Source organism: Campylobacter novaezeelandiae, assembly GCF_004323845.1.
Taxonomy (GTDB): domain Bacteria; phylum Campylobacterota; class Campylobacteria; order Campylobacterales; family Campylobacteraceae; genus Campylobacter_D; species Campylobacter_D novaezeelandiae.
Map to the genome: position 1 here is coordinate 1 of NZ_QPGR01000007.1, position 115,343 is coordinate 115,343.

Genomic DNA, 115,343 nt, shown 5'->3' on the forward strand with positions numbered 1-115,343 from the left:
GCGTAAAAGCTAAAGCTAGATTTGGTAGTATTAAAGCAACTGATGAATTTACTTTACCAAGAGTTCAAAGCTATGCAACAGGATCTTTTATCATTCCTCTTAATGAAGCTTTCTATTTTAGCTTAAATTATAATGGTATGTTTGATAGAGATGGTAATACTCATACAGGATATGCTCAATTTAACTATGTATGGTAAGAAATAATTACTTAGTTTACTAGTTTAATCTCCTAAACCCAAATGACTTTAGTTGTTTGGGTTTTATGTTTTTATATTTATGCTTTATTGTTTTTATACTTTTTGTAAGGGGTATTTTAAAAAAATATGTAACTATCTCTAAATAATTTTAGCAAAAATCCCAAATAATAGCTCTTTAAAACATATAAAAATACCTTTTTATCTTTCCCAATTTAAATTGTAAATTATCCCAAATATCCCAAAATGTCCGTTTTATCCCAAGATAATGATTAAATGCTCTTTAAAAGGCAGATAAAAGCGATATTTGATTTTAAATTTTATATCCCAAAAGTGTTTTTAATCTCTAAGATAGTTACATTTTTACTTAAAATAAGTTTATATTTTATTTTTTATGTAACTATCCTTATAAAACACTATATAATCATAATTTAACCGCTTTTTATATAAAAATAGTATGTAACTATCTATAGCTTTAAGGTTTGGAAGATAGTTACATAGAAAGCTTAAAATTTTTGTGAAATTAGATAATTATTTTGTGGAGTACATAATGAATGAAATTGATAATATTGCTAATTTTTTAAACAACAAATTTAAAAAGTGTTTAGCTATAAATGGACCTTGGGGCGTAGGTAAAACTTATTTATGGAAACAGGTTGAAAATAAGCTTTCTAAAATCAACAAAAATAGAAAAATTGTTTATATAGATTTATTTGGTAAAAAAAGTTATAAACAAATATTAGAAGAAATAGTTTTTAAAGTACATATGGGCTATAATAAAATAGTAAATGTTGCTTCACAAGTTATAACTAAAACTGCAAAATTTAAATCTGCTAGAGTAATTAGCATTAACCCTGATACTATTTTTTCCTTTTTAAAAAAGGAACTATTTTATTAGTTTTATTTTAATAAAGTTACAATTTAAATTTAAGTTTTGTAGAAAAATAAAATTTCCACTTTTATGGAAGTTTTATTTTTCCAAATGGAAATTTTATTTTTCTACCGACACTTTTATATGTATTTTATATTTTATTGCTTTTATGTCTTTGTATAGTTTATAAGTTGTTTTATATATCTTTTATATTTATATATCTTATATATTCATGCTTTTTATACTTTTATAGTTTTTATAGTTTTACGCACTAATATACTTTTTAAAGTTATAGTTAAAAACTTTAGCTTTAACTATATGTTTATATGCTTTTAAGTTGATAACTTTATCTTTTATGCTTTTAAAAGATATAAATATGTATTTGTGATAAGTGTTTAACTAAGCATATAAAATAATAAAATAGATATAAATATAATACTAAGTTGTTTTTAATATGTTTGGATTGAAAATTTTTTTGTATGGATATCACTAAAGCCTAAAATATTTATTTAAGATTAATACACTCAAAAAAAATATAAAAATATTTAAGTTTTTAATAAGAAAAATTCAAGCCTTTTAAAAAGGCTTGATTGAAGAATTTAAAGAGTTTATTCTACTTCAGCGTCGATTACATCATCATCTTTTTTCTTTTTATCATTTGCCGCATTTGGCTCATCTTTTTTATACATATTCTCAGCTAATTTATGAGAAACTTCGCTTAAAGCTTTCATTTTGCTTTCGATTTCTTCTTTACTTGCACTTTCATTTTTAAGAGTTTCTCTTAAGTCATCTAATGCTTTTTGGATTTTTGCTTTTTCGTCTTCTGCAACTTTTTCTCCTAACTCATTTAGAGATTTTTCTACTTGATGAGCAAGGCTATCAGCTGAATTTCTAGCATCTACAGCTTCTTTGCGTTTTTTGTCTTCTTCTTTGTGAAGTTCTGCATCTTTTACCATTTTATCGATTTCTTCTTCACTTAAACCGCTTGAACCTGTGATTTTGATTTCTTGAGCTTTTCCTGTTGCTTTATCTTTTGCGCTTACAGTTAAAATACCATTAGCATCGATATCAAAAGTAACTTCAATTTGTGGCATACCACGTGGTGCAGGTGGGATTCCTTCAAGATTGAAATTTCCTAAAGATTTATTATCACGGCTAAATTCTCTCTCACCTTGTAAAACATTGATAGTAACTGCACTTTGATTATCTTCTGCAGTTGAGAAAACTTGCTCTTTTTTAGTTGGTATAGTAGTGCCTTTTTCGATAATCTTAGTCATCACTCCACCTAAAGTTTCAATACCTAAAGAAAGCGGAGTAACATCAAGTAAAAGCACATCTTTAACATCACCTTTTATAACCGCACCTTGAATTGCGGCACCAATTGCCACAACTTCATCTGGATTTACTGATTTGTTAAGATCTTTTCCAAAAGCTTTTTTAACTTCTTCTTGAACTAAAGGAACACGAGTAGATCCTCCTACCATAACGATTTCTTTAACTTCATCTTTTTTAAGTCCTGCATCGCTTACAACTTCATTGATTTTAGAAATGGTTTCAGCCACTAAACTTTCAATCATGCTTTCAAATTTTGCTCTAGTGATTGTTTTGGTTAAATGTTTTGGCCCACTTGCATCAGCTGTAATAAATGGCAAGTTGATATTGGTTTCATTAGCAGAGCTTAGCTCTTTTTTAGCATTTTCTGCAGCTTCTTTTAAACGTTGTAAAGCCATTACATCATTTTTAAGATCAATTCCTGTTTCATTTTTAAATTCACTTGCTAGAAAATCGATCAATTTATTATCAAAATCATCACCACCTAAGAAAGCATTACCGCCAGTTGCTAAAACTTCTACAACATTATCACCTGTTTCAAGCACAGTAACATCAAATGTTCCTCCACCTAGATCATAAACAACGATTTTTTCGCTATCTTTTTTATCAAGACCATAAGCTAAAGCTGCAGCGGTTGGTTCATTAATAATTCTTAAAACATTAAGCCCTGCTATCGTTCCTGCTTCTTTTGTAGCTTTTCTTTGTGCATCATTAAAATACGCAGGCACAGTAATAACTGCATCAACAACTTTTTCACCTAAAAAAGCTTCTGCATCTTCTTTTAATTTCATCAAAACTTTAGCTGAAATTTCTTGCGGAGTATAAATTTTACCTGCAATTTCTATAGCACAAGCTCCATTTCTTTCAGTGATATGATAAGGAAGTCTGTTTTTGGCTTCTTTAGCTGCTTCTTCATTGATCATTAAACCCATTATTCTTTTAATAGAATAAATTGTTTTTTCAGGGTTAGTTACTGCTTGACGTTTAGCGCTATCGCCTACTAAAATTTCACCTTTATCTGTAAAAGCAACTACAGAAGGGGTTGTATTTTTTCCTTCTTTATTTGGTATTACTTTACTTTCACCACGCTCATATACAGAAACACAAGAATTGGTTGTTCCTAAATCTATACCTATAACTTTACTCATTTTTCATCCTTTTTAATAAATTTATTTTGCTACGCTAACTTTGACAGGTCGTATTACACGATCATTGATTTTATAACCTTTTTGTAAGGTTTGTATAATACTTCCACTTTCATGATCTTTGCTCTCTACATGAAACATTGCTTCGTGTAAATTTGGATCAAATTCTTTAATTTCATCTATGGATTTTACGCCATTTTTTTCAAGTTTTTTCATAAATAAATCTAGAGTATTTTGAACCCCCTCTTTAATTTTTAAGCTTATTTCATCATTTGCCTCAACATTTAAGGCTGCTTCTAATGCATCTAAAACATCAAGCAAATCTTTGGCAAAACTTTCATTGGCATAAAGCATTGCTGAAAGCTTTTCTTTTTCCATTCTTTTTTTGATATTTTCAAATTCAGCATTAGCTCTTATGTATTTATCTTTAAGCTCATCTAGCTCTTTTTGTAAAATAACTTCTTTATTTTCTTGTTCTTGATTGATTTCTTGATTGTCTTCTATAATTTCTTCGTTATTCTCTTGACTCACGCAGCCTCCTTTATTTGTTTTAAAACTTTATTATAGTCTGTATAAACACTACCAGCAAAGATAATATTTACACTCTTGCCCAAAAATTGCGCATTGATTTTAAATCCCATAAAACCTTTTTTAAATAAAGGCTCAAATTGTAAATTTTTGTTAAATTTTCTATCAACTGTGCAATCTAAGAGCTTAGCAAATTCATCATTTTGATAAATTTGATAAGCCCTTTGTTCATTAATTTTACTATAAACCAAACTTTGCTTTAAATTTGAAATTTTTTGAGCAAGTTCAACAAATTTAACTTTTAAAACTATATTTTCTAAATCAAAAAGATTTAATCCTATTAAAGTTTTTAAAAAATCAAAACCTTGACTGTTATACTTTAAAACAATTTCATTTTCTTCAAAGTCTAAAATAATAAATTTATCATTTAGATTGAAAATTTCTTTTAAAACAAGATCTCTTCCGCCATAAACCAAACAATAAATCTTATATTCTTTAAGCAAGTGATATAAAAATATTTCGTTTTTAATATCAAGCTCACTATCGATATCAAGCTCATTTCTCCAATAATTTTGCATGGTCAAAATAGTAGGAATTCGACCGCTACTAATATGAATTTGAGTTATAAGCCCTTCATCGCTAAGTTTTTTAAGATATACACGTATAGTAGAAGCTGGAATGCAAAGACTAGAATTCAACTCATTAGAACCTATAGGTGTATTATCTGACAAATAAGTTTCAATGATAGATTTTAAAATTAATTCTCTTTTATCCTCAACTTTTATCATTATTAAACTCTTAAAAAATCTATAATTTTTGATAATTATATAACTTTAGTGATATTTTGTCAAGTATTATTTTAAAAAATATACTTAATTTTATTTAGTCTATAACGCTAAAGTTATATTAGTATACATATATAAATTTAAGTAATTTAATATGATTGTGATGAATTTTTACTTGAATTTTGTTCAAAATACTCATCACTTTCTAAAGTTTTCACAAAACGCCCTATTCTGTTCCATCTTACATTTTTCTCCTCATCCCAAGAAAAATATACAAACCAAGGACTTCCAACAATTAAACTATAAGGCACACTTCCCCAAAAGCGACTATCATAAGAATTATCCCTATTGTCGCCTACCATAAAATATTCATTTTCTGGAACATCAAAAACATAAGCATTGCCTCCGTTAAATCCTACATTGGTGCCTAATTCTTTAAAATAAATAGGAGACATAGCAAAATCATTTCGCATCATATATTCTAAAATATCACCTTCTATATTTTTATGTATATCATAATGAATCCCTTTTTGCTTATAAGGTTCTTTTACATAAATTTCCCCACCTAAAATAACTATATCATCTTTATAATGCTCTTTCATAAAATCATCGCCTTCGTGCATTCTTATATATAAAGTTTTATTAGCATAAACTACACGATCAAGACCTAAAGCTACACAACGTTTTACATAATGTTCTTTGGTATTTTTAGGATTTCTAAAAACTACTATATCCCCTCTTTTAGGCCCCTTAGCAGAAATTAAATGTCCATTTTTATTAAAATCAGGCAAAATAGGAATTTCAAGCCAAGGAATATGTGGAGTTGGAATACCATAACTAAATTTTTTTACAAATAAAAAATCCCCAACTAATAAAGTATTTTTCATAGAACCAGAAGGGATAACAAAAGCTTGAATAAAAAAGAATATTACTAAAAGAACAATAACAACTGTTCCAGTCCATGACTGAGAAAAACGATAAAGTTTTTTTAAAAATTGCATATAATTTCCCTAAAATTAAAGTCTATTTTTTGCTGATTTGACTGTATTTTCTAAAAGCATTGCTATAGTCATAGGGCCTATACCTCCTGGTACAGGCGTAATGTAGCTTGATTTTTTTGAAACATTTTCAAAATCAACATCACCTACAATTTTATTATCAATATAATTAATACCAACATCTATAACAATAACGCCCTCTTTTACCATATCAGCCTTTAATAAATGAGCACAACCTGCAGCAACTACAATCAAATCAGCCTTTTTAGTGTAAAAATTTAAATCCTTTGTCTTAATATGACATATACTTACACTAGCACCAGCATTTAAAAGCATACTTGCCATAGGACGCCCTACTATATTAGACGCTCCAATCACTACAGTATCAAGTCCTGCTAAATTAATATCATAAGCCTTTAAAAGCTTGATCACCCCTAAAGGTGTACAAGGTAAAAAACCGCTTTCTAAACCTAAATTTAAATATCCAACATTTATAGGATGAAAACCATCAACATCTTTAGAACTTGCAATATTTTCTAAAATAATATCCTTATTAATATGGCTTGGCAAAGGAAGTTGGATTAAAATTCCATGTATACTATCATCATAATTTAAGGTATTAATAAGAGCTAAAAGCTCATTTTGTGTTATATCTTTTTTCAGATGATAAGAAAGCGATTTAATGCCACAAAATTCACAAGCTTTAATTTTATTTTGCACATAAATTTTACTCGCTTCATCATCTCCGACTAAAATAACAGCTAAACAAGGTTCTATAGATTTTTCTTTAAGCTCTAATACTTTAAGTTTTAATTCATTTTTTATTTTTAAACTTAAAGCCTTGCCATCAAGTAAAACCATTGTATTCCTTTTTAAATTTATACATTTTTTAAAATAAAAATTGTATCATATTAAGAATTTATTAACAAGGTAAAATTTGAGACTTATTTTTATAGTATTATTGATTTTTTCAAAACTTTTTGCAGAAGATTTTATCACTATGAAAGAATATGCCAAAATGCTATATGAAAATCCTAGAGGAATTAGCTGCAAAGAATGTCATGGAAAAGATGGTGGAGAGCAAATTTTAGGATATATCATCAAAAAAGATACAAAAATACCTTATAAAATTCCAAGTATTCAAAATTTAAGTTTTGAAAAATTTAAACTAGCTCTTACTCAAGAAAAAGATTCAAGATCTATTATGCCAAGTTATTCTCTTACCGAAGATGAAATAATAACTTTATATAATTACATCAATCACAAGGAAAAATAATGACAAACAAACAAGCTTTTGAAGAATCATCTAAATTTATAGCTGGTGGAGTTAATTCTCCTGTTCGTGCCTTTTTAAATGTTCAGAGCAATCCTTTATTTATAGATCATGGCAAAGGTGCTTATATTTATGATATTAACAATGAAGCTTATATTGATTATGTTCAAAGCTGGGGACCTTTGCTTTTTGGACACTGTGATAAAGATATACAAAATGCTTGTATTAAAGCTTTAAAAAAGGGATCAAGTTTTGGTGCCCCTACTCTACTTGAAACTGAACTTGCAAAACTCATTTTAGAATCTTTTCCTCATCTTGATAAAATTCGTTTTGTAAATAGTGGCACAGAGGCAACAATGAGTGCCATAAGACTTGCTAGAGGATATACAAAAAAAGATAAAATTCTTAAATTTGAAGGTTGTTATCACGGACATTCTGATTCTTTATTGGTAAGTGCTGGAAGTGGAGCTGCTACATTTAATTCTCCTAGTTCTTTAGGCGTTTTAAAAGATGTTGCAAAGCAAACTTTAGTAGCAACTTATAATGATATAGAAAGTGTTAAAGAGCTTTTTCATAAACATAAAGATATAGCCTGTGTTATTATAGAACCTATAGCTGGAAATATGGGTTTAGTAAAAGGGGAAATTAATTTCTTAAAAGAACTGGCTAAAATTTGTAAAGATAATGAAACTTTGCTTATTTTTGATGAAGTAATGAGTGGGTTTAGAGCTTCTTTTTTAGGTTCATATGCAATCAATAAAATAGAAGCTGATATTGTAACTTTTGGTAAGGTTATAGGTGGAGGAATGCCAGCAGCAGCTTTTGCAGCAAAAGCTGAAATTATGGACTATTTAAGTCCACTAGGTGGAGTTTATCAAGCAGGAACTCTAAGCGGAAATCCTTTAGCTATGGCAGCAGGGATTGCAAGTATTAGCAAAGCAAAAAATACTAAAAATCTCTACACCAAACTTGAAAAACTTGCCAAAAAACTAACTTTAGGGCTTAAACAACTTGCCAAAGAAAAAGGTATAGCACTACAAACTTCTTATGTTGGATCAATGTTTGGATATTTCTTTAACGAAAATGAAGTAAAAAATTATCAAGATGCTTTAAAATCTGATTTAAAACTTTTTGCTAAATTCCATCAAAATATGATTAAAAATAAAATTTATTTAGCTCCTTCTTCTTTTGAAACAGGTTTTATTTGTTCAAAAATGACTCAAAAAACTATCGATATCACTTTAGAAGCAGCAAAAGAAAGTTTTAAAAAATTATGAACAAAAGAAAAAAGATTATTCAAAAAAGCATAGAAGCCGCCAATGGCCTAAGCCTTGGAATTTCTATTATTGTTGCTATTATTATTGGTGTAGCTTTGGGTTATTTTTTAAAAAAAATTACAGGACTTACTTTTCTTTTTTGGCTTGGAGTTTTTTGGGGGATAGCAGCGGCTATTTTAAATGTATATAAAGCCTATAAAGCACAAGTTAAAAGCTATGAAGAATTTCAAAATAAAAAATGAAAACAAAAGATAAAAAAAAATTATTTTTATTATTTATTATTGCCCATATATTTTTTTATGGGTTTTTATTTTTTATCCATTCTTTAAATCAAAAAAATATTATAAGTTTTGAAATTGCATTTTTTAGTAGTTTATTAATTATCATTATCTCGTATTTTAATTATCAAAAAAATATTATAAAAAATACTAATAAATATCAATTTTACCAAATGCCAAATATTTTTATTAAAAATTATAAAAAAGATCAAAAAATTATAAAATTTAAAAAAGCAAATGACGATTTAGACCTGAATTTTAAAGATAAAATAAAAAATTTTACTTTATTTTTTACTTTATTTAAATTACTAGCCTATGGAATTTTAGTTGCTGGATTTTTATTTTTAAACCGCAAAGGCATATTTTCTGTTTTTGCTTATTTGGGTGGAATTTCAGCCTTATTACTTTGTATTATAATATTTGCCTTGTGTGTGAAATATGAGTTTAACAAGAATAATTAGATCTTTAATGGCATTATTTGCCTCTATGGCTTTTTTATTTGCTGGAAATGCCTTGATGATGAGCTCAATAGGAGTAATTTTAAAAGAAAATAACTCAAGCTCTTTGGTAATAGGGATTATTAGTTCTTGTTTTTTCATAGGAGCATTATGTGCAACAATAGGAATTCATAAAATCATATCTAAAATAGGACATATTAGATCTTTTGGACTTTTTGTATCTATTTTTGGAATTTCTGCTATTTTACATGCTTTAAGCAACAATCTATTTTTTTGGGCTTTTTTGAGATTTTTAATTGGAATTTGTTATTATGGTTTACTTATGGTCATAGAATCTTGGCTTAATGAAAAATCTAAAAATGCTACAAGATCTAGAATTTTAGGCTTTTATGAGATAATTTTTTATTTCTCTTATGCTTTAGGTACTTTAATTTTGGCTTTAAATTTAAGTCAATATACAATTTTTATTATAAGTGCTAGTTTGATTTTATTTTCTTCCTTGCCTTTAAATTTAATCAAAATCAAAGAACCAGCGATACCAAAACCTCATCCTATTTCTATACCTAAAATTTTTAACATTGCTCCATTAGCTATTGCGACGAGTCTTGTTGGGGGATTGCTTATTGGAGGATTTTTTTCTATGTCTTCTTTATTTATTATTTTACAAGGCTATGATACAAAATTTGTTTCTTATTTCATAGCTTGTGCAACTTTAGGGGGATTTTTAGCTCAAGCAATTATAGGTTTTATCTCCGATAGATTAGGAAGAAAATTTGCTATTATTATCTGTGTTCTCATAGGTTTTTTAACTATGTTATGCTTTTTATTGTTTAAGCCAAATATTTATTTTCAATATTTTCTAGCTTTCTTTTTAGGTTTTGGGACTTTTTGTCTTTATGCTTTAGCACTAGCTCGTGCTAATGATACCCTAACATCGAAAGATGGTATAGTAGAACTTGGACGCGGAGTATTGTTTTGTTATTCTTTAGGATCCTTAATCTCTCCTTTAATTTTGGGTATTTTAATGCAATATTTTACTTTTTATGGTTTTATTTATTTTTATGCATTTTTATTTGCTTTTTTATTTATTTTTGCTATTAATAAGCCAAATTTCATTTCTAAAAAAATAAAAATCTTAAAGATAAGATAATGATTAATACGGCTCTTACAAATCAAATAGGAACAAAACTCAAAAATGAAATTAAACCTGAGTCAAATTCTAAAGATGATGTATTAAAAGATAAATTAGATCCTAAAAATCTTTTAAATAAAACTTTAAAACAAAATTTAGATAAACTTATAGATTCTCAAGAAGATATACAAAAATTCATACAAAGTAAAACTGATTTAAAATTTAAAGAATTAATCAATAAACTTCTTGATCAAATTAATGCTCAAAAAAATCCGAATTCTCCTGTCCTAAAACAAGCCAATAAATTAAATCTTGCTCCAAATTTTGCAAACGAATTAAAAAGCTTGATACAAGAACTTTCAAAAAATAATCAATTTTCACAAGTATTAAATAAATTAGAAAATTTATTAAAACCAGTAACAGAAATTAAAAACAATGATATAGCCTTATTATTTAAAAATTCTGGAATATTTTTTGAAGCTAAATTAAAAGATTCTCTTAATAAAGAACTTTTACCTAAAAGTTTTTATAGTCTTATCAATGGAATCAAATCTTTAAGCAATGAAAATATTATCAATGAAATTTTAGAACTAGACTCTTTAAATTTAAATCCAAAACAAAGCTTAGAAAAACTTAAAAATATTATAGAAAAAAATATCAGCGAAAATAAACAAATTTTACAAAACAGTCCTTTTAATGCTTTGATAAATCTAGGTAAAAAAATTACAAATTTTAAAAATTATATTAACAAAAATCCTGAATTATCCCAGAAAAAAATTATCACAATAGCAAATAAAATTCTAAATGAAATCAATACATTGAAAAAAGATTTTATAAAAGATCTTAGTAAACCTCAAAATATAGCAATCAAAAATCCACAAATTCTTAAACAAACTATGCAAAGTTTAGATAAACTCGAACGCACTTTAAAAAACATTATTGAAAAAACTTATCATAAAACAGACAATGAAAAAAATACTCAAATTACAACTTCAACAGAAAAAAAGAAAAATCAAACCCATACTAAAGATATTAAACTAGAAACAAAAGACTTAAAAGATGAAATAATAAAAAATCAAGAAAATGCAAAAAAAGAAGATATAAATCAAGAAGACGAAAAAAAACAAGAAAACACAAAAGAAGAGTCAAAAACACCCCAAACAAAAGACAAAGAAAATGACAAAAAAGAAATAAAATTTGATAAAAATAATGAAAATAAATTAACACAAAAAGAAATAAAAAATTCCCAAAAAATTGATTTGAATACAGAAAATAATACCCATAAAAATGAAAATTTAAATCAAAATATATTCAATAATCTAACAAAAAACGAAAATGTAAATGAACAAAATATTAAAAATTTAATTTTTCTAAATAATGGAGAGATACTAAATGAAACAGAAGATTTAAGCAAAGCTTTATCATCATTTTCTAAAAAAATTGAAGAAAGTTTAAAACAACTTGATCCAAATTCTAAAAATGCCAAGAATATTTTAGTGGAATTAAAAAATATTGATCACAAAATTAATCTTTCTATGAAAGATATACAAAATATTAAACCAAGAACCCAAAATGACATAAATCACGATATACAAAATGATATAAAATCTACCTTACTTCAAGTTTCAAATTTGGCCAAAGCAACAGATAATGAAGCTATTTTTAATCAAGCAAATAGACTGATTGCACAAATTGAAATCAATCAATTAATGTCCTTGGCTAATAATTCTATTAACACTCATATACCTTTTTCTTGGGATGATTTAAATGATTCTAAAATCATTTTCAAAAGAGGAAAAAAAGATAAATTTTTTGCTCAAATTAAACTTGAATTTTCAAAACTTGGAAATTTAGAAATTTTAATTGCTTTAAATAACCAAAAATATATAGATATAAATATAATGGCAGAAAATCAAGAATTTAGAAAAAATATTTATGAAAATGCTCACAAACTTAAAAAAAATATCAATAAAGCAGGTCTTTTAAGTGCAAATTTCTTTGTTGGTGATATTATTAAATCAAAATTTGATATACATACAAAAAATTTCGATTTAAATATGGGAATGGATAAAAAAGTTTGATTTAAATTTTCAAATAAAAATTATCTTAAAAATTTAAATACCATCTTCTTACTTCTTATAATAAAAAATTATCCATTACACATAATCTCTTTGATAAAAATCATTTTTTAAAATATTTCAAAAATCAAGATAACAAAAATAATCGCACTAAGATATATTTAATTTATTAATATAATATTTTATTAATATTAATAAAATAAAGGTGGCAAAATGGAGCTCTTAATCAATCTTAATGAAGGCACTCAATTTGCAATCCAAATCATTATCGTTCTTATTTGTCTTTTTTATGGAGTAAAAAAAGGAGGTATAGCACTTGGATTGCTTGGAGGAATAGGAATTTTAATACTTGTCTTTGTTTTTCATATAAAACCAGGAAAACCAGCTATTGATGCAATGTTGACAATTTTAGCAGTAGTTGTTGCGAGTGACACTCTACAAGCTAGTGGCGGACTTGATGTGATGCTTCAAATTGCAGAACATATTTTAAGACGCAACCCGAAATTTCTAACCATACTTGCACCTTTTATAACTTGTTTTTTAACTATACTTTGCGGAACGGGTCATGTTGTTTATACTATATGCCAATCATTTATGATATAGCCATTAAAATAACATTCGCCCAGAACGCCCAATGGCTGCAGCTTCGATCTCTTCTCAAATGGGGATTATAGCAAGTCCAGTTTCTGTTGCTGTTGTCTCACTTACAGCACTTTTGCTAAATTCTAACCATAAACTAGCAGGATTTGATGGTTATATAAATTTATTGCAAATTACAATACCTAGCACACTTTTTGGAGTTTTATGCGTAGGAATTTTTTCATGGTTTAGGGGCAAGGATTTAGATAAAGATAAGAAATTTCAAAATAAACTCAAAAATGAAGAATTTAAAACTATGTTTATGGAAATACTAAAACTTTATTAAACAAAAAGCTTTCAAAAGATAATTGGCTAGCAATGTGGATTTTCTTAGGTGCTATTATCTGTGTTGCTTTGCTTGGAATTTTTGATTTTTTACGTCCAAATTGGGGACAAATTATAAAAAATAATATTCCTCAATTTGATAGCTTAGGAAATCCAAAAATAGATATTTTATCTATGGTATCTGTTATACAAATGTTTATGCTTTTAGCGGGATCTTTGATAATTATTTTTACTAAAACAGAGGCTAAAAAAATTGCTTCAAATGAAATTTTTAAATCCGGAATGATTGCTATGGTAGCAGTTTTTGGGATATCTTGGATGGCTGATACTATGTTTGCTATTCACACTCCAATGATGAAAGAAATGCTTGGAAATATAGTTAAAGATTATCCTTATACTTATGCAATTATGCTTTTATTGATTTCAAAATTTGTTAATTCTCAAGCCGCAGCTATTTCAGCTTTTGTCCCATTAGCTTTAAATATTGGCGTAGAACCTGGAATTATTATAGCTTTTGCAGCAGCTTGTTATGGGTATTACATTTTACCTACTTATCCAAGCGATTTAGCAACAATACAATTTGATAGATCAGGAACAACTCATATAGGAAAATTTGTAATCAATCATAGTTTTATCATACCTGGACTTTTAGGTGTATTTAGTTCTTGTGTAGCTGGATATTTAATTGCCTTAAGTGCTGGATATATTTAATATTTTGATTTAATTATATAATTAAATCAATCATTATTCATTTATCTAAATATTATATTTATTAAAATCTTATATAATAAATACGTTTAAATAGTAAAAGAGATAAAATGAATCCTTTCTTAAAAGCCAAAGATAAAGACTATACTAAAAAAGATTTAATTATTACCTTAGAAAAGCTAGGTATTAAAAAGGGTGATATACTTTGTGTGCATACTGAACTTTTTAATTTTGGTTTTCCTCTACTTCCTAAAAAAGAATATCTTAGTATTTATATAGAGTCTTTTTTAGAAGTTTTAGGAGAAAGTAGAACTCTTATAATGCCTACTTTTACCTCTTGATGTTTATAAACAAATAGCAATATTAAAAAATTCTAATAATTTTAAAAAAGAAAAATTTGGAAATTCTCATATCGTAAATATAAATTCTAAATCTTATCTAACAAATACTTTAAAAAAATTACTAGATGATCCTTATTGTCTTTTAGAAAATTAAATTCTAATTCAAATAAAAATCATAATCTTGTTTAAAAAATTTATTAATTCACAAAAAGATAAATTTAAAAGTAAATTTTAGAAAATATATATTTTATTTGAATTTTAAAGCTTTTATTTTGATATTATTTAACACTTTTATTTCTTTAGGTCAATAATTAAAGTCGATAAAAAAATATAAGTATAATAAATTAAAAATAATCTAAAATAATTAAATCTTTAGCAAAATCCTATTTTATAAATAAAAAGAAGTAAAAAAACAATACATTTGGTTGCGAAGGGGAGATTTGAACTCCCGACCTTCGGGTTATGAGCCCGACGAGCTAACCACTGCTCTACTTCGCGATATTAAGAAATGGATGGGGTAAAGGGATTCGAACCCCTGAATGACAGGACCAAAACCTGTTGCCTTACCGCTTGGCGATACCCCAATAAAAACCAAAATTATAATTAAATTTAATTGATTTGTCAAGCAAATAAAGCTATAATTTTTAAAAAACTTAAGGATTTAAATGAAATTTATAAGTATAGAGCAAGCCATTGAAGATTTAAAAGCAGGAAAAATGCTCGTAATGGTAGATGCAGAAGACAGGGAGAATGAGGGAGATATTATTTTTCCAGCTGAGTTTAGTTCAAAAGAAAAAGTAAATTTTACTATAAAAGAAGCAAGGGGGGTTGTATGCGTTGCTTTAAGTGAAAAATTGGCTAAAAAATTTGAACTTCCTTTGATGGTTCCAAATAATACTTCCAATCACGAAACAGCTTTCACTATAACCATTGACGCAAAAGAAGCGACAACTGGGGTCAGCGCTTATGAAAGAAATATGACTATAAAACTTTTAACAGATGAAAATGCAACAGCACAAAGCTTCGTTCGTCCAGGACATATAAATCCTTTAATAGCTAAAAAAGGCGGAGTATTAGAACGCACTGGACATACCGAAGGTAGCGTTGATTTATGTCGTTTAGCAGGACTTAAAGAAGCTTGCGTAATTTGTGAAATTGTCAAAGATAATGGAGATATGGCAAGACGTGCTGATTTAGAAGAATTTTGCCAAAAACATAATTTAAATATGATCACAGTTTCTGATTTAATAGAATATCGTTTAAAAAATGAAAGTTTAATTGAGTTAATTAATCAAAGCTCTAGCTCTCTTGCTGGTTTTGCAGCGCAAAAATACGAATTTAAAGATCATAACGGAATTAGACATATTGTTTTTTCTTTTAAAGAACCGAAAAAAATTGAAAATGTAAAATTTCATTCAAGCGGAAGTGATTTTGAGCTTCTTACTTCTGATAAATTTTCTACACTGCTAAAACAAATAGAATTTTTATATAAAAATGGCGGTCTTATTGTTTTTATGCAAGGAGAAAAAACACAAGCAATTCAAGTAAAAAACTATGGAATTGGGGCACAAATTCTTAGATATTTTGGGGTAGAAGAAATAAATTTAATATCACAAAATCATGATAAAGATTTTATAGGACTTAAAGGTTTTGGACTTAATATTAAAACTTGCAAAATAGCATAAAATGCTATTTGCTTGCTTTTTCTATGTATTCACCTCTTGTAGTATCCACTCTAATTACTTCACCTTCTAAAACATGAAAAGGGATTTGTACAACAGCTCCAGTTTCTAAAGTAGCTGGTTTTTTATTGGATCCTTGAGTATCACCTTTAAAATTTGGCGCTGTTTCTATGATTTTAAGTTCTACAACCTGAGGAACCTCAACACCGATTGCTTTACCATTATGAAATAAAACTTCTACCATCATACCATCTAAAAGCCATTTTTTAGCCTCACCTACATCATCTTCTGTAATAGCTACTTGCTCATAAGTTTCAGTATCCATAAACTGACAATTTTCACCATCATCATAAAGATACTGCATTTTTTTATTTTCTAAATTTGGCGCTTCACACTTATCGCCTGCATGAAAAGTCTTTTCAAGAACCTTTCCATCAATAAAAGATTTTATCTTAATACGTACAAAAGCAGGACCTTTTCCTGGTTTTACGTGTTGATATTCTACTATTTTAAAAGGAATACCATCAATTTCAATTTTTAAACCTTTTTTTAAATCACCCATCGAATAAGATGCCATAATCATTTCCTTATATGAAAAATAAACTTCATTTTACCAAATTTTATTTTATATACTTATAAAAAATTTATTTTCAAAACAAGAAATTTTGGCTAAAATTATATAAAGCATAGCGAATGCTCGCTTCATTATCTCAAATGAAGAGGAAAGTCCGAGCTGCAAAAGACAAGAATTCCATCTAACGGATGGCTAGGGTGACCTAAGGGACAGTGCAACAGAAAACAAACTACCACAAAAAGTGGAAAAGGTGAAAAGGTGAGGTAAGAGCTTACCAGCGATTTTAGTAATAATTTCGGCTTTGTAAACCCAATTCGCAGCAAGAAGGGATGGTTTAAGTCTTTAATTGAACCCTTCGCTTGATTTTGTTTGTAAAAACAAAACTAGATAAATGAGCATTTAAAACAGAACTCGGCTTATAGCTATGCTTTAGTGTATTCTAAAGCTCTTTTAAATTTATGTATTTCCATAGCAACTGCATCTTTTTTATCGGAAATAAGTTTTATTGCTTCTTCAATCAAAGCTTTAGCTTCGCTTAGTTTTTCTTTTTCTATATCATTTGGAAAATTACTAATAAGTTCTTCTAAAATGTTAACATTTTCCTCAATTAAAGCAAGTTTAAATTTATCAAGCCAAGTTTTCATTGCTATGAACATCTCTCCAAGCTTCTAAAAGACCTTTTACAACATTAATCACTTCATCAACTCTTGCTTCATTATTTTCTAAATTTGCCAAAGATAGCAGTTGAATCTCTCTTGTGTAAAGACCGCTTAAATAATGAGCCACATCTCCACCCTTTTCATAGTCAAGATTGTCAATAAGTTCTATAAAAATTGCAGTAGCTCTTTTTACATAATAAACTCTTTGCTCTATATCTTCATTTTTAATAGCAAATTTAATTCTTGCACAAAAACGTAAAATCCCCTCATAAAGCATTTCAATAAGCTTTTGTGGGGATTCTATCCCCACTTGATTTTGAGAATAAGCATTATAAGCTAAATTATTTTGCATCTTTATTCCTTAACTGTTTTGATTATTCATAGCATTAATCATATTTGTTATGGTATTAAGCTGTGTATTTAATTTATTTAAAATACTTTCATATTGCAAAAATTGATTTTGCATTGTTTCATATTTTGAATCAATCAAGGCCTGAGTTGATTCTTTAGATTTTGTTAATGATTTTGTATCATTAGTTAAGCTTTCATCAAGTTTTGTTAAAGAACCATTGCTTCCTGTCATACCTTGAAGCTTGCTTTTAAGTTGAGCAAAAACCCCAAGTCCTTCGATAGGTTCTGAAATTACAGTAGTATTTTTTAAACCAAACTGCTTAAGAAATTCATCATCTCCTTTGATGGTTAAATCAGAGCCATTATCACTATTAAATTTTATAATAACACCTTTTTTTCCATCTTTTTCTACATTTTCAAGTCTAACATTTAATCCATCTATATTTAAGCTATTGATATGTTCAACCAAATTTTTCATTTGTTCTTCTTTGGTTTCGCCCTTAAGAACAAATTCTTTACCATCTCTAGTTTTTGATAAATCATAAGTTTGATCATTAAAAACTATAGTAAATTTACCTTTTTCAAATTTAATCTCTTTTTCTCCTTCTGCTAAAGTAGCAGCATCACTAGTCTCTACTAAATCACCTGTATAACTAATATCTTTATATTGAGTAATACCAGCAAAAAAACTTTCGACAAAACTTGGATCTTCGTTCATCTTTTCTTCAAAAGTTGATTGAGAAAAACTTAAAGTTCCAGAATCACTTAAACTTAGTCCATAATCTTGTAAAGAAACCATTACCTTAGAAGGAATTTTATTGCCATTTGCATCTTCAATAAATCCATCAACAGATTGAGATCCAAAAAGAGTGGAAATAATAGTTGATCTTATACTATTTACTTCTGTAATACCTTGTAAGGTTCCTTTTGTTCCTGTTTCACTATTATAATCTGTAGCTGCTTGTAAATTCACTATTAAATCATTATAGCTATCTACAAGATCATTCATAGCTTTTACAACAGATTCATTGTCTTGTTGGATATCAAAATTAATCTCTCCAGTTGAATTTAAAGTCAAAGTTATACCAACTCCTAAATCTGTTACTGTATTGTTTTGACGGATCATTTTGATACCATCTAAAGTAAATTCAGCATTTTGAGCTTTTTGGATATGTAAAGGATTATCAGGATCATCTTCTATACCATAACCTTTAAAATCTTTTGAATCAATAGGAATATCACCAGCGCCACCCATAGGCTTATGAAGTTCCCAACCAAGATTTGAAAAAAGTTTTGAAGTATTCGCATCAGTTTTATAAGTTCCATCCTCTGCCTTAGATCCATCAAAGAAACTTATAGCATTATCTTCACCTGTTTCCTTGCTTGAAAGGGTTAGACGATAAGGGGCATCTTTTTCTCCAGTATTTACTATTTTAGCTTGTATATTTCCATCTGTTGCTTGATTGATTTTATCAGCTAAATCTTTATAGGTCGTATTTTTATCATAGCTAATAGTATATTCTTTTCCATTTTGAAAAAGAGTAAAAGAAGCTGTTCCTTCTAAATTTGCATCAATATAACCACCATCATTAGCAAGACCTTTACTTTGATAAACATCTTTTTGAGCAAGTTGAGTTACATTTACTTTCATGCTTTGCAAAGCCACACCGCTATCAGCTGTTAAACTGGCTGGTGGATTGGTTGTTACGCTTGCATTTACTTTTCTTTTTGCAAAAACAGTCGCATCACCCAAAGCTGAAACCGCTGTTTGAAAACTTAGAAGTTTTGTTTTAATTTCAGTTAAATCTTTTTGTTTAGTGTTATTTTCTTCAATTTTTTTTGTATATGGATTTATACGACTTGCTTCATCTGCTTTTTTTAATTTATCAATGACATCTTGTGTTAAAACTCCAGAACCAAAACCTAAACTAGATAGACTTCCAAATGCCATTTTAACTCTCCTTATTATAAATTAACCCTAATGCATCTCTAAAATATTCAGCCAATCTCATAGCTTCTTCACTAGGAATTTGACGGATTTCTCTTCCTGTATTTTTTTCAGTAACACTGATATACATAGAACCTATTTTATCATTAAAGGCAAATCTTATATTTGTATTTAACGAATCCATTTGTTCGTTTAATTTTTTTGTAATATCCGATAATTTCTCGCCTAAACCTTCTTGAATTTCTTTAGAATGTTTAGAATTTTCTTGAACCTTCTGAATATTTTCTTCATTGGTTTTATGATTATTTTGAATATTCATATTATTAGAAATATCCATTTTAGCCAGCTTAGTCACTTCCATTTTAAAATCCTTTTTAAAATTTTCGTTTTACTAGATATCGGATAAATATAAAAAAAATTAATAGTTTATATAAAAAATTATAAACTTATAAAAATTGTAAGCAAAAAGCATTCTCAAATTTAAAAAATTTCAAATTTTTTAAAAAGCTGTATATCATTTTTTAAAATTTTACGCAAAATTAAATCGTCAATAACCTCTTTAGAACAAATTGTCTCTTCTGGCCAAACTCTTTCATATCCGTCCATCTCATTTTTAGCACTTGCATCTATAGCAATTCTTTCTTCTATGATATAAAAATCTCTTTTAGCATCAATATTATTAACAACTCTCCATACTAACATATAGGGATTTTCTAATTGATTTTCTTTATCTAAAAAGATTAAAATACTAAAATGTTGTTTAAAATCCAAAAGTTTTTCAAAACTTTGTTTTATACTTTCTTTTTTGTCAAGTAAAATACATACTATAGGATTTTTACTCTCTTTATAAAATTGCTTTAAATCAATAATTTCAAGTTTAGTTTGAAATAAAGCTTTTAAATCTTTATCTTCTAGAAGTTCTAACTCTTGCGTTATTTTTGCTCCAGTAGCATCAAGTCCAGCCTTACCTCCAAAACAAACATTAGTAGATGAATGATCTAATTGATCACAAATTCCTTCGCTAATTAGCAAATCTTTGCAATTAAAACGATCTAAAATATAAGGGATTAAATTATCATAGTCATTTAAATCAGGAGCATCCTTATCTACAAAAATAGCATGTTTTACAAAACTCATTTGTCCCATACCCCAAAAAGCATGCATAATTTGTTTAGCATGGGCAGGATATTTTGTATCAATTTTTGCTAAAATAAGATTATGAAATACTCCATTTTCTGGCATTTTATAATCAATTAAATCAGGAATATTAGTTTGTAATAAAGGCAAAAATACCCTTTCTGTTCCAAGCCCCATAATCTTATCTTCTAAAGGAGGTTTTCCTACTATAGTAGCCTGATAGATAGCATCTTTTTTAGCATAAATTTTTTCAACTTTCATCACTGGAAAAAGTTCTTGTGGAGTGTAAAAACCCGTATGATCTCCAAAAGGACCTTCAAGTTTAAATTCATCTAAATCCACATAACCCTCTATAACAAAATCACTATCATAAGGAACATAAATACCATTTTCGCAAGGAGTTAGCAAAGCTCTAGTTTTTTTAATAAAACCATAAAGCAAAAGTTCAAAAATTCCTTTTGGCAAAGGCGCTTGAGCACACCAAATATACAAAGGATCCCCGCCAATAGCAATACTTACTGGCATCTTTTTAAAACCTGCTTTTTTATACTCATGATAAAAAAGCGCTCCGTCTTTGTGGACTTGCCAATGCATCAAAAGTTCATTTTTATCGCTTACTTGTAAACGATACATTCCAAGATTATTTTGAGTTTTATCTATATTTTGAGTATAGACTTGACCCATAGTAATAAATTTAGAAGCATCCTTTTGCCAAGTTTTTAAAATAGGAAGCTCCTCCAAAGAATTTAAAGTTTTAAAAGAAAATTTAGAATGTTTAGCGCTTAATCTTTTAGGTGGAACATTTTTTAAAGAAAGCAAAGTTTTAAAAAAATCTATTTTTGATTTTAAATTTGTGGGAATATGTAGCTTTAAAAGCTTTGAAATTTCATCTGCTACTTCCAAATAAGGACGTGTGAAGATTAAATTTAAAGCTTTTTCATTACAAAAAGTATTCATAAGAACTGGAAAATCATAGCTTTTATTTTCTTTTTTACTTATAGGATGGGTAAATAATAAAGCTTTGCCTTTTTCTTGTTTTTTTGCTTCTATATAAGCGATATATCCTATCTCAAGATCAATATCTACAGGCTCTTCTATAATTTTTAACAAATCATTTTGTTTTAGAATTTCAATAAAATTTTTCATTATATCATCGCCTCTGCTCTTTTTAATAAATCTTTTGCTCCCAAGCTTATAAATTTTAAGGCTAGTTTTTCGCCTGCGCTTTTAAAATCACTTTTATTGATTAAAAAATCTTCTTTTAGAAATTCACTTGCATCAGGAAGCCCTAAAATAGCTCTTATGTGAATTTTATCTTGAAACAATTGAGCATTAATACCAATAGGAACTTGACATCCACCTTCTAAAATTCTTATAAAATCTCTTTCTATAGTGGTTTCTATAACCGAATTTTCATCGTTTAAACATTCAAGCAAAGAGACAATCTCAGGCATATCAAGAGCTTCAATTCCTAAAGCCCCTTGTGATGCAGCGGGTATCATTTCATCTTTTGAAAAAACACTTACATAATTAACCAAAGAATCTAAATTTAATCTTTTTATTCCTGCTAAAGCTAAAACAATTGCATCAAATTCACCATTTTTTAGTTTATCTATACGAGAATTTACATTACCTCTTAAAGAAATAATATTTAAATCAGGTCTTAAAAGTAGAAGTTGCATTTTGCGTCTTAAACTTGTTGTTCCTATTTTGGCATTTTTAGGCAGATCTTTTAAAGTAGGATATTTTTGAGAAAGCATGGCATCATTGCTTTCTTCTCTTTTTGAAATTGCTATAAGCTTTAAACCTTCTGGAAAAAAACTTGGTACATCTTTTAGGCTATGAACCGCTAAATGAGCTTTTTTCTCAAGCATACTCTGCTCAAGCTCTTTTGTAAAAAGTCCTTTGCCTCCTATTTTTGCCAAAGGAGAATCAAGCAAAATGTCACCTTTTGTTTTAAAACCCTCTAATACAACTTTAATATTATGTTCTTTTTCTAAAAATGATTTCACCCACTCACTTTGCCATAGAGCCAATTGACTTTTTCTTGTTGCAATAATTAATTCTTTCATTTTTTATCCTCTATTATTTCAACATCAATAATATCATCATTATACGAATTCTGCTTTGTTTTAGCGGTCTTAAACGAACTAGTGTTAAAGCTTATCTTTAATAAAATGCCAAAAATAAATATTAAAATTCCCAAAATACTACTTAAAATCCCTGGAAAAATGAGCAAAAAACCAGAAATTACAAAAGAAAATTGTATAAACATATTTTTAAAGCCATCGATATGAAATTCAAGTAAATTTCTCCAAAAAATACCTAAAATTACAATACCACATACCATACTCATCAAAACAAAGGCTAGAAAATTTCCAAGTCCAAAAACAATAATAAATAAAATTGTAAAAAATATTTCAAGTAAAATCAAAGGAGTTAAACTTAATTTAAATTTCATAATACCGTCTTTTTTATAAATTCTAGAACTCTATTAGTATCAATTACTTCTTTTTTTAAATCTTTTCTTTGTATAAATTCAAGTTTATTTTCCTCAAAATTTTTCCCTATAACTAGAGCATAAGGAAAACCCATAAGTTCAAAATCATTTATTTTAACTCCAAAACGTTCATTTCTATCATCTAATAATACTTTAATACCCTCTTTCTTTAAATTCTCATAAAGATTATTAGCATATGCGACTATTTTCTCATCTTTCATATTTGAAATAATAATATTTAAATCAAAAGGGCTTAGAATTTTATTCCAAATACAACCTTTATCATCATAACTTGCTTCTATAGCTACTGCAACCAAACGACTTACCCCTATACCATAACATCCCATGTAAAAAGCTTGAGCTTTACCATTTTCATCTAAAAAATTAGCATTCATGGCTTTAGAGTATTTTTGTCCTAGCTTAAAAATATGTCCTACTTCAATCCCTTTGCTCTTTTTTAATTTTGCTCCACACTCTATACAACAATCCCCTTCTTTTACTGCCACAAGATCTTTAAAACGGTTTTTATTTAAATTTACAACATCAATGCCAACTAAATGATAGTCTTTTTCATTGGCGCCTATAATCATTTGCTTTTCATTTTCAAGTTCTTGATCTATATAAAATTCAATATCCTTAAGCCCAACAAAACCTATAAATCCTGGACAAAGTCCAATCTTAATAAGTTCTTCTTCATTAGCATCTTGAAGCTCTAAAGCATTAGCAGCATTTAAAGCTTTTACCTCCTGAAGCTCGTCACATCCTCGTATAAAAAACACAATAAATTTACTCTCATTTTCATAAATAGCTTTTTTTACAATTGCTTTAATCGTATAAAATTTATTTATTTTAAAAAAATCAGCTAATTCTTCAATACTTCTAACATTTGGCGTATGAAATCTACTCGCATAATTAGCTTCTGGTCTTTCATCTTTACACTCTTTTTTTGCTCTTTTGGCTACTTCAATGTTTGCAGCATAAGTACAATTTTGACAAGTTAAAATATCATCTTCGCCATTATCCGTCAAAACCATAAATTCCTTTGATCCGCTCCCACCAATAGCTCCACTATCTGCATTAACAACGCGAAAATCAAAACCAAGTCTTGTAAAAATTTGACTATAAGTTTTATACATTAAATCAAATTCTCGTTGCAAATCCTCTTCATTGCTATGAAAGCTATAGCCATCTTTCATTAAAAATTCACGACACCTTAAAAGCCCAAATCTAGGTCTTGCCTCATCTCTAAATTTTAATCCTATTTGATAAAGATGCAAAGGAAGTTGCTTATAGCTTGTAATTTTATTTTTAACTAAAGAAAGTATGGCTTCTTCATGTGTTGGTCCTAAAACAAACTCATTTTCTTTTCTATCTTTAAATCTTAATAATTCCTTACCAAAAACACTATATCTACCACTTTCTTTCCATAAATCTGATGGTGTAATAAAACTAAGATTTAATTCTTGCGCTCCTGCTTTATCCATCTCTTCTTTAACTATTGTTTTAATTTTTTCTAAAACCATTTTTCCTAAAGGCAAAAAATTATAAAGTCCACTTCCAATTTGCTCAATAAAACCTGCACGTGTTAAAAAAATATGGCTAGGTAAAACCGCATCTTTTGGATTCTCTTTTGTTGTAGGAGCATAAAGTTTACTGAATTTCATCCTCTTCCTTTGCATTAAATTCGCATTTATATTGATTTAAATTTAAATCTTCTAAATCATTTTTTATATCAAAAACATAGCGCATAGCATTAACTATAGTATCGCTTTGAATTTTACCTTGCATTTTCTTTAAATTTATAGTTGGAGTATGTAAAAAAGCTTTAAAAACTTGATGAATAAGCTTTTGAGCTTCTTTAAAATCTGATTTTTTAAGATAACCTTTATTAAGTGCTATCTCAAGTTGCTTAGTAGCGCACTCTTTTGCTTCCAATCGTATAGCTTTGATAACTGGCATAATAGCTAGATCATTTAAATACTTAAAAAATTCATCTGTCATTGTATTGACAATTTTATAGGCAATTTGGGCTTCGTGTTCTCTTAAAATTAAATTCTTTTTAACAACCTCTTCTAAATCATCTACAGAAAAAACTTTAATTTTATCATTTTCTTCTAGCTCAATATCTCTTGGAACAGCAATATCAAAAAAATAGCGCTTAAAATCTACCTCTTTAAGCAATTCCTTTGTAATAATTGCATTACTTGCATTTGTAGCAGAAAAAAATAAATCATAATCATTAATGTAAGAGGATAATTGACTTAGATGATCAAAGTGACTTGATTCTCCTAAATTTTCACATAATTTTTTTGCTTTTTTTAAATCTCTATTTAAAATAATAACTTTAGCCCCGGCAGAAATTAAATACCTAGAAGCTAACTCGCTCATCTCCCCTGCACCAATTACTATTGCTTTTTTTTGTGTTAAATCAAAAAATTCTTTAGCTTTTGCAACACAAACTGATGCTACTGAAATAGGATTTTTAGAAATTTGAGTTTGATTTCTTACTTTTGCAGCACATTTAAAAGAAAAATGCATGATTCTAGAAAGATGCATAGAACAAAATTTATTTTCAAGTGCAAAAATAAATGCATCTTTAAGCTGTTTTACAATCTGTGTCTCTCCAACGACCAAACTATCCAAAGAACTAGCAACCGCAAAAAGATGATGAACCGCATCACTATCTTCATAAATATCCGCTTTTTCAAAGAGAATTTGAGAATCTACATTGCAAAATAAAGATAAAGAAGAAATAATAAATTTATCAATCTGGCTTTTATTTTTAACAAAAGTTAAAATTTCAATACGATTACAAGTGCTAATGACTAAACCTTCTTTTATATTTTCATTAGCACAAATAATATCAAGAAATTCTTTTTTATTAGCATTGTTACTGAAACTTAATTTCTCTCTTATAGAAATATCAGTATTTTTATGTGTAAAGCTGATACAAAAATAATGCATCAAAATTCCCTACTTATCATATTATCAATAATTTCATTTAAGGAAGCATTATTATAAGACTCAATAGCTATTAATGCATTATTTCCATATGTTTTAGCTTTATTAAATACTTCTTCTAAAATTTGTTTTTCAATCATTTGTTCTTTAATCCATAAAATTTCATTTTTATCTAGTTCTTTTTTAAAAAAACTAACCAATATATTTTTATCAGCATTATCTAATTTTTTATAAAGATAAATATAAGGTAATGTTGTCTTGCCTTCTTTAAAATCACTCATTATAGGTTTTCCAAGTATACTCTCATTACTCTTAATGTCTAAAATATCATCAACAATTTGGAATGCTAAACCCAAATTTTTACCATAATTAGCAAAATTACCCTCAGATAAACCTGCCAATATAGCACCGCATTTTGCACTTGCTTCAATCAAAACAGCCGTTTTATGATAGATCATTTTTAAATATTTATCTTCATCGATATTAAACTCTTGACTTAAATTAATATCCATTAATTCGCCAAGAGATAATTTAACCACAGCATCAGAAATTATTTGTGCAAAATTAGCATCCATTTTAGAGAGCTCAAAAAAAGCTTTGGAATATAAAATATCTCCCAGCATTAAAGCATTTTTAGCCCCAAATTTATCATTGATAGATCGTGCTCCTCTTCTTAATTTTGCATCATCAATAATATCATCATGCAAAAGACTTGCCAAATGTATAAGCTCTATAATTGCACAAAGCTTAAAAGATATATCACTTTTACCTGCTATATTTAAAAGCAATTTTGATCGAAGTTTTTTACCTATATTTATACTATCTAACATCTTTAAAACGGGAGTATAATCTAGATCTTTTAAATAATTTTGAATAAGAGTGTCAATTTCTTGCAATTTTCTTCCTTATTTTCATTTTTGATTTGTCAAAGGTTTGACCTGAGATTCATTAAAATTAATCATTGGAACAATTTGATTATTTTGTGGAGGATTTTTTAAAGGGAATTTTCTTGGATCTAAAAATTTGACTGCTAAGCGCAAATCTTTATCCTCTATATATACTATAAAAGTAGCTTCTCCTTTATTATAAGAATTAAACTCTAAAATCAAACGTGCTCTATCAATATGAGGGTTAGTATAATCAGGAATTAAAGTTTGGGTGACCCAATTAAGGTTTCTGCGTAAAGACATAGTAAATTGCCTTGGAAATTTTCTAAATTTAGAATGAACTATAATATTTGTATTATCAAACAAGGTCCAATAAAAATCAAAATTTTGCACCTTATCATCATATCCAAGCTCTTGAATTTCTACACTTGCTCTTTCATCTTTTTTTAAAGTAAATTTATAAGTATACTGAAAAACTGGCAAAGATGCTTTTAGATCCTGTATGCCAAAAACCAACAAAAAACTTATTAAAAAATATATAAATATATTTTTCAAAATTTAACCTTCATATCCTAAAATTTCAGCACCCAAACCAATAAAAATATCATTTTGTCTTTCTTTTATAAGCTCATCATTTTCAAGTATAAATTTTTTCACATCTTTATCATTAATCTTTTGTTGCTCTAAAAGCTCTATCATGGCTATATATTCTGCAAAAAAATTATCAAAAGTTTTTTCTAGTGCTCCTAAATTTCCATTTTTAATAATTTCTATAAATTTTTCTTTAGGTGTTTTATTTAACATTTCATCAAAAATATCCATTATTTTCCTTAATTAATGACAAACTGATTATAAAATTTTAATAGTTAAAAGTAGCTAAATTAAAATAATAAATAAAAAATATTAAATAATTTTTAATTATTTTTATAATATTTATATAATAAGCTAAACATAAAGTTTAGCTTAAAAATTAATTTTCAACTCTACTAGCATATTCAACACCCAAATCAAAAGCTTTTGCATTAGCTTCTTTTGTTTTAATTGGCACCATATCAAGCATAATTTCTTTTAAAATATTTAAATCAATACACTTACTCATATAAGCAGCAATAGCTAATGCAATCACAGATTGGGTTGCTACATTACCCACTTCATCTTTGGCAATACTAATAATAGGAATTTTAAAAATTTTCCATTTTTTATAATCTTGCTCATCAGGATATACTAAATTTGGCTCAATCACTATAATGCCGTTGTCTCTAACACCATCCTTAAAACCCTTGTATCCTTTGTTTGCAGTAGAAAGCATAAAATCAATTTCACCTTCTATAGCATAAGGAAAGAGAATTTCATTCTCATTTATAATTACATCAACTTTTGTTGGACCTCCACGTACTTGAGAAGTATAAGTTGAAGCTTTAAAAGCATGAAGTCCTTTTTTAATTGCAGCATTAGCTAAAATTTCACCTGCAGTAATTACACCTTGACCTCCCTCACCCCCAAATCTCAACTGAAATTTCATTGTAATACTCCTAAATTTACCATTCTTCCTTCTTGAGCCGCCTTACGCACTTCTTCATAAGCTTCACAATATTCTATACAATCTTTATTTTGATGCAAAATACCGGTTGGAAATTTACCTTTTTTTTCTTGAGAATTCATTTGTTCAAATTTGGTTTTCTCAACACAACGATCTTTGATCCAATTAAGCATAGAAACCGCTTCTCCCATCTTATTTTTACGCCCAAGATTAATATGACAATTTGAAAAAATATCAACAAAACTATAGCCTTTATGCTCTAAAGCTTTATAAATAATATTATCAAGTTTATTTATTTCTATTACATTTGATCTTGCCACAAATGTAGCACCAGCAGCTTTTGTAAGTTCACAAGCATCAAAATTAGGATCTATATTGCCAAATTGAGCTGTAACAGTATAAAAACCTAATGGAGTAGTTGGAGAGGTCTGAGAATTTGTTAGTCCATAGATAAAATTATTAATTAATATATGAGTGATGTCAATATTTCTTCTACATCCATGTATAGTATGGTTTCCACCAATAGCCAAAGTATCTCCATCTCCACTTACAACAATCACATGTTTTTTAGGATTTGCCAATTTAATACCGGTTGCATAAGCAATAGCTCTACCATGAGTTGTATGCACTGTATTACAATTTACATAAGAACTAGTTCTACCACTACATCCTATACCAGAAACCAAACAAACATCATCCATACTCCAACCAATTTTTTCTATAGCACGGATAATGCTTTTTAAAATAACACCATCACCGCAGCCCCAGCACCACTGAGTTGGAAGCTTATCCACTCTTAAATATTCATCATAATTAAAAGCCATTTATAAATTCTCCTTTACCTTAACTATAATTTCATCCGGTGTAATAGGACGTCCATTAGCTTTATGAAGCGAAATCAAATCACTTCTTTTACTTACTCTTTGCACCTCTTCTAAATACTGGCCCATATTGAGCTCGCAAACCATAATTTTTTCAAATTTTTTAACAATTCTTTCAATTTCATTTTCGGCTACAGGATATAAAGTAATAGGTCTAAAAAGTCCTGCTTTTACTCCTTCTTTTCTCAATCTTAAAATAGCTTCTTTTGCAGAACGAGAAACACTTCCATAAGCAATAATTAAAAATTCTGCATCCTCAAGATAATATTCCTCATAAGAACATATTTCATTGGTGCGATTTTTAATTTTTCCAATAAGTCTTTGTATATTTTTTTTAACAATCTCTCCATCTTCTGTTGGAAAGCCTATATCTCCGTGATGAAGTCCAGTAATATGATAACGATAACCTGAAAAAAATGGATTTAAAACAGCACTTTCATTCTCACCCACAGCATAAGGTTTATAATCTTTTTTATCTCCTTCAAATTTAGCACGATTAATAATTTCTAAATCTTTCAATTCTGGAAGCATTGCTTTTCCATTCATATGACCAATAGTTTCATCCATGAGTAAAAAAACTGGGGTCATAAATTTTTCAGCCAAATTAAAAGCCCTTATTGTCTCGGTATAAGATTCTTCTAAAGACGCAGGAGCAATAGCAATACTTGCATAATCTCCATGGGTTGGAGACTTTGCTTGAAACAAATCCCCTTGTGCTACCCTTGTTGGAAGTCCAGTAGAAGGACCACCTCTCATTACATTTACAATTACTAAAGGAATTTCTGCAATAAAAGCATAACCAATTTGCTCTGATTTCAAAGAAATACCAGGACCACTACTTGCTGTCATTGATTTTACTCCACTCATTGAAGCACCTATAGCTACACTTATACCCGAAATTTCATCCTCCATTTGAATGAAAGTGCCATTATTTTTTGGCAACAAATAACTTAATTCATGAGCTATTTCTGAACTTGGAGTAATAGGATAGCCTCCAAAAAATTTACATCCACAATCAATTGCAGCCTTTGCAATCAATGAATTTCCAGTTGCTATAATTTCTCTCATTTTGTTCTTCCTATGCTAAAGTTTTTTATAATTATTATCTTTTATTAGTTTTGCTCTATCTTTTGCTTGTGGCGTCAACTTGGCAAATTGAAATTCGCTTTTTTTGGCTACCATAATTGCAAAATCTGGACAGTGTGCTTCACACTCGCTACAACCTATACAAGATTCAGGGTGTACTACTTCTATCATTTGGCCTAAAACGGCATGAACATCATCACGCATCGCTAAAACCCCAGCTGGACAATAACTTACACATATATTACAAGCTTTACATCTTTGCTCATCAACCCAAACTGGAGTATTTTTTGGTGCCATCAAGCTCATTTATTCTCCTTGATAAATAAAATCTAAATAATTATTTTAATTTGAATTTATTTTTAATTTTATTAAATACAATAATTTTCATAAAAAAATACCGAACTTTGTTTCAAATAGTGAATTTTTAAAATCATTTAAACAAATTTGTTGGCAATTCAATAATATTTTTTATAAGATTAAAAGGTGATTTAACAACATCTCCTAAAATTTGAGTATGAAAACTAGGATTATCCAAAGAACCATCCACTTTAATGTTTGTACTTATTTCTTGATTTTTACCTAAAATAACATAATTTAAAATTGGAACTTTAGAAATAACGCTAGAGGCTGATTTTAAAGTTTTGAGCTCTAAATTTAAATCTATATTTTTTAAACGCAAGTTTACGCTTCCAATTCCAAAAATATCAACACTTTCTCCATTTAAACTAATAGCCTTAATTCTAAATAAATCTTTTCTACGATCAAAAACAATTTCTCCATCAATAACACTAAGACCTTTTTCATTAAAGGTTGGTGTTTTAAATAAAAGCAAGCTAGGAACCGTATCAATAAAACTTATAAGTTGATTTGTCCCTTTTAAATCTTTGATAAAAGTATTTTTAATCTTAAATCGTCCTTCAAAATCTTCAAAATTTCTACCGGTAATATTTAAATCAAAAACTCCTTGCAACACAGCTTGCTTTTGAAGGAAAGTATTTAAAAACTCATCATTAATATTGTTAATATTTAAATTAATATAATTTGGAGAAAAATTAAAATTTAGATTTGTATTATTTTTATTAGCTCTAATATTTAGAGTATTTTCATTTAAGATTGCCTCTAAGCGATCAAATGATAAAATATTATTAGTGTCTTTAAGAATAATACTAAAATTAGCTCCACCAAAATAGATATTTTGAATATTAGATTCTAAATTAAAAAATCTTTCTTTATCTTCTTTATAAATATAAGTCAAATTTTTAAGATGAATTTCTTTATTTTTATCATTTAATATGGCGCTAATTAAATCACTTTCTGAATTAATCAAAACTGTATCTTGCTTTTTTTCTATAAAAAAACTATCCTTTTCATAAGGAATATTACCATTTAAAAAATTGCTTTGAAATGATGCATTGTTAATCTGTATTTTGAAATTATCAAAATCAATTCCTTCATAAGTAATATTTTGAGCGCTTTTAAAACCTAATTGTTTAAGCAAAGGAGAATATAAATTTAATATAGAAGGATTATTTAGATTAATTTTTAAATTATCAAGAATCTCTAAATCAAGTTGCCATTTAGGGATAAAAACTTTACAATTTTGAGAAAAATCAAGATCTATAATAACATTTTCATTTTTGATATTAATAATATTGTTTGCTATTTCAAATTGTCCTATTTTTGTATTAAATTGTCCTATTTTTGTGTTTAAATCAATACTAGCATTAAAATCAGCCTTTAAAAATTTATTTGCAATATCAGCTTCTTCTATATTTAATAAATTATTATTTATTTTAATTAAAGCTTTACTAACATTTGTATCTAAAAAACTTAAAACAGAATTTTCTACAACAAATTCTCCATTAAAAAGACTCTGATCCTTATAAAAGCCAAGATCTAAAATAAAATCACTTTTTACCTTTCCTTCTTTTTGAAAAAATGGTATTTTAACGTCATAAAAATCAAGCGCTTTCCATAGTTTTTGATCCAATTTTAAATTATTGGATATAATATGTAAATAAATTCCTGCTTTATTTTCATCCATCAAATCATAAATATAAATTTTACTTGCACTCAAATCTGCTTGTTTGTAACTAGCTTTTTTGAAATCAAAATTAAGTCTTTGTTTATTTAAATTTAAATTAAGTTTTGGAATTTCAATTGGATCCATTTTGTTATCCAAGCTAATTTTAACCCTATCAACATAACCAGAAGCTTCGATGTTATCTAAATAATATTTATTTTTATTAAAATCTATAAAACCTTTAATATAGTCTAAATAATAAAACTCTCCTTTAATTCTATGTCCAACCCATAAAATAAGATCTTCTGGAAGTTCAATTTTATTTTTAATTTTATTAAAAATGTCTAAAGTATTTTTAAAGCTAACTTCTTTAAAATTATATGCAAGTTGACCATTTTTATAAGAAAGATTGATGTTAAAATTAATTAGATTAGAACTTGCCTTAGCATCAAAAAAATAAAACTCACTCTTAGTATTAATATCCAAATTCCCAACTATGCTTAAATTATAATCTCTAATAAACATTTTTTCTATATTTGCTTTTATATTATTCTCTTCTTTTTGCAGGGTTGTTTTTAGAAAAAATAAATTATTATCTATAAAAAACTCATTATTTTTAAATAAAATTTTCAAATGATAATCTTTAAAAGCTAAATTACGAATATCCATTTCTTGTATAAAAATATAAAAATATTTTAAATTTTCAGCAAGATTTAAAAGCTTAACTGAGGAAAATTGGCTAGTTTGCTTTTTAGAATCAATATTTGATTTTTGATAAATACTAATATTTTTTGCTTTTACAATTAATTTTTTATCTAATTTAATATATAATTGCTCTAATTTTAAAAAATCAAACTGGACACTTGATATGGAAATTCCGTTTTTTAAAACCAAAAATAATAATATTATAAATACAGAAATCGCTAATAAAAAATACAATATTTTCTTTTTCATGCGTTACTTCTTTCTATTTATTATCTTTGGAATTTTTTACTACTTGCTTTTTCCGCTTAAAAGTAATTCTGTAGTTTATATCCCTAAAGGCTCAGTAGGACAAATTATATCATATTTAAATCAAAATAATTATCAAATGAGTACAATAGATAAATATATTCTATATTTTTTAGGGCATCCTCAATCTGGTTGGATTAATATAGGAAATGAAAAATTAAACCGCGCTGAGTTTTTATATAAACTTACCGTATCTAAAGCTGCACTTGAAACAATCACTTTAATACCTGGTGAGACAACTATCATATTTTTAGATCAAGTCGCCAAACAATTAGATCTTAACAAAACTATACTCTTAAAAGAATTTGAAAAGCAAGCTCCTTATAAAGAAGGGGTTTTAATGCCAGAAACTTATAAAATTCCCAAAGGAATCACAGAATCTTTATTTATCAATTTTATATTAAAATATTCAGAAAATAATTTTCAAAAAATATCAAAAAAAATTTTTGGTGAGTATAATGCAAAAAAATGGCACCAATACATTATAATAGCTTCAATTATTCAAAAAGAAGCCGCAAGTGAAGATGAAATGCCGATTGTTTCAAGTGTTATTTATAATCGCCTCAAAAAAGGAATGAAACTTCAAATGGATGGAACCCTTAATTATGGAATTTATTCTCATGAAAAAATAACTCCTCAAAGAATAAAACAAGATAATACTTCTTATAATACTTATAAATTTAGTGGCATTCCACAAGATGCTATTTGCAATGTTTCATTAAATGCTATTAAGGCTGCTATTTTTCCAATAAAAAGTGATTATTTATATTTTGTAAGAGATAAAAACACAAAAAAACATATTTTTACTACCAATATTAAAGATCACAATAATGCTATCAATAGGCAAAAATAATGGAACATTTTTTGCTTATGATATTTAAACATCAAAATAAAAAGGAATAAAATGATCTCACCATTTAAATCAAAAGAACTTGTAGTAAGTGCTTTAGCTGGTAGAAATTTAAGAAATCAACTCATTAATTCTAATTTAGCAAATGTTGATACTCCTTTTTATAAAGCAAGAGATATTGAATTTGAAACAGCATTGGTAAATCGTGCTAATGAAATTTTTAAAAAAAATAATAATAAAGAATTACAATTAGCACTAACAGAGCAAGGACATCAAAAACCTTGGAAATTTCCAGATCCAAGCAAATCAACAATTTATTTAAGAGATGGACATTTGGCAAGAAATGACGCAAATACAGTAGATCTTGATGTAGAAACTACAGAAATGAGCAAAAATACAGTTATGATAACAGCCCTTGATGGAGTTTTAAGAAGACAAAGTAATATTTTTAGCTCTATTATTGATGCAAGTTCTAAATTAAGTTAAAGGAAAATTATGGCATACTTAAGTGATTTTGATATAAGTGGATATGGTTTAAGTGCTCAACGCTTTAGAATGAATGTAATTAGCTCAAATATAGCTAATGCAAATACAACCAGAACCGCAGAAGGTGGACCTTATAGAAGAAGAGAGGTTATTTTTAAAGCAACGGATTTTGATAAATTATTAAATGAGCAAATTAACAAAGATAATAATTTTTTAAAATATGAGAATCCTTTAAATGATCCGACTTCTCCAAAAGATGCTAAACCTGCTATTATGAGCGTTGTAGTTGATAAAGTTGTAAGAGATGACAAGGATTTTCGCATGAAATATGATCCATCACACCCAGATGCTAATGCAGAAGGATATGTGGCTTATCCTAATGTTAATCCAGTTATTGAAATGGCCGATTTAATTGAAGCTACTAGGGCTTATCAAGCAAACGTAAGTGCTTTTACAAGTGCTAAAACCATAGCACAAAGTGCTATTGATTTACTTAAAGGTTAAGAATGAATAATATTAATGATTTAAGACTTAATACAATTACAAATAACAATTTATCTAATAATAAAAATTCAAGTAATATTGGAGATGAATTTTCACAACTTCTTAAAAATGAAATTAAAAGTCTTAATAAAACTCAAGAAGAAGCTGAAGCAGCTATGACAGATATAGCAACTGGGGAAGTTAAAGATCTGCATCAAGCTGCAATTGCTATAACTAAAGCTGAAAGTAGCATGAAATTCATGCTTGAGGTTAGAAATAAAGCTATTAATGCATATAAAGAAATCACAAGAACACAAATTTAAGCTTTGATACAAGAAAATAAAAAAAATAGAATATCAAAAGTTGCTTTTGCTTTTTGCATGGCTCTTTTATTTATGATTATTTTTCTTGTTTCTACCTTTTTTTTAACTTCGAAACGCCATATACCAAACACAGAAAAAGATCAATACTCTCACGCATTAAGAGGAAATATTATTACAAAAGATAATTTCACCATCGCATCATCACGTCAAGTTTATCGTGCTGAAATTGATCTTAGAAGCATTGATAAGGATAAATTTGATTTGTTTTTAAAGCTTTTCCAAATTTATAGCGGAGCTAGTAATGAACAAATGCTTGATATTAAAAAAAGAATTCAAAATAGAAAGAAAAAAAGTTATAATTTTGTCCTTTTACAAAATCTTGATTCAAAAAGAGCAAGTTATCTAAAAGAACTTGCCAAAAAATTATACATACAAGGATTTTTTAAAGCATTTACTAATAATAATCGTGTTGAAACTAGAGGTTTAAGCATTATCGAGCATAGAGAAGATAGAATTTATATGTCAGCAGATACCTTAACTCCTGCTATTGGCTATACTAAAACTTTTCTAGATAAAGATAATAATATTTTAAAAAATATAGGAGTTAAGGGTTTAGAAAAATACTATGATGAATGCCTAAGTCCTTTACAAGATGAAAAAATCCAAGGTCTTAAAGATATAGGAGGAAATATTATCCTAAATTCCAACTCCTTACAGCAAAAAAAAATTAATGGTTGCGATCTTTATTTAAATATTTCATTAAAACTTCAAAAAAATATAGAAAAAGCGATTGATCAAAGAAATGAAGAGTTAAAAGCAAATGAAATTATTGTTGGGGTAATGGAAAGTAAAACAGGAAAAATCCTAGCTCTTGCTAGTTCAAGAAGATACAATCCTAAAAATCGTAGTAAAGATTTATCTGTTTTAAATGCTAGTGCTATAGAATACGGTTATGAAGCCGGTTCTGTTATCAAACCCTTTATTTTTGTAACAGCTTTAAGACTTAACAAAATCAAACTTGATGAAATTATTAATACTTATGGAGGAAAATATAAACTAGGACGTTTTATTATTAGCGATGATCATAAAAAAGATAAAATGAGTACAGAAGAAATCATTAGATATTCTTCAAACATAGGAATGATTCAAATAGCTAAAAGATTAAATAATATAGAAATTATTTCTGGACTTAGAGTTTTTAAATTTGGAGAAAAAAGTGGCATAGATTTACCTTACGAACAAAAAGGAGAACTTCCAAATCCTAAAAAATTAAGAGATATAGAAAAATCTGTTTTAAGCTATGGATATGGCTTGAAAACTACATTTATGCAACTCCTTGGAGCTTATAATGTTTTTAATAATGATGGAATATATATTACTCCAAAACTTGCAGATAAATTTTATCAAAATGGACGCTTTAATAGTCTAGATGATGAAATTAAAAAAGAAAAAATTCTTTCAAATGAAGCAGCGACAACTATGCAAAATATTTTAATTGATGTTATAGAAAAAGGAACAGGAAGAAAAGCTATAACACCTGGAATAATCATAGGAGGAAAAACAGGAACTGCAAGAATTGCTGAAAGACAAGGTTATACGTCTAACCGTTATAATGCATCATTTTTTGGTTTTGCTAACGATGAAAATCATCGTTATACTATAGGAGTTTTGGTAAGAAATCCTACTAAAACTTATTATGCCGCACAAAGTGCTTTACCTATGTTTAAAGATGTTATTGATATTTTAATTAATGAAGATTTCTTAAAACCGATACAAAGTGCTCAGTAATTTTTCTTATCATTTCTTTTTCATTTTAATATAAATATGCAAAATATCTAAAGCTGCAGGAGTAATACCGCTAATCTTGCTTGCTGCAAAAAGAGTTTGGGGTTTAAATTTTTCTAATTTTTCCACTACCTCATTACTCAAACCACTAATATTTCTAAAATTAAAATCATTTGGAATTTTTAATTCATTTAAATTTCTCATTTTATTAATTTGCGCTTTTTGCATTTTAATATAATGATAATACTTAGCTTCGCTTAAAATTTCTTGCAAAGAGTACTCATCCATATCTTCAAAAATCATATTTATTTTTTTAAGTTTTTCTATATTAAAACTTGAACGTGCAACAATTTTTTGCCAATTTAATACCGAAGTAATAGGTTCTTCATTTATACTTGCTAAAAATTCATTATTTTCATTATTTGGAGTAAGCTCTTTTTCAAGTAAAAAATTTAAACCCCTATTTAAATTAGTATTAATATTTTCAATAAAATCAAAGTCATGTTGGCTTAAAAGTCCAAATTTAAAACCATATTTTCCAAGTCTTAATATAGCATTTTCTTCTCTTAGCAAAAGTCTAAATTCAGCTCTTGAAGTAAACATTCTATAAGGCTCTTTCGTTCCTTTTGTTACCAAGTCATCAATTAAAACACCTATATAAGCCTCATCTCTATCTAAAACAAAAGGCTCTCTTTCATCAATGGCTAAAACAGCATTTACTCCGGCCATAAAACCTTGTGCTGCAGCTTCTTCATAACCTGTTGTACCATTAATTTGACCAGCACAATATAGATTTTTAATCTTTTTTGTTTCCAAAGTATGATAAAGTTCTGTTGGATCAATATAATCATATTCTATAGCATAACCAAAACGTGTTATTTTAGCATTTTCAAAACCTTTTATGCTTCTTAACATCGCAATTTGCACTTCATAAGGTAAAGAAGTAGAAAAACCGTTAATATAATATTCATTTGCAGCTTTTGTCTGCGGTTCTATAAATAAATGATGACTTTCTTTATCACTAAAACGGTTGATTTTGTCTTCTATAGAAGGACAATATCTTGGCCCTATTCCCTCGATTTGTCCAGTAAAAAGTGGAGCACGATAAAAATTATTTTTTATAATTTCATGTGTATTTAAATTTGTTCTTGCAATATAACAAGGAAGTTGAATAGGATTAAAATTTTTTGTTCTGAAACTAAAGGCTTTAGGAATCTGATCTCCATATTGAATTTCCAAAAGATTAAAATCAATACTTTTAGCATCAACTCTTGGACAAGTTCCAGTTTTTAATCTTCCAATGTTTAAATTATTTTTTTTTAAAGAATTTGCAAGCATTATTGAAGAATACTCTCCTACCCTTCCTGCTTCAATTTTTTTTTCTCCTATATGAATAAGTCCATTTAAAAAAGTTCCTGTTGTTAGTATAACTTTTTTAGAAAAATATTGATTATTTAAATTAGTCTTAACGCCAACTACTCGGTCATTTTCAATCATTAAATCTATAACTTGCTCTTGAGAAATATCTAAGTTATCCAAACTTAAAAGCTTATTTCTTGCACAAATTCTATAAGCGTCCATATCAATTTGTGCTCTAGAACCCCTAACAGCTACACCTTTACTTTCATTGAGTATACGAAATTGTATTCCTGTTTGATCAGTAATCTCTCCCATTAAACCGCCCATGGCATCAAGTTCTTTTACCAAATGCCCTTTGGCAAGTCCTCCTATAGCAGGATTACAACTTGCTGCTCCAATTTGTTCGATAAGAGTAGTTAAAAGTAGAGTTTTTTTACCCATTCTAGAAGCCGCTGCACTTGCTTCAATCCCAGCGTGTCCACCGCCTATAACAATAATATCAAACATAGCTAACCTCTAAAAATTAATTGGGTAAATAAAAATCTTAAGTAAATTTCACTCAAGATTCTTGAAGATGAAACATAAGTTCATTATAAGTTTTATTTTGACTTTTACAAAATTCATTCAAAGTTTTTAAACTTGCGTTTATACCCTCTGTATCTTCAATTTTTAATAGTTTATCATAAAAATTTTCAATTATATCAACAGCCTTTTTATTAGGTTGACGACGAACGGAATAATATCCTATAATTTTATTTGCACTAGAATCAAACGATGGAGTAACATTTGCAAAAACCCAATAATAATCTCCGTTTTTTGATTTATTTTTTACAAATGCAAAGATTTCTTTTTTTTCTTTCATATACTCCCATAAAAGTTTAAAAACTGCTTTTGGCATGGAAGAATGTCTAACTATATTATGAGGTTTATATAAAATTTCATTCATTGAAAAACCGGCATACTTTAAAAAGTCAGCATTTGCATAAACTATTCTTCCTTGCAAATCTGTTTTTGAGGTTATTAAACAATATTTTGTTAAAAAAATTTCTTTCGACATTATTTTTCCTCTTTAAGCTATACTTTCAATTTTTCTAATATTTCTAAACTTCTTTGCTCTAAATTTTTAACATCATTAACAATTACATTGTATGTTGCTTGATCAATATACTCAAGATTTGATTCTTTTATTGCTTTTTGAGCATTCTCTTTTATATATTCTTTTCCTTGATTTAGTTCACTTTCCTTAATACACTCGCTAATGACATCTTTAGCCCTATCATCATTGCAAAGATTTGAAATTGGATCAATACTTTCAAGATTAAATTCTTGAGTTCCATTAAGATTTAAATAAATATTTGATTTATATAAAATATGATCAATCTTAACAGCTGAAAGTATGAGTCTTTTTGCAAATTCTGCAAAATCTTTTCCTAAAGATAAACTATTTTCTTCAAGACCTTTAAATGCCTGAGAAAATTTACTAATTCTTTCTTCTGACTCACTTACAATACCAAATACTTGTTCGCTACCTGATTGGATATTTGTAAAATCCTGCTGCATTGTTTGTATAGCAATTGAAATTTCACTTGTAGATCTTTGAGTTCTCTCAGCTAATTTTCTAACCTCATCAGCAACAACAGCAAAACCACGCCCATGTTCTCCAGCCCTTGCAGCCTCTATTGCTGCGTTTAGTGCTAATAAATTAGTTTGATCTGCGATATCTCTAATAACTTCTACAACAGAAGTGATATTTTGAGAATTAGCTACGAAAGTTTGAACAGTCTCTTTGCTTGAATTTACTACTTCCATTAAAGAACTCATAGCATTTTGCAATGAATTTACTTCAGAGCCATTTTGTGTTGCAGTTTGTGTAATAAAATCAACCATATCATAAACATTTTTCATGATATTTATATCTTGATTTAAAGAAGAAGAAATTTCAGACATGTCTTTATTTTGATTAGTTAAACTTAAATCCATTAAAGTTTTTGACAAGGCATTTTTATATGCTGATTTAGAAGTAGTTTCTATACTTGATAAAACTTTATTAATAAATTCTATATTATAAGCAAAAGTACCTTTTAAACCTTCAGGAAGAGCTTTTCTATAAAATTCTCCTTTTTGTGAACAAGCAATAGCAGTATTAATTTCTCTTAGATAAGCTTCTAAATTATCTATAGTATTATTAATATTATCAGCAATGCTACCTAGTTTTTTACTTTTTGTATTTATATAAACGATTCTACCATCAAAATTACCATCTTTAAGTTCTGAAGAAAGCTGAAATAGCTTATCAATCATAGTTTGTTCATCTTTGTAGCACAATAACATGTAAACGAGTAATCCTAAAGCCAAAATTAAAATAGGAATAGCTACAAAACTACTGCTTATAAACGTCCCTAAAATCCCTAATACAATTAACAAAATAGAAAATAAAAATAAATTCACCATTTTAATCTATATTCCCTCCCACATACTAATTAAATCAATAAATTTATTTTAGATACTTTTGATGTATAGTTTTAAGTATTTAAACTTAAATCAGTTTATAATTTTTTAAAAGGCTAATTATATTAAAAACAAGATTAATTTTATCTTAATTATTTAAGATTTTCTTGCAGATCAAAAACAAGTTGATTATAAGTAACATTATAAGATGAAACGATTTCTATTAAAGCTTCTAATCCAGCCTTAATACCACCTTGTTTTTCTTTTTCTAAAATGGTATTATAAACACTTTCGATAATAGGCAAGGCCTTACGGTTTGGAGCTCTTCTAACTGAATAATAATTAATTATTTTTCCATTAGAATCAAACGATGGAGTAACATTTGCAAAAACCCAATAATAATCTCCGTTTTTTGATTTATTTTTTACAAATGCAAAGATTTCTTCTCCTTTTTGTATGGTATCCCATAAACATTTAAAAACGGTTTTGGGCATATCTTGATGTCTTACAATATTATGAGGTTTTCCTAAAAACTCTTTAGTTTCATAACCAGCATATTTGGAAAAATCATCATTTGCATAAATAATATTTCCCTTAAGATCTGTCTTAGAAGTAATTAAAGCATCTTTTGTTAGAAAAATCTCTTTCATACATCCACCTATATATTTTTTTGTTAATTATATCGTGTTTAAGTAAAACAAAAATTAAATATTTTCCATAAAAGTAAATAATCATTTTTGAGAAAATAAGTAACATTTAAAAAGGATTTTATTTTAAAATAAAAAAATAATACTTATATATTTATTTTTTTGTTAAACTTTTTTAAGCTTAATAAAGGAGTTTAATTTGGAAACTTTGAGTCAAACTTTGATAAAAAGAAAACCACCTTTTTTTAAATCTTTAATAAAAAGTCTTGGTTTTTGGGTTATTATTGGTATTATTGGGGGAATTATACTTGGATATTTTAATAAAGATTTAGCCTTTGCTAGCAAAGGCGGGGTAGAATATTTTATTAAAACTTTAAAAATCCTAATTGGACCTATTATATTTATTACTATTGTACTAGGTATTATCAGTCTTGAAAATCTTAAAAAACTGGGTAGCATTGGGGTTAAATCTGTTCTTTATTTTGAAATAGTAAGCACCTTGGCTTTAGCTATTGGAATTTTTATGGCCAATGTAATGCAACCAGGATCTGGAATGAATCTTGATCCAAAAACACTTGATCTAACTAAAGTTGAAAAATACATCAATCAAACTCAAGAAATTAGCGCTAAATCAGAAATTATGCATATTTTAAAAGATGCAATTCCAACAGATGTTATTAGTCCTTTTACAGAAGGAAAAACCTTACAAGTTCTTATTATCGCTATTATTACAGCTTTAATTATTTCTTTAATGAAACAAGAAGACAAACAAGTGATACAAAAAACATTTGAAATTGCTCAAAATTTTGTATTTAAGATCTTACAAATTGTAATGTATTTTAGTCCCATTGCAGCATTTTCTGCTATGGCTTTATTAATTGCACAATATGGTATTGAATCTTTAATTAATCTTGGCTATCTACTTTTTGTGATGCTCATTTCTTGTCTTATCTTTATTTTTGTTATTTTAGGCATTATTTGTTACTTAGCAAAAGTAAATATTTTTAAATTTATGCGTTTTATTTCTAGGGAAGTTTTAATCGTTTTTGCTACAAGCTCAAGCGAATCAGCCCTTGCTCCTTTGATGAGAAAATTAGAAAAAGCAGGATTATCGAAAACAACAGTTGGGCTTGTGCTACCAACAGGATACAGTTTTAATCTAGATTGTACAAATATTTATTTAGCAATGAGTTTAATTTTCTTAGCGCAAGCTTTTAATGTAAACCTTTCTTTAGGTCACGAAATTAGCATTTTAATTGTTTTGATGATAGCATCTAAAGGAGCTGTTGGTGTTACTGGCTCTGGATTTATAGTTCTTGGAAGTACTTTAGCGGCACTAGGAGGTATGCAAATTCCAGAAGCAAATAATGGACTTGGTGGAACTTTGGCTGAAGTTTTACCTGTGGCTGCTATAGGAATTTTGCTTGGAGTTGATAAATTTATGTCAGAAATGAGAGCTGTAGGCAATCTTTGCGGAAATAGTGTCGCAGCCTTAATTGTAAGCATATGGGATAAACAAATTGATAGAGAAAAATTTAAATACGCCCTAGATCATCCTGAAGAATTTCGCAATGCTGGGATGTATTAATTATCTTTTGAGGAAGTCATAACGCTGAACTTCCTCAAAAATATTGTTATTTTTTTTAAGCTGTTTTAAAAAACTTTTATTTAAATCGATTTTAAAACCTAATTGTAAAATTTTATCTTCATTTTGATCTAATTCTCTAAAAATAAAATTTAAATTAAAAATGCTATAAGGAGAATAAGATATTTTATAATCAACATTTTCTTCATTTTTATTAATATCAAAATAAAAATAATCATAATTTGGAATTGTAAAACTTACACCAAGCTGGATATTGCGTCTTATTTGATCAAAATAATAATAATTTGTATAAGCTTTTAAAAAATTACCATATCCAATTTCTCCTCCAAAACTAACATCTTTTTGATCTTTTTTTCTATCAATAAAACTATTAATGCCAATTAAAAAATTATCCTGCTTATAACGATTGATCAGTCCACCTGAATAATTATAATTATCTTCGCTCATATATAATTCTTTTTGAAACAATAAAGAAACGTTTTTATATTCGTATAAAGAATTTAAATTTTTAATTGCTAAGTTTTCATCGTTAAAATTTAAATCACCCCAAGTTTTATCAATACCATTTTTATTTTCCAAAAAATTAGACAATAAAGAATTAAAAGAATCCTTAAAATTTACATTATATTCTGGTGTTTTAATTTTTTTTTGAGAAATATTAAAATCAAATTTTTTCCATTGACTATGTATATTAGATTCTGCTAAAACGTTTATAATGCATATTATTAGAATTAAAAATATTTTTTTCATTACTATCCAAAATAAAATAAAAAACATTATAAAAAAATAAAACAAATTAAAAGTAAAATAAGAAAAATTTGCTAAACTTCACCTGCGATCGCAATTTAATGTTAAGGAATTATGTTTGAAAAAGGATAATATTATTGCCTCTGGCATATTTATTGTTAGTATTGTTGTCTTTTTTATTTGGGGAAGCTATTATATCTCTAATGATCATCTAATACTCTTTACTCTTGCGAGTATTTTTGGAATTTTTATGGCTTTTAATATTGGCGGAAATGATGTAGCCAATTCTTTTGGCACAAGTGTTGGTGCAAAAACTATCACCATAAAACAAGCTCTTATAATAGCCGCTATTTTTGAATTAAGCGGAGCTATTTTTGCAGGTGGAGAAGTCACAAAAACCATTCGTTCTAATATAGTAAATTTCTCACAAGATTTAAATCCTATGCTTTTTGTAGCCATTATGTTAGCAGCTCTTATTAGCTCTGGAACTTGGATTTTTATAGCTACAAAAAGAGGACTTCCTGTCTCTACAACACATAGTATTATAGGTGGAATTGTAGGTGCTAGCATTATGATGGGAATGATATATTTTGATGGCGAACAAACTCTTTCTATGGTTAAATGGAGTGGAATTCTAAAAATTGTTATTAGTTGGGTTATCTCCCCGCTTTTAGGTGGTTTAGTAGCTTATGGTATCTTTAGTTATATAGATAAAAAAATTCTTAAACCTTCTAAAAATTTAAACGAACAAGTTAAAAATATCAAAAAGGAAAAGAAAAAATTTAAAGAAGAATATTTTCAAGCTCTTAAAAATAAACCTCAAAATGAACAAATTAAAGAATTAAGTTTAATTGTTCTAGATGATGAAGATAAAGAAAAGAGTTTTTATAAAAATCAAATTAAAGACTTCAAAGAAAGAGAAAAAGCTATTGATATTTTTTCTGTTTTAAAAACCCACATGCCGGTAATAGGTTGCTTAAGTGCTATTATTATCTCTGCCATGTTCTTGTTTAAAGGTTTAAATAATGTTAGCACATTAGATATTTTGCAAAATGTATGGATTATAGGGATATTAGGCATAGTTGGATATATTGTTACTTTTGCTATTGTCAAAATTGTTAGAAAAACTGAGCTAAATAAAACAACTAATAGAATCTTTGCGTGGCTTCAGATTTTTACTGCTTCAAGTTTTGCTTTTTCGCATGGCGCAAACGATATAGCAAATGCTATTGGACCTTTTGCTGCAATTTTAGATGTCTTAAAAAATAACGCAATAAACGCCAACTCACCAGTTCCTTTTGCTGCTCTTTGTATGTTTGGTATAGCTTTAGTTATAGGACTTTGGTTCTTAGGAAAAGAAGTAATAAGAACAGTTGGTTCTAAACTTACAAAGATTAAGCCAACAACAGGATTTAGTGCAGAACTTGGTGCGAGTCTAGTTATACTTTTGGCCACTGGACTTGGAATTCCTGTGAGCTCAACTCATATTTTAATAGGAGCTATTTTAGGCATAGGCCTTTATAACAAAAATGCAAATTGGTCTCTTATGAAACCTATAGGTTTAGCTTGGGTAATTACTTTACCTGCTGCAGGGCTTATAGCAGCTATTGTTTTTATTATTTTTAAATTTGCATTAGGGCTTTAAATTTAAAGAATCTTTTAAATTAAATAAATTTAAAAGATTCTCTTTTGCTTGCATAATATCATCTGTGTTTAACACAAAATCGATATTTTTAGGTTTTTTATAAACTTTATCATAGTATTGCAAAAGCATAGTAATAACTCTTCTTAAGTCACCTCTATTATAAGAATTTAATAAATCAAGACGAAAATTTGTACTGATATAAGGTGTAATTTTTTCTACAGCTTTTTTAAATTTTAAAGGCGTTATTTTTGTCTTATAAAATTTTTCTATTCTTAAAATACGATTCTCTAAAGAACAAAAGCAATAAATTTTAAAAGAGTTTTGCATTGCCTCATATAAATTTAAAGGCAAAACAATATCTCCTATCCTTCTACTTTCAAGTTCTATAAAAGCTAAATTTTTAATATTTTTAAAATTTTCAAAAAGTTTAGTTTCAAAAAATTTCTGATTTGGTTGATCTCCTAAAATCGATCCAAAAGCTGATCCTAAATGATTTGCTAGTTTTTCAAGATTGATACTTTGAGGTAATAATTCTAAAAGTTCTGTTTTCCCACTTCCTGTGTTACCACAAAGTGCTAAAAGTTTAAAATTCAACTGCTTAGAAAAATAATCATTTAAACACGCTCTATAAGCTTTATAACCACCCTTTAATCTAATTACACGATAACCAAGCTCTGATAAAATAATACCAACACTCTTAGAGCGCATTCCTCCTCTAGAACAATAAATTCCAATAAGAGATTTTAATGGAAATTCTTTATAAAGCTCTAAAATATGTTTTGCCATATTATTACAAATATAACTTGCGCCTTTAATTTTAGCCAAGGATTGATTTTTTGAATATAAAATACCTATTTCTTCAAATTCATTATCATTTAATGCATAAAAATTTTTAGCTTGAGAAATATGAGAATATTTAAATTCTCTAGGGCTTCTTGCATCAATCAAACAATCAAAATTTTGTTTATCAAACTCTTGAAATTCAAACTCTTGAAACATTATTAAAAGCTATTAGTAATTTTTTATAATTTTCTTTAATATCACTTCCATAAACTCTAGTTTTTCCTATTGTTGTAATAAAATTAGTATCCCCACTCCAACGTGGCACAAGGTGATAATGACAATGCATTGCGATCCCAGCTCCAGCATCTTTACTTAAATTCATACCTATATTAATCCCACTAGCATTTAATTCTTGCTTTAAAATTTTTACCCCAAGTCTTACATAATCACTCATTTCTTGCCAAATTTCATTTTTTAAATTTTCTATATGCTCTTCATGAATATAAGGAACAACCATAAAATGACCCACAGAATAAGGATAAGCATTCATCACGCCAAAACAATACTTTGCTCTAAAAATAACCCCTAATTCTTCATCACTTTTTACTTTATTCGCACAATTACAAAAAACACAAGTTTGCTCTTTGTGATTAAAATATTCCTCGCGCCAAGGTGCATATAAATACTGCATTATTTATCCTTACAAAAAACATCAATTCCTAAATTTTGATATTTTTTAATTTCATTTTTTTCTATATTATTACAGGCTAAAATAATTTTAGAGTTAGGGATTAAAGAAATCATTTTTTTATAAGATATTTCATCAAAAGTTTGTAAAAAATAAATTCCTAAAATATCTGCTCCAGCAAAAATAGCTTTGCTTAAATCTTCTTTATCGCTAATTAAAACCAAAGCTTCAAGCCCTAAATATCTTGTAAATTCAAGCAAGCTTTTAAGTTCTTTTAAATTTAAAAATTTAGCATAAAGTAAAATAAAATCTGCTCCATAAACCAAAGATTCAAGAATTTGATATTGATCAAAAATAAATTGTTTATTGAGCAAAGGTAGCTTAATATAACGTCTTATTAAACTTAAATTTTGAATATCTTGAGGTTGCAACTCAATACACAATGCACAATTAGTCTCATCTTTTTCTAAATTTAAAGCTTGATTTAAAAGTTTTTCTTCTTTTTCTTCTTTTATAATGGATATAAATTTTATTTCACCATTTATTCTTTGAAGATTCTTTTTTACTTCTTTTGGAAAAAAAGGATTTGAAGATAAAGATCTTCCTAACATATCATAGGAAAAAATTTTCTTTCTTTTTTCAAGCTCTATTTTGCTTTGTTTTATTTGCTCATTTGTTATTTTAAACATTCTTTAATCGCTTTAAGATGTTCTTTGCTTTCTTTTGAATTTGAAAATTCTTTATCGGAAAAGGTTTGTTCTAAAAGTTCCCATGCCTTTTTACAATCTTTTAATTTATAATAACCCCAAGCAAGCGAATCAATATAATATAAATTGTTTGGCTCTTTTTCTAAAGCAAGTTCAACCAAATGCATTCCTTTTTTAATATCTAAATCATAATCAATTAATAAATATCCATAATAATTTAAATATAAAGCATTGCTATTACCATCTACTCCTTTTTCAAATTTTTTTGCCACAGATAAAATTAAACTCGGAGTTATTTTTTTATCCAAATTTGCCTGTTCAAATTCAAAAATAGCAGCACGCATAAGATATTCTTTATTTCCACTTTGTTCATATATTTTCAAGCTTAAATTTTTAGCTTCATTAAATTTTTTAAGATCTTGATATAAAAAAATTTTAATATTATCATCTAAATCATACTCTATAGCTAAATCTAAAGCTTTTTGTTTTTTTTGTTCTTTATTTAAAACATCAATCAAAGAATAAATAAAGCTTTTATTATTGCTTAATCTATAAAGATCTATATAAACGCTTTCAAGTAAATCAAATTGTTTTTCATCATTATAAATTTTAGCCAATATAACACAAGATCTTAGTGTGCAACCATTTTTTTGGCGCCATTTTTCAAGCAATTTTTTAATACTTTTAGTATCATTTAAAATCGCATAAGAACTAATAATTTTAAATAAAAAATCCTCTGTTGGATTTTGCTCATAGGCTAATTTATAATATTTTAAAGCATTAATAAAATCTTTTTTTTGCATAAATAAATCGCCATAAAGTTCTAAATTTCTAGGATCATTAGAATTTTTAGCTAAAAGTTCTTTGATTAGTTTTTGTGCCCTATTAAGCTCTAAGCTTTTTAACGCATAAAAAGCACTGAGTCTTTTAAGATTATCATTTTCATCTACATAAGCACTAGCTATATTATCAATCTCTTTAATATCATCTAAATTATTGGCTAATGTTAAAAAATATGCATTTTGCAAAAAAACAACATCTTTATATTCTCTAAAAAGTTCCAAAAAAATATCTCTGGATTTTTTATAATTGTTAAAATATTCATAATTTAAAGCACTAAGAATTTGTGCATCAAGTTTATTGCTTTGTTGCTCTTTGTGGTCTTTAAAAATTACTTGATTTTTATTTGCACAAGCTGTTAAAAAAATAGTTATTAAGATAAATAATAAATTCCTATACATTCTTTTTGTAATTCCTCTTTATGATATTTAAAATATTTCCAAAATGGAAATGTCTTGCATTGTTTAGGTCTTAATTCATAAATACTACAATTTCTTTTTATTTGATCAAAAAAAACACAAGCATATCCTTGTTCAAATTCAACCTCTTTTAAGCTATACCTTAAGCCAACTTTTTTTATAAACTGTTCCATAAATTGCTTCTTATCTAGTTTTAAATAATCACTAAGAAGATTTATTTCTTCATTGTTTATAAAAATATTACCGCTTTCTCCAGTGCAACATTTTCCCCCGCATTTAGCACAAGCATTCTCATCAAAAGCATAAGGAAAATCCTTTTCATATATCATAACTTTTTATCCCAAATCTTAAGCAAATTTCATTCATTTTATCACTCAAATGATTATTTTCATACATTAAAAAAGGAGCTACAATTTCACAAGAACTTTTTACTCCTTTTCTTGCTTTAATCAAAACTAATCTTGATTTTGATTTTATATCTTTATAAACAAAACAAATTTTAATAATTTTTATATTATTTTTCTCTAATAAAGCACAAATTTCGCTTAAAGCCATACTCTCATAGCAAAAATACAAAATTCCTCGAGGTTTTAATAAACGATAAGATTTTTCTATGAAAATTTCTAAAGGTAAAAATTCTCTAAATTTACTTATATTTTTATGAGAATCATTGCCAAGTTGTGCCCCCTGTCTATAAAAAGGAGGATTACTTACAATAAAGTCAAATTTTTTCAAAGGATTAAAATTTTTAAAATCCTCACAAAATACTTTAGCCTCTAAAGAATTGTATTCTAAATTTTTTTTAATAAGTTTTATATTTTCCTCTTGAATATCCAACAAATTTAAATCTAAACTAGAAATATTTTTTTTTAATAATATCCCTATAATTCCACAACCACTCCCAACATCTAAAACTTCAGATTTTATACCCTCTTTTAATATAAAATCTGCAAGCAATAAAGAATCGCTATTGTAACGATAACCTTGTTTATATTGAAAAAAATGTAAAAGCTCCAAATCCATATCCTTAATGAGTTGGAATTTTAACTATCTTTTTTTTATTTATTTGTTGCTCTTTAGAAATATTTTGATCGAAATTTATAAAATCTTTTGCAAAAAGCAAAGAAGAAAAAATAATCAAAAAAATAATCTTATGCATAAATTTTCCTTTATTTTATAAAATAATCCCAAGATACTTTTATAATTGTTAAGGCAACAACAATTAAAAATAAAATTTTTATAAAATGACCCTTAGTCTTTAAAACAAGTTTTGAACCTAAAAATGCACCTATAATTTGCCCAAAACCCATTAAAAGACCTATATCCCATAAAATTTTATACTGCCAAATAAAAATAAAAAGGGCGACAATATTGCTAGAAAAATTTAAAATTTTAGTATTAATACTAGCTTGTTTCATACTAAAACCCAATAAAAAAACACAAACGAAAATCCAAAAAGATCCAGTTCCTGGCCCTAAAAAACCATCGTAAAAACCCAAAGTTAACCCACAAATAATATGAAAAATTTTAATATTTTTAATCTTTGCTTTGCTTTCTTCTTTTCCAAAATTAGGTTTAAATGCAATATATAAAAAGGTAAAAGTTAAACATATTAATATTATAATTTTTAAAGAATCATCTTCAACAAATAAAACACCATAGCTTCCAATAGCCGCTCCAATAGCTGTAAAAAAAACTCCCCAAATTAAATGAGGCAAAGTTGTTGATTTATAGTAAGTAAAAGCAGCGGTCAAAGATCCAAAAACACTTTGAAGTTTATTAGTTGCTATAGCCAAATGCGGTGAAACCCCACAGGCTAAAAGAGCGGGTATAGTTATAAGACCACCTCCTCCTACAATAGAATCAATAAATCCTGCAAAAATAGCAACAAACAAAAGCACAAAATAATAAATTACATCAAAGTTCTCAAGTCCCATGTTTTAAAATCTCCTTACTCTGCCCCAATCTATAAAGAGCAAAATCATATTTTACAGGATCATAAAAATCAAATTCTTTGAGTTTATTTGTTAATTCTAACACGCTTTTAAAGTCATACACTTTGCGCTTAACAAGTCCTAAAGCTATAGAGGTTTTAAAAGTATGTATATCTAAAGGCATTAATAGGTCTTTAGTATGAATTTTATCAAAAAGTCCCATATCAAGATTATCTTTTCTTACCATCCATCTTAAAAACATATTATAACGTTTTAATGGGGATTTTGGAATATTTTCAAAAATTTTAGAAAAGAAAAAATTATATCCATAGCTTTCATAATTGTTTAATGTTTTTATTTTTTGCATAAAAATTAAAATAGCGTCTAAAATATTCCCTTCTTTTTGATAAGCACTAGTAAATAATTCTTTAAGGGAAATTTCTTGTTTTAATCTTCTAAAAGTAATAAAAATCTGAGTAATATCTTGTTCATTTTGAAAACGATATTTTAATTTTTTACATTTTTTATTAATTTGTTCCTCGCTTGAATTAATTAAATTAAAATCAAGCTTTTTTAAAAAATTAAGTATATTTTTTGCATTTCCATAAGCAAAAAGAGCACAGATTAATGATATAAATTCATCATTATGTATTTTAGCAATTTGAAGAGGATCGGGAGCATTAAACAAAGACTCAAGATTATTTTTTTCTTTCGCTAAATTATCTAATTTTATTTTAAGATTATTTAAATTTTGCATTAAAACCTTCTATTTACTTTAACTTAATACAAAATCAATACATATAAGAAATTTCAAAAACTAAGAAGAAATTTGACAAAAAGTCAAATTTCAAAACTATTTTCTAAGATTTAAGTCCTAATAAAGTATCAAGCATTTGATCAACAGTGCTAACAATTTTTGCTGCGGCTCCATAACTTGATTGATATTGTATCAAAGCTGCTAATTCTTCATTGGTATTTACACCACTTTTGGACTGATATTCTGTATAAACAGAGTTGTATAAAGTGGTATTACTTGCAAGAATAACTTCATTGTTTTCTCCATCGCTTGCAATCTTTCCTGTAAATTTTCTATAATATTCTTCCAAAGTAAGCTTATCAATAGTGCCATCATCATTATAGAAATTTACTTTATCGTATTGAAGTTGGATAATCTTATTTGCCATATCATTACCACTATCTACGCCACTTAAACTTGCTCTTAAGGTGCTAGGATCACTTAGTATACTATCTTTAACAGAAATATTCCCTGCATTATTTCCACTAAAAAATCCTCCTATGCTAAAAGCCCCTGCAAAATTGGTTCCTTTATCTTCAATAGCAACTTTAAAACCACTTTTTGCATTGATTTGAAATAAACCACTATTACTTTTTGGATCATAGCTAAAACTTGCATTGATAAAATCATCTACATCATTTTGGCTGTTATGATCGCCATTATCATCGGAGTTAAAATTAATCTGCCTTACCAAATCCTCCATAGTAGTATTAACATCTATAGTAATAGTTTTTGTAGCTTGTTTATCTCCCTTTTCATCGTAAATAACAATATCAAAACTTCCAGGTTGTATAGTTCTATCATAATTCATTAAAGGTATATTAGACTGCAGACCATTAATATAATCAGAAGTCATTGAATTTTTTGCAGAACTTGCATATAAATTATTTGTTTCATTAATTAAAGTTTTTGCAAAAGTATCCAAAGAATCCATATAACCCTGAAGGATTCCATTTTCATACTTTCCTTCTAATTTATTATAATCTCTACCGCGAAGATCAAGTTGTGCTCCAAGCTGCCCTCCTTTAATTTTTCCAGTTAAATCACGAATTTTTTCATCTGCTGTTTCATAATAAATGCTATAAGATTTATTTTTATCATCATAATCAAGCTTTAAAGGATGAAAATTGATTCCATCGACTATAGTAAAACCTTCTATACTAAGATTATATTGATGACCGGGATCTGTAATAGTTTGATCAAAACGGCTATTTTGATCAATTGGGTTTTTAGAAGCAACACTATCTACTAATTTTGAAAGAGTCAATTCTAACTCATCTCTTCTATCTCTTAATTCATTAGCATGTTCTGTAGTTAAAGCTTCTTGTCCATAAATTTGCTTATTAATTGTTGCAATTTCTTCACCAATACGATTAATCTCATCAACTGTTGATTTGATATCATCATTAACTTTTTGTTGCATTTTTCCTAAAGTAGAAAAAGTATTATTTAAGCTTTCTGTTAGGGTTTGAGTAGCTTTAACAAGAGCTACTTTTGTCGCATTTTCATTAGGATTTGAAGCAAAATCATTCCAAGCTTTATTATAATTTTCTAAATCTTTTAAAATTCCAGTTGATTGAAGATCTGGAAATCTTTGAGACACTTCTTTTAATGTGTCTCCTAAATATTTTGTATATTCAAGTTGCGTTGAAGCATTTTTTAACTTATAATAAGAATACTCATCATGCAAACGAATGATGCTATCAACACTCGTTCCAGTGCCAACTTGCACTCCTCCTGTTGTATAAAATCCATTTGTTGTTTGAACAACTCTTTGACGAGTATAAAAAGTGCTATTAGCATTTGAAATATTATTACTTGTTGTAGCAATTTGAACTTCACTTGCTTTTAGTCCTGTTACTCCTGTATGTAATGTAGAAAAAATACCCATTTATAACCCTTTAAACATTTATTTTAAAAAATGATTCTGGTGTAGTCTTTTTATCTCCATAAGCATTATTTGTTCCATTATTTGTATCAAACATTTTATTAAGTAAGCCATCTAAAAAATCTTTAACAATTAAAACAAATTTTGCATATTCTTTATTTTTTGCATAAAGGGTTTGAAGATTATTTTTAAGTTGATCAAGCTTTTGCTTATCTTCATCATCAAGCACTTGAGATAATCCTGCTGTAGAGCTATTATTAAGAGTAATTAAAGCTTGATCTAGTTCTTTTTTAGCTTGATTAAATTTAGATATTAATTTATTTTTTTCTTCTACACTTGAAGAAACACTTTCATGTTTGGCAACTTTAATATTTTCTATGTCTTCAGTAGTAAGCGAAATTAAATCCTCTAAAATCGCATTGACTTCATCTAAATGTTTTTTTATCATTATTTCTCCTTTTTTTACTCAAAAAAGGAGAAAAGAAATTAGATTAAAGAATCTGCAATTGCACTTGCCGTAGCTTTCAAATCTATCTTATACTCTCCATTTTTAATCTGCTCAGCAATTTTTGCAACTTTCTCATTTTCCGTTTTTTGAGTGTTATCTAGTTTTATTTTTTTATCTGATTTATTTGTATCTACAGCAGCAATGCTACTAAGATAACCTTGTTTTACTGGATTTATCATTTTTGCCTTCCTTATTAAAATGGATTTTACAATTTCCTATAAGGCATATCGGATAAATCTAAAAAAAATTAACTCCTTTCTTTTAAAAAATCGTATAATAATTTAGAAAATCCAAGTCCGCCACTTAAAGCTTTACTCATAGCATCATTATACATAGACGAATAAATCTCGTCACTTGCATCTTTTCCAAAAAGCGAATTTTGATTTTTTAAAGAAATATCAAGTACAGATTTAACCAAAAAAGCTTCAAAAGCATCTGTTTGCTCTTTTAAAGCTTGATCTTGATGTGTTTTTGCAATAACTTCATTGTCTTTTACTCTAGCTTCAAAAGGTTTTTTTAAATCATAAATTTGACCTGACATATTATAAGTATTTAAGAAATTATCAATTTTCATTATATAACCTCCAAATCAGCATTAATAGCACCTGCTCTTTTTAAATTTTCCATAATGGCTATAATATCATTTGGACTAGCACCTAGCTTATTAAGCATTCTTGCTATATTTGCTACAGTTGTTTTTGAACTATTAATTCTTAAAGTATTAGAATTAGGATCAACAATTCCTCCATCTTTCATATCAATCTCATTACCAGCTAAAGCAGTAGAATTATTAGGATCAATTTTAATAGTAATATCTTTATGAGTAATTAAAATAGGTTCAACTTCTACATCAACTCCAGCAATCACTGTGCCAGTTCTTTCATCAATGATAACTTTATTTTGTGGCGTATAAGCAATATCTTGTTCTAAAACTCTAGCCATAAATTCTACATTAGAAAGATCTTCTGGTTTGTTTAGTTTTATTGTTCTTGAATCAACAGCCTTTGCAACATTTTCTTCAAAAATAGTATTTAAAACTCTTTCTATATCATTAGCTGTTTTAAAATCTGCCGTTTTTAAGCTTAAAGTTAAATTATTGCTTTCATTAAAATTTTGCGGAATTTCTCTTTCAACATTAGCCCCTCCCATTACAGTAGCAGCAGTGGAATGAGATCCTGCTCCTCCTGGTCTTGGAGCTAAGCCTCCTACAGATAAAGAACCTTGTGCTATGGCATAAATTTCTCCATCAATCCCTCTTAAAGCTGTAAGCAAAAGAGTTCCACCTTGCAAAGATTTAGCATCTCCTAATGATGAAACAGTTACATCAAGCTTATCTCCGCTTTTTGCAAAAGCAGGAAGTTTTGCAGTTACCATAACTGCTGCAGTATTTTTTGATTTAATATCATTTGGATCAACTTTTATATTCATACCTTGCAAAAGATTTGAAACGGATTGAAGAGTAAATTTAGAACTTGTTCCATCTCCACTTCCATTTAATCCAACAACTAAACCATAACCTATTAATTGGTTGTCTCTTACTCCAACGGTGTTGGCAATATCCTTAATTTGAACCGCAAAAGCACTAACAATAAAGAATAAAAAAAACGCCAAAATTCTCATCGATTATTCCTTTAATCTATAACTTAATACAAAAACAAAGCAAGAAATGTTCCAATTTTCCAAATATTGATAAAAATAAAAATTACAATTTCTTGTATAAAAGAAACTAAAATCTATAAATTAAACTAATAAAATATTTAATATTCATATAAAAATTAATAAATTTAACTAGTTTAAATCATAAAAATTCCCAGCATACAATATAAAAAGTCTCAAAGCTAAAACTCCAAGCATTACACAAAAAGAATTTAAGAGTATAAAATTTAATCTATAAGCGTGATTTTTTAAAGCAGTAATAGAAATAATACTAGGAATTACAACACCGCATCCAATTACTCCTATCCAAAAAATACAACTTAAAAAACTAAAATTTATACTTATAATCGGAATAATATATCCTTTGCCTTGAAAATAAAGTCCCATAAAAAGAGCAAAAATTAATAACAACTCAATAGGAATCACCCTTAAATCTGCTGCTAAAAGATATTTAGATTTTTCCTCTAAAAGATCTTTTTTAAAAAACAAAATTCCAAAAAATATACAAGCTGCAATTCCACTTGATAAACCGCTTGTTAAAAATAAAACAGGCAAAATAGGACTATTATAAACAGGAAAACTTTCTATAGCAGAAAGTAAAAATCCTGTATAAACTCCAACTCCAACTCCCAAAATAAAGAGAATTCTTTCTATATAAATTAATTTTACTTCTAAAAAATCAAACATAAATTTAAAACTTTTTATAAAAAAACTAAAAAATGTTTTTTGTAAAAACTCTTTATAAATAGCAAGAGCATATATCACGCAAATTGGGGTATAAAAAAGTAAAAGCAAAACTCCTATAGACATAACTGATTTTAAATTATAATGAAATAAAAGCTGATAAAAATTCAAAGGATTACTAAGATCAAAAATGAGAACAATTAGCCCTATAATAATTGCTATAGGAGAAATAAGAATGCCTGATTTAATAAAAGCGATATATGATTTTGCATTGCTCCATTTTAAACTAAGAGCTGTTAAAAGCGCACTTGAAGAAAGTCCTGCTAAAAATAAATAAATAGCTATTGGCCAATGCCAAATTTGATTTGTATTTTCTATGCCCCAAATTTCATTCATAATTTATTTCTCCTTTACTTGCAGCTATGATTAATAATTTTGGTTTTGTTTTAAGGTACTCTTTGTATCTAATGTAATTTTTTTTACTTAAAACACTATAGAGTGGATCATTGATATTTTCTAAGTCTCCAAAAATTAAAGCATCTGAAGGGCACACCCTAACACAAGCAGGCTCTCCATAAAATTTTAAATGAGTATCTTTACAAAAATTACATTTATTAGGAATTTTACTCTTAGGATCCAAAAATCTTGCATTATAAGGACAAGCTGCGATGCAATATAAACAACCCACACATTTATTTGCATCAATATCTACAATACCATTTTCATCTATAAAAGAAGCCTTTGTAGGACAACAAGCAACACAAGGAGCATTTTCACACATCTGGCAAGAATGTCTTTTTAAATCAAAAACTAAATTAGGAAAAATACCTTTAGGGCCCTTGATTTTAACCTGAAGCCTATAAAGGCCTTCAGGAACTGAATTTTCACTACGACAAGCTATAGTACAAGCTTGGCAGCCTATACATTTTTGAGTGTTAAAAATCATTGCGTATTTCATTATAAGCCTTTAAACTTTTTCTATGCTAACACCTATAGTATGAACATTGTTACCACACACTGGCGAAATATCATTTTTTAAAAGATAACTAGCACTTATACCTTTTTTATTTATATGTCCAAAGCTAAAATAAGCAAAAATGGTATCTTCTCTAATACCTATAGTAGGCAAAACTTGTGCTATTACACTACCTACTTCATTTGTGATTTTTATACTATCTCCTTTTTTTAAATTTAAATCATTGGCAATTTTTTGATTAATCCATACAGCATTATTATCCATCAAAGCATTAAGCCAAGGCACATTAACTGTATGTCCATTAGTATGTACAGCTACTTTTCCTTGTATAAAATAAAACTCATTTTCTTCTTTTAATTTTATTTTATTGTATGTTAAAGCTCCCCTTGCACAAGCTTTTTCCAATACCTCATCAAAAAGTTCTATTTTGCCACTTAAAGTCTGACACGCAAGCAAATCTTTAAATTCGCCATCTTCGTCTAAAAATTGCTTAGAATTAGGATATTTTTCTATAAATTTTTCAATACTTTCTTTATCTCTTGCCAATAACTCAATCCCATATTCTAATACTCCTTTATTTTTAAGTTCATATATAAATTCAGGATATTTAAAAGCTTGTTTCATTCTAAAATCTTCTATGTCTTTATAAGGAAAAAATTTATTTAAATTCATATAAGTAGCCAACTCTTTAAAAATTTGATTAGAAGCCTTTGTATCACCTATAGGATCAAGTACTTTCTGACGAACACTATAGCTTGGATATTTGCCTGCATTTGCCAAAAATTGTTCATCTCTTTCAAGATAGCTTGACTCAGGCAAAATCACATCTGCATACATCGCACTATCGCTTAAATATATATCAATGCAAACAAATAATTCAAGTTTTTTAAGAGCTGCTATTACTTCTTTTGCGTTATTGGCCGTTATGACCGGATTTGATCTTGAAATAAAAAGTCCAGAAATCGGATAAGGATCTTGAGTTAAAATAGTATTAAAAACTTTAGTATAAATTCCTCTTTTTTCTCCAATTTTGCTAAATTCTCCATCCTTAATATCAACCCCATCTATCCTTAAATCTTTTGGTTTAATAATCTTTGGTAAGACATTTTCAAAGATAGGTGCTACATTTTCTTTTGCAAATTTATTATAAATTTTTGCATTTTTCAAAAAATAAATTCCACCTTTAGTTTCTATATTTCCAAGCAAAGTATTTGCAATGGCTATAGCTCTTCTAAATTCGATTTCTTCAGGAGTAAAAGTGCTTCTATGTCCATAATCTACAATACAATGCGGAGAAAAAGAAGCGCATTCTCGTGCAAGCTCTTTAATCTTTTTAGCATCTATATCACATTCTTTAGTCATAAGTTCTGGGGTGTAATCTTTTATACTTTCTTTAAGCTTCTCAAACCCTATGGTGTATTTTTGAATAAATTTTTTATCATAAAGCTCTTCATAAATTAAAATATGAATAAATGCCAACATAAAAGCTACATCACTTGCTGGTTTTATAGGTATCCACTCATTTGCCTTTGAAGAAAGCATAGAAAAACGAGGATCTAAAGAAACTAATTTACAACCTTTTTCTAAGGCTTTATTTATAGCTCTTATATAACTAATAACCATACCCTCATAAATATTATGTCCAAAACTTAGTATAAATTTAGCATTAGCATAATCTCTTTCTAAAGAACTTGTTCCAAAAACACTTTTTAAAGCCACAGAATAAGCACTAGGACAGGTGTTTCCGTGATCAAAAATATTAGGCGATCCATAAGCATAAGCAAATTGATTTATAAATATAGACTCAGGACCTGATTTTGAGGCAAAGGCAACACTTTTAGCTCCATATTTTGATTTAATTTCATTTAGTTTTAAAGCAATAAACTTATAAGCTTCTTCCCAGCTTATTTCTTTAAATTTTCCCTCACCTCTCTCTCCAATTCTTAATAAAGGTTTAACAAGACGCTTAGGATCTAAAAGCTGACTTACACCAGATCCACCCCTAGCGCAAATCTTTCCTTGAGTTGCTTTAGAATAAATATTTCCTTGTATAAAAAGTTTATTTTCTTTATCTACTCTTACATCAATAAAACATCTTGAACTACACATTTCACAAATACTTTTAGTAAATTTTCTAGGAAATTTTAATTCTTTATCAAAAGCTCCCAAAACTCCAGGCATATTTAATACAATAGGACTCAAACCCACACATTTCATAAAATTTCTTCTACAAGTATTCATGAAATATACTCCAAATTGTTTATAATTTATTTAATATTTATAAAAGTATATTAATAATATCTTAAATATATATTAATATTTTGTTTAATTATTAGATAAAATATCTTTGATTATTTGGCATCATTTAATTCAATCAATTTTATCCATCAAAAATACCTAGCTATAAAAAATATTAAGAATGATGAAGAGATTTATAAATGAAAGTTTTAAAAAGTATTTAATTCTATTTTTAAAAATTTTTAATTTATTTTCAAGGATTATTCCTTGAAGTATTTAATTATCCTATTATTTAAAGGTTGCAAGGATCTTGCATTGTTTTCTAATAATTTTTGAAATTTCAAAATTTGAGATTTTGATAATTCCAAAGGATGCTCCATAACTATCCATTCTATACCTTCTGCATAAGGCTTGGTTGTCAAAGAACCTTTAAAATTAAAATAGGATTTATTTTTAGGCAATAAATCTTTCAAATCTAAATTCAAATTTTTTTTAGAATTCTCCACATTAGTCAAAATTTGATTTAAAATTAAATTTTCCTTTCCTTCTTTAAACAAAACTCCTATTACTAAAATTTGATTTAAAGAATTTTTATGCACAAAATGAAGTTCCAAAGGATATCTAACGTTATTTATGGTATTTTCCGCAGGGATATGAAAATGAAATTCTTTTAAAGTAAATTCCAAACTATTAAAAATAATTTTATTAGAATCTAAGGTGTAAATTTTTAAAACATATTTAGTATTAATAATATTTTTAATCCCGCCACTATAAATAATACTCAAAGAATTATTTATTTTCTTACTTAAATTTTTATCAATATTGATAGGACTTTGATTAGAAGCATTTAACAAATTTAAACTCAAAAATATTAAAAAAATAATTATTTTAAACATATTAAACCTTTTTTAAATTTTTAAAATTATAAATATATTTATTAAAAATTAAATGAATTTCACCATATAAACTTAATTCCATTAATAAACAGAATTCAAATAGTATAAAAACTAAGGCTTGTAGATCCGAATTTTTTTACTTTTATTAAATTAAAAATACCTAAATTTTGTGGTGTTTTTACTAAAGAATAGTGTTCTATTATTATATAAACAATATGAGAAGTATTTAAATTTTTAATTAGCTCATAAACTCTTTCATAAATTTCATCAAAACCATCTCTGATATTAAAAGGAGGATCAAAATAAAGTATCAATTCTTTTTTATTTAAATCACAAACCAAATCTGGTAAAATTTTAAAACTATCTCCTTGTAAAGCTATTATTTCACTACTTATATTTTTAGCATTTTCTAAAGCTATATGATAAGCTTTATAATCAAGCTCTATGGCATAAGCTTTTAAAGCTTCATTACTTAAAGCTTCAGCGGCCATTAAAGCACTCCCGCCAAAAACTTCTATAAAGATCTTATCTCTTAAGATATCCCTTAAAACATTAAACACACAAGCTTTTACTATACTTTTTGTACTTCTTGTAGTACTTAAACTTGGTAAAAGAAGTTTTTTACCTTTAAATTTACCACTTTCAATACTAGTATAAAGCTTCTTAGAATTTTTTCTTTTGAAATCTCTTTCTTTCAAATAAGCCTTACTCGTCATTTAGAACTTGGATTAATTTATTTTTTAATTTTATAATAGATTTATCAATTTCTAATTGATAGCTTTTTTTAAATTCATTAGCTATTGTATCAATTTTAGCTTCTAAAATTCTTCTTTGTTCATCTGCGATTTTTTGTGCAGCAAGTTTTAATGCTTGATCGAATTCTTTTAAAGAAGCAAAAAGTTCTTCTTTACTAAAAGGAATGCTTAAAAAAGGGGAGTTTTCATTGATAATAAATAAAGGCTTAGAGCTTGGAATTTTTTCATCACAAATAATAAAATCACAATCTTTTTTCATAACCAAATAATCTTTTAAAAAAAGCTCTAAAGCTTTTTCTATGATAAGATCTCTGCATTCAAGAGAAATTTTCATATCAAAGTAACCTTTAAAGAATGGCTTTTTAGCGACTCTATTTTAACGCCTGCCATAAGAGCAAAAAATTCATAATGACTAATAATATAAAAATCATTAAATTCTCTACCGCTTGTTTGCATCAATTTTTTAGAACAAGAATCAAACATATAAAAATCACTTGGTGTATCAACAACTAAAAAATCACACCCAGCATCATAAGCTTTAAGTATAATATCAGCTGCTATCTTATAAGAAAGCTCTTCATCTAAATTTAAAAATTCAAAACCTGAAGTTTTTAGATTTTTAGAAAAAGAAATAAATTTTGCTTCAAGCTTAGTGCTAAATTTAATATCCTTGCGAATAAATAAACCGATATTAAAATCTTTAAAATTATATTTAATATCACTTGGCTCTTTAAATTCGCTACGAAAAGATTCTAAAATTATTTCCTTATTGTTCAAAAGGGTTTCATCAAAAAGTTTTGCTTTTAAAATTTCTTGCTTTAGAAAATCAATTGCTTGCTCTAAAGCTAAATTTTCAGTTTTTACATGATAAAAAATTCCCCTACTTTCATCTTTAATAATTTTTAAAAAACTCTCTTTTTTATCAGGATATTTTTTTATCATTTGCTCTACAAAATAAAAAAAAGAATCTCCAAGATAACTAGGTAAATATTTTAAAATCTTACTTGTATAGTATAAATAATCATATTTTTCATAAATTTTTCTATCCTCTTCGCTGACTAGATGTGAAATGAGTTTAAAGCGATCATAAAAATCATCTTTATTGATAATAAGATCTTTAACAGCTCTTTTAGTGCTTAATGGTTCTATTTTAAGTTCATAACCTTCATTTTGTAATATTTTATTTAACGGGGTATTTAATTTAAAAGGTTTATTATTAATCAATACAAAAGCATTCTCATTTTTTTCAAATTCAAAATATATATCATCATCACTAATCTGCAAAAGTAAATCATAAAAAGAAGCGAAATTTTCATAATTGTTATAAACATAAGGTTTATAATATGCTTCATAATCTTGTCTACTATCAAATCTAAAAATTCTAAGCTCTAAATCTTTCATTCTAGTTTCCTTTTTTTAAATTATATAAAAATTTCTTAAAATATCTATAAAACAAAGTGTTATTTAAAATGAATTTTTATAAAATAAATAACATGGATAAAGAACAATTTATCATCAACGCCTTTTTAAATTCTATAAATGGCGATGATGGTGCCATAGTCGATAACTGGTGCTTTAGTAAAGATTTGTTTTTTGAAAATGTTCATTTTAAAAGATCTTGGATGAGTTTAGAACAAATTGCAAGCAAAGCTTTGCTTATAAATATTTCTGATGCTATAGTGATGAATGCTAAACCAAAATACGCTCTTTTAGGACTTGCTTTACCAAAAAATTTAAGTAAAGCAGAAATCAAAGCTTTGCAAAAAGGATTTTTAAATACGGCTAAGAAATTTAATATAAAAATTATAGGCGGTGATACAATAAGCAATCATAAAATTGATATTAGTATTACTCTTATTTCTGAAATTTTCAAAAAACCTGTTTTTAGAAAAGGCTTAAAAATAGGAGATTTATTAGCTTTTAGCGGAAATTTAGGTCAAAGCTTAAAGGGCTTAGAACTTCTTCAACAAGGTAAAAAGCTAAGCCCTAATCATCGTTTCATCAAACCTAAAATAAGAAAAGATTTTTTTTACGAAATTGCTCAAAAACTTAGCTGTGCTATGGATATTTCAGATGGATTAAGCAAAGACTTATCACGCCTGCTTAAAATCAATAATCTAGGAATTTCTTGGTATAAAAATCTTAATTCTTATGAGTTATATAGCGGGGAAGAATATGAAATTTTATTTGCTTTTAATCCAAAATACGAAAATTTTATAAAACAATGTGCTAAAAAACACAAAGTTAAGCTTAATATTTTTGGTCAAGCTGTGAAAGGAAAATATGAATTTGTTGGAAAAGAACACCACTTTTAAGCGTCTTTATAGCTTAAAACATAGTCCGATTAATGTTTATTTTAGTAAAAATAGTGATGATTTTGTTGTAAGAGAAAAAGCTCTTTATGAATTTTCCAATCAAGGCGAACATTTAATTATGCATATTTGCAAAAAAGATTTGAGCACAAATGAAGCTTTGCAAATTTTAAGCGAAACAAGTGGGATTAAAATAAGGGATTTTGGTTATGCAGGTCTTAAAGATAAACAAGGTTTTACTTTTCAATATATTTCTGTGCTTAAGAAATTCAAAGATCGCTTTCATAATTTTTCTCATCCAAAATTAAAAATTTTAGAATATTTCACTCATCATAATAAATTAAAGATAGGCCATTTAAAAGGTAATTCTTTTTTTATACGTTTAAAAAAAGTCTCTCCCAGTGATGCTTTAAAACTCAAAGAAGCTTTTAATACCTTAAACTCTCAAGGTTTTGCAAATTATTTTGGCTATCAACGCTTTGGAAAATTTGGAGATAATTATCTAGAAGGAATTGAAATTTTAAAAGGCAAAAAAATAAAAAATCCAAAACTTAAAAATTTTCTAATCTCAGCTCTTCAAAGCGAATTTTTTAATCGTTACCTTAGCAAAAGAATAGAAATTTCTCACTTTATTAAAGATTTTAATATTAAAGAATTAACACAACTTTACCCCTTGTGTAAAGAAGAACTACAAATTCTCAAAAAACAAAAAAACTTTTTTAAAATTTTAAAAGGAGATGTGCTAGGACATTATCCTTATGGAAAATGTTTTATTTGTGAAGATTTAAATAAAGAGCAAGAAAGATTTTTTAAAAGAGATATTTCTGCTTTAGGGTTATTGGTAGGTAAAAAAGCTTTTGAAAGCTTAAATTTTGTTAAAGAACTAGAAAGTGAAGCTTTTAAAGAACTTTTAGAATTTAAAGAACAAATGCAAGGAACTAGACGCTTTATGTGGAGTTACATGGAAAATGCAAAATTTCATTACAACGAAGAAAAAGCTCATGTTGTTTTAGAGTTTTTTCTTCAAAAAGGATCTTATGCCACCACTATCCTAGAAGAACTTTTGCATACTAATTTAAAGCTTGATTGTTAATTTTATATATAATATTACTTGTGCTAAAACCTTCTTCAAAATCTATCAATTCAACTTTTGAAACCAGTTTTTCTCCTACAACTTCTTTATTTTGATAATCTGCTCCTTTAACCAAAACATCAGGCTTTAAAAATGATATCAATTCTAAAGGAGTATCCTCATCAAAAATCACAACAAAATCTACAAAGTAAAAAGCTGCCAACATACAAGCTCTATGAAATTCTGAATTTATAGGACGATTTTTACCTTTAAGTCTTTTTACACTTGCATCAGAATTTAATCCAACAATTAAAATATCACCTAATTTTTTAGCTTTTTCTAGATACTTTATATGACCAAAATGCACTATATCAAAACAACCATTAGTAAAAACTATCTTTTTATTCTCCGTTTTAAGTATCTTTAAAAGCTCTTCTTTGTTTTTAATTTTATTTTCAAAATTATTTTTATTAAAATTTCTAATTTCATCTAAACTAACACTTACGCTTCCTATTTTTCCTACAACCACAGCTGCAGCTTTATTAGCTAATTCACAAGCCTCTAAAATAGGTATATTGCAAGCCAAAGAAAAAGCTAAAGTTGCAATTACGCTATCCCCTGCTCCTGTTACATCATAAACTTCTAATGCCTTAGCAGGAATAATATGTAATTTTTCATCAAAAAGTGCTATACCATCCTCAGAAAGAGTGATAATAGAGTATTTTAAATCAAAATCCTTTTTAAGCTTTTCGATACCATATTGGAGATTTTCTCCTTCTAAATTATTTATTTTTAAAGCTTTCAAAGCTTCTTGCTTATTTGGGGTTAATAAAGTAGCACCCTTATACTTACTAAAATCATCTCCTTTAGGATCCACTAAAACAGGTATATTAAATTCATTTGCACTTTGAATAATATTTTGACAAATTTTTGGAGTTAAAACTCCTTTTGCATAATCACTTAGCAAAATAGCATTGAAATTCCTAAAAATTTTTTTAAATTCTGTGATTAATTCTTGCTCAAGTTTAATATCTTCATCATCTTCATCATCTAATCTTAAAACTTGCTGATTATGGGCAATAATACGACTTTTAAGCGATGTTTTACGCCCTTTTTGTATCAAAAAATAAGAATTCAGTTTTTCTTTTAAAAAATTTCCATTTTCATCATCGCCAACAACACCAAGTGCAAAAACATCTGCTCCTAGAGCTTTTAAATTCGCATAAACATTAGCACCGCCCCCTAAACGTTTTTCTTGTTTTTTAGACTTCATTATCATAACAGGCGCTTCAGGACTAATACGCGAACTATCGCACCAAACATAACAATCTACCATAAAATCACCTATAACAAGAATCTTTGGCTTTTGTTTTGCTAAAAAATCAAACATTTACTTCCTTTTCAAAAAGTCTTAAAATTTCTGGCAAATAATCTTTTATACCTTCTTCAAGGCTATACTTTGGCTTATAAGCAAAACTTTCATCTAATTTTGCTTGTGTATGAAATTGATAAAATTTTTCATAAGGATTTTTAATATACTCACAAGATAAATTTGTATTTAACTCTTTTTGTAAAATATCTACAATATCTTGAAAAGTTCTTGCTTTTCCGCTACCCACGTTATAGACTCCATTTTTTGCCTCTATAGCTTTAATATTAGCCTCTAGACAATCTTTTATATAAACAAAGTCTCTATAAATTCTATCACTTCCTCTAAATAAACGAGGATTTTTACCCGCTAAAATTTGATGAGCAAATTGCACAATCATAGAAGAGGTTTTACCTTTGTAAAATTCACCCTTTCCATAAACATTAAAATACCTAAGACCTACTAAATGAGCTTTATCATAATATTTTTGAGCCAAAACATCCATCATAAGTTTTGAAAAAGCATAAGGATTTTTAGGATTTTCATTAATCCCTACAATTTGAGGACTAGGAGCATCACCATAAACAGAAGCAGAACTTGCATAGATAAGTTTTGCATTAAGATCAATACTAAGTTTTATAAATTCTTTAAAAGTATTTAAATTAGTGGTTAATATTTTATTTTGATCATAAATTGTAGTATCTGAAATAGCTGCTTTATGAAAAATAATTTCTGGTTTAAAATCTTTTATTATTTTTAAAGTTTTTTCTTCATTTATATCTGCAACATAAAGTTCGCCTTTAAAACCGAGTAAATTTTTAAAATGACCTAAACACTCTAAATTTCCATTTTCAAAAACAGCGCCACTTCTCATTTTATCTACAACTAAAACTTCATGATTTTCCTGTAAAAAAAGAGCTAATGCTGAACCAATAAATCCTGCTCCACCTGTAATAAGTATTCTCATTTAATTATCCTTAAAAATTTTGTTTTAAAAAAATTAAAAGTTCTTTTAAAGAAAAAAAGCTTTTAAAATAATCTTGTTTTTGCAAGTCTTTATTTACAAGAAATAAATTTTTAACTCCTGCATTTTTGCCTGCTTGCATATCGCTAAGGTTATCTCCTATAAAGATAGAATTTTTTATATCTATATCAAATTCATTTTTAGCCTTTAAAATCATACCTGGTTTTGGCTTCCTGCATTCACAGTTTTCTAAGTGTGGACAATAATAAATTTTTGAAATTGTTATATCTTTTTTAGTAAATTCATTTAAGACAAAATTACAAAGTTTTAAAAAATCTTCTTCGCTATAATAACCCCTTGCAATACCTGATTGATTAGTTATTATAAAAACCAAATAATCTTTTAATATAAAATATTTACAAAGATCAAAAATTTCATTATAAAATTCAAAATCTTCTATTTTGTAAACATATTTTTTATCTATATTAATAACACCATCTCTATCTAAAAACAACGCTTTTCTTTTCATAAAAAACATTATAATATAGCTTTTTTGAAATAAACATTTATTTTCTAAAATCTTTAAGAAATTTATTAAAAATTAAAGATATAATATTTATCGTCTAAAATCAACAAGGAGTTAAAATGAAAAAATTGTTAGCAATTTCTGCTTTAGTATGTCTTGGAGTTTCTGCTTATGCAGCTGATGGTGCTACACTTTTTAAAAAATGTGCTGTTTGCCATGGAGCAAAAGCTGATAAAGTTTATTTAGGAAAAGTTCCAGCTCTTGCATCTTTAAGCTATGAAGAGAGAGCACAAGCTTTAAAAGAATATCAAGCAGGAACAAGAAATAAATTTGGTCAAGGTGCTATTATGAAACTTCAATTAAAAGGCTTGAGTGAAGCCGATCTTGAAGCTATTGATAAATATATTGAGACTTTAAAATAATCCAAAATTTTAAGAAAGCTTTTTTTGCTTTCTTAAAGCCTCTTCTTTTCTTTTTTCCAAATTTAACATATCATTTAAAGACTCTTCATCATCATCTAGGGTAATAAATTTATACTCATCATCAAATTGCTTATTTTTTACCGCCCACAAAAAAGCACCAAGAACTATAAAAAAAGTCAATAAAGAAACCCCTATCATCATTATTATTACATTACTCATGATTTATTTAATCCTTAAAGCATTTAATACAACTATTATACTGCTAAAAGACATGGAAAGTGCTGCAATTAATGGATTAATAAGCCCTAAAAAAGCCAAAGGAATGCTCAAAGCATTATAAAATAAAGAAAAGAATAAATTTTGTTTTATAATTTTATAAGTATTTTTAGAAAGCTTTAGAACTTTTATCAAAGAAAATAAATCATTTTTTAACAAAAGAACATCACTGCTTTGAATTGCTAAATCACTTCCTTGTTTTAAAGTGATTGAAACACTGGCATACTTTAATGCCAAAGCATCATTAATACCATCTCCAATAAACAAAACTCTATATCTTTTATTTAAATTTTCAATGATTTTCATTTTATCTTCTGGCAAACAAGAAGCTTTATAATCAGTAATCTTAAGCTCTTTAGCAATTTTTTTTACTGCATAATGGTTATCTCCGCTTAATATCATCGTTTTAATCTTATGATTATACAAATAAGCTATAAGCTCTTTAGCTCCTTCTCTTAAAATATTTTCAAATTCAAAAAATGCAAGTATTTTTTTATTTTTAGCAAAAATAAAATGAGTGTTTTTAAAATCTTGAACCTCAATACCATTTTCTCTTAAAAAATAATAATTTCCTCCTAAAAATAAATCATTATCTAAATTTGCCTTTAAACCTTTTGCTTGGATATTAATAAGTTCTTTAAAATCTAAATTTTTATAAATTATGCCCTGATCTTCAAAAAATTTAGCAATACTTTTTGATACAGGATGATTGGAAAGTTTTATAAAACTATACAATTCTTCTTTATCTATTTTATCATCTAAATAAAAATTGCTAATTTTTAACTCATTATTTGTTAGAGTTCCTGTTTTATCAAAAACAACCATATTAATTTTACTAAGATCTTCAATGGTGCTAGAATGCTTAAAAATAATATGCTCTTTTAAAGATTTTCCTAAAGCAACAAGCGTACTAACAGGAGTTGCTAAAGCTAAAGCACAAGGACAAGCTATAATTAAAACTGATATTGCATTTATAAGACTTAATTCTACATTGGAATTCTTAAAGAAAAACCAAAAACAAAAACAAGTAAAAGAAGAAAATAAAATAATAGGTGAAAAATATCCAGAAATTTTAGATACCAAACTTTCGAGTTTAGCTTTTTTTGTACTGGCAAGCTCTAAAAGTTTTATAATAATTGAAAGTTTAGAGTCTTTATAAAGCTTAGTTGCTCTATATTCTATACTACCATCAAGCACTATACAAGCAGAATTTAGCTCATCATTTTCTCTTATTAATAAAGGGGTATTTTCACCATTTAAAGAAGAGGTATCAAGACTTGCTTCTCCTTTAATACAAACACCATCAATTAGAATTTTATCGCCACTTCTAAGTAAAATAATATCATCAATCTTCACTTCATTGGCTAATTTTGGCTTAAATTCTTTACCATTAAAAACCAAAACTTCATTTTTTAAAAATGCATTTAAACCGTCTATAGTATCTAAAGCTATTTTTTTGCTAAATACTTGAAGATATTTGCCAATAAAAACAAAACAAACAATCATAGCAACAGAATCAAAATAAACTTCGCCTACTCTAGAAAACATAGCCCATAACGAATACAAAAAAGCCAAAGTTGCACCGCTAATTACTAAAGTATCCATATTAACTTTTTTATTTTTAATTGCCCTAAAAGCATTTTGATAAAAGCTCGAACCTGTATAAAAAAGAACAGGAAAACAAAGAATAAACTCAGCAAAATTTAAAATATCCTTTATATCTTTATCCATTCCTGTAAAAAATCCTGCATATTTTGCTATAGCTATCCACATAATATTCATAACACAAGCAATAGCTACAATGAGTTTAGAATAAAACCCTCTTTTTAATAAATTTGCTTTTTGTTCTGTTTTAGCAGGATCATAAGCGCTTGCTTTATATCCTATGCTTTCTATTAAATTTAAAATATCTTTTAAAGTAATACTATCTTCATCAAAAACAATTCTAGCTTTATGAGTAAAATGATTAATATCAAGTTCTAAAATTCCTTGTTGCTTGATTAAAATTTTTTCATTAAGCCAAATACAAGCAGCACATTCAATTCCATGCAACATCAGATAAATCTCACTAAATCCTTCTTTGGTTTTATTAATAAACTCATCATAATTTTTAAAGCTATTTTGATTTGCAATAGGATTTAAAGTTTTATCTCCTAATTTTTTATAAAATTCATCCAAGCCATTCTCATGTAAAATTTCATAAACACTTTGACAACCCTTGCAGCAAAAAAAGATATCATTTTTTTTTATCATTTGATTTTCTTTAAAATTTAATCTACAATGTGCACATTTCATAGCTCTTCTTTCATAAATTTAATTTCATTATTATAAGCAAATTTGACAAAAAGTATATTTTTTTATTAAAATCATACTTTACAAAAATTCTTCTTAAAATCTACGAGGGCTTATGGAAAAAGAAAAAAAACAGCATCAAAGAACACATATTCCTGTGGAAGGTTATAAAATTGAAGATCTAAAACTACTTGATCTTGAAAGTCTAGTTAAAATTGCTAATGAATGTGAAATAGAAAATCCGCGTGAATTTCGTCGCCAAGAACTTATGTTTGAAATTTTGAAAGCACAAACCAAAAAAGGTGGTTTTATCCTTTTTACTGGTATTTTAGAAATATCTTCTGAGGGTTATGGATTTTTACGTGGAATGGATGGAGATTTAAGCGATAGCGTCAACGATGCTTATGTCTCAAATTCGCAAATTCGCAAATTCGCTCTTCGTGTTGGAGATATAGTTACAGGACAGGTAAGAGAGCCAAAAGATCAAGAAAAATATTATGCTTTATTAAAAATTGAAGCTATAAATTATATGCCTTTACAAGAAGCCAAAGAAAGACCTCTTTTTGATAATCTCACTCCTATTTTTCCAACAGAAAAAATAAAACTAGAATACGATAGTATGAAATTAACAGGGCGTGTTTTAGATCTTTTTACCCCTATAGGAAAAGGACAACGTGGGCTGATAGTAGCACCTCCTAGAACAGGTAAAACAGAGCTTATGAAAGAATTAGCAGCGGCTATTGCTAAAAATCATCCTGATATGCATTTAATTGTTTTACTAGTTGATGAAAGACCTGAAGAAGTAACTGATATGCAAAGATGTGTAAAAGGAGAAGTTTTTAGTTCTACTTTTGATTTACCTGCTTATAATCATGTGCGTGTAGCAGAACTTGTTATAGAAAAAGCTAAAAGAATGGTTGAAATGGGTAAAGATGTGATTATTTTACTTGATAGCATCACAAGACTTGCAAGAGCTTATAATACTGCTACTCCTAGTTCGGGAAAAGTTTTAAGTGGAGGGGTTGATGCTAATGCCCTACACAAACCAAAACGTTTTTTTGGAGCAGCTAGAAATATAGAAAAAGGGGGATCTTTAACTATAGTAGCTACTGCTTTAATTGATACAGGCTCAAGAATGGATGATGTAATTTTTGAAGAATTTAAAGGAACTGGAAATAGCGAAATTGTATTAGATAGAAATATCTCAGATAGAAGAATTTATCCAGCAATTAATATTATAAAATCAGGAACAAGAAAAGAAGAGTTATTACAAAATCCAAGTGATTTGCAAAAAATTTGGGCAATTCGTTCTGCTATTTCGCAAATGGATGATGTTGAAGCTCTTAAATTTTTGTATTCTAAAATGTTAAAAACTAAAAATAATATAGAGCTTTTATCTATAATGAATGAATAATTAAAAGAAAAATAAATTATGAAAAAATATATTTTTTTAATATTTATTACAATACTAAATAGTCTTTTATTGCATTATCTTGCCTTTTTATCTGGCATTAGAATAAATTCTCAAAAATCAATAAAAAAGTATAATTATAATTTTTTATCCTCAAATAAAATACAAAATTTTATTAAAAATAGCTTAAAAAGTCTTACTATAAATCCAATAATAAACCGCACAATTTCAAAAAAGGTTTTATAAAAAGAGAGAAAAAACAATGCTTCAAGCTTTAGCTATTAAATATCGACCAAAAACTTTTGATGAACTTGTGGGACAAAAAACTGTCAGCACAAGCTTAAAATACGCACTTGATAATCAAAGACTTGCTCATGCTTACCTTTTTTCTGGACTTCGAGGAAGTGGAAAAACTTCAAGTGCAAGAATTTTTTCACGCGCCTTAGTGTGCGATCAAGGGCCAAATTCTAAACCTTGTGGAACCTGCAAACAATGTTTAGCTGCGCTTGAAGGAAAGCATATAGATATCATAGAAATGGATGCAGCAAGCAATCGTGGGCTAGAAGATATTCAAGCTTTGATTGAGCAAACTAAATATACCCCATCAATGGCAAGATTTAAAATTTTTATCATTGATGAAGTTCATATGCTTACTCCTCAAGCTGCAAATGCACTATTAAAGACTTTAGAAGAACCTCCAAATTATATAAAATTTATTTTAGCGACAACCGATCCTTTAAAACTACCTGCAACCGTTCTTTCAAGAACACAGCATTTTCGTTTTAAGCAAATTTCTCAAAATGATATTTTTAATCATCTTAAAGAAATTCTTATCAAGGAAAATGTAAATTATGAAGAAGAGGCTTTAAAATTCATAGCAAGAAGCGGTAATGGATCTTTAAGAGATACCTTAACTTTACTTGATCAAGCTATTATTTTTTGTGAAAATAATATCAGCGTTGCCAAAATTACTGATATGTTAGGTCTTTTGGATCCTCTAAAAATAAAAGAATTTTATAATAGCATTTTAAAAAAAGATGAAGAAAGAGTTTTTGAATTTTTAAAAGAGTTTCAAGATTATGAAGCCTCAAATGTTATTGATGAAATGCTTTTTTATCTTAAAGAAAGTTTTTTTTCGAAAAGTACCGAATTTTCTACTTTGATTTATGAAAGATTTTTTAGGATACTCTCGCGTGCTAAAAGTATAACTAGTGATGATGATGGATTTACCCTTTGTGTTATGGCTTTTATGATGATGGAGGCAAGTTATTTAAAAGAAATTGATGAAAAAATCAATGAATTTAAAATTGATGATAAAAAAGAGGAAAATAATTATTTTAAAAATTCTATACAAGAAAATAAAATCTCAATAAAGCAAGATAATAATGACACAAAAAATCCTTATGAAATATTAATTGATCTTATTTATTATAGAGATTATGAACTTGGTGAATGCTTTAAAAAAAATACTAAATTTATAAATTATGAAAATGAAATTTTAACTATCACTTCAAATGCACAAGGAGGGGATAGAGATAAGCTTAATAAGGGTTTTAAACTTATACAAGAACTTTTTAAAAGCAAATTTGGAATTAATGCTAAGATTTCTGTACAAAAAGAAATTTTCATAGATGAAAGCAAACTTCAATCCATTACTCAAGATTTATCAAATTCTCAAAATAAAAAAATAGACATTAATTCACAATTTGATGAATTTAAAAAAGATGCTAAAAAATTTGATCCTTTAGAAGATGCTAAAAATGCTTTAAAAGATTGTTTTGGCGAACCTAAAATAGAAAACTAATTTCTTGAAACTATTGCTAAGAAACTAAAATTTTATAACTTGTTTATTTATTAAAATATCATTTTCTTCTGTAAAAAAATAAAATTTGAATAACTTAAATTTTATATTTTTATTTTAAATTTAATCAAAACTCCATTATAATAAACCATAATAGAAAATTATTTTATATTTTTTATAAAGGAATAAAATGCAAAGAAGAGATTTTTTAAATGGAATGGCTTTAAGTATTGTTGCAGGAATGTCTCCTTTACAATTACTCTATGGAAATGAAGCAAAGATAACAGATTTTACAAAAGAATATTATCCACCTTCTTTACTCGGACTTAGAGGAAGCAATAATGCAAGTTATCAATTTGCGCACATGTTAAGAGATGGGGATAAATTTGATTTTAGTATTATAAAACCTAAAGAAGAATATGATTTAGTAATAGTTGGAGCAGGTATTAGTGGATTAGCAGCAGCATTTTTTTACCAAGAAAAATTTGGAAAAGATAAAAAAATTTTAATACTTGATAATCACGATGATTTTGGTGGTCATGCAAGACGTAATGAATTTAATTTAAAAGATCAAACCATCCTAAGCTATGGAGGAAGCGAAAGCTTTCAATCTCCAAAAGCCTTATACTCTAAAGAAGTTCTTCATTTGCTAAATTCCTTAGGAATTAGCATTGATAAATTAGCTAAAGATTTTGATGTAAATTTTTATCCTGATTTAAAACTAAGTAGAGGCGTTTATTTTTCAAAAAGTGAATTTGGTGTAGATAAAATTGTTAGTGGAAACCCAAGAAAAGTTATATGTGATGATATACCAACAGATAAAACAAATGGAAAAAGTGTAGAAGAATTTATTAATGAATTTCCTTTTAATTCTAAAGATAAAAAAGATTTAATTTCTCTTTTTAAAAGTGAAAAAGATTATTTAAAAGGAATGAGTAAAAAAGAAAAAGAAAAATATATCCAAAAAACAAGTTACAAAAAATTCCTAGAAGAAAAAGTAAAACTTTCTAACGAAGCTATCAAATTTTTTGAAGGTATGAGTGATGACTTTTTAGCACTTGGTATTGATGCTATTTCTTGCGAAGATGCAAGAATTTCTTTTTTACCTGGATTTGACAAATTAGGGCTTGATCCTATAGAAGGCGAAGCTTTGGCTGAAATGGAAGAACCTTATATTTATCACTGCGCAGATGGCAATGCTAGTGTTGCAAGATTATTAGTTAAAAGATTAATTCCTAATATTTGCAAAGAAAATGAAAATTTAGATGATATTACTTTAAGTCATTTTGATTATTCACAATTAGATCTTAAACAAAATAAAGTTAAAATTCGTCTTAATAGCACAGTTATTAATGCTGAGAATACAAAAAATGGAGCATTAATAACTTATGTAAAACAAGGTAAAACTTATAGAGTAAAAAGTAAAAAAGTAGTTATGGCAAATTACAATAGTATGATTCCTTATATAATCCCTACTTTACCAAAAGAACAAAAAGAAGCGTTGAGCAAAAATGTTAAAACTTCTCTTTTACATACTAAAGTAATTATTAAAAATTGGGAGCCATTTATAAAACTTGGAGTTCATGAAATTTATTCTCCTAGAATGCCTTATGCAAGAACTAAACTTGACTATCCTGTTGATATTGGAAACTATCATCACCCAAGAGATCCTAAAAAACCAATATGTGTTCACATGGTATGTTCTCCTTTAGTCTTTGCTAACATACAAGGAATAGATCTTGAAGGAATGGATGCACGTGATAGAGCAAGAATTGGTAGAAATTTATTAATCACAATGAGCTTTGAAGAGCATGAAAAAATAATACGCGATCAACTTCAAGGTATGCTAGGTAGTGCAGGATTTGATCATCAAAAAGATATTGAAGCTATTATAGTAAATAGATGGGGACATTGTTATTCATATACAGAAAATAGCCTTTATGATGATCCCAAAGAAGCAGAAGAGACCATAAAAACAGCTAGAAAACCTTTTAAAAATATCGTAATAGCCAACTCTGATTCTGATTGGCAAGCCTATATGCACGCTGCTATAGATCAAGCTTATCGTGCCATAAGCGAATTATAATTTAGCTTCTTGTAAAGCTAAATTTTTTAATCTTAGAGAATTTAAAACAACAGCTATGGAGCTAAAACACATAGCAAGAGCTGCAAGGTGAGGATTTAAAGTAATAAAAGGAACAAAGCCAGCAGCTATAGGAATGCAAAGTGTATTATAAAAAAATGCCCAAAAAAGATTAAGTTTTATTATGCTTCTAGTTTTATACGAAATTTTAAAACAAAGATCAATTAATCTTAAATCATCTTTTATCAAAATAAAATCTCCTGATTCTTTTGCTAAATCATTTGCTTTAGCAAAGCTAATACCAACATTTGCTAAATTTAAAGATGGGGCATCATTTATACCATCTCCAACAAAAATTATAGAATTTTTCTTTTGTCTTTCTTGTATAAAATTAAGCTTTTCATGAGGTTTTAAATTTGCATAAAATTCATCAATATTAAGCTCTTTTGCAATTTGTCTAACGCTTTTTTCATTATCCCCGCTTAAAATAACACTATGAATTTTTCTCTGCTTTAAGGATAAAATAAGATCTTTTACTTCTTGTTTTAAGGCATTACTTAAACACACTCCGCCCAAACATTCTTTATCTTTGGAAAAATATACATGTACAGGTGCTTTATCTAAAAATTTTTTAAAAAATTCCTTAGTTTTAGACGTATCAATACCCTTCTCTTTTAAAAAATTTTCATTTCCAGCAAGATAAGTGACACCTTGTTCTTTGTATTCTAAACCTTTTCCAATATACATTTTAACCTCACCCTTTAAAGAATGAAAATCTAAATTTAAGTCTTTAAAAATAGCTTTTGCTATAGGATGGGAACTAAAGCTTTCTATTTGAGCAAGAAATTTAAAATTTTCCTCACTTAAATTATGTTTATAAATTTTAAGTTCGTTTTGAGTTAAAGTGCCTGTTTTATCAAAAATTACTTCTTTAATTTGATTTAAATTTTCTAAAGCGCTGGGATTTTTAACCAAAATTGATCTTTTTGCTGCACTTGCTAAAGCTACCACTATAGCAATTGGCGTTGCAAGTCCTAAGGCACAAGGACAAGAAATCAAAATAACAGCACAAGCATATAAAAAAGCTTCATTAAAGCCGGATTTTAAACTCCAAAAAATAAAAACAATACTTGCAATAATTATAATAAAACCTACAAAATAAGCTGAAATTTTATCCACCAAAGTTGTAATAGGTGTTTTGATATTGCCCGCTTTAAAAATAAGATCTTTAATTTGCTCTAAAGTGCTATCCATAGATTTTTTACTTACCTTAATCTTTAAAAAACCATTTAAAACTATACTTCCTGCACTAACTTCACTATCTTTTTGTTTTAAAACTGGTAAAAATTCTCCTGTTAAAAAACTTGTATCAAGTTCAGCCTTACCTTCTATAACAATACCATCAGCAACTATACTCTCACCTTCTTTTACTATAAGAATATCATTTACTTTAACAAAAGAACTTGGAATTTCTTTAAATTCATTATTCACTAAAATATTAGCTTTTTTTGTGTTGAGATTATTTATTTTTTTTTGATAATCTTGAGCTTTAAATTTTGCATATTCTTCTAAAAGTTTTCCAAATAAAACAAAGCTTATAATCATACTTGCACCGCTAAAATATAAATGCTCATCTTTTTCAAAAACCTTAAAATAGACAAGCAAAGAATACACAAAAGCCATAAAAGAACCCAAAGCTACCAAAGTATTCATATCCAAATTTTTATATTTTAATCCCTTAATAGCATTAATAAAAAAACTTCTCCCGCAATAAAAAATAGCAAAAATACTAAATAATAATTGCATATCTTTAGAAAAAGAATTTTTTACAAACATTTCAAAATACATAATTAAAGTGCTCAAAATCACACTTAAAAATAAATTAAGTTTCATTTTAGAAAACTGTTTGAGTTTATATTTTTCTAAATCTTGTCCCTCATCTAAAATTTCATAACCTAAATTTTTAATTTTTTTAAAAAGATCACTTTTTACTTTATCATCTTCAAGTAAAAAAACACCGCTTGAATTTACATAAGAGATGCTTGCATCTTTAACACCTTCAATTTTTTTGCTTATTTTTTCAATAGAATTAGCACAATTAACGCAAGTCATTTTTCCTATTTTAATTTTTAATTCTTGCATCAAAGCTCCTCTAAAACTTCAAAGCCCAAATCACTCATTTCTTTTTTAAAATCTTCTAATTTTTCTTGAGTAATATTAATTTCAACAGTTCTTGGCATAACGTTTAAATCAACCTCTATTTTTCCAAATTCATCTTCTAAAGAATTTTTAATCAGGTTTGCACAATTTTGACAATTAATATTAGCAACTTTAAATTTCATTTTGACTCCTTAATGGCTGTATAGTAATATGACCTATTTTAAATTTTTCTAAAAGAATTTGAGATACTTTCTTATATAAATCTTCAAATTCATCTAAATTGGTTATAGAAAGTTTTAAATGCATAAAAGCAACAAACATTTCATTTGTAATTTCTATTATATGTAAATCTACAACTTCTAAAATTTCATTATGCTCTAATAAAGTTGATTCAACATCTTTTATATCTACAGGAGAGCTTTCAAGTAAAATATTAATACTTTGTTTCAATAAAAAAATAGACCATTTTAAAAGCAATAAAGATAAAATTATGGCTAAAATCGTATCAATATAAACAATACCCGTAAAATAAACTATAACTCCACCTATTACAACACACAAAGAGCCAAACAAGTCACTTAACATATGTAAAAAAGCTGATTTCATATTAATATTATTTAAATTTGCATATTTAAACATCATAAAACCATTGATTGCATTAACCAAAAGTCCTGCAAATGCTACTATCATCATAGTTTTTGCATCAATTTCTACAGGATTTAAAAGTTTATTAATAGCTTCATATATAATAAAAACCGCTGAAACAATAATACTTAAAGCATTGATAAAAGCTACTAAAATTTCAAGTCTAAAATATCCAAATGTTTTTTGTTTATTTTTAAAATTTTGAACAGCAATAATAGCTACATAGCTAAGAAATAAAGCAAAAACATCAGAAAACATATGCAAAGTATCACTCAAAAGAGCTAAAGAATTTGAAAGCAATGAATAAACAAACTGCACAATCATCATAGAACTTGTCATAAGTAAAGAAACTATTAGAATTTTTTTATCTGTAGTTCTTGCATCAAAATGAGAATGATTGTGCTCGTGAGTATGATCATGAGCGTGAGAACAAAAATTCGTTTTTAACAGTGGTTTATGTAAAAGATATTCTTTCATTTTTCTCCTTATTTTTCCATATAATTATAAATATGACCGTACAAAGTCTTTGTTTTTATGGTTTTAAAACCTATTTTTTTATAAAGATTTTGTGCATTTTGATTATATTCTTCAACAATTAAAGAAAGTTTCTTATTTTTTTCTAAAGCTTTTTTGTAAGCATACTCTATAAGTTCTTTGGCTATGCCTCTACCTCTTGCTTTTTCCTCTACGCTTATACTATCAAGATAAAATTCATTCTCGCATTCTTTTAAAACTTTTTTATTTAAAGAGTTTAAATTCTCATTTAAAGGTTTATCAAGTTCATCAGCCAAAGCTCCATCATAACAACAAAGTGCTGCTAAAATTTTCTGATTTTGTTCATATACATAAATATTGTTATAACTTAAACGATTATTTTCTTGCTTATAAAATTTACAAAGAACATCAATAGCTTCATTATAAGCATTACAACCACTTAAATGATATATCATATCATCCATAGCTTTTGCTAGTAAAGTTATAACTTCTTTTGCCTCTTCTTTTTTAGCCTTACGAATCATTCTTAACCTTTTAAAAACAAATTTAGAGATATTAGTTTATACTTTTATCTTTAAAAAAATATAAGAAAGCGAGAATTATGGGACGAGCATTTGAATACCGCAGAGCTTCAAAAGAAGCAAGATGGGATAAAATGAGTAAACTTTTTCCTAAATTGGCAAAAGCTATACAGGTTGCTGCAAAAGAAGGTGGAGCTGATCCTGATATGAATCCTAAATTAAGAAGTGCTATTGCCACAGCAAAAGCTAATAATATGCCAAAAGATAATATTGATGCAGCTATTAAAAGGGCAAGTGGTAAAGATAGTGCAGATATTAAAAATATTCATTACGAAGGTAAAGCTCCACATGGAGCCTTAGTAATAGTTGAATGTATGAGTGATAATCCTACTAGAACAGTTGCAAATGTTAAAGCAATTTTTAGTAAAAATGGAGGAGAAATTTTACAAAATGGTTCTTTGGGGTTTATGTTTTCTAGAAAAGCAGTGTTTCATCTTGAAAAATTTAATGGAGATTTAGAAGAACTTGAACTTGATTTAATAGATTCTGGACTTGAAGAACTTGAACAAAATGATGAAGAATTGGTAATCAGTGGAGATTATACTGCTTTTGGAGAATTAAGTGCTGCTATAGAAACTAAAGGATTAAGCCTTAAAAAAGCTGGACTTGAATATATTCCAAATAATCCTGTAACTTTTAACGAAGAACAGCTTTTGGACATAGAAAAACTTCTTGATAAGCTTGATGATGATGATGATGTGCAAGCTGTTTATACAAATATAGAATAAGGAATCAAAATGCTTAAAACAATAGATACAAGTAAAGTAGATGAATATAAAATTGCTCTTATAGAAACCGAAAAAGGAACAATGAAACTTAAACTTTTTGGTGACGAAGCACCTCAAACGGTTTGTAATTTTGCAAATTTGGCTAATGAAAATTTTTATAAAGACTTAACCTTTCATCGTGTAATACCAAATTTTGTTATACAAGGAGGTTGCCCTCATGGAACAGGTACAGGCGGACCTGGATATGAGATCATTTGTGAATGCGATGATCAAAGTCATAAACACGAAAGAGGAAGTTTGTCTATGGCACATGCAGGGCGTGATACAGGTGGATCGCAGTTTTTTATTTGTCACAGCTCACAACCTCATTTAGATGGAGTTCATACCGTCTTTGGGCAAATAGATAAAAACGATAAAGAAAGCTTAAAAGTTTTAGACTCTATCAAACAAGGAGATAAAATTATAAATATTAAAATTTTAAAGGAAATTGATTAACTTATCTTTGCTTAAAAAGCAAAGATAAAAATTTATTATAATAATTTTGCTATATTGAGCCCTATTAAAGCTACTATATAAGCACTTATACAAGTAAAAAGAAATAAATAAATTGTATATTTTGTTTTTCCACTTTCTTTTGAAAATACTATAGTTGCAGCAAAACAAGGATTATAAATCATTACAAATAAAATAAAAGCTACAGCACTTGGAAAAGACACACTTTTAGAAATAATACTTCTTAAATCCTGACTGTTTTCATCAATATCATCACCCAATGAGTAAAGCACCCCCATAGTAGAAATCATAGTCTCTTTAGCAGCCAAACCACTAATCAAAGCAACGCTTAATCTCCAATCAAAATCCAAAGGAGTAAAAACTGGCTCTACTATTTTACCAAATTGACCAAGATAGCTTTGCTCAACAACTGTCTTATTTATATTTTCATCTAAATTTTGAACTTCTCCTCTTGGGAAATTGCTAGCAAACCATATAAATAAAGATGCTAAAAGTATAAAAGTTCCTGCTTTTTTAAGATAAGCTTTTGCCTTATTTATAACCATAAATGCAACTAAGCTCCAATTTGGCATACGATACTTTGGAACTTCCATAACAAAAGGCTCATTCAATCCTTTAAAAGCTGTAATTCTTAAAAGTTTTGCCGCAAAAAGGCCTAAAATAGCTCCTAAAATATAAATTCCAAATAAATAATTTCCAGCCTTATCACTTGAGAAAAAGGCTCCTATAAATAAAACATATACAGGTAAACGCGCCCCGCAACTCATAAAATTAATAACAAAAAGAGTTAAAAGTCTATCCTTTTTATTTTTTAATGTTCTAGTTGCCATAAAAGCAGGCACAGAACAACCAAAACCTGTAATAAGTGGAATAAAACTTTTCCCGTGTAAACCAAATTTATATAAAATACCATCAAGCAAAAAAGCAACTCTAGCCATATAACCTGTTGTTTCTAAAAGAGCGATTCCTAAAAATAAAATAATAATATTAGGTAAAAATAATACAACAGCCCCTACTCCATTTATGACTCCATCACTTAGCGCTGAGGCAAGCAAAGGATTGGGTATATGTTCTTTACAAAATTCGCCTAAAATTCCAAAACCTTCTTCAATATAATCCATTGGAATTTGACCCAAAGTAAATGTTAATTGAAACAAAAGCCACATTAAAAATAAAAATATAGGCAATCCAAAAAAATGATGAATTAAAATTTTATCTATTTTTTTACTCAAAGGACTAAAATTTGAAGATTTTATTATAACTTGAGAATATGTATTACTTGCATATTGTATTAAATTTTCTTTTTGTATGCCATTTTGACAAAAATTAGAATAAAAATCGCTCTTAACTCTAAATTTACTCTCATAAAGCAATACAACTTTTTCAAGCAAAAGATCTAAATTTTCTTTAGTTTTAGCACTTACTTGTAAAACTGGAGTTTTAAACAATAAATTAAGCTTTTTAATATCGATCTCAATGCCTTCTTTTTTAGCTTCATCATACATATTTAATGCAAGAAGCATTTTTTTGTTTAACAATAAAAGTTCAGAACTTAAGATAAGATTTCTTTCTAAATTTGTAGCATCTAAAACATTTATTATAATATCATATTGTTCATGATCTAAAAAATAGCGTGTAATTTTTTCCTCTTCACTATAACCATCAAGCGCATAAGTACCTGGCAAATCTATGATTTCAATTTCATAATCTTTATAAAAAGTTTTTGCACTCGCTTTTTCTATAGTAACCCCACTAAAATTGGCTACTTTCATATTAGCTTTACAAAGCTTATTAATAAGCAAACTTTTTCCAACATTTGGCTGTCCTACTAAAGCAACTTTTATCTTTTTCATACTAGTTGCACCTCTATTGTTTCAGCCTCGCTAGAACGCAAAATCACACAAGTTGTTTCAAGTTCTATCATAATAGTAGCATTTTTCAAAGAAGAACGTATTTTTGTAAGAGCCTTATTTTTTATAAATCCAAAACTTAAAAGCCTATTTGCAAGTTCTTTATTGGCATTAATATCTTTAATAATAGCTTTTTGCCCATCTTCTAACTCGTTAAGATTCATAACAATTTCCTAGATAAATGATAATTAGTATCAATACTATAATAATAATACTTTAAAGAAAATTAAATTTCTAAAATTATTTCATTATAAAAATTTAATTATTTAAAAATATAAAATAAATTTTTAAATAAAAAATTATAAAAGTTGAATATTTTTTAAATATTTAATAAGAATTTTATTTTATGAAATCGCTAAGATCTTTATTGGTTTATTTTTAAACTTAAAAGTTAAATAAATTATTTATCTAAATTAGTATTTTTTCTTTACATTCTTTTATATATTTTTTAAGATTATCTTCTTTTATAAGAGCCTCTCTCATACAAATACCGGCTATATTTAAATTCTTAAAATTAAAAATATTATCTAAATTAATACCTCCTATAGCATAAAGAGGAATTTTACTAAATTCAAGCAAGTCTTTTAAAAATTCTAAACCCCTAGGAGCAAGATCTACTTTGCAAGAACTTCTAAAAATATGCCCTACAAAAGCATAATTTACTTTAAAATTCATAGCCTCTAAAAGCTCTTCTTTACTATGAACAGAAGTTCCTAAAATATGAAAATATCTAACAATTTTTGGATCTTTTCTTAATAAACTAAGCGGAGCATGAAAATATTTATGTCCTAATTTCAAACATTCTCTATCAAAAAAATGCAAAAAACAAGTAACTTTTTCTTTAGCACAAATAGCCAAAACTTCTTTGGCTAAATCATAATATTCAAATTCACTAAGATCCTTTTCTCTTAAAACTATAGCATCAACTTTAGCTTTTGCAAGCCTCTCTATATATTTTAAAAAATCACCTTCAACACATTTTCTATCACTTATAGCAATAATTTTTTTATTCCACATAGATACTATCACTCATTACAGCCTGTAAATTTGAATTTTTAAGCATAGTTAAAATTTCATCTATACTTCTTTTATCCGAAATTTCAAATTGTTCATCTCCTTTTTTATTGCCTTGATGTTCTCCTATTCCTACACTCACCCCAGCACTCATCTTATTGACTCCAAATTTCACCACCTCATCTCTAAAGCCTTTTCTTTCTCGGCTTGAAATAACAATTGTTGCATAAGGTAAAAAAATTCTATAAGCACAAAGAACTTGAAAAAGTCTTTTTTCACTCACATCTTTAGAACTAATTTTAGCATTATTAATTATAGGTCTTAAACGTGGAATTGAAATAGAAATTTCAGCGTGTGGATAAACTTGTTGTAAAAAATGTGCATGAAGAGCTGTAGCTAAAGCATCTTTTCTAAAATCATCAATGCCTAAAAGCGCTCCAAAAGCAACCCCTCTCATACCTGCCCTTAAAGCTCTTTCTTGTGCATTAAAACGATAGGAAAAAATGCGTTTTTCGCCATCTAAATGAATTTTAGAATATTTTAAAGGATTATACGTTTCTTGAAAAATAGTTACATAATCACAACCATTTTCATGTAAAATTTTATATTCATCCTCATTTAAAGCATAAATTTCAACCCCTACAACCTTAAAATATTCTCTAGCTATTCTGCAAGCACTAGCAATATACTCAACACTTGCATATTCACGCCCTTCGCCGGTTAATATTAAAATTTCTTGCAAACCACTCTTAGCAATTGCTTGCATTTCTTTATGAATTTCATCTTTATTAAGTTTAGCTCTTGTGATTTTATTTCCTTTTTGAAAACCACAATAAACACATTTAGAATTGCAATAATTTGACAAATAAAGCGGAGTAAAAAGAAAAATAGAATTTCCAAAATATTTTTTCTTTAATTTGGCAGATTTTAAAGCAAGTTCTTCTATAAAATTTTCTGCCGCACTTGAAAGCAGAGCCTTTAAATTTTCTATGTTTAAATGTGTGGAATTTAAAGTATTTTCAACATCTTTAGCACTATATCTACTCTCATCATAATTTTGAACTTGAGCTAAAACTTTGTCTAAAATTTCGCTTTTTATTTCCTGCATATGAGGCATATACTCCATACAATCTTGCATTCATCAATCCCTTAAAAAGCCTGTTAGCGGAGAACTTGCTTTAGCTTCGCTTACACTTGCTAGACCTGCTAAAAAAGCACTCCTTCCAGCTTTTATAGCCTGTGAAAAAGCTCTTGCCATTAAAGCAATGTCTTTTGCCTCAGCTATAGCTGTATTTATCATCACTGCACTAACCCCCATTTGCATAGCTTCACAAGCTTGTGCAGGAGTTCCAATACCTGCATCTACAATGATAGGCAAATTGATTTCATTAAGCAAAATTTGTATAAATTCCTTAGCGCACAAACCCTTATTGCTTCCAATAGGTGCAGCTAAAGGCATAATAGCTGCTGCTCCTGCATCTCTCATAGCTCTAGCCGCATAAAGATCAGCATGCATATAAGGTAAAGGCGTAAAACCCTCTTTAGTTAAAAGCTCGCAAGCCTTAGTGGTTTCATAATTATCAGGTAATAAATACTTGCTATCACTTATAACTTCTATCTTTATAAGCTCTCCACAGCCAAGCTCTCTTGAAAGTCTTGCTATACGCAAAGCTTCATTAGCATTTCTTGCGCCTGAAGTATTGGGCAAAAGCGTGATATTTTTAGGAATAAAATCAAGTATATTTTCAACATTTCCTGTATAAGCTCTTCTTAAAGCTAGGGTGATAATTTCTGCTTTTGCCTCATCAATGGCTGATTTTATAAGATCGAGTGAAAATTTACCTGAGCCTAGTATAAAACGACTTTGAAATTCATATTTTCCTATCTTTAAAATATCATTCATGATCATTTCTCGCTAAAAGTTCTAAAACTAAATTAGCTTGATGAGCTGCACAAATATTTACACGTGGTGCCATAAGCCCATTGCCCACTTTAGCTCCATTTATCAAATCTCCACAAACATAGAAATTTTGTGCTATCTTTCTTGTTTGTATGCTATTGCTATCTCCATATCCTGCAAGTCCTGAAGCACAAATTAAAGTAGCATCCTTATAAAATCTATGAAAATTTTGTGCTATCATAGCCTTTGCAAGTGCAGTATCAAAAGCCTCGCAAACTATATTTATACCTTTAAATAAATATTCTAAATTACTCTCGTCTATTTTTAGTGTGCAAATTTCAATACTAATATAAGGATTTATCTCATTAATTTGCTCTTTTAAAGCTTCGGTTTTAAATTTGCCTAAATCACTCACACGATATGCTTGACGATTAAGATTGCTAGGTTCTACTACATCAAAATCTATAAGTTTCAAACTTCCTATGCCACTACGCGCAAGCATTATAGCTATATGCGATCCAAGCCCCCCAAGCCCACATACTGCTACACTTGCTTTTTTAAGTTTATCATGAAGTTTTGGCGTATGACGCGATCTCATCATAGCATCTAAGGCATCTTTGGGCGGCATAACATTTTTTTCTATGCAAAAAAGCTCATCATTTTCATTTAAATTTAAATTTTCCTTTGTCGCAAAGCCATTTACTATCCATACATCACTTTCATTTTTACTCACGCTTTGAAAAAAATCTAAAGTGTTTTTATGCTCTGTTTCTAAAAACTCACCATTGAATTTAACTCTCATCAACCTCCCCCTACAAAACTTACGATTTCAGCTTTATCATTTTCTTTTAAAATCAAATTTTCAAATTCGCTTTTAGACACGATTTCTCCATTTAATTCTAAGGCAATAAATTCAGCTTTTAAGCCTTTTTCTTTGAGAAAATCCATAAATTTAAGCTCTTTAAAATCGAGTTTTTCTCCATTGATAATCATTTTAACTCTTTTAATCCTTATAAATAATCTTTAACTTAACAAATAAATATTATTTTTAAAAATTCTCTACAAAATCTTTATAAATTAAGCAAAGCTTTTCAAATTCTTCTACGCTTACTCTTTCATTTACAGCGTGGATTGTATCATTACGCACACCAAATTCACATACGCTTACACCAAACTCAGCTAAAAATCTTGCATCACTTGTGCCACCTTTGGTATTAAATTTTGGAACTTGAGAAGTGATTTTTTGAACACTTTGATTAATTTTTTGAACAATTTTATTATCACTTTTGGTTAAAAAAGGTTTGGAGCTTTGACTTATCTTAAACTCATAGTTTAACCCTTCACAAATTTTTTCTACATAAGCTTTAACATCATCTACATTTGTATCTAATGAATTTCTAACATTAAACATAATTTTTAAATCATTTGGTGTTACATTACTAACTTCTAATCCTCCTCTAATATCTGTAATAACAATCTTTGAAGGATCAAATTCAGCACTTCCAGGATCTAGATCAAATCCAGCTAAAAATTTTAAAACTGGAGCAAAATCGTGTATAGGGTTAATGCATTTTTCAGGGTAAGCCACATGCCCTTGTTTGCCTTTTATAATAAGCGTTGCATTAATAGATCCACGACGCCCTATTTTAATAGTATCGCCAAAATGTTTATCACTGGTTGGTTCTCCTACCAAAGCAAAATCAGGCAAAAGATCTTTTTCTTTCATAAAATTAAGAAGCTCCAAAGTTCCATATCTTGCCTCGCCTTCTTCATCACTTGTAAGCATTAAAGAAAGTCTTGAGCCATTAAATTTAGCTTCTTTTAAAGCATACACAAAAGCAGCCACGCCACTTTTCATATCTTGCGCTCCCCTTGCATAGATAAAACCATCTTTTTCTATAGGTTTAAAAGGATCATTTTGCCAACCTTCTCCTGCAGGAACAACATCTATATGCCCACAAAAAGCTAAATGCTCGCCTTCATCTTTAAATTTTTTTGTAAGCAAAAGATTTTTGATACCTTCTTTTTCTATAAAAAAAGCTTCAAACTCGCTTAACTCCAAAGCGATAAAATTTAAAGCTCCATCATCTTTTGGTGTGATAGATTTAAATTTTAAAAGTTCTATTAAAAATTCTTTTGCATTCATTTTTTATCCTATAAAAGTTTTATAAAGTAAATTTATAGCAAAATACTCTATGATTAGAGCTGAAATAATATTGATAAATTTAATAATCCTTGCACTAAAAAAATCCTTATATCTTGCTACAAAAAAAGATAGAGCAAAGATCCAAGAAAGTATAGCCACAATAAGACCAATTACCATAGCATTAGGATGACTTTCTTTTATGGCAATACCTGCAACACTAAGCCAAAATCCTATTACAAAAGGATTTAAACCATTTAAAAATACACCCTTTAAATAACTTTTAAACAAATTTTCTTTAAATTCTACATTTTTTAAATTTAAATCTTTATTTTTTTTCACAAGCATCAAAAAAGCCATATAGCTTAAAAAAACAAATCCAAATACAGCTAAAACCTTCATAAATATCGCATTGTCCAAAAAGCCAATAAGTCCAAATTTTAAAAGAAAGAAATAAAGCATATCAACACTAAAAGCACCAAGGCCTACAGCTAAAGAATTTTTAAAAACCCTAAGAGCATAAGTTAAAATCAAAATATTTACAGGTCCAAAAGGAACGCTTACGCCAAAACCTAAAATCATCCCATTTAACAAAGAATCAAACATTAGCTATCTTTCATAAATTCATCTATATCTTGTGTTATCTTATCAATAGCACTTAAGACATTTTCTATATAAATTTTATCAAAAAACGTCTCTAAATTTTCATCCTTTTCATAGATATTTAAAATGCTTTTTTCACACATTCTTGCATACTCACCCACGGGCAAAACAGCTCCGCTTGTGCCTATGCTTATAAAAAGTGAAGTTTGACTTAAAAGAGAGTAAAGTGTGTTATAAGCTGGGGCTGCTTCTTCAAACATAACGATACTATGCCTTAAATTTTCACTTTTGCATTTGGGGCATTTTTTATTTGCCATTAAATTATAAGCTATATTAAAAATTTCACCACATTTTAAACAACGAAGTTCAGGCAAAAAGCCATGTAAATGAATGACTTCTTTACATCCTGCACGTTCTAGCAAATCATCTACATTTTGCGTGATGACAAAAAGATTTTTACCCCATTTTTCTTTTAATTTAGCAATTTGTTTATGAGCATAATTTGGCTTTACATTTGCAAGCTCTAGACGTCTTGCATCATAAAAATCAAGTACTTTTTTGGGATTTTTTCTAAAGCCTGTCGCAGAGCAAATTTCCATCACATCATACTCATCCCAAAGCCCACTATTATCTCTAAAAGTTTTAAGCCCACTTGGAGCACTAAGCCCAGCTCCACTTAATATCATAATGTTTTTCATCGCTAAACCTTATAAAATTTATGAAGTTTAGCGAAAAATGCTTTAAGAAAATAAATATTTTTGCAAGATTTTTTCTTTTTCTTTTTCTAATTTACTAAGCTCTATTTTATTCTCATTGACTTTTTTCTCAATCTTATCAATTATATCTACTATTTTATCTTGAAAATCTAGAGAAGGAAGTTTAACTCTTAATGATCTTATTCTATCTATTGAAGCTCTAAGTTTTCTTGAAAATCCTTGTTTTTTACCAGCTTCATTTAAAATGAAACTTATATATTTAACATTTAATTTTGCATCATTAACTCTCAATACTCCACAATGATCAGTTGGATAAAACTTTTTGTTTTTTGGCATAAAACTCACCATCCAATCTCCATCTATACCCCATAAAACAGAATCACTATCATAATCTGGTAAGATTTCTTTATCAATAAATCCAAATATCTCTAACACATTTGCACTATAAACAGGAATTTTCCCATCTTCAAGCAAATCACTATTTAAAATTCTCTTTCCAATACTTAATTTGAAAATTGGATTTGACAAAGAATATTCTTTAATTGTTTTATTAAATGATGATAAAAATTTATTATCTAAATTTATTTTACACAAATTATTAATTTTATCTAAAATAGAATTTAGTTCATACTCTTGATTATCCTCTATAATACCGCATTTTTGAAGTATTGCTTTGATTAGATTTTGATACTCTTTTATACTCAAACTTAAAGTATTATACTGCTCTTCTATTTTTTCACACTCTGCAACAATCTGTTTTTGAATTTCAAATGGTGGAAGCGGGATTTTTAAAGATTTTAATTCAGTTTTTTGCAAATGCCTTAATCCACTCCCTTTAAACAAAAAGCAATTAATGAAATTTTCTAGTTGTTTTAATAAAATATATAAAAAATATGTATCAATATAATTTTCATTTTTACTTTTTAATGTATATGTATCAGTTGAATAAGAACTTTTACCATTATAAAATTGAACTATTGCATTCCCACCAGTAGATAAAAATATATTTTTTCCTTTAATAAGATATTTGTCATAACGATAGACATTTGTACCACTTGTAAAAAAAGGATATTTTCCGGTTATATTTTCTTTTGCCTCTCTAACTTGAATTTTGGACTTTAAATTATCGACTATTATATCCCCTAATCTCACCAATTCATACTTAGAATTTGCAAAAGGATTAGACATTTCATTTTGCATTAAATTATTAGGATTTAAACTTATAGCTTTATTAAATTCCACTTTTTCAAAGTCTATCATATCAATAAGTCTTGCTTTACTAGCATAACTTTGCAAATCTTTTGGTATATCATTAAGAGTTTTTAAAAAAGCATTATGAATTAAAGTATTAAGCTTAGTCTCATTTTGCGGATTATCTCTTTCAAAAAGTGGGCTAAGATAAGGCTTGTGTAATTCTTTTAAACCTTCATCGCCTTTTCTATTGCTCCACTCATAGCCCAAAAATTTCTTTTGTTTTTTTATATCGCTTGGGGATTTTATGATTAAAACTTCTTGATTAAGACTTAAGCAAAAATAAAGCAATTTATCCTTTTCGATTGCCTGAGCATAGGCTAAAAAGGCTTTATCTTCTAAACTTTTTTTATCTTTACTTTCTTTATAAATTTTAGATTCTTTAAGTTTTTTATAATCACTTGTTTGCTCAAATGCATTGCGATAATCTTTAAAGACTTCTAGCTCTGCAAGTTTAGAATCTAAGTTGCCATTTAAAAAATTTTCATAAAGCTCTTTATCAAATTTTCTAAAATCACAATACGCAGCTAGATAATTTTGAGAAAAGTTTTCATTGTCTTTTAAATTTTCAGCTTCTATACGCTCTTTGATTAAGCTATAATCTTGAGAAATTGATTCGTTTTCTTGCTTAAAAGTTTCTTTTTTACGTAAAAATAAAATAATTGTATTTGTCCCAGTCGCTCCAAAAGTGCAGCTTCCAAGTTCAACAATAGCAATAAAATCAAAATTTTGAAACAATATTTCTCTTGTATTTTTATAAATAGAATCCTTATTTAAAATAGAGCTTGGCAAAATAATTGCAGCTTTTGCATTATCTTTTAAAATTTGATTTGCTCTTTCTATGAAAAAACATTCAATAGCATTATTTGTTTCTATGTTTATATCATCATTAAAAAGTTTATAAGTGTTTTTAGATTTATTACTTAAGGTTTCTAAAAATCCTTTTACAGAATAAGGTGGATTTGCTATAAGTAAATCAAAACTATTAGATTCTATTTGTGGTTTTGCTTTTTCTCCTTCTAGGTTGTTCGTATTTGCTAGTTCAAAAGAAGCAAGTGTATCAGCGTATAAAATATTGATTTCATTTTGCCCATACATTGCACTTGAAACCTTAGAAACCTTACTTAAACGATATTCTTTTTCAATACCATAAATATTTTTATAATGCTCTTTTAATTCTTCTTCTGCTAAATATCGCTTAAGCTCATTAGCATAGGTATTTAAAAAATGTCCAGCACCACAAGCATAATCAATCACTTTTAAAGCTTTAGAATTTTCGCTTAACATTGTTTGAAGTGGTAAAGAATACACAACAAATTCACAAATTTGTATAGGCGTAAAAAACTGACCTTCATCTTGCTTCATACCTTTTTGCAAAAAAAGTTCAAAAAGATTACCTAAAAATTGATTGGTAGAATTTTGAGTAAGTTTATAATTTGTAAAAAGTTCTACTATTTCCTTTAATACAAGTGCGTTTTTTAAGAATAATTCTTTATTATGCACTTCTAAAAATGCAAAATCATTATTAGAATAAAATTTTAATTCTTTAATATAATTTTGCATTACTTCTTTTAAAGTTTTTGTTTTTAGTTGTTTAAAATCCTTTTCTATATCTTCATTGGATACAAAGGTGATTTTTTCTCCTAAGAATTCTCCCATAGCTTCTTTATAAAGCCACATTAATCTATCTTGCATATTTGCATAAGTATCTGCCATTACACCAAAATATCCAAATTTGAGATTGTTTTTATTAAAAGTTTCATCATAAATTTTACAAAGAAAAATATTTACAAGTTTATCGAAAGCATTTTCCTTGCCTGATATATTATGCTTGCGTAAAATTTTTGCAAATTCGTGATATTTACCTTCTTCTTTAAGCTCTTTAAGATTATCAAAAGTTGGAGTTATTTCTAAAATTTTATAAGCATTGACATTAACCTCAAAAATACCTTGTTCAAAATATTGTAGTTCATAACTTTCTTTCCAAGCTTTAAAAAGTTCTATATTGTTATTAGCTTTTTGATAAGAATTTTGTAATTCTTTTTCTTTTAAATATTCCTCATTATCAAAAACTTGTATGATATAGTTTTTATATTCTAGCTTATCACTAAAATCACTTGTGTAAAGACAAAGATATTTTACACCTTTTTCTTGCTGAAGATAAGAAAAAAGTTGGCCGCCATCTTCTTGCATTCTAGTCCATTCTTTTACAAATTCGCTATTTTTAGAATCTGTAGTTTTACATTCAATGAACAAATAAGGATTATTTTCATTATCCTTTACTAAAATATCAGCCCTACCACCTTTTTTATCCCTGCCAAGATTCCATTTTGGTTCTAACTCTAAATGTTCAGCCTTATAACCTTTTTCTAAAAGTCTATGCACACATTCAAAAACTACAAAATTTTCAGGGTGTGAAAAATTAGAAGTGGTTTTATCATGAATCTTAATTTCTTTTGGGTAAATAATATTTTTATTTTTAAAATCTATAGAAAGTGTATATTTGCCAATTCTTTTTATATAAATTTCATCTTGCTCTAAAAAATTTAAACTCTCTAAAATTTCCTTTAAGTTATCTTTTGTGATCATCTCTATCCTTAAAACCTCACTACCTTAGCGCCAAAACCACCTTGATTGATCGGTGCATCACTAAAACTTTTTACACTTTTGTGTGCTTTTAAAAATTCTTTTACCGCAAAAGCAAGCTTTCCTGTTCCTATGCCATGATATACTAAAACTTCATCAAATCCAGCAAGCAAGGCATCTGAAATAAATTTATCAAGCCTAGAAATAGCCTCATCGCTTCTAAGTCCATGTAAATCCAAAGTGATGTTTAAATTACTTGGTTTAGCAACGCTTATATTTGTTTTAGAACTTTTTTTAGGAAGTTCTACACTTTTTTTAAGCAAATTAAGTCCTACTCTTAGATTAAGCCCTTCACATTCTATCAAAGCTTCATTTTTAGAAATAGCTTTAATCACCCCTTTAATCTTTTCATATTTTACAAAATCTCCTACTCTTAGCTCTTCATTTTGTTTTATGCTTGGTAAGATAATTTCTTTTTTTAGTTCATTGGCTTTATTTAAGCTTCTTTGTTTTTCTTTGATATCTTTTAAATTTATAGTTTTTTTAGCCTCTTCTATGGCTTTATAAAATTTAAATTCTAATTCCCTTAAAGTATTTTTAAATTTTTCTTCTTGTTTTTGTTTTTGTTCTTTTAAATTCTGCAAAATCTCATCAGCAATTTGTTCTTTTTTATGTATATTTTGAAGCTTAGTTTTAAGTTCTAGTTCAAGATTGATATTTTTACTCACCATTACTTCTAAATTCTCTTTATCTTCACCATAAAGTTTTTTAGCTTCACTTACCAAATTAGCTGGAATTTGATAACGCAAAGCTGTTTCAAAAGCATAAGATTTTCCTATGGTGCCTTTTAAAAATTCATATTTTGGCTTTGAAATTTCCTCATCATACAAAGCAGCGATAAGTTCAACTTCTTCATTTTGTGCTAAAAGCATAGCAAGACGCTTATGATGTGTTGTAATGATGATTTTAAGTTTATTTTTTATAAGATGAGAAATAATAACACTATATAAACAAGCAGCCTCTTCAAAATCTGTTCCAAGCTCTATTTCATCAATTCCCAATAATAAATTTTTTTTAGTAAAAAGCTTTGAAATTTGAAGCATTCTGCCTGCAAAGGTTGAGATATTATTTTTAACATTTTGAGGATCTTCAATGATGGCATCAAATTCTTTAAAAGAACTGATTTTACTTTCATTAGCTTTTATTTTCATAGGCAAAAGATGCTTAGCTAAAAAAGCAGCGGCAAGCAAAGACTTTAATAACATGGATTTTCCACCCGCATTAACCCCTGTAATAATTAAAACTTGCTTTTTAAATTCAAGAGAAATACTTTTTGGATTTTCAAGAGCTGGATGAGCAAAATCTTTAAGTATAATTTCATTTGAGTTTTCACATAAAATAAATTCATAATCTTTCTTTTTAGCAAGCAAAACTCTAGCACTATAATGATCAAATAAATCAAAAGCACTATTAATAAATTTCAAAAAAGGTAGATTTTTAGCTAGAAAAATAGAAAAATTTTTGGCATATTCATAATAAATCTCTTCTTTTTGATTTTTAATTTTTTCTATATCATCTTGTAAATTTTCAATATTTAAAGGGATAATATAAAAACCTCCACTACTGCTTCTAGCTATAATCTTAGCTTTTAAAGTGTGATTAAACCCTCCTCTTACAAGCAATGCTTCAAAACCATTGATAAAATGAATTTGCGTATCGATTAAATAAGGACTAAGCGATTTAGTATAAATAAGTTTTTTAAACTCGGCTCTTATGGCTTCATTTTTAAGTCTTAAAGCTGTATTTAAATTTATAAGTCTTTCATCTAAACTTTCTTTTAGTTCTCCTTTATCATCAAATTTTAAAGTGAGTTCTAAAATTTCTTCTGAAAGCTGAATTTTTTCAAGCCAAGAGTCTAGATTAAATCCAAAATTAATTTTTTTAAGTTTTTCAAAATAACAAAAAATTTTCACAAACTCATAAATTTCATCTAAATGCAAAACCCCTTGTTTGCTTAAATGTGCCAAAGCTTTATCCAAATTTAAAACTTCTGGAATTTGCGGGAAATTGATCTTACAAAGCTCATCAATACGCTTTAAATGAAGCGAAGAATCACCTTGTAAAAATATATCTTTATCCCTTGAAAAAAAGGATTTAAACTCTTCTAAATAACCATTTAAATCCAATTTTGATATAAGTTCTTCTTTATTTTCACTCATTTTTTAACCTGCAATGATTTATATCAATGATTAAAGATCTAAAGCTAAGATTGTTATCCTTAGAAATAAAACTCGCTGTGCCAAATTCATAATTAAAATAATCATTAGAAATATTTAAATCTTTACAAATGATGCTTTTACCTTGATTAAAAGCTGTAAGAACTTCACGATTTTTTTCTGCTTTTTTAATATTTTGTATTTCAAAAAATACAGAAAAAATAATAGTAGCTAAAAGTAAAATTACAAAAAAAGGTTTGGTTTTAGATCCTAGTTTTTTACGCAACATAAGAGTGATTAAAAGTAAAATTAAAATAATTAAAAGATAAAATAAAATTTTACTCATTATTTTGCCTTAATTTATTGCTAATATCTCCTGCTCCAAAACCTATAATCAAACCTTTATCAAAGACTCTTCCTTTATCTGTGACTAAAAACTTACCTTCTCTTTTAATATCATTAATAAATAAAGCCTTATCAAAATACTTTTTTAAGTCAATTTCGATTTTTTCTTCTCCTGCGGCATAGACAGGCAAAATCACAAGTTCATCTATATCATCAAATGCTAAAACAAATTCTTTTAAATTTGCAGCCAAACGTGTATAACGATGGGGTTCAAAAATGGCAGTAATTTTTTTATATCCTGCTAATTTTGCATATTCTCTAGCAGCATTTAAAGTAGCTTTAATCTCTGTTGGATGATGGCCATAATCATCAATTAAAGCTAAATCCTCATCAGCATATAAAATATCAAATCTTTTTTTAATCCCTTGATATTTTTTTAAATTTAATCTAATTTGCTCTATATTTTCATAATTTAATGCAGCTAAAATAGCTAAAGAAGCATCAATAGCTAGATGATAACCCATACCAAATACGCTAAAACGTCCTAAATTTTTAAGCTCAAAACTTGTTTTAGGTCTAAAATTTTCAATCTCCATAACACAATTTTTAATATCCTTACTAGGATAAAGACGCAAAGCTTCACCTTTATAATCTTTTAAAAATTCATCTTCTGCATTAATAACACGAATCTTAGCATTTTCTAAAAAACTGGTATAAGCGTGATGGAGTTTTGAAATTTCATTACCATAATGATCCAAATGCTCTGCTTCTACATTTGTAACTATGGCCAAATGAGGATTTGAATTTAAAAAAGAACTATCACTTTCATCAGCTTCAAAAATAAGATTTTCGCTTTCTTTATAAATCATATTTGAGCCAAATTCTTTTAAAATAGCACCAATAATAACTGATGAATTTGGTATCAAAGAAGCTAAAATGCTTGAAGTGGTGCTTTTTCCATGTGCTCCTGCAACAGCAAAAACACGTTTATCTTGCAAAATCAAAGGTAAAGCTTCTTTACGCGAAAGAGTTTTAATGCCTAATTCTTTAGCGTGCTTAAATTCAGGATTTTCTTCTTTTATAGCGGCTGAATAAATTACTAAATCTTTTCCGATGATATTTTCTTTATTGTGCGGGATTGATACACACACACCCTCATTTTCAAGCTCTTTAGTGATTTTACTTTCTTTTAAATCACTTCCACTAATCTTAAAGCCTTTTTCTTTTAAAAATCTTGCCAAAGCTGAAATACCTATGCCACCTATACCTATAAAATGAATTTTTTGCATCTTTGCCTCAAATATTGTAAAAAATCAAAAGCAAAAATTTTAACACTTTTTCACTAAAATACCCTTAAAATATTTTCATAAAAATTATTTAGAATTTTTAAAATTCTTGGATAAATTAAAACTTAGCGGCAATATTATAAAAATTATTTAGTATTTAAGGCTTCTAAAATACTTTCATATTTTGTATTTAATTTTTCTAGAAATTCTTTCAACCATTCTTTATAAGCTTTTATATAGGCAAATAAATACTCTCTTTCATCATTTGTATCTCTTATAGCACAAGAAATCAAATAACCACGATAAGCAAAAATACCCCTTAAGGCTTCATCTTGCACGAACTCATTATTTGCTAATATTTCATTAAAACTACTTATATTTTTATGAACATTTTGTAAAAATTCTAAAGGTAAAATAATATCTTTGCTTAAGATATTATCCAATGCTTCTTTTAAAGCTTTGGCATCATTTAATAAATTTTCGCAAGTTTGTTTATCTTGTTTTAATTTTGCAAAAAATTTAGCAATGAGTTTAGAGCTTCTATTTTTAGTTAAAGGTTTTAAATTTTCAAATTTAGGTTTTTCTTTATGAAGTAAATTTTCACAAACATTTTTAAAAGATATTTCTTTAGTAAAATTTATCCTTGCTCCACCTTCTGTGGCATTGTAAAAATTTACTTCTTGATTACAGGCAAAAAGGTATTCTAATTTGATACGATAATCATTCCAAAATATATGCGTTTTAATCTGTTTATTTCCACCATATGCTTCTACTTCCAAAGTATCACTAAAATATTCTTCTTTAGATTTTTCTGTATAATAATAACCATTTGAATGAGAATTTCCTTTCTCATCATAGGCTAAATCTTGTCCTATCATAATAATATTTTTAAATCCTAAAGCAAGAGCTAAGGTATAAGAGAAATGACTTACATGAGTTCCTGTATCTATGTAACCAAAATCATTTAAATTATAACGCATATACAAATTCTTATTTCTTAGCACCAAAGATACATTTTTATCTTTTAAAAACTGCACAACATTAGGATGAGTAGCACATTCAAGCATTATTAAAGCATCATTTAAATTGGGTATATTTTTAAAAAAATTAATCGCCCAATCAGAAAAATCTAAATTGGTCACATAATCAGGCTTAATATTCTCTTTTAATAAAATACTCAAAGCTCCATCTGCGCAAAAAATAAAAGCTTTATTTTGATATTTTTTAAGTAAAGGAAGTTGCTTAGCAAGTGAAGGTCCTGCTGAAACTACTATGGCCGTATCAAAGGTATTTTTTCTTTGATTTAGAAGTCTTTGAAAAGGAATGTTTTCTAACATGGTAGGGATATTGCAAAGAAATTGTTTATAAGTTAAAAGAGGAAGATAGCAAGTTCTATCAGCATTCCTTATAGCAACATCAGCTGTTTTTATACATATTTCATTAACTTTTAATATTTCATTGCTAAAAAAATCTTTATAATACAAAGAACTAGCAAAAAGTTTATATAAACTTAAATATTCAAGTATATCTTGATGATCAAAAAACATAGCAACTTGAATTTCAAAATCCAATGCATTAGGATCAAGCAAAATGATTTTGTAATTTTTTAATTCTTCGCTAATATCTATGATATTTAAGGCTAAAATTAAAAGCTCTATTTCACTTTCAAAAACAAAAATATGTTTAAATTTAAAACTTAAATTTTTAACCAATTCTCCATTAGCTATACCATAAATAAAAATAAAAGGATAATTTTTGCTGCCATCAAGAATAGAACTAGCAAATTGGTTAATTTGCTCTTTATTTTCATATAAATATCTTTTTCTAGAATCATAAATATTTAAATTTTCATCTACTCTAAAACTTAATTTTGATTGATTTAAAAAAGTTAATATTTTTGAAGCAAGATTATAATTTGAGATTTTTAAACTTTCTATATTTTTTGCAAAAATATCCACATTTTTCCTAACAAATATCAAATTTTATTTTTGATAATTTTATCAAATCCCCATAAATTTCTTGCTTCAATAGCCTTTTTTGGCTCTATAATAAGCATTTCCTCTTCATTTCCAAGTTTTTCTTCTATCTCTCCAAAAGCGTTAATAAACATAGTATCACCATAAAATTTCCATTCTTCATTATGCTTTGAAGTTCCTATACGATTAACTCTTAAAATACTAGTATGATTTAAAAAAGCTCTTACTTTTAAAAGTTCTTCCCAACGTTTCTTACTTTCAAACGTAGAAGCAGTAGGAATAATAACAAGATCAATTTTTTTTGTCATAATTTTTTTCCAAAAAATATCAAAATGAGCCTCAAAACCAAAAATTAATGCACACTTTAATCCTTCATAAGTAAAATGAAAAAGTTTAAGTTCATTTTGTTCTTTATTTTTAAAAAAAGCCTTTTCATTCCAATGGGAATAAGGTATTAAAATTTGTTGCTCATAAATTTTTATCATATTAGGCGAAACTTTAAGACAAGTTTTTTTATATCCTTTATTTTCTACACAAACAAAAGGCGCAATGATCTCTAAATCATATTTTTTAGAAAGTCTTATAAGACTTTCTTTTTTAGCCTCACTTTGCTCTTTAATCATACTTTTTGGCATAGAAAGCAATTCTATAAAAAAGCTATTAATAACATATTCTCCAAGTACAACTAAATTTGCACCACTTTCTTTTGAAGCTTGTAAATAATAATCAAGTCTTGATTCACTCAAAGCTAAAGTAGGAAATTGTAAAGCAGCTATTTTACTCATTGATTTTTTCCACTTCTAATTTTGCTTTGTCTAATTCCATTCTAGCTTTTTTAATGTTTTCTAAACCCATTTTATAAATTTTAATACTTTCATTTAGGGTTAATTCATTATTATTTAATTTTTCTAAAGCTTCATTTGCTTTTTCTAATTTTTCTTCAAAACTCATTGATTATTTACCTTATAATTTGGCGCCTCATGGGTAATAGTTACATCATGAACATGACTTTCTTTTAATCCCGCACTAGTAATCTCTACAAATTCAGCTTTTTCTTTAAATTCTTGTATATCTTTTGCACCCACATAACCCATAGAAGATCTCAAACCTCCCAAGAGCTGATGAACCACATCTTTAATACTTCCAACATAAGGTACACGTCCTTCTATACCTTCAGGAACTAATTTTTCTTGTGCTGTTCCTTCTTGAAAATATCTATCAGAACTTCCTTTTTGCATAGCGCCAAGAGATCCCATACCTCTATAAGTTTTGTATTGTCTTCCTTGATAAGTAAAAAGCTCGCCTGGACTCTCATTTGTTCCAGCAAGTAAAGAACCTATCATTACAGAACTCGCTCCAGCAGCTAAAGCTTTAGCAATATCACCAGAATATTTAATCCCTCCATCTGCTATAACAGGAACATTAAATTTATCTGCCTCCAAAGCACATTCATCAATAGCTGAAATTTGAGGAACTCCAACTCCTGAAACAATTCTTGTTGTACAAATACTACCAGGTCCTATACCCACTTTAATAGCATCAACACCTAACTCACATAAAGCTTTAGCAGCTTTTGCAGTAGCTATATTGCCAGCTATTAAATCTACATCAGGATAATTTTTTTTAAGCTCTTTTATGGTATCCATAATCCCTTTTGAGTGTCCATGAGCAGAATCAAGAACTATAGCATCAACACCTGCTTCAATCAAAGCTTTTGCTCTATCCATCTGACCTACTCCAATTGCAGCTGCTACGCGTAATCTTCCTAATTTATCCTTGTTTGCATTAGGATATTCTTTTCTTTTTTTAAGATCTTTTATAGTAATAAGCCCTTCTAAGTATCCTTGTTCGTCTACTATAGGAAGTTTTTCAACCTTATTGGTGCTAAAAATTTTTTCAGCATCATCAAGAGTGCAACCTTTTGGTGCAGTAATTAAAGGGGGTTTGCTCATTACATTTTCAACTAAATTATCTAAATTATTTTCAAATCTTAAATCACGATTGGTTAAAATTCCTATTAATTTTTTATTATTATCTACAACAGGAACTCCAGAAATTCTATACTCGGCCATAAGCTCCAAAGCTTCCTTAACACTAGCCTTAGCCCCTATGTAAATAGGATCATAAATTACGCCACTTTCGCTTTTTTTTACTCTTTTAACCTCTCTAGCTTGTGAGGCTATATCCATATTTTTATGAATCACACCAATTCCACCCAGTCTTGCCATCATAATAGCAGCTCTATGCTCGGTTACTGTATCCATAGCTGCAGATACTAAAGGAATATTTAAAGTAATATTTTTAGTTAATTTTGTATAAATTTTTACCTCTTTAGGTAAAACCTCAGAATACCCTGGACATAAAAGTACATCTTCGAATGTTAAAGCACGTTTGATAATTTTCATAATAACCCCTATTTATTTTTTATAATTTTCTCTAAATTTAATGCACCATCTAAAAGAGTTTGTTCATCAAATTGCTTACATACTAGCTGAGCTGAAATATTAAGATTATTACCATCTTTTCCTATAGGAATGCTAATGCCTCCAAGTCCTGCTAAATTTACCGAAATCGTATAAATATCTTCTAAATAATTTTGCATAGGAGTTTTTTTAGTATCAAAAGAAAAAGCCGTAGTTGGAGTAACTGGCATAAAAATAAGATCACAATCTTGCAAAATATCTTTATATTTATTTTTGATAAAAGTTCTCGCTTTTAAAGCTTTTATATAATAAGCATCATAATACCCGCTACTTAAAACAAAGGTTCCTAACAAAATACGACGTTTAACTTCATCTCCAAATCCTTCATTTCTTGTATTAATATACATTTCATTTAAGCTATCTTGTTTTTCACTCCTTCTTCCAAATCTTACTCCATCATATCGACTTAAATTTGTACTTGCCTCAGCTGCAGCAATAATATAATACGTTGCTATATCAAATTTAGAATCAAGTAAATTTTTATAAACAATATTATGTCCATATGATTTTAATAATTCTATAGTTTTTAAAAGGGCTTGTTTTACTTCAGCACTTGCTTCATCAATATAATTTTGTATAACAGCTATAGTTAATTTTTTATCAGGATTTAAATTTGGCGCTGTTTTAGCAAATTCTATTTTAGCACTTGTGCTATCTAGTTCATCATATCCTGCCATTGCATCATAAAGCAAAGCTGCATCTTCTACATTTTGAGTTAAGACTCCAATTTGATCAAGACTTGAAGAATAAGTCACCAAACCATAGCGACTAATACGTCCATAGCTTGGTTTAAAACCTACGCATCCGCAAAATGCAGCAGGTTGCCTTACAGATCCACCAGTATCCGTTCCCAAACTTGCCAAAGCTAAACCACTAGAAACTGCAGCCGCACTTCCGCCACTACTTCCACCTGGAACTTTGCTAAAATCCAAAGGATTTAAAGTCCTACCATAACAAGAATTTGCAGTAGAACTACCCATAGCAAATTCATCCATATTAGCTCGCCCAAAAGGCGAAAAACCATTTTGTTTTAAATTTTTTATAGCACTTGCATCATAAGGAGAAACATAGCCTTGTAAAATTTTAGAAGCACAAGTAAGCTCCCAATCTTTGACACAAATATTATCTTTAATGGCAACTGGAATACCTTCTATACTATCTGTTAAATCTTTATCCAAAAATTGCTCTACATAGGCACCAATTTTTTTTTGTTTTTTTGCTTTCTCATTTAATTCTTTTTTTAGATTTATAAGTTCTTCTTTAGAATATGTTAAAGCTTCTTTTAAAGTAATCATTTTTTATCCTTTGTTAATTTTATAAAAAATATAGCTAAGGCACTTAAAAGCAAAACAACAATAACCGTTATAACTACAATACTAAAAGGCATAGGCTCTAAAAACATTATAAATCCAATACTTTAGAACAACGATCACATAAACATTCTTCTTTTATAGCTTTAAATTTCCAACATCTTGGACATTTATATTCTTTAGCTTTTAAAATTATAAATTTTTCATTATCTACTTTAAATTCACCTAAAATTTCACCATCATTATCTATACCTACATCACTTACCATAAACCAATCAATTATTTCATCTTTATCCAAATCTAAAATAAAAGATGAAGTGCTGCAAAGTTTAAGCTCTAAAGTAGATTTAATAATTTTGTCTTTTTTCAAAATGTCTATTTTTTCAAAGAATTTTTCTCTTGCTTCAAGTAAAAATTTATCATCTATATTAAAATCTATATTTAATTCTTCATTAAAACTCAGATCAAATACATCTACTATATCATTGCCTTTAATGATCTTATTGCTATGTTCTAAGGCTTCATCAATGGTATAAGTAAAAAATGGCGCTAAAATATTAAATAATTCTTTAGTGATTAAAGCCATAGCTACCTGAGTGCTTTTTCTTTTTAAGCTATTTTTTTGTTCGCAATAAAGCCTATCTTTACTAATATCCAAATAAATTCCACTCAAATAAGAGCTTAGAAAATTTAAAAGATGATTAAAACCTTTTGCAAACTCATAATTTTTAAAAGATTCTTTAGTATTTTTAAATACCTCTTTAGCCTTAGAAAGTATCCATTGATCAATAAAAGAGAAATTTTTAACATTTAGATCATCTAAATCATTAATATTTGCAAGTAAAAATCTTATAGTATTTCTAATTTTTCTATACTGTTCACTAACTTGCTTTAAAATATTATCTGAAATTTTTAAATCACTTGAATAATCACTAAGCAAAACCCATAATCTTAAAATTTCTACCCCATAAGTTTTAGCAACATAGCTAGGAGCTATCACATTGCCCTTAGATTTAGACATTTTTTGTCCTTTTTCATCAATGCTAAATCCATGTGTTAAAATACTTTTAAAAGGGCTTTGATTATTAATAGCAACACTTGTAAGTAAAGAACTTTGAAACCATCCTCTATGCTGATCACTTCCTTCTAAGAACATATCAGCAATCCATTCTCCTGCATCATAATTATGAGATTTTAAAACAGCATTCCAAGTACTTCCACTATCAAACCAAACATCAAGTATGTCGTTGATTTTTTCTAAATTTTCTGCTTTATATTTTGAGTTAGGTGGTAATAAATCTTTTATCTCAAGTTCCCACCAAACATCAGAACCTTGTTTTTCAAAAATATCTGCAATAAATTTTAAAATTTCATCATCTAAAATTACTTCTTTTGAATTTTTATCTCTAAAAAAGGCTATAGGAGTTCCCCAAACCCTTTGTCTTGATATACACCAATCAGGACGATTTTCAATCATTGATCCAATTCTTTTAATACCACTTTGAGGATAAAATTTTACCTTAGCAATTTGTTCTTTGGCACATTCTCTTAGAGTATTGCCATCTTTTAACTCGTCCATTGCAATAAACCATTGTTTTGTTGCTCTATAAATTACAGGCTTATGTGTTCTCCAACAAAATGGATAAGAGTGTATAAATTTAGAAGAATGCAAAAGATGATCTCCTAAAAGCTCTAAAATTCTTTCATTTGCTTTAAAAATATGAAGTCCAATAAATTCATCTAATAAATCTTGTGGCAAAAGTTTTTTAACTCTTAAAGTTTCATCATAACAGCCACCATCATCTACTGGCATTATAGTTTCTATGCCATATTTTAAACAAGCATAATAATCATCTTCTCCATGCCCTGGTGCTGTATGTACAAGACCACTTCCACCCTCCATTACAACATGATTTGCAAGAATTAAAATAGATTTCCTTGAATTTAAAGGATTGATTGCTTCTAATTTTTCCAAATCTTTAGCTTTAAATTCCTTTTCTATTTCTCCTGTTGTAAGATTTTTTTCTATCATATTTTTAAGTAAAGCTTTTGCAAAAATAAACCCTTCTTTTGTAAGAGTATAAATCTCATCAGGATTTAAAGCAATAGCTTGATTTGCTACCAAAGTCCAAGGCGTAGTAGTCCAAATCACTGCACTAGCTTTTTGAACCCCTAATTTTTTACAAGAAGCCTCATCTAAATCAAAACTCACAAAAATAGAATAATCCTCTTTATCTTCATACTCTACTTCAGCCTCTGCTAAAGCTGACTTTGCTGCCCAGCTCCAAAAAACAGGTTTGGATCTTTCCAATAAAAGACCTTTTTTTGCAATTTCGCATAAAGTTCTATAAATATTGGCCTCAAAAGCAAAATCCATTGTAAGATAAGGTTTATTCCAATCAGCAATAATCCCTAAATTTTTAAATTCTTCTTTTTGAATATCAATAAATTCTTTAGCGTGTTTGCGACATAATTTTCTTATTTCACTCTTGCTTAATAAATGCTTTTTATCTTGAATTTTTATCTCTACTTGTTGCTCAATAGGAAGTCCATGACAATCCCACCCAGGAGTAAAACGAACTTTTTCTCCTTGAAAATAGTGAAGTTTTATAATAGTTTCTTTTAAAATTTTATTTAAGGCATGTCCTATATGAATATGACCATTTGCATAAGGAGGGCCATCGTGCAAAGTGAAGCTTTTATTTGTATTTTTACGTTTTTCTTTTATTTTTTCATAAGCATAATTTTTATCAAACCATTTATCAAAACGCTGTTTTTCATTTTCGTTTAAATTAGCCCTCATTGGAAAACTTGTATCTGGCAAAAGTAAAGTATTCTTATAATCCATTTAAATCCACCTAAAAAATAATATAATTTTACTCTAAATAGCTTTAATTTAGCCTTTGTTTTTAGATATAATATTAAATTAATATAAATATAAGGAAATATTATAAAATGAAACATTTGCTTTTTATTTTGGGAGATGAAATTCTTGCTAATTCAAATTTTAAAAATTACATTTATAGGGCTTATGAAAAAAAATTTAAAGAAATCAACGAAATAAAAATCCAAAATAAAACTGATAAAGATTTACCATTTTTGCTTGAAGATTTAATGCAAAAATATGATTTCATTACTATATTTTCTAGTTTTGAATACTATCCCACTGTAGCAAAAATCCTTGCAACTTTAAATGAAGATAATCTTATTTTAGACGAAAATACTTTAGTTCCTAGCAAATCTTTTTATGAAAAAGATAGTTTTATGATCGAATTTCTAACCTGTAAAATTAACGTTCTAAAAATTCAAATAAACCATACAATCCCGAATTTAATCGGGGATATATCATTAAATTTTAAACATTTTTGTCTTTTTGGTATAGATAATGAAAGTGCGATTTTACTCCTTGAGACTTTAACAAAGTCCTATGAAGTAAAAATCAAAGTTACTCAACTTTTAGAACACATCAATCTTGTTAAAGTTTCAAGCTCTCAATACGGAAAACTTGAAAGTTTTCTAAAAAGTGTTCAAAATTTATTTGGGCAAAAGTTTTTTTTAGGAAAAGATCCTATTGAATTTATAAGCAAAAAACTTCTGGATAAAAATATGAAAATTTCTTTTGCTGAAAGTTGTACTGGGGGGCTTTGTGCGGCAAAAATCACTCAATTTTCAGGAATTAGTCAAATTTTTGAAGGATCTATTGTAAGTTATTCAAATCGTCTTAAACATGAATGGCTTGGGATAAGCGAGGATATATTAGAAAATAATGGTGCATATAGTGAAAAATGTATTTATTTTATGCTAAAAGGCATCTTTAAAACCGCTAAACCAGATTTTGCTTTAGCTATAAGCGGTATAGCAGATAAAGAAGATATAAAAGAGCACAAAGCAGGAACAATTTATATTGGAGCTATGTTTAAAGATGGTACATATATACAAGAAATACTTTATCTTAAAGGAGATAGAGAATTTATAAAAGAACAAGCTGTTTTAGGAGCCTTTTGTTTAATGCTTAAATTAAAGCCAGAAATTTTTGAATTTTAATATTTTTTCAATTTAAATTATAACTTTTATGTAAAATTAATTAAAATTTAGTTAATAAAATTAAAAAATATAAGATTACCTTGTTACAATGAAAAATAAAATTTTATTTTTTAAATTGTTTAAAATTTTTACCAAGTTTTTGTCTTATTTTTATAAAATATAATTAATTTTATTATTTTAAGGTTTTTTATGAATTTGCCAAATGCTTTAGCGTTTTTAAGAATTGTTTTTGCTCCTTTATTATTTTTTTTACTCACTCACTCTTTTGAAGGTATTCATCAAAGTTGGATTAATTATTTTGCAGCCTTAACCTTTTCTTTAGCTGCTTTAAGTGATTTTTTTGATGGATATATCGCTAGAACATGGGAACAAATAACAAAACTTGGATCAATCCTAGATCCCTTAGCTGATAAAATGCTTATTTTAGCGGCATTTATTGGACTTTTAATAATGGGTAGAGTTAATGAATGGATTATTTATATTATTTTAGTAAGAGAATTTTTTATTACAGGTTTTCGCGTTGTTATGATAAGTGAAAATTTAGATATCAGTGCATCTTTTGCAGGAAAATTAAAAACTGGCTTTCAAATGGTAGCCATTGGTTTTTTAATTATGGAGTGGCCTTTTGCTCAAATTTTACTTTATATCGCCTTAATTCTTACTCTTTATTCTGGTTATGAATATATTTATGCCTATATAAAAGGAAAAAAATGAAATCTTTATTATTTTTAGCTTTAATTCTTGCCATAGGGTTAAAATTTTACTCTATTAACTTTCTTATTACTTTATTAGTTATTTCATTCTTAATCTTTTTTCATGAGCTTGGACATTTTTTGGCAGCAAAATCTTTAGGGGTGAAAGTCGAAGTTTTTAGTATAGGTTTTGGAAAAAGTTTATTAGAATATAATTTTAAAGGAACAAATTATAGATTAAGTACTTTACCACTTGGAGGTTATGTTAAACTTAAAGGGCAAGATGACATGAGACCAGGCTTTGAAAATTTAGATAGCGATAGCTATAGTATTTTAAGCCCTATAAAAAAAATTTACATACTTTTTGCAGGACCGTTTTTTAATATATTCTTGGCTTTTTTGTTCTATATATTAATCGCCAATTTAGGCATACAAAAATTTTCTCCTATAGTAGGAAATGTGGCTTTAGATTCTGCTGCTTTTCATGCAGGAATTAAAAAAGATGATATAATTTTAGAGATTAATCATCATAAAATTAAGAGTTTTGATGAAATTTCAAAACTAGTTAAAAATGAAAAATTACAAATTTTAATTCAAAGAAATAATGAAAAATTACAAATAGAACTAACGCCAAAAATTGCATCTTCTTATAATGAATTTTTACAACCGATCCAAAAAACATTAATTGGAATTTCACCAAATGGCGAATTAAGCACTATATACTATAGAGGTTTTAGTGCCTTAAAATACGCTTATGATGAAAGTTTAAACGCTTCAACACTTATAGTAAAAGGTATAATAAAACTTTTAAATACCGAAATTGACGCAAAGAATTTAGGCGGTATTATCACTATGGTTGATATAACTTCTAAAGCTGCAGATAGTGGTATTTCAGTTCTTTTGATTATTACAGCTTTAATTTCTATCAATCTTGGAATTTTAAATCTCTTGCCTATACCTATGCTCGATGGAGGACACATACTTTTTAATCTATATGAAATGGTATTTAAACGCAAAGTTCCACAAAAAGTTTTTGAATATTTAAGCTACGGAGGTATGGCTATTTTGCTAGCTTTAATGCTTTTTGCAACATTTAATGATATTACAAGAATAATACAATGAGTCAATTTAAATTCCCTACTCCAAAATTTGATGACAAAAGTAAAATGATTAGTTTTAGACGTTGTATAAGATTTTACCTAAGAAAAATTTTATACTATCCTCAAATTAGATTTCTTGAAAAAACACTTAACATAGAAGAAAATAAAAATCTTAAATCTTTTTTTAATAAACCTGATATCTGCTATAACGCTATAAGAAGATTTTGTGATAAAAGTTTTAATGCAAATGAACGTGTAAAAACTTTAATTTACGATGCAAATAAAGGGCTTAAAAGTTTTAAATTTTTACCCAAAGATCAACTCATCTTTAATTTTGATGAGAATTTTGAACTATATTTAGGAAATAACCACCATGTTCGTGAAGAAGGTCTTTGGGCATTTTCTCTTAGATATCAAAAACATGTTATTGAACAATGCTGTTTTTGTTTTACTTTAGAAAATAATCTTTTAATTTCTTGTATTCAAGGTTATAAACACGCTAATTTTAATACATTAGATATAAATAAAATTTTCACAAAAAAATGCCACGGTTTGCGTCCTATAGCTTTACTTATAAAATGCGTTAAAATGCTTTGTAAATATTTAAAACTTGATATTACACTTGGAGTCTATGAAAAAAATCAAATCAGATCTCATAAAGGAAAAAATAAAGGCTATTTTGTTGATTATAAAAAAATTTGGTTAGAAAATGGAGGCAAGCTTATTAAAATAAACAATCATAAATATTATAAGCTTTTACACGAACAAAAAAGCCTTGAAGAAATTCCAAGCAATAAACGTTCTATGTATAAAAAACGCTTTATTATGCTTGAAGAAATCAGACAAAATTTAAATCAAATTTTGTCTAAATAATACTTTTTAAATATTCCACACTTTTTTCACAACCTTGTTTTTGGAAATTTAAAAGTTTTTCTAAGTGTTCATTTGAAATCTCTTGAGGGTAATAATACTGCATAGCTTTTAAATCTTTAAATAAAGGATCCTTTATCTTAAAAGCTCCTTTGCCTAATTCTTTTATTCCGCCTGTTCCTTTCTCTCTTTTAAAAGTAGCGCAATATGGAAAGCATTGCTCTATATTTATCCTTTCTAGTCCTTGATCTTTTAAAATCTTAATGCAAGTTTTTATATCTAAACTCCCATCTCCCAAAGGAACGCCACAAACATATGGGATATTATCTTCTATAAAAACAATATGATCTTTACAATGTGTACTAAAAGTATGTTTAGCCATATTTTTACAAGCAACAATTGGATCTTCATAAGCCATCATCGAATTCCCAAAATCATATAAAAAACCAACATTAGGATGATTGATTAAATCTAAAAGCTCAAGTAGCTCGATAGAAGTTTGATACTCATGATTTTCAATAGCAAGTTTTAGATTATTTTCTTCTAAAAGTGGGATTAAAGCTTTTATTTCATTGGCCGCACTTAAAAATTCTTCTTTATTAAATTTTGCTGTAATTTTAGAGTCATCAAATGCTCCATCGCTTGCATTTTTTACTTTTTTAGTATTATCAGTTAAAGGCACATAAGATCTTATAATATTTGCATTTAAAATCTTACAAACTTTACTAATTTTTTTAAATTTATTTAAATCAAAACCTTTAGCATCAATCTCACAATACATTTTATATTCATCAAGCTTAGCCTTTATTTTTAGAAGGTGTTTTTCATCATCACTTCCCAAACATCCCCACTCTTCATCTAATCCAAAATCTTTAATAATGTTTATAATAACGCCATCACACCCTAAATTTTTAGCAAAATCTATATAAGAAAATATATCCATTTTGCCATTTTGAAACCAAAGATGCATGCTTTCTGTCTCTAAACCTATTTTCATTGAACCACTCCTTGTAATTTTTTCTTAGCTATCATTTTAAGTAAAATTGACGTAACAATAACTCCACAAATTGCAAAAAATCCCATAAGACTAAAAACAATTTGATATCCAAATAAACCCTTGAATTTATCAATAATAAAACCATAAAGTGCAAAACAAAAAAGTTGCGGAGAATATCCAAATATACAAGCTATACTCATAGCTGCCCCGCTAATTTCTCTTGGAATTTGAATTTCATCAACCGGAGCAAAAAAAGTCGCTCTCATAGTAAAAACTAAAGCTGCAAAACCTAAAGTTAAACTCATACCAAAATAAATATTTAAACTATGATGAGGCATAAAAATAAAAATTAAAATCGCAATGGCAGCCAAGATAAGAGCAAAACGCAAATATTTCGTAGATGAATGAAATTTCTTATCAGCTAAATATCCCCCAATAGGACCGCCTACTAATTTTAAAGTATATTGATTGATAATTCCATAAACGCCTACTAAAGCTACTGGCATACCATAAATATCTTTTAAAAAAGGGATAAAATAAGTCAATCCACAATAAACTGAATAAATAGTAAAAATAGTTAATGAAACCACCCAAATTTCAGGAGTTTTAACCGCTTTTAACACCCCATTCCAAGCGGCTTTATTTTTACTAATCTCATTTCCTTTTTCATCTTTAGTATTTATCTTATCATCTTCAAGTAAGAAATAAGCCAAAACTCCAGCCACAATTACACAAGTGCTATAAAAAAGTATAGCAGCTCTTAAACCACCAGCACCTGAACCAAGAAGTAAGAAAATTCCCAAAGCACTAAAAGCAACTATAGTATCAATAACTCCGCGTCCTGCTTCTAAAAATCCAAAAAGTCTTCCTTGTTGCGTAGAATCCCCAAGCAAACGAATAGCTTTTAATAATACAGGCCAATAAATCACTTCTCCAAATAAAGAAAGAAGACCCCAAGCGATTAAAATACCATAAAAAGACGGAAAAGTTGAAATATAAATTCCAGTTAATCCAACACAAATTAACGATAAAGGGATAAGAATTTTTTTAGAAAATCTATCAGCGATATAAATAGAAGCAAAATTTCCTATCGTCTGAACTATACCATAAACAGACAACGCAAGACCAATTTGAGTATTACTAAGACTCATAAATTCTTGCATAGGCACATAAAAAGCATCTTTTAAAGAAGAGAGTTTAAATACAGTACCCCCCCCCCAGAACTAAAACGATAAAAGTAAGCCAACGAATGGGCTGTTTATTGTTTGACATAATAAAGCCTTTAGTTTTATTTTAAACTAAATAATAACTTAAAATAAATCAATATTAACTATATATTAAAAAATTTAATACAAACATTTAAATTTTGTAACTTTTTGTAATAGTCTTAAAAAGTATAGATTAAGTATTTTTTGATATAATATTAAGTTCCTTGCCTAAAAGAGATAATCTTTAAGGCTTAATATCCACAAGGAGAAAAATATGAAACATTACGAGGTTTTGTTTATTTTAAAACCTACTTTAACAGAAGAAGAAGTAAATACTAAGTTGGAATTCATTAAAGAAGTCCTTACAAAAAATGGTGCAAGCATTGAGACAGTTGTTCCAATGGGAACTAGAAAACTTGCATATAAAATTAAAAAATATGAAAGAGGAACTTATTTTGTAATTTATTTTAAAGCACCTACAAATTTAATTAAAGAACTTGAAAGGGTTTTAAGAATTACAGAAGAAGTAATAAGATTTTTAATTGTAAAATATGAAAATAAAAAAGAAATTGCAGCTTGGGAAAAGCTTAGCCAAGGGATTAAACAATCAAAAAAAGAAATTAAACCCATAGAGGCTCCAGAAATTCAATAAGGAAAAAAATGTTTAATAAAGTTGTTTTGGTAGGAAATCTTACTAGAGATATTGAAATGCGTTACGCACAAAGCGGTAATGCTATAGGGGCTTCAGCTATCGCTGTAACTAGAAGATTTACAACAAATGGAGAAAAAAGAGAAGAAACTTGCTTTGTTGATATTACATTTTATGGAAGAATGGCTGAAATAGCTAATCAATATCTCTCTAAAGGAAGTAAAATTCTTATAGAAGGGCGTTTGAGATTTGAACAATGGAGTGATCAAAATGGGCAAAATCGCTCTAAGCATAGCATTCAAGTTGAAAATATGGAAATGCTAGGTGGAAATCCTCCGCAACAAAATGGGAATTTCAATAGCAATTACGAAAATCAAAGCTATGATCCTTATATGAGTGATAATTTTAGAAGAAGTCCTTCACAAAATACTCCACAAAAGCAAAATCCTAACCAAAACCAAGAAAAAATTAAAGAAATAGATATTGACGCTTACGAAAGCGACGATACAGATTTACCATTTTAAAGGAAGAAATTATGGCAGAAAAAAGAAAATATTCACGCAAATATTGTAAATATACAGAAGCAAAAGTTGAATTTATTGATTATAAAGATACAGCAATGTTAAAACACGCTTTATCTGAAAGATTTAAAATTATGCCACGCCGTTTAACAGGAACAAGCAAAAAATATCAAGAAATGGTTGAAGTTGCGATTAAACGTGCAAGACATGTAGCTCTCATTCCTTATATAGTAGATAGAAAACAAGTTAAAGAAAATCCTTTTGAAGGATTATAATATCACCAAGACTTCCAAAAGTCTTGGTTTGTATAAATTAAATCCTTTTTATTTATAAAAATTTCATCATTAACTGCTTGATTTGAATTTAAACGTATACTAATATTTATGATAATAACTCCATCTTTTGATAAATTAGCATCTTGATTAATACTTTTAAATTTAAAATTATCACACTCTGCAATAGGATAAAAATAATCAATCCTTACTATATCATCGTCTTTTGGATAATTAAAATTTATAAAATTAATACATTCTTTGCCTTCTTGTTTAGCTTTATATAAAAAATATTTAGCAAGCTCTTTTGCATTTAAACTTAAAATTCTAGCTTGTATATAATAATACTCATCTCTTAATATCCTTGGTATATAACTTGAAATATTAAAACTTAAATTGATTAAAAAAGAAACTAAAGTAATTAAAAAAACAATGCTAATTAAAATATAAGCTTTTTTCATTATATATCAATTTTTCCAAACATAAATTTTTATTATCTTGCGATGAGCAAAGTTTTATTTTAATCCCTTTATTATTCTGATTTATAGTAAAATCACTAATATTTTGTGCCAATATTCCTTTTAAGGTATGATTTTTAGAAAAAGGATCAACTTCATACTTTAATTCTTCATTTTTTAAAAAAAGATTTAATTTTGCTTGCAAAGGTAAAAAATGTCCTGTAAAATTGTGTTCTAAAAACAAATTTTCATTATCTATAATCAAAGACTTATAAATATCATCTTTAAAAAGAATATAAATAAATTTATCATTTAAATTGAACAAATCTTTATTATTATGATATTGAATCAAAAAATTACTTTTTGGAGAATAGTATTTTTCATCTTTATCTTTTAAAATAAGAGTTGAATTTATTATAAAAGCTTGTTTATCTTTTAAAAATAAAAGGTTTTCTTCATCAAATAATAAACAAGTTAAAGCATTATTTTGTATTTTTATATTTAGGCATTTTTGAGTTATTTTTTCCAGGCTAAGCAAAGCATTTTTTAAATTTAAAATTGTATTTTGGTTTTTCAAAGTTTCAAAATGATAAAAATAAATCTGAGATAAAACTTTTGAAATAATTATAGATAAAATAGAAAAAATAATTAATCCCAAAATAATCTCTAAAAAAGTAAAAGCTTTTTTCATTTAAAATAACTAGTATAATTCTTATCTTTAATCTTCAACTTTTTTAATTCAAATAAATCATCACTTACATACTCTTCTAATAACTCTAAAGAACCTAAATTTGAAGTATTAATTACTATATCTTTGAATTTTGGATTATTATATAAGCTTTCTTCCAAGTCATAAAGTCTTTGAAAAAAACCTAAAAAATTATAATTTTTATAAATTTGCATATAAATTAAATGCAAAGTAGAAAAAACAAAAGATAAAATTACTATACAAAATATAAGCTCAATAAAAGAAAATGCTTTTTTCATCTAAGATGAGCTAGAATTTAACGCTTCTATAAAAGCAGATCTAATGGCATATTTTTCTAAAGTTCTTACACCTTTGATAGTAACACCAGCAGGAGAGCAAATTTTTTCTTTAATTAAAGCTGGATGTTTATGCGACAACAATTGAGCAAAACTTTCAAATAGACCCTGAGTAAGTTCAATACTTAAATCTCTGTCCAATCCTTCATTAACTCCACCATCGGCAATACTTTCAGCTATCAAAGCTAAAAATGCTGGAGCACAACCGCTAATAGCCATTGCAGCATTCATTTGTTTTTCTTCTTTTAGTTCATAGATATTGCCAAAAGTTTGCAAAATCTGAATAATTTCATCCTTAAAATACGAATTTTGAATTAGATATGGAGTAGCAGAAGCTTTATATTTTGCCGCAATATTTGGCATAATTCTGACATAATTTTGTGCTTTAAT

114 protein-coding genes, 2 tRNA genes, 1 other RNA gene and 3 pseudogenes (1 of these 120 running past the window's edge) are annotated in these 115,343 nt (G+C 27.5%); 34 read left to right on the forward strand and 86 right to left on the reverse strand.

The genetic code is table 11. From position 1 onward, the window contains the following. A pseudogene (locus DU473_RS04340) lies at nt 1–197 on the forward strand (autotransporter outer membrane beta-barrel domain-containing protein); the annotation flags it as partial. A 547-nt stretch (nt 198–744) separates the two neighbouring features. Further along, nucleotides 745–1,092 carry a P-loop NTPase fold protein gene (locus DU473_RS04350; RefSeq protein ID WP_131162846.1) on the forward strand — a complete coding sequence of 116 codons (348 nt, stop codon included), beginning with the start codon at nt 745–747 and terminating at the stop codon, nt 1,090–1,092. Nucleotides 1,093–1,673: 581 nt separating this feature from the next. Here the strand turns inward: DU473_RS04350 and dnaK are convergent. The 5 genes from dnaK to folD form a co-directional block, all read right to left on the reverse strand. Continuing rightward, complete coding sequence (dnaK, locus tag DU473_RS04355; RefSeq protein WP_131162847.1) at nt 1,674–3,545, reverse strand: molecular chaperone DnaK; 1,872 nt, start codon at nt 3,543–3,545, stop codon at nt 1,674–1,676. A gap of 21 nt (nt 3,546–3,566) precedes the next feature. Beyond that, a complete protein-coding gene (gene grpE / locus DU473_RS04360; protein WP_131162848.1) occupies nt 3,567–4,073 on the reverse strand; it encodes a nucleotide exchange factor GrpE in 507 nt (168 codons plus the stop codon). Continuing rightward, nucleotides 4,070–4,855, reverse strand: a complete 786-nt coding sequence (locus DU473_RS04365) for an HrcA family transcriptional regulator (RefSeq protein WP_243830419.1) — start codon at nt 4,853–4,855, stop codon at nt 4,070–4,072. The genes grpE and DU473_RS04365 overlap by 4 nt, the downstream gene beginning before the upstream one ends. 149 nt (nt 4,856–5,004) lie before the next feature. Continuing rightward, nucleotides 5,005–5,856, reverse strand: a complete 852-nt coding sequence (gene lepB / locus DU473_RS04370) for a signal peptidase I (protein ID WP_131186604.1) — start codon at nt 5,854–5,856, stop codon at nt 5,005–5,007. Nucleotides 5,857–5,871: 15 nt separating this feature from the next. Continuing rightward, complete coding sequence (gene folD / locus DU473_RS04375) at nt 5,872–6,714, reverse strand: bifunctional methylenetetrahydrofolate dehydrogenase/methenyltetrahydrofolate cyclohydrolase FolD (protein WP_131186605.1); 843 nt, start codon at nt 6,712–6,714, stop codon at nt 5,872–5,874. Between the two features lie 139 nt (nt 6,715–6,853). Here folD and DU473_RS04380 point away from each other — a divergent pair, with 139 nt between their 5' ends. The 8 genes and pseudogenes from DU473_RS04380 to DU473_RS08450 all read left to right on the forward strand — a co-directional run bounded on the left by DU473_RS04380 (nt 6,854) and on the right by DU473_RS08450 (nt 14,322). Then, complete coding sequence (locus DU473_RS04380) at nt 6,854–7,129, forward strand: hypothetical protein (protein WP_234194087.1); 276 nt, start codon at nt 6,854–6,856, stop codon at nt 7,127–7,129. Then, on the forward strand, nt 7,129–8,403 hold the full coding sequence (gene hemL / locus DU473_RS04385; RefSeq protein WP_131162853.1) for a glutamate-1-semialdehyde 2,1-aminomutase: 1,275 nt from the start codon (nt 7,129–7,131) through the stop codon (nt 8,401–8,403). Before DU473_RS04380 ends, hemL begins: the two co-directional genes overlap by 1 nt. Continuing rightward, on the forward strand, nt 8,400–8,645 hold the full coding sequence (locus DU473_RS04390; RefSeq protein WP_131162854.1) for an AtpZ/AtpI family protein: 246 nt from the start codon (nt 8,400–8,402) through the stop codon (nt 8,643–8,645). The genes hemL and DU473_RS04390 overlap by 4 nt, the downstream gene beginning before the upstream one ends. Next, the gene (locus DU473_RS04395) at nt 8,642–9,142 is read left to right on the forward strand and encodes a hypothetical protein (RefSeq protein ID WP_131186606.1); all 501 of its coding nucleotides are present in this window, start codon (nt 8,642–8,644) and stop codon (nt 9,140–9,142) included. Before DU473_RS04390 ends, DU473_RS04395 begins: the two co-directional genes overlap by 4 nt. Then, on the forward strand, nt 9,120–10,289 hold the full coding sequence (locus DU473_RS04400; RefSeq protein WP_131186607.1) for an MFS transporter: 1,170 nt from the start codon (nt 9,120–9,122) through the stop codon (nt 10,287–10,289). Before DU473_RS04395 ends, DU473_RS04400 begins: the two co-directional genes overlap by 23 nt. Beyond that, nucleotides 10,289–12,352 (forward strand): flagellar hook-length control protein FliK, encoded by a 2,064-nt coding sequence (locus tag DU473_RS04405; protein ID WP_131162857.1) that lies wholly within the window; start codon nt 10,289–10,291, stop codon nt 12,350–12,352. Before DU473_RS04400 ends, DU473_RS04405 begins: the two co-directional genes overlap by 1 nt. A 210-nt stretch (nt 12,353–12,562) precedes the next feature. After that, a pseudogene (locus DU473_RS04410) lies at nt 12,563–13,984 on the forward strand (anaerobic C4-dicarboxylate transporter). 107 nt (nt 13,985–14,091) lie between these two features. Continuing rightward, the gene (locus tag DU473_RS08450) at nt 14,092–14,322 is read left to right on the forward strand and encodes an AAC(3) family N-acetyltransferase (RefSeq protein WP_279586429.1); all 231 of its coding nucleotides are present in this window, start codon (nt 14,092–14,094) and stop codon (nt 14,320–14,322) included. Nucleotides 14,323–14,744: 422 nt separating this feature from the next. Here the strand turns inward: DU473_RS08450 and DU473_RS04420 are convergent. Together DU473_RS04420 and DU473_RS04425 are read right to left on the reverse strand one after the other, a co-directional pair. Beyond that, a tRNA-Met gene (locus DU473_RS04420) sits at nt 14,745–14,820 on the reverse strand. 11 nt (nt 14,821–14,831) lie between these two features. Beyond that, nucleotides 14,832–14,906 (reverse strand) — tRNA-Gln (locus tag DU473_RS04425). An 81-nt stretch (nt 14,907–14,987) separates the two neighbouring features. On the opposite strand from DU473_RS04425, the gene DU473_RS04430 reads away from it, so the two are divergent. Beyond that, nucleotides 14,988–16,007, forward strand: a complete 1,020-nt coding sequence (locus DU473_RS04430) for a bifunctional 3,4-dihydroxy-2-butanone 4-phosphate synthase/GTP cyclohydrolase II (protein ID WP_131165789.1) — start codon at nt 14,988–14,990, stop codon at nt 16,005–16,007. 4 nt (nt 16,008–16,011) lie between these two features. Here the strand turns inward: DU473_RS04430 and efp are convergent, their stop codons facing one another. Continuing rightward, on the reverse strand, nt 16,012–16,581 hold the full coding sequence (gene efp, locus DU473_RS04435; RefSeq protein WP_131162859.1) for an elongation factor P: 570 nt from the start codon (nt 16,579–16,581) through the stop codon (nt 16,012–16,014). A 104-nt stretch (nt 16,582–16,685) separates the two neighbouring features. On the opposite strand from efp, the gene rnpB reads away from it, so the two are divergent. Next, an RNA gene (gene rnpB, locus DU473_RS04440) (RNase P RNA component class A) lies at nt 16,686–17,013 on the forward strand. On the opposite strand, the gene DU473_RS04445 is transcribed toward rnpB, so the two are convergent. The 17 genes from DU473_RS04445 to DU473_RS04525 form a co-directional block, all read right to left on the reverse strand. Further along, nucleotides 17,001–17,222 (reverse strand): hypothetical protein, encoded by a 222-nt coding sequence (locus tag DU473_RS04445; protein WP_131165790.1) that lies wholly within the window; start codon nt 17,220–17,222, stop codon nt 17,001–17,003. The two genes, rnpB and DU473_RS04445, sit on opposite strands and share 13 nt — an antisense overlap. After that, entirely contained in the window at nt 17,206–17,589 is a 384-nt protein-coding gene (gene fliS / locus DU473_RS04450; RefSeq protein ID WP_131165791.1) for a flagellar export chaperone FliS, read from the reverse strand. Before fliS ends, DU473_RS04445 begins: the two co-directional genes overlap by 17 nt. 9 nt (nt 17,590–17,598) lie before the next feature. Next, complete coding sequence (fliD, locus tag DU473_RS04455) at nt 17,599–19,539, reverse strand: flagellar filament capping protein FliD (protein ID WP_131186608.1); 1,941 nt, start codon at nt 19,537–19,539, stop codon at nt 17,599–17,601. A 1-nt stretch (nt 19,540) separates the two neighbouring features. Then, nucleotides 19,541–19,897, reverse strand: a complete 357-nt coding sequence (gene flaG / locus DU473_RS04460; RefSeq protein ID WP_131162863.1) for a flagella length regulator FlaG — start codon at nt 19,895–19,897, stop codon at nt 19,541–19,543. A 119-nt stretch (nt 19,898–20,016) separates the two neighbouring features. Then, complete coding sequence (locus tag DU473_RS04465; RefSeq protein ID WP_131186609.1) at nt 20,017–21,819, reverse strand: menaquinone biosynthesis decarboxylase; 1,803 nt, start codon at nt 21,817–21,819, stop codon at nt 20,017–20,019. After that, on the reverse strand, nt 21,819–22,745 hold the full coding sequence (gene hemC, locus DU473_RS04470; protein WP_131186610.1) for a hydroxymethylbilane synthase: 927 nt from the start codon (nt 22,743–22,745) through the stop codon (nt 21,819–21,821). Before hemC ends, DU473_RS04465 begins: the two co-directional genes overlap by 1 nt. Further along, entirely contained in the window at nt 22,742–23,134 is a 393-nt protein-coding gene (locus DU473_RS04475; RefSeq protein WP_131186611.1) for an FxsA family protein, read from the reverse strand. Before DU473_RS04475 ends, hemC begins: the two co-directional genes overlap by 4 nt. Next, the gene (locus DU473_RS04480; RefSeq protein ID WP_131186612.1) at nt 23,131–24,837 is read right to left on the reverse strand and encodes a proline--tRNA ligase; all 1,707 of its coding nucleotides are present in this window, start codon (nt 24,835–24,837) and stop codon (nt 23,131–23,133) included. The genes DU473_RS04475 and DU473_RS04480 overlap by 4 nt, the downstream gene beginning before the upstream one ends. Then, nucleotides 24,824–26,137 (reverse strand): glutamyl-tRNA reductase, encoded by a 1,314-nt coding sequence (gene hemA, locus DU473_RS04485; protein ID WP_131186613.1) that lies wholly within the window; start codon nt 26,135–26,137, stop codon nt 24,824–24,826. The genes DU473_RS04480 and hemA overlap by 14 nt, the downstream gene beginning before the upstream one ends. Then, nucleotides 26,137–27,030: a polyprenyl synthetase family protein gene (locus DU473_RS04490; protein ID WP_131165796.1), complete on the reverse strand. Its 894-nt coding sequence runs from the start codon at nt 27,028–27,030 to the stop codon at nt 26,137–26,139. Before DU473_RS04490 ends, hemA begins: the two co-directional genes overlap by 1 nt. A 15-nt stretch (nt 27,031–27,045) precedes the next feature. After that, nucleotides 27,046–27,561 (reverse strand): exporting protein, encoded by a 516-nt coding sequence (locus DU473_RS04495; RefSeq protein WP_424944979.1) that lies wholly within the window; start codon nt 27,559–27,561, stop codon nt 27,046–27,048. An 18-nt stretch (nt 27,562–27,579) separates the two neighbouring features. Continuing rightward, complete coding sequence (locus DU473_RS04500; RefSeq protein ID WP_131165797.1) at nt 27,580–27,843, reverse strand: DUF2018 family protein; 264 nt, start codon at nt 27,841–27,843, stop codon at nt 27,580–27,582. A 148-nt stretch (nt 27,844–27,991) separates the two neighbouring features. Beyond that, on the reverse strand, nt 27,992–28,543 hold the full coding sequence (locus DU473_RS04505; RefSeq protein ID WP_131165798.1) for a 2-oxoacid:acceptor oxidoreductase family protein: 552 nt from the start codon (nt 28,541–28,543) through the stop codon (nt 27,992–27,994). Further along, nucleotides 28,540–29,385: a 2-oxoglutarate ferredoxin oxidoreductase subunit beta gene (locus tag DU473_RS04510; protein ID WP_131162872.1), complete on the reverse strand. Its 846-nt coding sequence runs from the start codon at nt 29,383–29,385 to the stop codon at nt 28,540–28,542. The genes DU473_RS04505 and DU473_RS04510 overlap by 4 nt, the downstream gene beginning before the upstream one ends. Then, nucleotides 29,386–30,510: a 2-oxoglutarate synthase subunit alpha gene (locus DU473_RS04515; RefSeq protein WP_131162873.1), complete on the reverse strand. Its 1,125-nt coding sequence runs from the start codon at nt 30,508–30,510 to the stop codon at nt 29,386–29,388. Nucleotides 30,511–30,525: 15 nt separating this feature from the next. After that, on the reverse strand, nt 30,526–30,834 hold the full coding sequence (locus DU473_RS04520; RefSeq protein ID WP_131162874.1) for a 4Fe-4S binding protein: 309 nt from the start codon (nt 30,832–30,834) through the stop codon (nt 30,526–30,528). Nucleotides 30,835–30,958: 124 nt separating this feature from the next. Beyond that, nucleotides 30,959–33,505 carry a YhdP family protein gene (locus DU473_RS04525; protein ID WP_131186614.1) on the reverse strand — a complete coding sequence of 849 codons (2,547 nt, stop codon included), beginning with the start codon at nt 33,503–33,505 and terminating at the stop codon, nt 30,959–30,961. On the opposite strand from DU473_RS04525, the gene mltG reads away from it, so the two are divergent. From mltG to DU473_RS04550, 5 genes are read left to right on the forward strand one after another with little or no spacing between them, the layout of a single operon-like run. Then, on the forward strand, nt 33,420–34,415 hold the full coding sequence (mltG, locus tag DU473_RS04530; protein WP_131165802.1) for an endolytic transglycosylase MltG: 996 nt from the start codon (nt 33,420–33,422) through the stop codon (nt 34,413–34,415). The two genes, DU473_RS04525 and mltG, sit on opposite strands and share 86 nt — an antisense overlap. A gap of 51 nt (nt 34,416–34,466) precedes the next feature. Next, nucleotides 34,467–34,898: a flagellar basal body rod protein FlgB gene (flgB, locus tag DU473_RS04535; RefSeq protein WP_131162877.1), complete on the forward strand. Its 432-nt coding sequence runs from the start codon at nt 34,467–34,469 to the stop codon at nt 34,896–34,898. Nucleotides 34,899–34,907: 9 nt separating this feature from the next. Further along, nucleotides 34,908–35,402: a flagellar basal body rod protein FlgC gene (flgC, locus tag DU473_RS04540; protein ID WP_131162878.1), complete on the forward strand. Its 495-nt coding sequence runs from the start codon at nt 34,908–34,910 to the stop codon at nt 35,400–35,402. A gap of 2 nt (nt 35,403–35,404) precedes the next feature. Beyond that, nucleotides 35,405–35,704 carry a flagellar hook-basal body complex protein FliE gene (gene fliE / locus DU473_RS04545; protein ID WP_131162879.1) on the forward strand — a complete coding sequence of 100 codons (300 nt, stop codon included), beginning with the start codon at nt 35,405–35,407 and terminating at the stop codon, nt 35,702–35,704. 6 nt (nt 35,705–35,710) lie between these two features. Then, nucleotides 35,711–37,492, forward strand: a complete 1,782-nt coding sequence (locus DU473_RS04550) for a peptidoglycan D,D-transpeptidase FtsI family protein (protein WP_131162904.1) — start codon at nt 35,711–35,713, stop codon at nt 37,490–37,492. A gap of 9 nt (nt 37,493–37,501) precedes the next feature. Here the strand turns inward: DU473_RS04550 and mnmG are convergent, their stop codons facing one another. The 4 genes from mnmG to cetC form a co-directional block, all read right to left on the reverse strand. Continuing rightward, nucleotides 37,502–39,355, reverse strand: a complete 1,854-nt coding sequence (mnmG, locus tag DU473_RS04555; protein WP_131162880.1) for a tRNA uridine-5-carboxymethylaminomethyl(34) synthesis enzyme MnmG — start codon at nt 39,353–39,355, stop codon at nt 37,502–37,504. A 52-nt stretch (nt 39,356–39,407) separates the two neighbouring features. Continuing rightward, nucleotides 39,408–39,905 carry a PAS domain-containing protein gene (locus DU473_RS04560; protein WP_131162881.1) on the reverse strand — a complete coding sequence of 166 codons (498 nt, stop codon included), beginning with the start codon at nt 39,903–39,905 and terminating at the stop codon, nt 39,408–39,410. Nucleotides 39,906–39,922: 17 nt separating this feature from the next. Then, a complete protein-coding gene (gene cetA / locus DU473_RS04565; RefSeq protein ID WP_411763200.1) occupies nt 39,923–41,179 on the reverse strand; it encodes a bipartate energy taxis response protein CetA in 1,257 nt (418 codons plus the stop codon). A 269-nt stretch (nt 41,180–41,448) separates the two neighbouring features. Continuing rightward, nucleotides 41,449–41,946: an energy taxis response protein CetC gene (gene cetC, locus DU473_RS04570; RefSeq protein ID WP_131186616.1), complete on the reverse strand. Its 498-nt coding sequence runs from the start codon at nt 41,944–41,946 to the stop codon at nt 41,449–41,451. A 196-nt stretch (nt 41,947–42,142) separates the two neighbouring features. On the opposite strand from cetC, the gene DU473_RS04575 reads away from it, so the two are divergent. Beyond that, the gene (locus DU473_RS04575) at nt 42,143–43,531 is read left to right on the forward strand and encodes a cation:dicarboxylate symporter family transporter (RefSeq protein ID WP_131165806.1); all 1,389 of its coding nucleotides are present in this window, start codon (nt 42,143–42,145) and stop codon (nt 43,529–43,531) included. On the opposite strand, the gene DU473_RS04580 is transcribed toward DU473_RS04575, so the two are convergent. Further along, nucleotides 43,532–44,299 (reverse strand): inverse autotransporter beta domain-containing protein, encoded by a 768-nt coding sequence (locus DU473_RS04580; protein ID WP_131165807.1) that lies wholly within the window; start codon nt 44,297–44,299, stop codon nt 43,532–43,534. It abuts the gene before it with no gap. A 115-nt stretch (nt 44,300–44,414) separates the two neighbouring features. Between DU473_RS04580 and DU473_RS04585 the strand changes: the two genes are divergently transcribed. After that, entirely contained in the window at nt 44,415–45,941 is a 1,527-nt protein-coding gene (locus DU473_RS04585) for an inorganic phosphate transporter (protein ID WP_131165808.1), read from the forward strand. On the opposite strand, the gene mnmH is transcribed toward DU473_RS04585, so the two are convergent. From mnmH to DU473_RS04685, 21 genes are all read right to left on the reverse strand, one after another. Continuing rightward, nucleotides 45,930–46,940, reverse strand: a complete 1,011-nt coding sequence (gene mnmH, locus DU473_RS04590; RefSeq protein WP_131162887.1) for a tRNA 2-selenouridine(34) synthase MnmH — start codon at nt 46,938–46,940, stop codon at nt 45,930–45,932. The two genes, DU473_RS04585 and mnmH, sit on opposite strands and share 12 nt — an antisense overlap. Further along, nucleotides 46,924–47,415, reverse strand: coding sequence for an HIT family protein (locus DU473_RS04595; protein WP_131162888.1), 492 nt, complete (start codon nt 47,413–47,415; stop codon nt 46,924–46,926). The genes mnmH and DU473_RS04595 overlap by 17 nt, the downstream gene beginning before the upstream one ends. Beyond that, nucleotides 47,415–48,101, reverse strand: a complete 687-nt coding sequence (locus DU473_RS04600) for a beta/alpha barrel domain-containing protein (RefSeq protein ID WP_131162889.1) — start codon at nt 48,099–48,101, stop codon at nt 47,415–47,417. The genes DU473_RS04595 and DU473_RS04600 overlap by 1 nt, the downstream gene beginning before the upstream one ends. After that, nucleotides 48,089–49,360 (reverse strand): tetratricopeptide repeat protein, encoded by a 1,272-nt coding sequence (locus tag DU473_RS04605; protein WP_131186617.1) that lies wholly within the window; start codon nt 49,358–49,360, stop codon nt 48,089–48,091. The genes DU473_RS04600 and DU473_RS04605 overlap by 13 nt, the downstream gene beginning before the upstream one ends. Beyond that, nucleotides 49,333–49,707, reverse strand: a complete 375-nt coding sequence (locus tag DU473_RS04610; protein ID WP_131162891.1) for a YkgJ family cysteine cluster protein — start codon at nt 49,705–49,707, stop codon at nt 49,333–49,335. The genes DU473_RS04605 and DU473_RS04610 overlap by 28 nt, the downstream gene beginning before the upstream one ends. Continuing rightward, nucleotides 49,697–50,395, reverse strand: coding sequence for a tRNA1(Val) (adenine(37)-N6)-methyltransferase (locus DU473_RS04615; protein WP_424944978.1), 699 nt, complete (start codon nt 50,393–50,395; stop codon nt 49,697–49,699). The genes DU473_RS04610 and DU473_RS04615 overlap by 11 nt, the downstream gene beginning before the upstream one ends. A gap of 10 nt (nt 50,396–50,405) precedes the next feature. After that, nucleotides 50,406–50,537: a hypothetical protein gene (locus DU473_RS08455; protein ID WP_262867985.1), complete on the reverse strand. Its 132-nt coding sequence runs from the start codon at nt 50,535–50,537 to the stop codon at nt 50,406–50,408. Between the two features lie 10 nt (nt 50,538–50,547). Then, nucleotides 50,548–51,315: a TSUP family transporter gene (locus DU473_RS04620; RefSeq protein WP_131162893.1), complete on the reverse strand. Its 768-nt coding sequence runs from the start codon at nt 51,313–51,315 to the stop codon at nt 50,548–50,550. Further along, nucleotides 51,305–52,069 carry a TIGR02757 family protein gene (locus tag DU473_RS04625; RefSeq protein ID WP_131162894.1) on the reverse strand — a complete coding sequence of 255 codons (765 nt, stop codon included), beginning with the start codon at nt 52,067–52,069 and terminating at the stop codon, nt 51,305–51,307. The genes DU473_RS04620 and DU473_RS04625 overlap by 11 nt, the downstream gene beginning before the upstream one ends. A gap of 103 nt (nt 52,070–52,172) precedes the next feature. Continuing rightward, a complete protein-coding gene (gene flgK / locus DU473_RS04630) occupies nt 52,173–53,999 on the reverse strand; it encodes a flagellar hook-associated protein FlgK (RefSeq protein WP_131162895.1) in 1,827 nt (608 codons plus the stop codon). 10 nt (nt 54,000–54,009) lie between these two features. Next, nucleotides 54,010–54,444 (reverse strand): flagellar protein FlgN, encoded by a 435-nt coding sequence (locus DU473_RS04635; RefSeq protein WP_131165811.1) that lies wholly within the window; start codon nt 54,442–54,444, stop codon nt 54,010–54,012. A 38-nt stretch (nt 54,445–54,482) separates the two neighbouring features. Further along, a complete protein-coding gene (locus tag DU473_RS04640; protein ID WP_131162897.1) occupies nt 54,483–54,683 on the reverse strand; it encodes a flagellar biosynthesis anti-sigma factor FlgM in 201 nt (66 codons plus the stop codon). 68 nt (nt 54,684–54,751) lie between these two features. Next, nucleotides 54,752–55,078, reverse strand: coding sequence for a rod-binding protein (locus DU473_RS04645; RefSeq protein WP_131186618.1), 327 nt, complete (start codon nt 55,076–55,078; stop codon nt 54,752–54,754). After that, nucleotides 55,078–56,124, reverse strand: coding sequence for a flagellar basal body P-ring protein FlgI (locus DU473_RS04650; protein ID WP_131162899.1), 1,047 nt, complete (start codon nt 56,122–56,124; stop codon nt 55,078–55,080). Before DU473_RS04650 ends, DU473_RS04645 begins: the two co-directional genes overlap by 1 nt. Nucleotides 56,125–56,292: 168 nt before the next feature. Beyond that, entirely contained in the window at nt 56,293–57,240 is a 948-nt protein-coding gene (nrfD, locus tag DU473_RS04655; RefSeq protein WP_131165814.1) for an NrfD/PsrC family molybdoenzyme membrane anchor subunit, read from the reverse strand. Continuing rightward, on the reverse strand, nt 57,233–57,805 hold the full coding sequence (locus DU473_RS04660; RefSeq protein ID WP_131165815.1) for a 4Fe-4S dicluster domain-containing protein: 573 nt from the start codon (nt 57,803–57,805) through the stop codon (nt 57,233–57,235). The genes nrfD and DU473_RS04660 overlap by 8 nt, the downstream gene beginning before the upstream one ends. 6 nt (nt 57,806–57,811) lie before the next feature. Next, on the reverse strand, nt 57,812–60,061 hold the full coding sequence (gene phsA, locus DU473_RS04665; protein WP_131186619.1) for a thiosulfate reductase PhsA: 2,250 nt from the start codon (nt 60,059–60,061) through the stop codon (nt 57,812–57,814). A gap of 257 nt (nt 60,062–60,318) precedes the next feature. Next, the gene (locus tag DU473_RS04670; RefSeq protein WP_131165817.1) at nt 60,319–60,954 is read right to left on the reverse strand and encodes a carbonic anhydrase family protein; all 636 of its coding nucleotides are present in this window, start codon (nt 60,952–60,954) and stop codon (nt 60,319–60,321) included. 95 nt (nt 60,955–61,049) lie between these two features. Continuing rightward, the gene (locus tag DU473_RS04675) at nt 61,050–61,652 is read right to left on the reverse strand and encodes an RsmD family RNA methyltransferase (protein ID WP_243830586.1); all 603 of its coding nucleotides are present in this window, start codon (nt 61,650–61,652) and stop codon (nt 61,050–61,052) included. A 7-nt stretch (nt 61,653–61,659) separates the two neighbouring features. Then, a complete protein-coding gene (locus tag DU473_RS04680) occupies nt 61,660–62,043 on the reverse strand; it encodes an ornithine carbamoyltransferase (RefSeq protein WP_131165819.1) in 384 nt (127 codons plus the stop codon). Continuing rightward, nucleotides 62,040–63,110, reverse strand: coding sequence for a DUF5644 domain-containing protein (locus tag DU473_RS04685; protein WP_131186620.1), 1,071 nt, complete (start codon nt 63,108–63,110; stop codon nt 62,040–62,042). Before DU473_RS04685 ends, DU473_RS04680 begins: the two co-directional genes overlap by 4 nt. Nucleotides 63,111–63,202: 92 nt before the next feature. Here DU473_RS04685 and DU473_RS04690 point away from each other — a divergent pair, with 92 nt between their 5' ends. After that, nucleotides 63,203–64,024, forward strand: a complete 822-nt coding sequence (locus tag DU473_RS04690) for a thiamine-phosphate kinase (protein WP_131186634.1) — start codon at nt 63,203–63,205, stop codon at nt 64,022–64,024. Next, nucleotides 63,993–65,114, forward strand: coding sequence for a tRNA pseudouridine(13) synthase TruD (gene truD / locus DU473_RS04695; RefSeq protein ID WP_131162908.1), 1,122 nt, complete (start codon nt 63,993–63,995; stop codon nt 65,112–65,114). Before DU473_RS04690 ends, truD begins: the two co-directional genes overlap by 32 nt. On the opposite strand, the gene rfaE1 is transcribed toward truD, so the two are convergent. Genes rfaE1 through DU473_RS04710 form a run of 3 tightly spaced genes read right to left on the reverse strand, consistent with a single transcriptional unit; the run spans nt 65,092 to nt 67,964 of the window. Next, nucleotides 65,092–66,483 (reverse strand): D-glycero-beta-D-manno-heptose-7-phosphate kinase, encoded by a 1,392-nt coding sequence (gene rfaE1, locus DU473_RS04700; protein ID WP_131162909.1) that lies wholly within the window; start codon nt 66,481–66,483, stop codon nt 65,092–65,094. The genes truD and rfaE1 overlap by 23 nt on opposite strands. Next, the gene (rfaD, locus tag DU473_RS04705; protein WP_131162910.1) at nt 66,476–67,429 is read right to left on the reverse strand and encodes an ADP-glyceromanno-heptose 6-epimerase; all 954 of its coding nucleotides are present in this window, start codon (nt 67,427–67,429) and stop codon (nt 66,476–66,478) included. Before rfaD ends, rfaE1 begins: the two co-directional genes overlap by 8 nt. A gap of 10 nt (nt 67,430–67,439) precedes the next feature. Beyond that, the gene (locus DU473_RS04710; protein ID WP_316328900.1) at nt 67,440–67,964 is read right to left on the reverse strand and encodes a D-glycero-alpha-D-manno-heptose-1,7-bisphosphate 7-phosphatase; all 525 of its coding nucleotides are present in this window, start codon (nt 67,962–67,964) and stop codon (nt 67,440–67,442) included. A 107-nt stretch (nt 67,965–68,071) separates the two neighbouring features. Here DU473_RS04710 and DU473_RS04715 point away from each other — a divergent pair, with 107 nt between their 5' ends. Further along, nucleotides 68,072–68,374, forward strand: a complete 303-nt coding sequence (locus tag DU473_RS04715; RefSeq protein ID WP_131162912.1) for a c-type cytochrome — start codon at nt 68,072–68,074, stop codon at nt 68,372–68,374. Between the two features lie 9 nt (nt 68,375–68,383). Here the strand turns inward: DU473_RS04715 and ccoS are convergent, their stop codons facing one another. Continuing rightward, complete coding sequence (ccoS, locus tag DU473_RS04720) at nt 68,384–68,593, reverse strand: cbb3-type cytochrome oxidase assembly protein CcoS (RefSeq protein ID WP_131186621.1); 210 nt, start codon at nt 68,591–68,593, stop codon at nt 68,384–68,386. A 3-nt stretch (nt 68,594–68,596) separates the two neighbouring features. Further along, nucleotides 68,597–70,945: a heavy metal translocating P-type ATPase gene (locus DU473_RS04725; protein ID WP_131162914.1), complete on the reverse strand. Its 2,349-nt coding sequence runs from the start codon at nt 70,943–70,945 to the stop codon at nt 68,597–68,599. 112 nt (nt 70,946–71,057) lie between these two features. On the opposite strand from DU473_RS04725, the gene rho reads away from it, so the two are divergent. From rho to DU473_RS04740, 3 genes are all read left to right on the forward strand, one after another. Next, nucleotides 71,058–72,356: a transcription termination factor Rho gene (gene rho / locus DU473_RS04730; RefSeq protein WP_131162915.1), complete on the forward strand. Its 1,299-nt coding sequence runs from the start codon at nt 71,058–71,060 to the stop codon at nt 72,354–72,356. 259 nt (nt 72,357–72,615) lie between these two features. Beyond that, nucleotides 72,616–74,157 carry a DNA polymerase III subunit gamma/tau gene (locus tag DU473_RS04735; protein ID WP_131162916.1) on the forward strand — a complete coding sequence of 514 codons (1,542 nt, stop codon included), beginning with the start codon at nt 72,616–72,618 and terminating at the stop codon, nt 74,155–74,157. A 187-nt stretch (nt 74,158–74,344) separates the two neighbouring features. Beyond that, complete coding sequence (locus DU473_RS04740) at nt 74,345–76,240, forward strand: NAD(P)/FAD-dependent oxidoreductase (RefSeq protein WP_131162917.1); 1,896 nt, start codon at nt 74,345–74,347, stop codon at nt 76,238–76,240. Here the strand turns inward: DU473_RS04740 and DU473_RS04745 are convergent. The 4 genes from DU473_RS04745 to DU473_RS04760 are packed head-to-tail and all read right to left on the reverse strand — an operon-like array spanning nt 76,235 to nt 80,061. Then, entirely contained in the window at nt 76,235–78,379 is a 2,145-nt protein-coding gene (locus tag DU473_RS04745) for a heavy metal translocating P-type ATPase (protein ID WP_131165826.1), read from the reverse strand. The two genes, DU473_RS04740 and DU473_RS04745, sit on opposite strands and share 6 nt — an antisense overlap. Continuing rightward, nucleotides 78,379–78,579, reverse strand: a complete 201-nt coding sequence (locus DU473_RS04750) for a heavy-metal-associated domain-containing protein (protein ID WP_131162919.1) — start codon at nt 78,577–78,579, stop codon at nt 78,379–78,381. Before DU473_RS04750 ends, DU473_RS04745 begins: the two co-directional genes overlap by 1 nt. Next, entirely contained in the window at nt 78,569–79,519 is a 951-nt protein-coding gene (locus DU473_RS04755) for a cation diffusion facilitator family transporter (protein ID WP_131162920.1), read from the reverse strand. The genes DU473_RS04750 and DU473_RS04755 overlap by 11 nt, the downstream gene beginning before the upstream one ends. Nucleotides 79,520–79,527: 8 nt before the next feature. After that, nucleotides 79,528–80,061, reverse strand: coding sequence for a GNAT family N-acetyltransferase (locus tag DU473_RS04760; protein WP_131162921.1), 534 nt, complete (start codon nt 80,059–80,061; stop codon nt 79,528–79,530). Between the two features lie 77 nt (nt 80,062–80,138). On the opposite strand from DU473_RS04760, the gene DU473_RS04765 reads away from it, so the two are divergent. Next, on the forward strand, nt 80,139–80,846 hold the full coding sequence (locus tag DU473_RS04765) for a YebC/PmpR family DNA-binding transcriptional regulator (protein ID WP_131162922.1): 708 nt from the start codon (nt 80,139–80,141) through the stop codon (nt 80,844–80,846). Nucleotides 80,847–80,855: 9 nt separating this feature from the next. Beyond that, complete coding sequence (locus tag DU473_RS04770; RefSeq protein ID WP_131162923.1) at nt 80,856–81,341, forward strand: peptidylprolyl isomerase; 486 nt, start codon at nt 80,856–80,858, stop codon at nt 81,339–81,341. Between the two features lie 35 nt (nt 81,342–81,376). On the opposite strand, the gene feoB is transcribed toward DU473_RS04770, so the two are convergent. The 20 genes from feoB to ileS form a co-directional block, all read right to left on the reverse strand. Continuing rightward, entirely contained in the window at nt 81,377–83,212 is a 1,836-nt protein-coding gene (feoB, locus tag DU473_RS04775; protein WP_131165827.1) for a ferrous iron transport protein B, read from the reverse strand. Beyond that, a complete protein-coding gene (locus tag DU473_RS04780) occupies nt 83,209–83,433 on the reverse strand; it encodes a FeoA family protein (RefSeq protein WP_131162925.1) in 225 nt (74 codons plus the stop codon). The genes feoB and DU473_RS04780 overlap by 4 nt, the downstream gene beginning before the upstream one ends. Nucleotides 83,434–83,677: 244 nt before the next feature. Beyond that, the gene (locus DU473_RS04785; protein WP_131186635.1) at nt 83,678–84,286 is read right to left on the reverse strand and encodes a thiamine phosphate synthase; all 609 of its coding nucleotides are present in this window, start codon (nt 84,284–84,286) and stop codon (nt 83,678–83,680) included. Next, nucleotides 84,276–85,421: a 2-iminoacetate synthase ThiH gene (gene thiH / locus DU473_RS04790; RefSeq protein ID WP_131186622.1), complete on the reverse strand. Its 1,146-nt coding sequence runs from the start codon at nt 85,419–85,421 to the stop codon at nt 84,276–84,278. The genes DU473_RS04785 and thiH overlap by 11 nt, the downstream gene beginning before the upstream one ends. 3 nt (nt 85,422–85,424) lie before the next feature. Further along, complete coding sequence (locus tag DU473_RS04795) at nt 85,425–86,192, reverse strand: thiazole synthase (RefSeq protein ID WP_187347523.1); 768 nt, start codon at nt 86,190–86,192, stop codon at nt 85,425–85,427. Beyond that, nucleotides 86,179–86,988, reverse strand: a complete 810-nt coding sequence (gene thiF, locus DU473_RS04800; RefSeq protein ID WP_131186623.1) for a thiamine biosynthesis protein ThiF — start codon at nt 86,986–86,988, stop codon at nt 86,179–86,181. The genes DU473_RS04795 and thiF overlap by 14 nt, the downstream gene beginning before the upstream one ends. Continuing rightward, on the reverse strand, nt 86,985–87,176 hold the full coding sequence (gene thiS, locus DU473_RS04805; RefSeq protein ID WP_131162930.1) for a sulfur carrier protein ThiS: 192 nt from the start codon (nt 87,174–87,176) through the stop codon (nt 86,985–86,987). The genes thiF and thiS overlap by 4 nt, the downstream gene beginning before the upstream one ends. Nucleotides 87,177–87,231: 55 nt before the next feature. Continuing rightward, complete coding sequence (dapE, locus tag DU473_RS04810) at nt 87,232–88,329, reverse strand: succinyl-diaminopimelate desuccinylase (RefSeq protein WP_131162931.1); 1,098 nt, start codon at nt 88,327–88,329, stop codon at nt 87,232–87,234. Nucleotides 88,330–88,332: 3 nt separating this feature from the next. Beyond that, the gene (locus DU473_RS04815) at nt 88,333–88,932 is read right to left on the reverse strand and encodes a LysE family transporter (protein WP_131162932.1); all 600 of its coding nucleotides are present in this window, start codon (nt 88,930–88,932) and stop codon (nt 88,333–88,335) included. Continuing rightward, nucleotides 88,932–89,627 carry an SIR2 family NAD-dependent protein deacylase gene (locus tag DU473_RS04820; RefSeq protein ID WP_131186624.1) on the reverse strand — a complete coding sequence of 232 codons (696 nt, stop codon included), beginning with the start codon at nt 89,625–89,627 and terminating at the stop codon, nt 88,932–88,934. The genes DU473_RS04815 and DU473_RS04820 overlap by 1 nt, the downstream gene beginning before the upstream one ends. A gap of 42 nt (nt 89,628–89,669) precedes the next feature. Continuing rightward, a complete protein-coding gene (locus tag DU473_RS04825; RefSeq protein ID WP_131162934.1) occupies nt 89,670–93,485 on the reverse strand; it encodes a restriction endonuclease subunit S in 3,816 nt (1,271 codons plus the stop codon). An 8-nt stretch (nt 93,486–93,493) separates the two neighbouring features. Continuing rightward, nucleotides 93,494–95,701 carry an endonuclease MutS2 gene (locus DU473_RS04830; protein ID WP_131162935.1) on the reverse strand — a complete coding sequence of 736 codons (2,208 nt, stop codon included), beginning with the start codon at nt 95,699–95,701 and terminating at the stop codon, nt 93,494–93,496. After that, the gene (locus DU473_RS04835; protein ID WP_131186625.1) at nt 95,694–96,044 is read right to left on the reverse strand and encodes a hypothetical protein; all 351 of its coding nucleotides are present in this window, start codon (nt 96,042–96,044) and stop codon (nt 95,694–95,696) included. The genes DU473_RS04830 and DU473_RS04835 overlap by 8 nt, the downstream gene beginning before the upstream one ends. Next, nucleotides 96,037–97,332: a UDP-N-acetylmuramate--L-alanine ligase gene (gene murC, locus DU473_RS04840; protein WP_131162937.1), complete on the reverse strand. Its 1,296-nt coding sequence runs from the start codon at nt 97,330–97,332 to the stop codon at nt 96,037–96,039. The genes DU473_RS04835 and murC overlap by 8 nt, the downstream gene beginning before the upstream one ends. 143 nt (nt 97,333–97,475) lie before the next feature. After that, nucleotides 97,476–99,287, reverse strand: a complete 1,812-nt coding sequence (locus tag DU473_RS04845; RefSeq protein ID WP_131186626.1) for a motility associated factor glycosyltransferase family protein — start codon at nt 99,285–99,287, stop codon at nt 97,476–97,478. 17 nt (nt 99,288–99,304) lie between these two features. Then, nucleotides 99,305–100,090, reverse strand: coding sequence for a carbon-nitrogen hydrolase family protein (locus DU473_RS04850; protein WP_131165837.1), 786 nt, complete (start codon nt 100,088–100,090; stop codon nt 99,305–99,307). Then, nucleotides 100,083–100,256 (reverse strand): exodeoxyribonuclease VII small subunit, encoded by a 174-nt coding sequence (xseB, locus tag DU473_RS04855; protein WP_131162940.1) that lies wholly within the window; start codon nt 100,254–100,256, stop codon nt 100,083–100,085. Before xseB ends, DU473_RS04850 begins: the two co-directional genes overlap by 8 nt. Beyond that, nucleotides 100,253–101,710, reverse strand: coding sequence for an IMP dehydrogenase (guaB, locus tag DU473_RS04860; protein ID WP_131186627.1), 1,458 nt, complete (start codon nt 101,708–101,710; stop codon nt 100,253–100,255). Before guaB ends, xseB begins: the two co-directional genes overlap by 4 nt. An 8-nt stretch (nt 101,711–101,718) precedes the next feature. Then, entirely contained in the window at nt 101,719–103,083 is a 1,365-nt protein-coding gene (gatA, locus tag DU473_RS04865; protein WP_131186628.1) for an Asp-tRNA(Asn)/Glu-tRNA(Gln) amidotransferase subunit GatA, read from the reverse strand. A gap of 106 nt (nt 103,084–103,189) precedes the next feature. Then, nucleotides 103,190–105,946 carry an isoleucine--tRNA ligase gene (ileS, locus tag DU473_RS04870; RefSeq protein ID WP_131186629.1) on the reverse strand — a complete coding sequence of 919 codons (2,757 nt, stop codon included), beginning with the start codon at nt 105,944–105,946 and terminating at the stop codon, nt 103,190–103,192. Nucleotides 105,947–106,053: 107 nt separating this feature from the next. Between ileS and DU473_RS04875 the strand changes: the two genes are divergently transcribed. From DU473_RS04875 to DU473_RS04890, 4 genes are all read left to right on the forward strand, one after another. Next, the gene (locus DU473_RS04875; RefSeq protein WP_131162944.1) at nt 106,054–107,142 is read left to right on the forward strand and encodes a CinA family protein; all 1,089 of its coding nucleotides are present in this window, start codon (nt 106,054–106,056) and stop codon (nt 107,140–107,142) included. Between the two features lie 189 nt (nt 107,143–107,331). Continuing rightward, nucleotides 107,332–107,856 carry a CDP-diacylglycerol--glycerol-3-phosphate 3-phosphatidyltransferase gene (pgsA, locus tag DU473_RS04880; RefSeq protein ID WP_131162945.1) on the forward strand — a complete coding sequence of 175 codons (525 nt, stop codon included), beginning with the start codon at nt 107,332–107,334 and terminating at the stop codon, nt 107,854–107,856. After that, nucleotides 107,853–108,956 (forward strand): RIP metalloprotease RseP, encoded by a 1,104-nt coding sequence (gene rseP, locus DU473_RS04885; RefSeq protein ID WP_131186630.1) that lies wholly within the window; start codon nt 107,853–107,855, stop codon nt 108,954–108,956. Before pgsA ends, rseP begins: the two co-directional genes overlap by 4 nt. Continuing rightward, on the forward strand, nt 108,953–109,807 hold the full coding sequence (locus tag DU473_RS04890) for a VirK family antimicrobial peptide resistance protein (protein WP_131186631.1): 855 nt from the start codon (nt 108,953–108,955) through the stop codon (nt 109,805–109,807). Before rseP ends, DU473_RS04890 begins: the two co-directional genes overlap by 4 nt. Here the strand turns inward: DU473_RS04890 and DU473_RS04895 are convergent. Together DU473_RS04895 and DU473_RS04900 are read right to left on the reverse strand one after the other, a co-directional pair. After that, nucleotides 109,800–110,801 carry a sugar phosphate isomerase/epimerase family protein gene (locus tag DU473_RS04895; protein WP_131162948.1) on the reverse strand — a complete coding sequence of 334 codons (1,002 nt, stop codon included), beginning with the start codon at nt 110,799–110,801 and terminating at the stop codon, nt 109,800–109,802. The two genes, DU473_RS04890 and DU473_RS04895, sit on opposite strands and share 8 nt — an antisense overlap. Next, nucleotides 110,798–112,073 (reverse strand): annotated as a pseudogene (locus tag DU473_RS04900) (MFS transporter). Before DU473_RS04900 ends, DU473_RS04895 begins: the two are co-directional and overlap by 4 nt. Before the next feature lie 210 nt (nt 112,074–112,283). Here DU473_RS04900 and rpsF point away from each other — a divergent pair. Genes rpsF through rpsR form a run of 3 tightly spaced genes read left to right on the forward strand, consistent with a single transcriptional unit; the run spans nt 112,284 to nt 113,454 of the window. After that, nucleotides 112,284–112,661, forward strand: a complete 378-nt coding sequence (rpsF, locus tag DU473_RS04905; protein WP_131162949.1) for a 30S ribosomal protein S6 — start codon at nt 112,284–112,286, stop codon at nt 112,659–112,661. An 8-nt stretch (nt 112,662–112,669) separates the two neighbouring features. After that, nucleotides 112,670–113,182, forward strand: a complete 513-nt coding sequence (locus DU473_RS04910; RefSeq protein WP_131162950.1) for a single-stranded DNA-binding protein — start codon at nt 112,670–112,672, stop codon at nt 113,180–113,182. Between the two features lie 11 nt (nt 113,183–113,193). Continuing rightward, complete coding sequence (rpsR, locus tag DU473_RS04915) at nt 113,194–113,454, forward strand: 30S ribosomal protein S18 (protein ID WP_131162951.1); 261 nt, start codon at nt 113,194–113,196, stop codon at nt 113,452–113,454. A 2-nt stretch (nt 113,455–113,456) separates the two neighbouring features. Here the strand turns inward: rpsR and DU473_RS04920 are convergent, their stop codons facing one another. The 4 genes in view from DU473_RS04920 to DU473_RS04935 are tightly spaced (each overlapping or abutting the next) and all read right to left on the reverse strand, a layout consistent with a single transcriptional unit that may run on beyond the window. Beyond that, complete coding sequence (locus DU473_RS04920; protein ID WP_131162952.1) at nt 113,457–113,912, reverse strand: hypothetical protein; 456 nt, start codon at nt 113,910–113,912, stop codon at nt 113,457–113,459. After that, nucleotides 113,887–114,600: a hypothetical protein gene (locus DU473_RS04925; protein WP_131162953.1), complete on the reverse strand. Its 714-nt coding sequence runs from the start codon at nt 114,598–114,600 to the stop codon at nt 113,887–113,889. Before DU473_RS04925 ends, DU473_RS04920 begins: the two co-directional genes overlap by 26 nt. Next, nucleotides 114,597–114,896, reverse strand: coding sequence for a type II secretion system protein (locus DU473_RS04930; RefSeq protein WP_131162954.1), 300 nt, complete (start codon nt 114,894–114,896; stop codon nt 114,597–114,599). The genes DU473_RS04925 and DU473_RS04930 overlap by 4 nt, the downstream gene beginning before the upstream one ends. After that, a protein-coding gene (locus tag DU473_RS04935) for a pyrroline-5-carboxylate reductase (RefSeq protein WP_131186632.1) crosses the window boundary here: on the reverse strand, nt 114,897–115,343 show its 3' portion. It continues 288 nt past the right edge of the window; only the last 447 of its 735 coding nucleotides appear in the window; the start codon falls outside the window, past its right edge; its stop codon occupies nt 114,897–114,899.

What these genes read in the sequence shown, in the direction of transcription:
- rpsF (WP_131162949.1), top strand. Translation starts at nt 112,284, where the DNA reads ATGAAACATTACGAGGTTTTGTTTATTTTAAAACCTACTTTAACAGAA.
- truD (WP_131162908.1), top strand. Translation starts at nt 63,993, where the DNA reads ATGAATTTGTTGGAAAAGAACACCACTTTTAAGCGTCTTTATAGCTTA.
- DU473_RS08450 (WP_279586429.1), top strand. Translation starts at nt 14,092, where the DNA reads ATGAATCCTTTCTTAAAAGCCAAAGATAAAGACTATACTAAAAAAGAT.
- cetC (WP_131186616.1), bottom strand. Translation starts at nt 41,946, where the DNA reads ATGAAAGAGATTTTTCTAACAAAAGATGCTTTAATTACTTCTAAGACA.
- DU473_RS04635 (WP_131165811.1), bottom strand. Translation starts at nt 54,444, where the DNA reads ATGATAAAAAAACATTTAGATGAAGTCAATGCGATTTTAGAGGATTTA.
- ccoS (WP_131186621.1), bottom strand. Translation starts at nt 68,593, where the DNA reads ATGAGTAATGTAATAATAATGATGATAGGGGTTTCTTTATTGACTTTT.
- DU473_RS04625 (WP_131162894.1), bottom strand. Translation starts at nt 52,069, where the DNA reads ATGCAAAATTTAAATAATCTTAAAATAAAATTAGATAATTTAGCGAAA.
- DU473_RS04895 (WP_131162948.1), bottom strand. Translation starts at nt 110,801, where the DNA reads ATGAAAATAGGTTTAGAGACAGAAAGCATGCATCTTTGGTTTCAAAAT.
- thiS (WP_131162930.1), bottom strand. Translation starts at nt 87,176, where the DNA reads ATGATTATCAATGGAGAAAAACTCGATTTTAAAGAGCTTAAATTTATG.
- DU473_RS04395 (WP_131186606.1), top strand. Translation starts at nt 8,642, where the DNA reads ATGAAAACAAAAGATAAAAAAAAATTATTTTTATTATTTATTATTGCC.
- DU473_RS04690 (WP_131186634.1), top strand. Translation starts at nt 63,203, where the DNA reads ATGGATAAAGAACAATTTATCATCAACGCCTTTTTAAATTCTATAAAT.
- DU473_RS04825 (WP_131162934.1), bottom strand. Translation starts at nt 93,485, where the DNA reads ATGATCACAAAAGATAACTTAAAGGAAATTTTAGAGAGTTTAAATTTT.
- gatA (WP_131186628.1), bottom strand. Translation starts at nt 103,083, where the DNA reads ATGATTACTTTAAAAGAAGCTTTAACATATTCTAAAGAAGAACTTATA.
- DU473_RS04755 (WP_131162920.1), bottom strand. Translation starts at nt 79,519, where the DNA reads ATGAAAGAATATCTTTTACATAAACCACTGTTAAAAACGAATTTTTGT.
- DU473_RS04600 (WP_131162889.1), bottom strand. Translation starts at nt 48,101, where the DNA reads ATGTTTAAAATAACAAATGAGCAAATAAAACAAAGCAAAATAGAGCTT.
- DU473_RS04670 (WP_131165817.1), bottom strand. Translation starts at nt 60,954, where the DNA reads ATGTTTAAAATAATTATTTTTTTAATATTTTTGAGTTTAAATTTGTTA.
- DU473_RS04650 (WP_131162899.1), bottom strand. Translation starts at nt 56,124, where the DNA reads ATGAGAATTTTGGCGTTTTTTTTATTCTTTATTGTTAGTGCTTTTGCG.
- DU473_RS04820 (WP_131186624.1), bottom strand. Translation starts at nt 89,627, where the DNA reads ATGAAAAACATTATGATATTAAGTGGAGCTGGGCTTAGTGCTCCAAGT.
- fliS (WP_131165791.1), bottom strand. Translation starts at nt 17,589, where the DNA reads ATGCAAAATAATTTAGCTTATAATGCTTATTCTCAAAATCAAGTGGGG.
- rfaE1 (WP_131162909.1), bottom strand. Translation starts at nt 66,483, where the DNA reads ATGTTTGATTTTTTAGCAAAACAAAAGCCAAAGATTCTTGTTATAGGT.
- DU473_RS04350 (WP_131162846.1), top strand. Translation starts at nt 745, where the DNA reads ATGAATGAAATTGATAATATTGCTAATTTTTTAAACAACAAATTTAAA.
- murC (WP_131162937.1), bottom strand. Translation starts at nt 97,332, where the DNA reads ATGCAAAAAATTCATTTTATAGGTATAGGTGGCATAGGTATTTCAGCT.
- nrfD (WP_131165814.1), bottom strand. Translation starts at nt 57,240, where the DNA reads ATGAATGAAATTTGGGGCATAGAAAATACAAATCAAATTTGGCATTGG.
- DU473_RS04405 (WP_131162857.1), top strand. Translation starts at nt 10,289, where the DNA reads ATGATTAATACGGCTCTTACAAATCAAATAGGAACAAAACTCAAAAAT.
- DU473_RS04910 (WP_131162950.1), top strand. Translation starts at nt 112,670, where the DNA reads ATGTTTAATAAAGTTGTTTTGGTAGGAAATCTTACTAGAGATATTGAA.
- rfaD (WP_131162910.1), bottom strand. Translation starts at nt 67,429, where the DNA reads ATGAGAATACTTATTACAGGTGGAGCAGGATTTATTGGTTCAGCATTA.
- DU473_RS04850 (WP_131165837.1), bottom strand. Translation starts at nt 100,090, where the DNA reads ATGAGTAAAATAGCTGCTTTACAATTTCCTACTTTAGCTTTGAGTGAA.
- hemL (WP_131162853.1), top strand. Translation starts at nt 7,129, where the DNA reads ATGACAAACAAACAAGCTTTTGAAGAATCATCTAAATTTATAGCTGGT.
- DU473_RS04795 (WP_187347523.1), bottom strand. Translation starts at nt 86,192, where the DNA reads ATGATCATGAATGATATTTTAAAGATAGGAAAATATGAATTTCAAAGT.
- DU473_RS04685 (WP_131186620.1), bottom strand. Translation starts at nt 63,110, where the DNA reads ATGAAAGATTTAGAGCTTAGAATTTTTAGATTTGATAGTAGACAAGAT.
- DU473_RS04830 (WP_131162935.1), bottom strand. Translation starts at nt 95,701, where the DNA reads ATGAGTGAAAATAAAGAAGAACTTATATCAAAATTGGATTTAAATGGT.
- dapE (WP_131162931.1), bottom strand. Translation starts at nt 88,329, where the DNA reads ATGAATGCAAAAGAATTTTTAATAGAACTTTTAAAATTTAAATCTATC.
- DU473_RS04770 (WP_131162923.1), top strand. Translation starts at nt 80,856, where the DNA reads ATGCTTAAAACAATAGATACAAGTAAAGTAGATGAATATAAAATTGCT.
- DU473_RS04610 (WP_131162891.1), bottom strand. Translation starts at nt 49,707, where the DNA reads ATGATATATGAAAAGGATTTTCCTTATGCTTTTGATGAGAATGCTTGT.
- DU473_RS04925 (WP_131162953.1), bottom strand. Translation starts at nt 114,600, where the DNA reads ATGAAAAAAGCTTTTACTTTTTTAGAGATTATTTTGGGATTAATTATT.
- flgC (WP_131162878.1), top strand. Translation starts at nt 34,908, where the DNA reads ATGGCATACTTAAGTGATTTTGATATAAGTGGATATGGTTTAAGTGCT.
- DU473_RS04580 (WP_131165807.1), bottom strand. Translation starts at nt 44,299, where the DNA reads ATGAAAAAAATATTTTTAATTCTAATAATATGCATTATAAACGTTTTA.
- hemA (WP_131186613.1), bottom strand. Translation starts at nt 26,137, where the DNA reads ATGCATTATTTTTGTATCAGCTTTACACATAAAAATACTGATATTTCT.
- DU473_RS04605 (WP_131186617.1), bottom strand. Translation starts at nt 49,360, where the DNA reads ATGTATAGGAATTTATTATTTATCTTAATAACTATTTTTTTAACAGCT.
- mnmH (WP_131162887.1), bottom strand. Translation starts at nt 46,940, where the DNA reads ATGTTTCAAGAGTTTGAATTTCAAGAGTTTGATAAACAAAATTTTGAT.
- feoB (WP_131165827.1), bottom strand. Translation starts at nt 83,212, where the DNA reads ATGAAAAAGATAAAAGTTGCTTTAGTAGGACAGCCAAATGTTGGAAAA.
- flgK (WP_131162895.1), bottom strand. Translation starts at nt 53,999, where the DNA reads ATGGGTATTTTTTCTACATTACATACAGGAGTAACAGGACTAAAAGCA.
- DU473_RS04725 (WP_131162914.1), bottom strand. Translation starts at nt 70,945, where the DNA reads ATGAAATGTGCACATTGTAGATTAAATTTTAAAGAAAATCAAATGATA.
- DU473_RS04480 (WP_131186612.1), bottom strand. Translation starts at nt 24,837, where the DNA reads ATGAAATTCAGTAAACTTTATGCTCCTACAACAAAAGAGAATCCAAAA.
- DU473_RS04710 (WP_316328900.1), bottom strand. Translation starts at nt 67,964, where the DNA reads ATGTTTTTTATGAAAAGAAAAGCGTTGTTTTTAGATAGAGATGGTGTT.
- DU473_RS04465 (WP_131186609.1), bottom strand. Translation starts at nt 21,819, where the DNA reads ATGAAAAATTTTATTGAAATTCTAAAACAAAATGATTTGTTAAAAATT.
- DU473_RS04750 (WP_131162919.1), bottom strand. Translation starts at nt 78,579, where the DNA reads ATGAAATTTAAAGTTGCTAATATTAATTGTCAAAATTGTGCAAACCTG.
- flgB (WP_131162877.1), top strand. Translation starts at nt 34,467, where the DNA reads ATGATCTCACCATTTAAATCAAAAGAACTTGTAGTAAGTGCTTTAGCT.
- mltG (WP_131165802.1), top strand. Translation starts at nt 33,420, where the DNA reads ATGGAAATTCCGTTTTTTAAAACCAAAAATAATAATATTATAAATACA.
- DU473_RS04815 (WP_131162932.1), bottom strand. Translation starts at nt 88,932, where the DNA reads ATGTTTGATTCTTTGTTAAATGGGATGATTTTAGGTTTTGGCGTAAGC.
- DU473_RS08455 (WP_262867985.1), bottom strand. Translation starts at nt 50,537, where the DNA reads ATGCATAAGATTATTTTTTTGATTATTTTTTCTTCTTTGCTTTTTGCA.
- xseB (WP_131162940.1), bottom strand. Translation starts at nt 100,256, where the DNA reads ATGAGTTTTGAAGAAAAATTAGAAAAAGCAAATGAAGCTTTAGAAAAA.
- DU473_RS04500 (WP_131165797.1), bottom strand. Translation starts at nt 27,843, where the DNA reads ATGGATATTTTTGATGAAATGTTAAATAAAACACCTAAAGAAAAATTT.
- cetA (WP_411763200.1), bottom strand. Translation starts at nt 41,179, where the DNA reads ATGTTATTGTGCTACAAAGATGAACAAACTATGATTGATAAGCTATTT.
- DU473_RS04785 (WP_131186635.1), bottom strand. Translation starts at nt 84,286, where the DNA reads ATGTGGAATAAAAAAATTATTGCTATAAGTGATAGAAAATGTGTTGAA.
- DU473_RS04920 (WP_131162952.1), bottom strand. Translation starts at nt 113,912, where the DNA reads ATGAAAAAAGCTTATATTTTAATTAGCATTGTTTTTTTAATTACTTTA.
- DU473_RS04835 (WP_131186625.1), bottom strand. Translation starts at nt 96,044, where the DNA reads ATGAGTAAAATTTTATTTTATCTTTTAATTATTTTAATTTTACTTTTA.
- DU473_RS04520 (WP_131162874.1), bottom strand. Translation starts at nt 30,834, where the DNA reads ATGAGCTTGATGGCACCAAAAAATACTCCAGTTTGGGTTGATGAGCAA.
- DU473_RS04760 (WP_131162921.1), bottom strand. Translation starts at nt 80,061, where the DNA reads ATGATTCGTAAGGCTAAAAAAGAAGAGGCAAAAGAAGTTATAACTTTA.
- rho (WP_131162915.1), top strand. Translation starts at nt 71,058, where the DNA reads ATGGAAAAAGAAAAAAAACAGCATCAAAGAACACATATTCCTGTGGAA.
- fliE (WP_131162879.1), top strand. Translation starts at nt 35,405, where the DNA reads ATGAATAATATTAATGATTTAAGACTTAATACAATTACAAATAACAAT.
- thiH (WP_131186622.1), bottom strand. Translation starts at nt 85,421, where the DNA reads ATGCAAGATTGTATGGAGTATATGCCTCATATGCAGGAAATAAAAAGC.
- DU473_RS04745 (WP_131165826.1), bottom strand. Translation starts at nt 78,379, where the DNA reads ATGCAAGAATTAAAAATTAAAATAGGAAAAATGACTTGCGTTAATTGT.
- rseP (WP_131186630.1), top strand. Translation starts at nt 107,853, where the DNA reads ATGAAATCTTTATTATTTTTAGCTTTAATTCTTGCCATAGGGTTAAAA.
- flaG (WP_131162863.1), bottom strand. Translation starts at nt 19,897, where the DNA reads ATGGAAGTGACTAAGCTGGCTAAAATGGATATTTCTAATAATATGAAT.
- lepB (WP_131186604.1), bottom strand. Translation starts at nt 5,856, where the DNA reads ATGCAATTTTTAAAAAAACTTTATCGTTTTTCTCAGTCATGGACTGGA.
- rpsR (WP_131162951.1), top strand. Translation starts at nt 113,194, where the DNA reads ATGGCAGAAAAAAGAAAATATTCACGCAAATATTGTAAATATACAGAA.
- DU473_RS04475 (WP_131186611.1), bottom strand. Translation starts at nt 23,134, where the DNA reads ATGAAATTTAAATTAAGTTTAACTCCTTTGATTTTACTTGAAATATTT.
- fliD (WP_131186608.1), bottom strand. Translation starts at nt 19,539, where the DNA reads ATGGCATTTGGAAGTCTATCTAGTTTAGGTTTTGGTTCTGGAGTTTTA.
- DU473_RS04875 (WP_131162944.1), top strand. Translation starts at nt 106,054, where the DNA reads ATGAAACATTTGCTTTTTATTTTGGGAGATGAAATTCTTGCTAATTCA.
- DU473_RS04390 (WP_131162854.1), top strand. Translation starts at nt 8,400, where the DNA reads ATGAACAAAAGAAAAAAGATTATTCAAAAAAGCATAGAAGCCGCCAAT.
- folD (WP_131186605.1), bottom strand. Translation starts at nt 6,714, where the DNA reads ATGGTTTTACTTGATGGCAAGGCTTTAAGTTTAAAAATAAAAAATGAA.
- phsA (WP_131186619.1), bottom strand. Translation starts at nt 60,061, where the DNA reads ATGAATACTTGTAGAAGAAATTTTATGAAATGTGTGGGTTTGAGTCCT.
- DU473_RS04525 (WP_131186614.1), bottom strand. Translation starts at nt 33,505, where the DNA reads ATGAAAAAGAAAATATTGTATTTTTTATTAGCGATTTCTGTATTTATA.
- DU473_RS04515 (WP_131162873.1), bottom strand. Translation starts at nt 30,510, where the DNA reads ATGAGAGAAATTATAGCAACTGGAAATTCATTGATTGCAAAGGCTGCA.
- efp (WP_131162859.1), bottom strand. Translation starts at nt 16,581, where the DNA reads ATGGCATCTTATTCGATGGGTGATTTAAAAAAAGGTTTAAAAATTGAA.
- DU473_RS04620 (WP_131162893.1), bottom strand. Translation starts at nt 51,315, where the DNA reads ATGGGACTTGAGAACTTTGATGTAATTTATTATTTTGTGCTTTTGTTT.
- ileS (WP_131186629.1), bottom strand. Translation starts at nt 105,946, where the DNA reads ATGGATTATAAGAATACTTTACTTTTGCCAGATACAAGTTTTCCAATG.
- hemC (WP_131186610.1), bottom strand. Translation starts at nt 22,745, where the DNA reads ATGAAAGAATTAATTATTGCAACAAGAAAAAGTCAATTGGCTCTATGG.
- DU473_RS04445 (WP_131165790.1), bottom strand. Translation starts at nt 17,222, where the DNA reads ATGAAAACTTGGCTTGATAAATTTAAACTTGCTTTAATTGAGGAAAAT.
- DU473_RS04930 (WP_131162954.1), bottom strand. Translation starts at nt 114,896, where the DNA reads ATGAAAAAAGCATTTTCTTTTATTGAGCTTATATTTTGTATAGTAATT.
- DU473_RS04560 (WP_131162881.1), bottom strand. Translation starts at nt 39,905, where the DNA reads ATGTCGAAAGAAATTTTTTTAACAAAATATTGTTTAATAACCTCAAAA.
- DU473_RS04400 (WP_131186607.1), top strand. Translation starts at nt 9,120, where the DNA reads ATGAGTTTAACAAGAATAATTAGATCTTTAATGGCATTATTTGCCTCT.
- DU473_RS04640 (WP_131162897.1), bottom strand. Translation starts at nt 54,683, where the DNA reads ATGATAAATCCAGTAAAACAAGGTTATCTTAGTAGCATTGCTGCTGTA.
- DU473_RS04765 (WP_131162922.1), top strand. Translation starts at nt 80,139, where the DNA reads ATGGGACGAGCATTTGAATACCGCAGAGCTTCAAAAGAAGCAAGATGG.
- pgsA (WP_131162945.1), top strand. Translation starts at nt 107,332, where the DNA reads ATGAATTTGCCAAATGCTTTAGCGTTTTTAAGAATTGTTTTTGCTCCT.
- DU473_RS04510 (WP_131162872.1), bottom strand. Translation starts at nt 29,385, where the DNA reads ATGGCTTTTAATTATGATGAATATTTAAGAGTGGATAAGCTTCCAACT.
- DU473_RS04715 (WP_131162912.1), top strand. Translation starts at nt 68,072, where the DNA reads ATGAAAAAATTGTTAGCAATTTCTGCTTTAGTATGTCTTGGAGTTTCT.
- dnaK (WP_131162847.1), bottom strand. Translation starts at nt 3,545, where the DNA reads ATGAGTAAAGTTATAGGTATAGATTTAGGAACAACCAATTCTTGTGTT.
- DU473_RS04890 (WP_131186631.1), top strand. Translation starts at nt 108,953, where the DNA reads ATGAGTCAATTTAAATTCCCTACTCCAAAATTTGATGACAAAAGTAAA.
- DU473_RS04735 (WP_131162916.1), top strand. Translation starts at nt 72,616, where the DNA reads ATGCTTCAAGCTTTAGCTATTAAATATCGACCAAAAACTTTTGATGAA.
- DU473_RS04430 (WP_131165789.1), top strand. Translation starts at nt 14,988, where the DNA reads ATGAAATTTATAAGTATAGAGCAAGCCATTGAAGATTTAAAAGCAGGA.
- DU473_RS04645 (WP_131186618.1), bottom strand. Translation starts at nt 55,078, where the DNA reads ATGAAAATTGATAATTTCTTAAATACTTATAATATGTCAGGTCAAATT.
- DU473_RS04680 (WP_131165819.1), bottom strand. Translation starts at nt 62,043, where the DNA reads ATGAAAATTTCTCTTGAATGCAGAGATCTTATCATAGAAAAAGCTTTA.
- guaB (WP_131186627.1), bottom strand. Translation starts at nt 101,710, where the DNA reads ATGAAAATTATCAAACGTGCTTTAACATTCGAAGATGTACTTTTATGT.
- DU473_RS04380 (WP_234194087.1), top strand. Translation starts at nt 6,854, where the DNA reads ATGAAAGAATATGCCAAAATGCTATATGAAAATCCTAGAGGAATTAGC.
- DU473_RS04780 (WP_131162925.1), bottom strand. Translation starts at nt 83,433, where the DNA reads ATGAATCTTAACGAGTTAGAAGATGGGCAAAAAGCTATTATTAAAGAT.
- DU473_RS04595 (WP_131162888.1), bottom strand. Translation starts at nt 47,415, where the DNA reads ATGCAGTATTTATATGCACCTTGGCGCGAGGAATATTTTAATCACAAA.
- mnmG (WP_131162880.1), bottom strand. Translation starts at nt 39,355, where the DNA reads ATGTTTGATATTATTGTTATAGGCGGTGGACACGCTGGGATTGAAGCA.
- DU473_RS04740 (WP_131162917.1), top strand. Translation starts at nt 74,345, where the DNA reads ATGCAAAGAAGAGATTTTTTAAATGGAATGGCTTTAAGTATTGTTGCA.
- DU473_RS04505 (WP_131165798.1), bottom strand. Translation starts at nt 28,543, where the DNA reads ATGAAATTTCAGTTGAGATTTGGGGGTGAGGGAGGTCAAGGTGTAATT.